Raw genomic sequence first — 111,192 nt, forward strand, 5'->3', positions numbered from 1 at the left:
TCTGCGGCAAGGGTGACGGTGGCGGCCCCCTCTGCCGTCAGGATCGGGCGGGGCACCCGCAGCCCGGTTGCGCGCAGCGCCGTCATCAGATGCAGCTCTGATGCCAGTTCTGCGGCGCTGTGATAGCCGGGGCGATGCAGGCGCAGCGCCGCTGGGCGGCCATCGGCAAGCTGCACCCGGAACACCGCGTTTTCGCGGTATTTCAGCAGGACAGGCGGGGTGCTCAGCCCCCATCGGGCCTGTGCCTGCACCGCGCGGGCTTGAAGCCGCCGCAGTAGAAGATCACCGCCGGTCACAGGGTTGCCAGAGCGTCGTCCAGCACCTCCAGCATCAGATCGGCATTGTCGCGGCTGAACGGCATCGGCGGGCGGATCTTGGTGGTGCATTCGCCCACGCCGATCTTGCCCATCAGGATGCCCCGGTCTTTCATGCCATTGATCAGCCGTGTGGCATGATCCGGGGCCGGTGTTCTGGCGGTGCGGTCCAGCATCAGCTCCGCCCCGAAGAACAGCCCCGTGCCGCGCACCATTCCGATCAGATCGTGACGTGCCGCCAGACGTTCAAGGCCGTGGCGGGCATAGTCCCCCACCGCGCGAGCATTCTCCATCAGGTTTTCGTCGCGCAATACATCCAGCACAACCAGGGCCGCAGCGCAGGACACCGGATTGCCGCCGAAGGTGTTGAAATAGCGAAAGGCCTTGCGGAACGCGTTCAGTGTGTCTGGCGTCGTCACCACTGCCCCCACCGGATGACCATTGGCCATCGGTTTTCCCAGTGTCACGATATCGGGCATGAAGCCCGCGCGTTGATGACCCCAGAAATGGCTGCCGGTGCGGCCAAAGCCGGGCTGCACCTCGTCGGCAATCACCACCCCGCCCGCCTTGCGCACGGCGGCGATTGCGCCGTCCAGAAATCCGGGCGGCAGATCGGGAAAGCCTTCATTGGCGAAATAGGGGCAGAGGATGAAGGCCGAAAACCCGTGCGTCGTCGCCTCCAGATCGGCAATCGCCTGTTCGACCCGCGCGGTGAAGGCAGTCCCCGGCGCGCCGCCCAGAGGCCGCGCGCTGTCCGGGGCGGGCACATGGCGGACATGGCCACCAAAGCCCCCGACCGGCGGCATCCGGGTGGACAGTTGCGACACCGCCGTGGTGTTGCCATGATAGGTGTGATCGGTGGCAATGACCCCGGTCCTGCCGGTGACCGCCTGCGCCATCCGCAGGGCAATGTCATTCGCCTCGGACCCGGTGCAGGTCATGATGGCGGTGGACAAAGACGGATCAAACGTTGCGGTCAGCCGCTCGACATAACCAAGGATCCCCTCGTGCAGATAGCGGGTATGGGTGTTCAACAGGCTTGCCTGCCGGCAGATCGCCTCGACAACTGCCGGATGGCAATGCCCGACATGCGGCACATTGTTGTAGCAATCCAGATACTTGCGCCCGTCCGCATCCCACAGCCACACCCCGCTGCCCCGCACCAGATGCACCGGATCGGTATAGAAGGTGGACATGCCGCGCCCCAGCAGGCGTTCGCGCCGGGCTAGAAGGTCGGTGTTTGCCTGCATCTGTGTCATGCTTTCACCGCCGCCAGCCCGGCATCGAGGGCCGCAAGCATCCGGGCCACATGGTCCGAGGTGATGATCAGCGGCGGGGAAAAGATGATGTTGCTGCCCGATGTGCGCACCATGCAGCCCGCGTCATAGGTCACATCCTGCACGGTCTGCACCTTGTCCTTGCCCAGCCCGGTTCTGGTTTCGGGATCCGACACCAGCTCCAGCGCGCACATCAGCCCAATGCCGCGCACATCGCCGATCACCGCATGGCGCGACTTCAACGCGTGCAGACCCGCCATCAGCTCGGCCCCGCGCGCGGCGGCATTGGCGGCCAGATTCAGACGCTTTGCTTCGGCCAGCGTCGCCAGTGCCGCCGCCGCGCCGACCGGATGCCCGGAATAGGTATAGCCATGGCTGATCAGCCCGCGCGTGTCGCTATTGGCCTCGAAGGCCTGCGCAATCCTGTCACTGATCATCGCCGCCCCAAAGGGGAAGTAGCCATTGGTGATGGCCTTGGCCGTGGCCATCAGATCGGGCTTCACCCCCCACAGGCGGCTGCCTGTCCAGGCGCCGGTGCGGCCGAAGGCGGTGATGACCTCGTCTGCGATCATCAGGATGCCGTGCCGGTCACAGATCGCGCGCAGCAAGGGCAGCAGCGTCGGATGCGGCACGATCACGCCACCGGCCCCCAGAACCGGCTCCACGATCAGGGCGGCGATAGTATCTGCGCCCTGAAAGGCGATGTCATCCTCGAACTGGCGGGCAATGATGCGGGCCATCGCGGCGGGATTTTCGGTGTCCAGCGTGCTGCGATAGGGATAGGGGGCGGGCAGATGGAACACGCCGTCCAGCATCGGTGCATAGTTGCGCCGGAACGCCGGATTGCCATTCACGGAGGCACCGCCGAAATGCGTGCCGTGATAGCCTTTCTTGAGCGCGAAGAATTTCGTGCGCTCGGGCTGGCCATTCACCTTGTGATACTGGCGGGCCAGCCGCAGGCAGGTTTCCACCGAATCCGAGCCGCCCGAGGTAAAGAACGCCCGTGTCAGCCCGTCTTCGCGGAACCATTCGGCCAGTTCGTAGGACAGTTCGATCTGCGGTGCATTCGCCGTGCCGCGAAAGACCGAATAATAGGGCAGGGCCTCCAGCTGATCGGCAATCGCCTGTTTCACCGGCGCGCTGGAATAGCCGAGATTGACGTTCCAAAGCCCGCCCACGCCGTCCAGCGCGGTCTTGCCGTGAATATCGGTGATCTCCACCCCCTGCGCCGCTGCGATGATGCGCGGCGGATGGGCCCGCATTTCCGCAGGATGCGCCATTGGATGCCACATATGGCGGGCGTTGTTCTCGGTCAGGAAATTGGTGTCGCGCATCGGGGATCCATTCTGCTGGCGTCGGCCAAAGGTCTTTGGCCTGACCCTATCGGGCCGCAGGGGCGCGCGTCATTCCTCCTGAAAGGTGACGGTCTTTAGTGGATCAGGGCGCGCGGCGCTGTTCCGGGGCGGCGGCGACGGTGGTTTGCAGCCAGTCCTGAAAGATGCGCAGGGCGGCGCGTTTGGGCAGCGAATTGTTGACGCAGAACCAATAGCCGTGACTGGCCAGAAAGCCGATGCCGCCGGGGTTGACCAGCGCGCCCGACAGCAGCTCTTCCTCGATCAGCTTGCGCGGGATCAGCGCCATGCCCTGCCCGGACAGCGCCGCGCGGATGACCATGGTGTAATAGCCAAAGCGCATCCGGTGGCGCGGCTCCAGCTCCGGAAGGCCATAGGCGGCGGCCAGGGTCGACCAGTGCAGCGGCGTCTGCGGATGTTCCAGCATGGTGCCCTGCGCGAAATCCTCAAGCCGCTCTGGCCCGCCCAGCTTGGCCTCATATCCCGGCGTGCAGGCCAGAATCACATCGCGGCCCAGCAGATAGATCGCATCCTCGCCCGGAAACTGGCCCTGCCCGTAGCGGAACACGCCGTCCGGCGGCTCGAACTGGGTTTCCGACACGAAGGTGGTGAACTGAAGGTCAATGTCGGGATGGCGCTGCGCGAAATCGGCAAAGCGCGGCAACAGCCAGCGGTCCCCGAAAATCGGCAGAACCTGAAGGCGCAGGGTCTTGGGATCAGCCCCAAGTCGCAACGCGCGCAGGGCGGCATCCTCCATCGCCTTCACCGCGATGCGGGCATGTTCGATGTAGATCTGGCCCAGTTCGGTCGGCACCATCCCCGTTGGCAGCCGGGTGAACACCGGGCCGCCCAGCAGGGTTTCCAGCGACAGAAGTTGTTTGCTGACAGCACTTTGCGACAGATTGATGCTCTCGGCGGCAGCGGTGGTCGATCCGCGTTCGGCAATGGCCAGCAACACGCGCAAACCGGTCATGGAAGGCAGGCGGATGGGTTGATAAGCCATGATCCCCCGTCAGGTGCCTAGTCGGTTTCGTCATATGGTTAGCAGATAAACGCGTTTGTGCAAGCGCGGCTGTGGCGCGAAGCTGTGTGTAACAAGACCAAGACGACAGGGAAATCAGATGTCCGAACCAACGAACCTTCTGTGGGGGGCGCGCTTTGCCAGCGGCCCTTCGGTGGAGCTCAGCAATTTGTCACGCGCGCCGTCCTCCTTCTTCCGGCTGTTCCGCGAAGACCTTGCCGGATCACGGGCCCATGCCCGCGAGTTGGAACGCGCCGCGGTTCTGACTGCCGACGAATGTGCCCGGATGCTGGATGCGCTGGACCGGATCGAGGCCGATGTCGCCAGCGGCGATGAACAGCCGCAGCCGGGTGACGAGGATGTGCATACCTTTCACGAACGGCTGCTGGTGCAGACGCTGGGCACCTTGGGGGGCAAGCTGCGGGCCGGGCGGTCGCGCAATGACCAGACGGCGAACAACACCCGGCTGTATCTGCGCAGCACGGCGCGGCGACTCACGCTGGCGGTGCTGACGGTGCAAGAGGCGCTGGCGGCACAGGCCGCGCGCCATGCCGAGACGCTGATGCCCGGCTTTACCCATCTGCAACCGGCGCAGCCGGTGGCGCTGGGGCATCACCTGATGGCCCATGCGCAGGCCATGTCGCGCGATGTGGCGCGGTTCATCGACTGGGACGCGCGCTTTGCGCAATCGCCACTGGGGGCGGCGGCGCTGGCCGGATCGGCCTTTGCCCGCACGCCCGAACTGTCGGCGCAGGACATGGGATATGGCGGCCCCTGCGAAAATTCGATTGATGCCGTGGCCAGCCGCGATGTGGTGGCGGAATTCCTGTTCATCACCGCGATGCTGGGCGTCAACCTGTCGCGCCTGTCGGAAGAGATCTGCATCTGGGCCTCGCGCCAGTTCGGCTGGGTCAAGCTGCACGATTCCTATTCCACCGGATCGTCGATCATGCCGCAGAAGAAGAACCCCGATATCGCCGAACTGACGCGCGGCATGTCAGGCACGATGATCGGCAATCTGACCGGGATTCTGGCGACGCTGAAGGCGATGCCGCTGGCCTATAACCGCGATCTGGCCGAGGACAAGCGGGCGCTGTTCCAGACGGTCGATCTGCTTGATCTGATCCTGCCCGCCTTTGCCGGCGTGGTGCGCACACTGGGCTTTGACACCGACCGGCTGGCCGCCGATGCGCCGCGCGGCTTCACGCTCGCCACCGAAGTGGCCGACTGGCTGGTGCGGCAGGGCATCCCGTTTGCACAGGCGCATGAGGTTTCGGGCGCCAGCGTGCGCTATTGCGAAGAGCGCGGGATGGAGCTTCAGGATCTGACTGCCGCCGATCTGCCGCAGATCGACGCGGCGCTGACCCCGGCGGTGCTGGCGGTGATCAGCCCCGACCGCGCGCTGGCCGAACGCTGGGGCAAGGGCGGCACCGCGCCAGTGCGGGTGCGCGAACAGATCGCGGCCTTTACCGAGACCTGCGCCCGCCAGCGCCGCTGGGCGATGGCAGAGCCGACCGGCGCCGCCCTGCGCCGCAGCCCCAGCCGTGCGGAGGTTCTGGCATGACGACGCAAATGTCTGACGCTTCGGAACAGGCGCGCTATGAAATCGCGCATCTGAAACTGGTGCCGCGCCGCCACGTCGGGCGGCTGATCACGGCGGCGGTGGCGCTGCTGCTGACCGGCCTGCTGGTGCGCGCCTTCATCATCGGCCAGATCGAATGGGATATCGTGGGCCAGTTCCTGTTTGCCCCGGCCATCGTCAAGGGCATCTGGAACACGCTGGCGATGACGGTGATGGCGATGGGCCTTGGCATCGTGCTGGGCGTGGTGATCGCGGTGATGCGCATTTCGGGCAACCCGGTGCTGTCGGTCATCGCCCATGCCTATGTCTGGGTGTTTCGCGGCGCTCCTGCCCTGCTGCAACTGCTGCTGTGGTTCAATCTGGCGCTGATCTTTCCGACCATTGCCTTTCCCGGCCTGTTCGAACTGCGCACCGTCGATGTGATGACGCCCTTTGTGGCCGCGATGCTGGGCCTTGGCATCCAGCAGGGGGCCTATACCTCTGAAGTGGTGCGCTCGGGCCTGTTGTCAGTCGACAGCGGCCAGTATGAGGCGGCGCGCACCATCGGCATGACCCAGATGCAGATGCTGCGCCGGATCGTGCTGCCGCAGGCGATGCGCGTCATGGTGCCGCCGATCGGCAACGAGGTGATCGGCATGGTCAAGCTGACCTCGCTGGCCTCGGTGATCCAGTTTTCGGAAATCCTGCACAATGCGCAGATCATCTACTACGCCAACACCCGCGTGCTGGAACTGCTGCTGGTGGCAAGCTTCTGGTATCTGGTGATCGTCTCTGTGCTGTCGCTGATCCAGAGCCGGATCGAACGCCATTACGGACGCGGCACGCGCTCCGTCCGGGCCACCGTGTAAGGAGCGGCACAGATGACAACGGATATTCTGGTCAAGGCTATCGACGTTACCAAGAACTTCGGCGAATTCCGTGCGCTGGATGCCGTCAGCCTCGAGGTGCGCAAGGGCGAAGTGACCTGCATCATCGGCCCCTCCGGTTCGGGCAAAAGCACCTTTTTGCGCTGCATCAACCTGCTGGAGCGGATCGACGCGGGCGGCATCTGGGTGAATGGCGAGCTGATCGGCTATCGCCGCGACGGCAACCGCCTGCACGAGCTGGCCGATGCGCAGATCGCCCGCCAGCGCCGCGGCATCGGCATGGTGTTCCAGCGCTTCAACCTGTTTCCGCATCAGACCGCGCTGGAAAACATCACCGAAGGCCCGATCCAGGTGCTGAAAGACAATCCCAAGGTGGCGCGCGACCATGCGATGCACCTGCTGGAGCGGGTGGGCCTAGCCGACAAGGCGGGCAACTATCCGGCAGAACTGTCGGGCGGGCAGCAGCAGCGCGTGGCGATTGCCCGCGCGATGGGCATGCGCCCCAATCTGATCCTGTTTGATGAACCCACTTCGGCGCTTGATCCTGAACTGGTCGCCGAAGTGCTGGATGTGATGAACGATCTTGCCACCTCCGGCATGACGATGATCGTTGTCACGCACGAGCTGGGCTTTGCCCGGAATGTCAGCAACAGCGTTGCCTTCATGGACGGGGGCAGGCTGATCGAACATGGCCCCGCAGCCAAGGTGCTGACGCAACCCGACAGTCCCCGGACTGCCGAGTTCATAAAAGCCGTCCACAGATAACAAAACCCAACAGACGAGGATCCTCCCATGACCGCAACCCGTATTCTGGCCACTTCGGTGGGCCTGCTCTGCCTTGCCTGCGCCGTCAGCGCCGAGGGCCTGCCCGAAAAATACAAGACCGCCGGCAAGGTGGTGGTGGCCAATCAGCCGAACTACCCGCCGATGGAATATGTCGATCCTGCGACCAACACGCTGATGGGGGTGGATATCGATCTGGGCCTCGCACTGGCCAAACATCTGGGCGTGACCGTGGAATGGGCCGATATCGGCTTTGAACAGATGGTCTCGTCGCTGGAAACTGGCCGCGTCGATCTGATCCACAGCGGCATGAGCGATCTGCCCAAACGCCGCGAAACCATGGATTTCGTGGATTACATGAAATCGGGCGCGCAGTTCTATACCGTGACGGCGCGGGCGGGCGAATTTGCCAGCATCGCGGATTTCTGCGGCAAGACCGTGGGCATGAGCCGCCGCACCTCCTTTCCCGACGAGGCCAAGAAATGGAGCGATGCAACCTGCGTCGCCAATGGCAAGCCAGAGCTGATCGTGGTCGGCACCGAAGGGTCTGCCGATGCGCGCACGCAGCTGAAACAGGGCCGTCTTGATGGCGCGGTGCAGGGGTCGGAAACGCTTCCCTATCTGCTGACGCTGGAACCCGATACCTATGCCGTGATCGGTGAGCCCTTCACCGCCGTCTATCAGGGCATCGGTTTTGCCAAGGACGCGACCGATCTGCGCGATGCCTATGCCGCCGCGCTGTCGGCGCTGATCGCCTCGGGTGAATACAAGACGATCTTTGAAAAATACGGTCTGGGCGGCACCATGCTCGATGCCGTGCGGATCAATGGCGAACCGCTGAACTGATCCCCCGCTCGCCCGTGGCCGCGTTTGGCCACGGGCCCCGCGCCGGGCATCCCGCCCGGTGCCCCTATTCAAGGACAGGATGGATGACCTCGCATTCCGCTTTGGGCGGACCCTTTCCGGCTGCGCTGCCGCATCTGGAGGCGATGACCCGCTTCACCGCCGCCCTGCGCTTCGAGGATCTGGACCCCGCGCTGATCGCCAAGGCCAAGCTGCATCTTCTGGACACATTGGGGGCGGCGCTGGCGGGCACCCGATCCGCCGAATTCCGTGCCGCCTGCCAGCTTGCGACGGGCGACGGCGCGCGGCTGTTGGGCAGCGCGCTGCATGCCAGCCCGCGCGATGCGGCGCTGATCAATGGCGTGGCGGCGCATGTGTTCGAACTCGACGATTCCGGCGGCTGCGATCATTCCGGCGCGGTGGTGGTGCCCGCGCTGCTGGCGGCAATGGGATCGGGGGCGGGCACCTCGGGGCGCGATCTGATCTGTGCGCTGCTGGCGGGGTATGAGGTGGGGCGGCGGATTCTGGATGCCTCGGGCGGCTATGGCGGCCATAATGGCGCGGGCTGGCATTCCACCGGCACCTGCGGCACGCTGGCCGCCGCTGCCGCCGTCTCGCGCCTGCGCGGCTACGGGCCGCAGACCACCCGCCACGCCGTCACCCTGTCCACCAGCTTTTCCTCGGGGCTCTGGGCCTTCATCCATGATGGCAGTCAGGCCAAGAAGATCCATGCCGGACGCGCCGCCGAGGGCGGGCTGCTGGCGGCGGATCTGGCCGGGGCGGGGCTGACCGGTCCGTCGCAGGTGTTTGAAGAGGTCTGGGGCGGCTTCTTCCGCAGCTTCATCGGACAGCCGGGCCGCGCGCAGGAATTTTCTGACGGGCTGGGGCAGATCTGGAAAATCAACCGCGTGTCGCTGAAACCCTATGCCGCCTGCCGGGGCGCACATTCGGCGGTGGACGCCTTGGGCGACAGTCTGGCGCAGACCGGGCACAGCCCGGAGCAGATCACCCGCATCGACCTGCGGCTGAGCCAGTTCCTGATGGATATGTGCGGCACCGCCCGGCTGGACACGCTGGCGGGCGCGCAGATGAGCCTCGCCTATGTGCTGGCCGCGCGCTGTGTGTTCGGGGCGGCGGGGCTGGCGCAATATGCCGCCCCCGTCCGCCGCGATCCGCGTCTGGCCGCGGTGATGGCCAAGGTGCGGTTTCAGGTTGATCCCGCGCTGGCGCAGATGGACGAGCCGGTGCTGACGCTGACCTTCGCCGATTGCCAGCAGATCACCACCGTGGTGCCGCGCGCTACCGGCGCCCCCGAGCGCCCGATGACCGAGGCGGCGGTGCTGGCCAAATTCACCAGCCTTGCGGGCATGGCCCTGCCAGAGCCGCAGGTGGCAGAATTGCTTGCTTGTGTGAACCGCCTCGAGACGCTTGACAGCTGTGACAGCCTTGTCGCTCTGCTCACCCATGACGGGCCACAGCGCCCGGTATTCGACTGAGCCCCGGAGGGCACCCCCATGACCCATGACCTGACCCCAAGGCCGCTGAACCCCGCCCCGCCCGCGCCCGATTTTGCCTGGCCCGGTGGCAAGAAAAGCGCTGTGTTCATCGGCTTTGACGTGGATGCCGAAACCGCCTGGATCGGCAATACCCCGGCCAATGTGAACCGCATGGTCACAACCTCGCATGGCGGTTACGACGCCCGTGTCGGCATTGCGAAGATCCTTGATCTGATGGCGGATCTGTCGCTGAAGGGCACCTTCTTCATTCCGGGCTGGACCGCCGAGGCGCATCCGGCCGCCTGTGAGGCCATCGTCGCGGCAGGGCACGAGATCGGCCATCACGGCTATCTGCACAAGCTGCCCGACCGCGACCGTCTGGACGAGGCCTATGACGAGATCGACCGCGGGCTGGCGGCGCTGAAGGCGCGGCTGGGCGTGGTGCCGGTGGGCTATCGCGCGCCCTCGGGTGAGAATTTCCCCGAACTGCTGGCGCATCTGACGGCGCGCGGGCTGCGGTATTCCAGCTCGTTCCGCGATGACATCCGGCCCTATCGTCATCTGCTTGCCGATGGCCGCCCCGGCCCGGTGGAAATTCCGGTGAACTATGCCTTTGATGACTGGAACTTCGGTATGACCGCCCGCACCAGCCCGCGCAGCATCTTCGGACGCGACATGATCCTGCCGCTGTGGCGCGATGAGTTTGCGGCAACCCATGACTGGGGCGGCGTCACCACCATGGTGCTGCATCCGCAGGTGTCGGGCCGCCCGATGCGCTGGCATATCCTGCGCGATTTCCTGACCGAAGTCGCCGCGCGCGAGGATGTCTGGATCGCCACCGGGGCCGAGATCACCGCGCATTACGAGGCCTGCGAGGCGGCACGGTAACGGGAGGCGCGCGGGGGCAGCCCCCCGCGCGCCTGTCGTCAGGATTTCAGGGCCGGGCTGAACGCCATCAGGCTGAGGATTTCAAACAGCACCTGTGCGGCGATTTGTGCGGTGTTGGTGGTGCTGTCATATTGCGGCGCCACCTCGACCACATCGCCCCCCACCAGATTGAGGCCCTTGAGGCCCCGGATCAGCTCCAGCACCTCGCGCGGGGTCATGCCGCCCACTTCGGGTGTGCCGGTGCCGGGGGCAAAGCCGGGGTCCAGCGCGTCAATGTCGAACGACAGATAGGTCGGGCCATCGCCCACCACGGCGCGGGCGCGGCGGATGATTTCGGGGATGCCCAGATGCGGCACCTCTTCGCCATGGATCACCGTCATGCCCGAGACGGTCGAGAACTCCCACAGATATTCCGCCGAGCCGCGAATCCCGATCTGGATCGTGCGCTCGGGGTCCAGCACGCCATCCAGCACGGCATTACGCATCGGGCCACCATGATGGAACTTGGTGCCATCGGTCGCGCCGCCGGTGTCGCAATGCGCGTCGATATGGATCAGCCCGACCGGCCGGTCGCGCCCCACTGCGCGCAAGACCGGATGGGTGATCGAATGATCGCCGCCGACCGACAGCGGCACGACCCCCGCCGCCACGATCCGCGCGATATGCGCCTCGATGTCGCGGTGGCTCTGCTCCAGATCATAGCGGCTGGTGAAGGCCACATCGCCGATATCGCCCACCCGCATCTCGTGCAGCGGCAGGCAATCCAGCACGTGATTATAGGGGCCGATCCGCTCCACCCCGCGCATGGCACGCGGCCCGAAGCGCGCGCCGGGGCGGTTGGTGACGCCCAGATCCATCGGCAGCCCGGTCAGCGCCACCTGCAGGTCGGCCAGGGCCTCCGGCTCGGGCCGGTAGGGGGCGCCGACCAGCGTCGGCACACCGGACCACGGCATCACGCGGGTGCCTGCCGGGTTGAACACCCGCGCGGCCACGCGGGCAAAGCGCGGATCGGCGATCCGGGCAGAGTTGTCATCGCTGAACTGGGCGCGCAGGGCGGCAAGGTGAATCTTATCCATCTGAAGGGTCTTTCTGATGTCGGGCGGTTGCGGGCCGAGTATGACAGCACTGGACATGGCAGATCAATTTACAGAATATTGCGATATGATGTCAGGAAAACTCACATAGATGCACGCGCTGCCCCCCCTGACCGCGCTGCGCGCCTTTGAGGCGGTGGTGCGCACCGGCACGCTGTCGGCGGCGGCGCACGATCTGGGCATCACCCATGGCGCGGTCAGCCTGCAAATTCGCGCGCTGGAACAGGCGGTGGGGCAGCCGCTGTTCGCGCGGCCCGGCAAGCGGCTGGTGCTGAACGGCCATGGCGCGCGGCTGTTTCAGGCGGTCAGCACGGCGTTTCAGGGCATGGCCACGGCCACCGCGCAATTGCGCGCCCCGGTGGACAGTGGCCGCTTGCGCATCGCCTGTGTGCCTGCGCTGCTGTCGCATTGGCTGTTGCAGGTCATCGACGATTTCGCCCAGACCCACCCCGAGGTGGAGCTGCATCTGATCCCCGCCAATGACCCGCAGCTGGTGCTGCGCGATGCGGCGGATCTGTGCCTCTGTTATGGCGACCGACCCGACCCGGCGCAGATCCACAGCCAGAGCCTTGCCGCCGTCCGCCTGTTTCCGGTGGCCAGCCCGGCGTTGCTGACGCGGGTGCCGCTGAAATCCTGGCGGGGGTTGCAGCAGCATGTCCTGCTGCATGCCGATGACGGGCAGGAGTGGCGCGAATGGGCCGGGGCCGCGCCATGCCCGCTGCGCCCCACCGCCCATCGGTATCTGAGCGATGCGCGGCTGGTGCTGGAGGCGGCGATCCTTGGCCATGGCATCGCGCTTGGCGATACGATCACCACCGGGCGGGCGCTGGCGCGGGGCGATCTGGTGGTGCCCTTTGCGCAGAGCGTGATGTCGCGCTCGGTGTTTTATCTGGCCTGCCATCCGGGGCGGCGCGATGTGCCGCTGCTGGCCAAGATGTCCGGCTGGCTGGCCGGGGCGATGGAGGCGACGGGTGATCCGCTGCGCCTGCCCGCCGCGCGGGGCGAGTGATCAGGCGCGTGTGTGCAGCGCGCGGACGATGCGCCAGGCCCGCCGCGCCACGGTCAGCGCCGTCCCCAGCACCACCGCCCAAAGCGTCAGCCACAGCACGCCGCCCGCACCCGACCACAGCGGCTCGGCCAGCGCCAGCAGCGCGCCGCCCGTCACCAGCGCCATGCGCTGGGGTTTGGCCATCGGCCCGCAAAAATCCGCAGGCAGGCCGCAGCTGCGGCCCAGCTCGCGGGTATAGGCGGTGAACACCGCCAGCGTGGCAGCGGCCCAGCCCAAGGCGGGAAGGCCAAGGCCCAGCCCCAGCCCGACCAGAATGGCAATATCGGCGATCCGGTCGGGAAATTCGTTCCAGAATGGGCCATCCGGCGCTTGTCGGCCCGCCTCGATGGCGACCAGCCCGTCCATCAGATTGCAGATCAGCCGCACCTGGCAGCCAAGTGCTGCCAGCAGCAGCAACCCCACGCGCCACGCCCCGTCCGCCGTGCCCACCGCCCAGAGCGCCCCACCCGCCAGCGCCGCCGCCGCGATACTGGCCAGCGAGATCTGGTTCGGCGTGATGCTTGTGCCGGCCAGCCAGCGGCTCAGCCCACGGGCCCAGCCGGTGTCGCGGCTGGAAATCGGGCGGCGATCAGGGGCTTGGGTCATGCGGGCTCCGGTTGCGGGGGATCATGTCAGCGACCACCAATAGCGGGTCAGATGGTAAAAGATCGGCGCCGAAAAGATCACCGAATCCAGCCGGTCGATAAAGCCGCCATGCCCGGCTATCAGGTGGCCCCAATCCTTGACGCCACGATCCCGCTTGATGGCCGACATGACAAGCCCGCCGAAGAACCCCATCAGCACGATCACACACGACAGGCCCGCCGCCTGCAATGGGGTGAAGGGCGTCAGCCAGGACAGGCTCGCCCCGATCAGCATGGCCGACAGTGCGCCCCCGGTAAAGCCCTCGACCGTCTTGGAGGGCGACAGGCGCGGCGCAATCTTTGTGCGGCCCAGCAGCTTGCCCCAGACATATTGCATCACGTCGCTGCCCTGCACCACCACCACCAGAAAGGCGATCAGCAGCACATTGCGCCCCTCATATCCCGGGATATGCAGGCTGAGCAGGGCAGGCACATGCGAGATGCAGAACACGCAGATCATCGCGGCCCATTGCACTGCGGCCACCCGCAGCAGAAAGCGTTCGGTATCGCCGAACAGCACCGCAAGGATCGGCAGCAGCAGAAAGGCATAGACCGGGATGAAGATGGACCACAGGCCATACCACTCGATCCAGATCAGGTAATATTGCACCGGCAGCACGCCGAAAAACGTGGCAACCAGCGCCCAGTGATCGCTGCGCCGGGTGTCGACCAGCGTAACGAACTCGCGCAGCGCCGCGAAAGAGCAGAGCGCGAACAGCAGCGTGGTGCCCGAAGATCCCAGCAGCAGCGCCACCGCCATCAGCGCGACCATCACCCACCAGGCCTTGATCCGGTCATTCAGGTTTTCGATGCCCGGATTTTCACCCTGCGGCGACAGGCGTTGCTGCAACACATAGCCCACGCCCGAGGCGGTCAGCAGCACGCCGCCCAGACCCGCCAGCAGCCAGATCAGATCGCTTTGCGCGGGCGTCATTGCGGCGGCCTTTCTGCCTTGGGCGACAGGCCGATCAGGGCTGCGGTGGCGCGGGCCAGAAAGGCGTCTTTCGTCTCGTCACCGCCCACATGCAGCGGCGCGCCGAAGGTCACCGTGCAGATCAGCGGGATCGGCACCAGACCGCCCTTGGGCAGCACCCGGTTCAGATTGTCGATCCAGACCGGCACCAGTTCGGTCGCCGGGCGGGCGCGGGCCAGATGATAAAGCCCGCTGCGAAACGGCAGCAGCGGCGCATCGGTCACATTGCGCGTGCCCTCGGGAAATACGATCAGCGAGGCGCCCCCATCCAGCGCCTGCGCCATCTGCGCCACCGGATCCGCCTGCCGCGTGGCGGGGTCGCGGTCGATCAGCAGGGCGTTGAACACCTTCTGCCCGACAAAGCGGCGCAGCGCCCCCGCCTGCCAATACTCCGCCGCCGCAACAGGCCGCGTCACCCGGCGCAGGCGCGGCGGCAGCACCGTCCAGACCAGCACGAAATCGCCATGGCTGGCATGATTGGCGAAATAGATGCGCTGCGTTGCATCCGGGGTGATGCCGCTGAAAATGCCGCGCACCGCCGTCACGGCCCGCGCAAACAGCACAATCGCCAGCGCGCAGAGCGCGGCCGGCAGGGGCCTGAAAATGCCTGTGATCATATTGCCCGATCCTGCGTCCGGCCTGAGCCCGTCTGATGGCGAGTAGAGCAGAGCCGCCGCCTTATCGCAACAGTGCCGGACCGATCAGCCGCCCCGGGCGGCCTCGATCGCGGCCACGTCGATCTTTGTCATTTCCATCATCGCGGCAAAGGCGCGGCGGGCCTCGTCGCCGCCTGCGGCCATTGCCTCGGTCAGCACGCGCGGCGTGATTTGCCACGAGATGCCCCACCGATCCTTGCACCAGCCACAGGCGCTTTCCTGCCCGCCATTGCCGACGATGGCATTCCAGTAGCGGTCGGTTTCGTCCTGATCCTCGGTGGCGATCTGGAACGAAAAGGCCTCGGTCTGCCGGAAGGCAGGCCCGCCGTTCAGACCCATGCAGGGGATACCCGCCACGATGAAATCGACCGTCAGCACATCCCCCGCCTTGCCCGACGGATAATCGGCGGGGGCCAGATGCACCGCCGTGACCGCGCTGTCCGGGAAGGTCTGGGCATAAAACTGCGCCGCCGCTTCGGCATCCTTGTCATACCAGACGCAGATCCTGTTCTTGGCCATATCCTGTCCTTTCGCTGCTGGGGGGGATCCGGGGAAGGCGCAGACCACCTCTCAGCAAGGCGCAAAAGCCACGTTCGGTCAAGGCGCGCGTGATCCGGTCAGTCTCCGACCCAGCGGACCAGCTGCGCGGTGGACCAGTTGCAGGCCCCGGCCTCGGTCATGCCCGTCACCTGCCAATGCACGCTGAACAGCCGGGGCGTCAGCAGCCGCATCCGCCCGGTCGAGGTCAGTGCGCCGCCTTCGGCCGCGAGTGAGGCGGTGCCGAGGGTTTCCACCGGGGTCACGTTCTGAAACCTGTGGGGCGCATAGTCGGGATCGGGATTGGCGGCCATGAAGGCGGTCTGGATGGTCTCGCCCGAAAAACCGGCGTTCCAGACCAGCCGCGCCGTGACGGTTTTCGGATTGGCCAGAACCTGCCGGAACATCTCGGTTCCCGGCCCGCACTGCACCGCGATATTGAACGGCGTGCCATCGCGCCACAGCCCATCCACCGGCTCCAGCGTGGTTTGCGGGCAGGTGCCCGAACCGCCAAAGCGGGCGTGCAGCGCATCGGTGCCCTCATCGGTCAGGCTGCTGTCGGTGGCCGGGCTGTCCCACACACCCTGCACCTCTGCCGCGACCTCTGGCAGGCCCAGGGCCACCGCCAGATCGGCACGGCTGAGCGGCATGGCGGCACAGGTGCAGCCCGCACCCGCCACACAATGCGCGGAATAAAGCCCCGAGGCATAGGCATCGACAAAGGGCCTGCCTTCATCGCCGGGGGTAAAGACCGGAATGGAGTCGGCCAGAAGCGGGCTGGCAAGGGCAATCAGAACAAGGGCGGCAAGGCGCATGGGGCGGCTCCGGTCGGGACAGGTGCGGCACAGGTTAGGGTGGTTCTGCGCCCCATGCTTGGGGCTGACGGCACCTGGCACGGGGTTGGCGGCACTGGCCGTATGCTGCCCGGCGGAACTTTTCGGGTATCGCACCATACCGGCCACCCGGCTGGCGCGACGCGCGGCGGCGGTGCAGGGTCTGGCAGAGGAAGACAAGGCAGTGGCCGCGGCGCATCCGGCCACCACCGAGGAGGAGGAAAAACATGCGGAATGTCACCATCGACAACGTCACCGACGTTGTGATTTCGTCACTTGGCCAGACGACGCCGATCCCGGCACGGCAGCGGGAAATCATGGAGGCCCTGCTGCGCCACCTGCACGGTTTCTGCAAGGACGTGAACCTGACCCATGCCGAGTTTCTGGCCGCCTGCGATTATCTGGGCCGCGCCGGGGCGATCTGTTCGGACAAGCGGCAGGAATTCATCCTGCTGGGCGACATTCTGGGCGTCGAGGTGCTGGTCGACATGCTGTCGAACCCGATCACCGGCGGCGAGACCATTTCGACCGTGCTGGGGCCGTTCTTCCGCGAAAATGCGCCGGTGATGCCCAAAGGGGCCTCGACCGTGCAAAAGGCGTTCGACACGCAGGAAACCGTGCTGGTCGAGGGCTATATCCGCGACACCGAGGGCAATCCGATTGCGGGCGCGATCATCGACGTGTGGGAAGATGCGCCGAACGGTCTGTATGAAAACCACGACCCCGAGCAGCCGGATTACAACCTGCGTGGCCGCTTTGAAAGCGATGCAGACGGCCACTATGCCTTCCGCGCCATCCGCCCGGTGCCCTATCCGATCCCCGGCGACGAGACGGCGGGCGAGCTGATCCGCTTCATGGGCCATCACTGCATGCGCCCGGGCCATATTCACGTGATGGTGTCGCATGACGGCCACCGCCCGCTGATCTCGCAGATCTACGATGCGGAGAGCGCGCATCTGGACAATGACTCGGTCTTTGCGGTGAAGGCGGATCTGATCGGCGAGTTCAAGAAGGCGCCGGCAGGGGCCGACACCGATCTGACGCTGCGCTTTGATTTCGCACTGCCCCGGGCGGATGCCGCGCGCATGGCAGCCGAGTAAGACAGAAGGGCGCGCCGCAGCCCCATCCGGGGCGTGCGGCGCGCATCGTTGACCGGCGCGCCTGTTGGCCGCCCTTGAAGGACCATGCAGATGAACATGCCGGGCATTGCCGCGCCAAGCCATCCTATTGCCTTGGGCGATCTTGCCCGCGGGCGCGAGATTGTCGCCGTGGAAACCGTCATCGTCGACGTGCCCACCGCGCGGCAGCACCGGCTGTCAAACACCGAGATCACCGTGCAATCCTATGTCATCGTCAAGGTCGCGCTGGCCGATGGCACGCTGGGCTATGGCGAGGCCGCCACGCTGGGCGGGCCGCGTTGGGCCGAAGAAAGCGTCGAGGCGATCAAGGCCAATATCGACAGCTATCTGGCCCCCGCCGTGCTGGGCCGGTCGGCCCTCTCGTTCGAGGCGAACCAGTTGGCGATGCAGATGGCGGCCAGTCGCAACAATGCCGCCCGCGGCGGCGTGGATGCGGCGCTGTTCGATGCGGCGGGCAAATCGCTGGGCCTGCCCACGCATCAGTTGCTGGGTGGCGCGCTGCGCGACCGGATCGAGGTGCTCTGGGCGCTGGCCTCGGGCGATGCCGATCAGGAGATCGAAGAGGCGCGGGCGAAGCTGGCCGCGCGCGAACATCGCCGCTTCAAGATCAAGCTGGGCTTTCACAGCCCCGCCGAGGACATGGCGCGCCTGGCCCGGATCGTGGCGGCCCTGCCGGGCTGCGAGATTGTCTGTGACGTCAATCAGGGTTGGTCAGAGGCGACGGCCATCCGTTATGTGCCGCAGCTGGCCGAGCTGGGGGTGGTGCTGATCGAACAGCCGCTGCGCCCCGGTCTTGCCGCCGCAACCGCCCGGGTGGCCGCGCGCAGCCCCATTCCGATCATGACCGATGAGGCGGCCTTTACCGGCCCCGAAATCGTGGCGCAGGCCATGGCCGGGGCGGGATCGGTCTATTCGCTGAAACTGGTGAAAAGCGGCGGGTTGATGGAGCTGAAGCGCGCCGCCGCCATCGCGCAGGCCTGCGGGATGGAGTTGTATGGCGGCTGTCTTTTGGAAACCGGGCTGGGGGCCGCTGCGCATCTGGCAGTGTTTTCCACCCTGCCGCGTCTGGAATGGGGTTGTGAACATTTCGGGCCGCGCATCGTGAAAACCGATCTGACCAATGGCGAGGTGGTGTTCAGGGATTTCCACATCCATTGCCCGCCGGGCCCCGGCCTTGGCGTGACGATCAACGAGACCGCGCTGCGGGCGCTGACACGGAAGGGATGACGATGCCGCTTTTGCATTGGTCGCCCCGCTCGCCCTATGTGCGCAAGGTGATGGTTGCCCTGCATGAAAAGGGGCTGGCCGGGCAGGTGGAAACCGTGCGCACCCATGCCGACCCGCTGATCCCGCATCCGGGGTTGATGGCGCTGAACCCCTTGTCCAAGATCCCGACGCTGGAGCTGGACGATGGCCGCCTGCTGTTCGACAGCCATGTGATCTGCCGCTGGGCCGACCGCAGCGGCGCTGTCGGGCCCCGCCTCTTCCCCGAGGATCTGCTGGCAGAGCGCGACGAGGCCCTGGGCACCGGCCTGCTGGATGTCGCGTTGCCCTGGCTGGTCGAGGTGCGGTTGCGCCCAGCCGCCCAGCGGTCTGACGACATGATCGCGGTCTATCGCACCAAGATGAACCGCGTGGCCGACTGGCTGGAGGATCATGTGCCCGCGCTGGAGGCCCGCGCCTTCGACATCGGGCATCTGAGCATCGGCGTCGCCCTCTGTTATCTGGATTTCCGCTTTGAGGCCGAGGCTTGGCGCAAGGGCCGCCCGCGTCTGGCGGCATGGCACGCGGCCTTTGCCGCGCGGCCTTCGGTGCAGGCCACGGCCTTCCGCGACGATCCGCGCCCGACCTGACTAACCACCCGACCTGACTAACCAAGCGTCTTGCGGGCGAATTTGCGGGTGATCTCCAGAAAGTTCATCACCTGCGGCGCGCGGTTGTCCAGCCGGGCATGGACGGTCAGCGCGGTGCCGGGATTGTCGCCCAGATAGGGCCGGTAGACCACGCCCGGCCGCTGCGTGCTCGACACCGATTCCGGCACCACCGACAGGCCCACCCCGACCGACACCAGCGAAATCGCGCTTTGAAAATCCTGCGTCAGTTCCAGCTTGGCGGGGGTAAAGCCTTCGCGCGCGCAGATGTTCAGCACCACATCGGCATAACCGGGCCGCGGCCTGCGCGGATAGAGCACAAACACCTGATCTGCCAGATCGGCAAAGCGGATCTCGGGCAGGCTGGCCAGCCGCGAATTGTCGGGCAGGGCGAGGATCAGCTTTTCGCGGCACAGCAGTTCGTGGCGGAATTCGTCGTCATTCAGGGCCGGTCGGGCCACCGCCACGTCAATATCGCGGGCAATCAGCCCATGCGACAGTTCGGCATTGTTCATCGCCGACAGTGCCAGTTCCACATTCGGATAGAACGAGCGGTAGGATTTGATCAGCGTCGGCAGCAACCCGTGCGAGGCCGAGCCGACAAAGGCGATCCGCAATCGCCCGCCGCTGCCGCTGCCCACCAGCCGGGTGTCGCGGTAGGCGGCATCCAGACGCGACAGGATCTGCCGCGCGTGATCCTGCAACACCACGCCGGCCTGCGTCAGCCGTATCTGGCTGCGGCTGCGGTCGAACAATTGCACGTCAAGATCGGTTTCCAGCGCGGCAATCTGCCGGGACAGCGGCGGTTGCGCCATGTCGAGCCGGGTGGCGGCGCGCCCGAAGTGCAATTCCTCGGCGACGGCCAGAAAGTATTTCAGGCGCTTGAACTCCATCCCTTTCCCTCCCCGGAAACCCGTGTTGCGGGTTTGATACCGCAGGCGGCGATACCTTTGAGGTATTGCATCACATGGCTGCGTGCATTGCCAGTGCGGCTGTGGCGCGGTTTGGTCGCGCAGCACGGCAAAAGGGGGGCTGACATGCGCATGATCCGATCCAACGGCATCTGGCTTCATTGCCGCGAGGATGGCCCGGCCACGGCGCCGCCGCTGTTGCTGATCAATTCATTGGGCACCGATCTGCGCATGTGGGATGCGGTGATGCCTGCGCTGTCGCAGGATTTCCGGGTGATCCGCTTTGACAAGCCGGGGCATGGCCTGTCGGAAACCGCGCCGCGCCCCTATCGGATCGACGGCTTGGCCGCTGATGCGCTGGCGGTGCTGGATGCCAGTGACGTGGCGGTGGCCGATGTGCTGGGCCTGTCGATCGGCGGGCAGATTGCGCTGTCCCTGGCGCTGAACCATCCCGAACGGGTGGGGCGGCTGGTGTTGTCGAACACGGCGGCGCGGATCGGCTCGGCGGCGATGTGGCAAGACCGGATCGCGGCGCTGGAACAGCAGGGCATCGCCGCGATGGCGGATGCGGTGCTGGAGCGCTGGTTCTCTGCCGCGTGGCGGGCCGGGAACCCCGGCGCGCTGGCAGGCTGGCGGGCGATGCTGTCGCGCACCGATCTGACCGGCTATCTGGGCTGTTGCGAGGCGCTGTCGGTGGCCGATCTGACCGCAGACTGCACCGCGCTGCGCCTGCCGGTGCATCTGATTGCCGGGGCCGAAGACGGGGCGACGCCACCGGCGCTGGTGCAGGCCACGGCGGATCTGATGCCGCAGGCGGCGCTGACCTGCCTGCCCGGGGTCGGGCATCTGCCCTGCATCGAGGATCCGGCAGGCTTTCTGGCGGTCTTGCGTGGGGCGTTGCCCACCCGCTGATGTCCGCGCGCCCTTCGGTCTGGTACAGCGAGGCAGATGGTTAGCCATCCGGCAAAGTTTTTCTTGCCACAGCGCGCGACTCGCTTATAGTTAGTGATATGGCTAAGCATGACCCAGATCTTTCGCGGCTCTTTCAGGCGCTGGCGGATCCGACCCGCCGGTCGATCCTGTCGCGTCTGGCCGAAGGCCCCGCCCCGGTGACAGAACTGGCCCATCCCACCGGGCTGCGCCTGCCGACGGTGATGCGCCATCTTGGCGTGCTGGAGGAGGCGGGGCTGATCGCCACGGCGAAAGACGGGCGGGTGCGCACCTGCGCCATCGTGCCCGAAGCCCTGGCACCGATGCGGACCTGGCTCGATGAGCAGCGGGCCATATGGGAATCCCGGCTCGACCGGCTGGACGACTATGTAATGACCCTGATGAAGGAGCGTGAGGCATGACACTGGACCTGGATCCAAGCACCGACCTGAGTTTCACCCGCACGCTGGCCGTGCCACGGCAGTTGATCTGGGAATGCTGGACCGAGCCGAAGCATATCCCGCATTTCTTCATCCCCGCGCCGCACAAGGTGACGGCGGTGGATATCGACCTGCGGGTCGGCGGGCGGTTCAACACCACCTTCGATGTGGACGGTCATGTGATGGACAATCACGGCGTCTATCTGGAGGTGGTGCCGGACGAAAAGCTGGTGTTCACCGATACCTATACCGAAGGCTGGAAACCCGCGCCCGAGCCGTTCATGACCGCGATCCTGCTGCTGTCGGATGCGCCGGGCGGCGGCACAACCTATACGGCCATCGCCCGCCACCGCAACGAGGGCAGCCGCAAGTCGCATGAGGACATGGGGTTCTTCGATGGCTGGGGCACGGTGGTCACACAGCTGGAAGCCTATGCCAAGGGCCTGATGCCATGACCGACCGCTTTGCCACCCTGACGTTCACGCGGCAGGTGGCAGCGCCACTCGCCACCCTGTGGCAGGCCTGGACGGCCCCCGCCGCGCGGGCGGTCTGGGCCGCGCCTGCGCCCACGGTCACGGTGGTCTTTCTGGAGGCGGACACGCGGGTGGGCGGGCGCGAAGTCTCGCTCTGCAAGCTTGAGGGCCAGCCCGACATCCGCTGTGACTGTGGCTGGCTGGATCTGGTGCCGCCGCAGCGCTGCGTGAATTACGAGGTGATCTCCTGCGAAGGTGTCACGCAATCCGCCGCCCTTGTGACCGCCGATTTCGTCCCTGCGGGGGAGGGCAGCCAGCTGGTGGTGACGGTGCAGCTTTCGTCGCTGGCGGCGGATATGCAGGCGGGCTACCGGCAGGGTTTTGGCGCCGGGCTCGACACTCTGGCGCAGGTGGCCGACCGCACGATGGTGTTGCAGCGCAGGATCATGGCCCCCCGGCAGGTGGTCTGGGGCGCGTGGATGAACCCCGAAACCCTGCCGCGCTGGTGGGGGCCGGACGGGTTTTCGTGCCGCACAAAGCGCATCGACCTGCGGGCAGGCGGCGAATGGGTGTTTGACATGATCGCCCCCGATGGCACGGTGTTCCCCAACCACCACCGCTATGGCGAGGTGCGGGCCGAAGATCGGATCAGCTATGCGCTGCACTGGGGCGAGAACGGGCCGAAACACGCCGATGCCTGGGCGCTGTTCGAAGAGGCCGACGGGGCCACAACCGTCACGCTGGGCATGATCTTCAGCTCTGCCGCCGAGTTTCAGGAGGCCAAGGGTTTTGGCGCGATCGAGCTGGGGATGCAGACGCTGGGCAAACTCGCGCGCTTCGTTGGGGCCGCGTAGGCCGATCTTCTACGCCCGGCCTGCCGCGCGCAAAAGCCGCCGCGCGCCATCCAGCGCGCGGGCCGCAACGGCACGGCTGCCTTTTTCGGCCTGAAGCGCCGACATGGGCACCTCCAACGCCACCGGCACCTGTGGCGGCAGGCGCGACAGGATGGCCGGCAGGTCGATCTGCCCAGAGCCGGGTGGCAGCCGTTCGGCGCGGCCCGTGTGCAGCAGCTCTTCGGTCGAATAGGGCGGATGGACCGCCGCATCGCAGAGATGCAGGAACGGCAGCCGCGCGGGAGGCAGGCCCTCCAGATCGGCCAGCGCACTGGCAGAGCGATCAAAATGCAGCGTGTCGATCAGGATACCGACATCGGCGATGCCCGTGCGTTCGACCACAGCCCGCGCGGCAGAGAGGCCGGGCACATTGGTCCAGGGAAAGAATTCCAAGGCGCAGGTCAGGCCAAACGGGTGGGCCAGCCTGTGCAGCGCGGCAAGATTGTCGGACAGCCGCGCAAGATCGGGGTCATACGGGGCGCAGATGACATGGCGCGCGCCAAGGGCCGCGCCCGCGTCCAGAAAGGGCAGCAGGGCTTCGGGGCGGAACTCGGGCGTCAACCGCACGAACTCGATGTCATTGACGGTGATGCCGGTCGCGTCCAGCGCCGCGCGGGTGTCGCGCAGCGCCGCCGGATCCGCGTGCAAGGCATAGCCGGGGGTGGTGTCTGTCACCCGGATCAGCCGCAGCCCGACGCGGTCATAGCCCAGCTCTGCCGCGAGCCGGATCATTCGGGGTGGCGGCAGGTCCAGCACTGTCAGGTGGGCAAGCGAGATCGGGGTCATGGGGCGGGATCCAGTTTGCAGGCCGCATGCAGGGCCGCGATATGGCCAAAGGTCAGGGCCGGGCCAAGATTGATGCCGCCTGCCGGGTAAAACCCGCCCATGACCGAAGCCATGTCGCCGCCCGCCGCATAGAGGCCGGGGATCGGCGCGCCCGCGCACAGCACCCGCGCGGCGGCGTCGGTGGCAAGGCCCGCGAAGGTGCCGAAGCTGCCGGGAATGACCCTGACCGCCAGATAGGGCGCGCGGTCGATCGGGGCAACGCAGGGGTTGGGCGTGTGCGCCGCATCGCCTTGCAGCCGCATATAGGCGGTGGTGCCCCGGTGAAATGCCGGGTCGTCCCCGCGGGCGGCGTGCAGGTTCCACTGATCCAGCGTGGCGCGCAGCCCCGCCGGATCAATGCCGCAGGCGGTGGCCAGCGCCTCGGGCGTCCTGGCCGATGTCAGATACCCCCGCCGCAGCCAGGGCCGCAGCGGCACCGGAAAGGGGCGCGAGATGCCCAGCCCATAGCGGCGCTGGAAGGCGCGGGTGGTGATCAGCCAGGCCTCGGGCGGCTGATCCGGCGGGGTGGCGGCCAGCAAGGCCGTGACGAAATCATGGTAGCCCAGCCCTTCATTGCAGAACCGCTGGCCGCTTGGCAGCACGGCGATCAGGCCGGGTTTGCCGCGCTCGATGATATGGGGGAAGGGCGCTTCACGGCCATCGGGCCAGCGCACCACCGACACCGGGCACCATGCGCCGGGGCTGGCCACCGCGCCTTGCCGCGCCCCCACCGCCTCGGCCATGCGCAGCCCGTCGCCGGTGGCGGTGGGCACGGCAAGGCTGCGGTGGGTTGCGTTCTGCGGGAATTGGGCGGCGCGCCGGTAGCTGTCATGCGGAAATCCGCCCGAGGCGAGCACCACGCCGCGCGTGGCCTGGATGGTGACTTCGGCGCCGTTGATGCGCAGCACCGCGCCGGTGATCAGTGCGCCCTGTTGCGTCAGCCGGATGGCGGGGCTGTGGGTGCGCAGCTCCACCCCCAGATCGGCGGCAGAGCGGATCAGCCGGGCCACCAGCGCGCTGCCATTGCGCAGCTGCATCGCCCTTCCATGGCGGGCCAGATCCCACAGGTGACGTGTCATCCGGCGGGCGACATGCAGAAAGGCCCGGGGCTGGCGCGTCATCGACATGAAGGCGCGCAGATCCGCCCCGGCCTGAATGGTCAGACCCCAGAAGCTGGTTTCGCGCAGCGGTTTGCGCAGCAGCGGCAGCAATGGGCCAAGGGCGCGCCCGTCATAGGGGGCTGCGATGACCGACCGTCCCCCCATGCCCGCGCCGGGCAGATGGCCATAGGTATCGGGAATATGGCTGCCGGGTTCAAAGACAAGCGCCGTATGGGTTTCAAGGAAGGCGACCATTCCGGGGGCATGGGTCAGGAAGCCCGCCACGCGCGCGGGGTCAAAGTAGGGGCCGAGCACGGCGCGCAGGTAGGTCTCGCAGGCTGCAACGCTCTCGACGATGCCGCTGCGGGCGCAGACCGGATTGCCCGGTGCCCAGATCCAGCCACCGGACCAGGCCGTCGTGCCACCCAGCACCGCGTCCTTTTCGGCAACGATCACCCGCAGACCGTGATGCGCGGCGGTGACGGCAGCCGACAGACCCGCCGCGCCGGAGCCGATCACCAGCAGATCGCAGCTTTCGGTCATCGCCTCCCCCGGAACAGGCCCGATGCCGGAAGCATGGCGCCAATTTCGGCGGCGGCAGCCTTCAAGGCGGGCAGCAGGGCGGCGCGGCGGGCCGGGGTCAAGCGAACGGCGGGGCCTGCGATGGACAGGCAGCCGGGCGCGGGTCCTTCGGCGGGGATCGCCACGGCAATCGCCGCCATTCCCGCCAGAAAACAATCCACCGCCTCGGCATGGCCCGCCGTGCGGCTGTGGGCCAGTGTTGCGACCACCTGTGCCATGTCCTGCCGCGTGCCGTCGGCAGCCCCGTCCGGCAGGGTCAGACCCTGCGCCGCAATCAGGCGCTGCGCGGTATCGGCGGGCAGGGTCGCCGCCCAGGCCCGCCCGCTGGCGCTATAGGCAAGCGAGGCCGAGGCCCCCTGTTCGCGCGCCGGATCATAGCGCAGCCCTGCGGTAGCACCTTGCGCAAAGGCCACCCAGACCAGCTGATCGCCATCGACCACCGACAGGCGCACCAGTTCTGCCGAGGTTGTGGCCAGCCGGTCCAGCACCGGCTGCGTCACATCCAGAACCCCGGTGCGCCCCAGCCATGAGAGGCCCATCGCCGCAAGGCGGATGGTCAGGGCGTAATCGCTGCTTTGGGGATCCTGCCGGACATAATCGGCGCGCAGAAGATCGTTCAGCAACCGATGCGCCGCCGAGGGCGCTATGCCCATCTGCGCCGCGACGGCCTGCACCGACAGCCCGGCGGGGTGCCGGCACAGCAGGTCCAGAACGGCAAGGGTGCGGTCAATTGCGGCGGTCATCGCGGGATCCGGGTTCAGGTGGGTTGGCCCTGATTATTGGAATGTCATTCCAAAAACAACCCTCTTTTCCTTTGCCCCCGTGCTGCTAGGCTTCGTCCATGAAGGAACTGACGCTCAGACAGATGGAAGTGGTGCGGGCGGTCATGATCGCGGGCAGCATTCAGGGTGCGGCAAATCTTCTGCATGTCTCGGCGCCCGGCATCAGCCGCCTGATCAAACATACCGAGGACGGTCTGGGCTTTCGCCTGTTCGAGCGTCGCGCCGGGGTCTTTGTGCCTGCGCCCGAGGCACATGCGATCTTTGCCATGCTCAACCAGGTTTACCGGCAGGTTGAAAACCTGAATGCGGCGGTCTCGTCGGTGCAAAAGGGGCAGGATTTCGCGCTGTCCTTTGCCTCGGCCCCGTCCATCGCGCAGTTCATTGCGGCGCGGGCGATCCGCACGATCCGGGGGCGGTTTCCCGATCTGATGATCGACCTCGACATTCTGAAGATCGAAGAGACGCTGGATTACCTGCTGCTGGAACGCGGGGAAATCGTGTTCATGTCCTCCTCGGTTGAAAACTCGGCGGTTGAATCGACGCCGCTTGTCACCGGGCGCATCGTTGCGATCCTGCCGGAAGGGCATGAACTGGCGGCGCAGGAGACGGTGTCCGTCCATGATCTGATCCGGTTTCCCTTCGTCGGCGTGGATCCGCGCGATCCCTATGGTGAAATCCTCGCCCGCCCGTTCCGCGATGCGGGGCTGGAGCCGCGCCACACCATGCGCGGGCGATTCGCACAAACGACGGTCAGCCTTGTGCGGCATGGTCTTGGCGTGGCGCTGATCGACGAATTCTCGGTGGCCGAGGTCTATATGCCGGGCCTGATCCGGCGGCCCCTGCGCGAGGATGCCACGATCACCGCCTTTGTCGTGCAGAAGCGCGGCCGCCAACTGTCCAGTTTTGCTGAATTTACCGTCGAACGGTTCCGGCTTGAGCTGACGGAAGCAACCGCGCGCAAGGCCTGGGATCCCGTGCGGCGGGATTAACACCAGGTTACGATAGTAGATATATCGGTATTTGCCGTTAAACCCGATTTGCGCGACAGTGCAAGCATCAGAGCCGGCAGACAGCAAACCGGACTGGGAGAGAGGGAGGGCCATACTGGGAGAGAGGTATGGCCAGAATGTCAGGGAGGACACCGACATGCTGAGGAAAACCGTTTTTGGTGCCGTCATCGCACTGGGCCTGGGCGCGCTGCCCGCATTGGCCGAATACCCCGAGAAAGAAATCCAGGGCATCATCCAATGGGGGGCCGGTGGGTCCACCGATACCGTGGCCCGCGCGATCACGCCCCATGCCGAAGCCAAGCTTGGCGGCACCATCGTGATGCAGAACGTGACCGGCGGTGTCGGCGCGATTGGCCTGAACCAGGTCGCCGATGCCGAGGCCGATGGCTATTCCATCCTGTTCGGCGCGGAAAACCCGCTGCTCTACAAGGTGATGAAGCTGGGCGACAAGGATTATGGCGATTTCGTTCCGGTCAATATCATTGCCCGGGGCGTGCCGGTTCTGGTCGCCAATGTGGATGCGCCCTTCAACACCTTCCCCGAGATGGTGGCCTATATCGGTGCGAATCCGAAGGCGGTGAAGTTCGGCTCCACCGGACCGGGCGGCCTGCCCTCGGTTGTCACCGCGATGATCAACTCCAAAACCCCGCTGGACGTGACCTTTGTGCCCTATGACGGCGACGGCCCGGCGCTGACCGCGTTGCAGGGCGGGGCCATCGATGTGATGCCCGCCGTGCTGGGGGCCGCCATGGAAGGCATCAAGGGCGGCACGATGAAGCCGATTGCCCTGTTCGAGGTCGAGCCCAGCCCGCAACTGCCGGATGTGCCGACCATCGTGTCGACCAACCCGGAATTCGCCGAGCTTCTGCCCTGGGGGCCGTTCTTTGGTGTCTTTGTTAAGAAAGGCACGCCGGATGACGTGGTGGCCAAACTGGTGAATGCCTATGCCGAAGCCGCCAAGCACCCCGACTTCGTATCGCTGATCGACGGTCGTGGCTTCAAGATGCTGTCGCTGTCGGGCGCCGAGGCCGAAGCCTTCCTGACCGCCTGGCAATCCACCACCGCCTGGCTGATCCATGAGGCGGGCCTGACCAAAGCCTCGCCCGAGGATTTTGGCATCGCCAAGCCCTGAGCCGGGTCTGACCGCCCACTGCCCTGAACTGACGCCGCCCCCTTTCCTCGCAACCGGGGCGGCGCGCCTATTCCAGACGACCGGGAGGGAGGAGCCACCCGGGCAAATCATCTGACCCTTGGGAGGGGAAAACAATGCAGACAAAGGAACCAAGACGGCCGGGCGAGTTGGTCTTCAACATCGCCATGGTTCTGGGCAGCCTGATCCTGTTGTGGTCTGCCTATGGCATTTCGGGGTTCGAGGCGATGTCCGCCCCCGGTGCGATCCCGATGGTGACGACCGCGGCAATGGTGATTTGCGGTGGCCTGATCCTGTGGGAGACGCTGAAGAAAAGTTCCGCCACGGACGAAAAGCTGGAACGGGACATCCTGCCGCTGCCGGTGGTGGTGACGATTGCCCTGATCGCGGCCTATTCCCTGTTGCTGAAACCGCTGGGATTCATTCCGACCTCGTTGCTGTTTCTGACGGTGATGATCCGCTATCTGGCCCAAAGCAGCTGGCTGCGCGCGGTTCTGTTGTCGCTGGCAATCGTGGCTGTCATCTACATGATCTTCCGCGTCGTGTTCACCGTGTTGATGCCGCCCGGGATCGTGCCCGAAGCGGAAATCATCGCCTGGGCCAAAGGCCTGTTCGCCGGAAAGGGGAACTGAGATGGACGTGATTCACAGCCTGCTGATCCCCATTCTGGACCTGCAACTGCTGGGGCTGATTGCGCTTGGCACCTTTGCGGGCATCTATGTCGGCGCCATTCCGGGCCTGTCTGTCACGATGGCGGTGTCGATCCTGATTTCCTTCACCTTCTCGTGGGATGTGTATCCGGCGCTGGCGCTGATGATCGGCATCTATATGGGCGGGGTCTATGGCGGGTCGCGCACCGCGATCCTGTTGAACATCCCCGGCGCGCCTGCGGCGATTGCCACCGCGCTGGACGGCTATCCCATGGCGCAAAAAGGTCAGGCGGGCGAGGCCATCGGCATCGTGACCGTGGTGTCCTTCATCGGTGGCTTCATCGGCATTTTCGCGCTTGCGGTCTTTGCCCCGCTGCTGGCCGATTTCGCGATCCGCTTCCAGCCGCGCGACTATTTCCTGCTGGGGGTGCTGGGCATCCTGCTGGTGGGGTCGCTGTCGGGCGAAAGTCTGGTCAAGGGCATCTTTGCGGGCGCGCTCGGCATTGGCCTTGGCGCGGTGGGCATGGACCCGCTGACCTTTACCGAACGCTTCACCTTCGGCACCGATGGCCTGCGCGCCGGTGTGTCCTTCGTCGCGGTGATGATCGGCATGTTCGGCATTTCGGAAGGGCTGATGCAGCTGCATACCGTCAACACGCCGGCGGTGAAGCAGAAGATCGGGCGGATCATTCCGTCCTGGCTGATGGTGCGCAAGCATCTGCCGCTCGGCCTGCAAACCTCGACCATCGGCACGGTGATCGGCGCCTTGCCCGGCACCGGCGGCGATATTGCGGCGCTGATTGCCTATGACCATGCAACGCGGGTCACGAAAAACCCCGAAGTGCCCTTTGGCAAGGGCGCAATCGAAGGGCTGGTCGCCCCGGAAACCGCCAACAACGCCGCCGTGGGCGGGGCCTTCATCCCGATGCTGACACTGGGTATTCCCGGCGATGCGGTGACGGCGATCATGATCGGCGCGCTGTTCATCCATGGTCTGAACCCGGGGCCGATGCTGATGGTGGAACAGCCCGACATGTTCTGGTTCATCGTCAGTGCGCTGGGTCTGGCCAATGTGTTCATGCTGATCTTCGGCCTGACCGGCATCAAGGCCTTCGTCAAGATCGTGGAAATGCCGCGTGCCATCCTGCTGCCGGTGATCCTGCTGTTGTCCATCGTCGGGGCCTATGCGGTGTCGAACAGCCTGAACGATGTCTATTGGATGCTGGGCTTCGGGGTGTTTGGTTACTTCATGAAGCTCTACGGTTATCCTCTGGGTCCGGTGATCCTGGGGGTCATCCTCAGCCGCCTGCTGGACGACAACTGGCGCCGGGCGATCATCTCGGATCAGGAAAGCCTGTGGCTGCTGCTGAAAGGCACGTTGATGAGCCCGCTGTCTCTGGTGCTGTTCGCCTCGGTTGTCCTGATCTTCGTGTCGAAAACGCCGCTTTGGGGCATGATCTTCCGCAAGAGGGCAGCATGACCGAGACCATCCGCCCCACGCCGATACGCCTTGGCCTGATCGGCGACAATATCGCCAAATCGCAGTCGCCCCGGCTGCACCGTCTGGCCGGGGCACAAAACGGGCGGCGCGTCACCTATGACCAACTGGTTCCCGCCGAACTGGGCAAGGATTTCGATGCGCTGTTTGCCGATGTTGCCGCCGCCGACTATCGCGGCGTCAACGTGACCTACCCCTACAAGGAACGTGCGGCGGCAAAGGTCATCGTCGAGGATCCGCTGGTGCGGGCCATCGGCGCGGTGAATACCGTGGTGTTTGACGACGGCGGTCCGCATGGCTTCAACACCGATTATTCGGGGTTCATGGCCGCCTATCGCCGGGTCCGGGGCGACGCCGCCCCCGGCCCGGTGCTGATGATCGGCGCAGGTGGGGTTGGCAGGGCGGTGGCCTTCGGGCTTGTGGCGCTCGGGCTGGAGGATATCCGCATCGTCGACCGTGATCTGCCCAAAGCCAGGGCGCTGGCCGCGGCTTTGGTGGCCGCCCGCCCCGGCCTTGTCGCACGGACCGGCACCGAAGCGGTAACGCTGGCGGCTGGGGCGGCGGGCATCATCAACTGCACCCCTGTCGGCATGGTCGGCTATGACGGCACGCCGCTGGCCCGCACCGCGCTGACCCAGGCCGCATGGGTGTTCGACGCGGTCTATACCCCGGTCGATACGCAATTCCTGCGCGATGCCGCCGCCGAAGGGCTTCAGGTCATTTCCGGCTATGAGCTGTTCTTCGGTCAGGGCGTGGACGCCTGGGCCATCTTCACCAATCTGCCGCTGGACGAAGCGCGGATGCGCCAGGAGCTGGCCGAAGGAAAGGACGTGACATGAAAACCTCGATCGCGACCGTCTCGATTTCCGGCACTTTCGCCGAAAAACTGGCGGCCATCGCCACCGCCGGTTTCGATGGCATCGAAATCTTCGAGCAAGATTTCATCGCGTCGGATTTCACCCCGGCCGAGGTGGGCCGCATGGTGCGCGATCACGGGCTGGAGATCACGCTGTTCCAGCCGTTCCGCGATTTTGAAGGCCTGCCCGAACCGCACCGCAGCCGCGCCTTTGCCCGCGCGGCGCGCAAGTTCGATCTGATGAACCAGCTGGGCACCGATCTGGTGCTGGTCTGCTCCAGCGTCCACCCCGCCGCGATGGGCGGGATTGACCGCATGGCCGCAGATTTTGCCGAACTTGGCGATCTGGCGCAAAGCCATGGCATCCGCGTCGGCTTCGAGGCGCTGGCCTGGGGTCGCCATGTCAACGACCACCGGGACGCCTGGGAGGTGGTGCGCCGCGCCGATCACCAGAATATCGGGCTGATCCTCGACAGTTTTCACACGCTGGGCCGCAAGATCGACCCCGACACCATCCGGCGTATTCCGGGCGACAAGATCTTTTTCGTGCAACTGGCCGACGCCCCGGCCATCGACATGGACCTGCTGTATTGGTCGCGCCACTTCCGCAACATGCCGGGCGAGGGTGATCTGGATGTGACCGGCTTCATGCGGGCGGTGCTCGCCACCGGCTATTCCGGCCCTCTGAGCCTTGAGATTTTCAACGATCAGTTCCGCGCGGGCCTGCCGCGTCTGGTCGCGCAGGATGGCCATCGCAGCCTGATTTCGCTGATGGACCGGGTGCGCCGATCCGAACCCACCGTGCCGGTCGCCTTGCCGGAGTTTCCGGCGGCGGCCCCGGTGGAGCGGGTGGAATTCATCGAATTTGCCACCTCTGCCGAGGATGCGCCGGGGCTGGAAGCGCTGTTGGCGGCAACCGGCTTTGCCCGCGCGGGCAGCCATGTGTCAAAGCCGGTCACGCTGTGGCGGCAAGGCGGCGTCAATGTGCTGGTGAACACCGACAGCACCGGCTTTGCCCATACCTCGTTTGTGGCGCATGGCACCACCGTGTCCGAAGTGGCGTTGATGGTGCCCGATGCACAGGCAACCCATGCGCGGGCGCTGGCCCTGCTGGCGCGGGATCACCGCCAGCCCGGCCAGCCGGACGAGCTGGAGATCCCGGCCATCCGCGGGGTGGGCGGCAGCATTCTGCGGCTGCTGGATTCAGGCTCTGATCTGGCGCGCATCTGGTCGGTGGATTTCCGCAGCGATGCGGCGGCGCTGGAGGGGGCGGGCCTGACCGGCATCGACCATCTGGGTCAGACCATGGCCTATGACGAAATGCTCAGCTGGGCGCTGTTCTACGCCTCGATCTTTGATGCAAAGAAAGCGCCGATGGTGGATGTGGCCGATCCTGACGGATTGGTGCGCAGTCAGGCGGTGCAATCGGGCGGGCTGCGCATCACCCTGAACGGGGCCGAGGCGCGGCGCACCCTTGCCGGCCGCTTTGTCGAGGAGACCTTTGGCGCATCGGTGCAGCACATCGCCTTTGCCACCGTCGACATCTTTGCCACGGCGGCTCGGCTGGCCGAGCGCGACTTTCCGCTGTTGCAGATCGGCGAGAATTATTATGACGATGTCGAGGCCCGCTTTGGCCTTGATCCGGCGCTTGTGGCGCGGATGCGCGCCGCCAAGGTGCTCTATGACGAAGACGCGGGCGGGCAGTTCTTTCAACTCTACTCGGCCCCGCGCCCCGACGGGTTCTTTCTGGAGATCGTGCAGCGGCAGGGCAACTATCTGGGCTATGGCGCGCCCAACGCGCCCTTCCGCATCGCGGCGCAGAAACGCTATGCCCGGCCCGCCGGGATGCCAAGGCTTTAGGGCGGGGTGTTGTCGTGGCACAGGTGGATCAGCTGGTTCAACCCTGGCACCACTGGCCCCGCCTGTCTGCGCGTGATGCCCACCGACCCCGACAGAAAGCGGGCCCCGGTGGGCAGAACCACCATATCGCCCCGGTCCACCTCATCGGCCACCACCCCGCGCGAGATGAACCAGACCGCATCCGACCCGGCCAGAATACCCCGGCCCACCGCAAGGGCGGCTGTCTCGAACGCCGGGCGCAGGGCGGGCAGGCCAAGCGTCGCCAGAAAATCGTTTACCGCGCGGCGGATCAAGGCGCCTTCCGGCGGCAGGATCAGCGGCACCGCCTGCAACAGGCCGGGCAGGGACTGTGCCCGCAGCGGATGCCCGGCGCGGGCGACCAGCACGATTTCCTCTTCATAGAGATGCTCGAACGCCAGTCCGGCCATTTCGCCCGCCACCGGCATCCGCCCGATCATCAGGTCGATCTCATCCTCGCGCAGCAGGCGCAGCAGATAGGAATGTGGCCCCGTCTCGATCTTCAGCAGTGTTTCGGGATGGGCCTCGCGGAAGCGCAGTGCCACGCGTGGGAACAGCCGGGGCGCGGCGGTGGGCAGGATGCCGACGCGGATGCTGTCACCACTGCCGCCCGGACGCAGCGCCGCAACACCATCCTCCAGCGATTGCAGCCCCAGACTCGCGTGGCGGCGAAACAGCGCGCCCGCTTCGGTCAGCACCAGCCGCCGCTTTTCGCGGCGAAACAGCGGGGTGGCCAGCAGATCCTCCATTTCGGCCAGGGTGCGGCTCAGGGCGGGCTGGCTGATGCCATGCCGCCGCGCGACGGAGGACAGGCTGCCGTCGGCGGCGATGTCCAGAAAGGCGCGGATGTGGCGCAGCTTGAGGGCCGGGTGCATAATCATATGGGTATCAACATTGCCGTATTTCGCATTATCGCATCTGGATTGCGCGGTTTATATTATGGATGGGAGTATGAATGATGCAAGCTTTGAAACGTCCGTTCGGCAGTCTTCATGTGCAGGTCGATGGCCCCGAAGCCGCGCCTGCCGTGGTTTTCGCCAATTCGCTGGGCACCGATCTGCGGCTCTGGGACCGGGTACTGCCGGTGCTGCCGCAGGGGTTGCGTTATATCCGTTATGACAAGCGCGGGCATGGCCTGTCCGCGCTGGGGGGCGGCGCAGAGATTGGCGACCATGCAGAGGACGCGATTGCCGTGATCGAAGGCGTTGCGCGTGGCCCGGTGGTTTTTGTCGGTCTGTCGATTGGCGGGTTGATCGGGCAGGTGGTCGCCAGCCGCCGCCCCGATCTGATCCGCGCCATCGTGCTGTCGAATACGGCCGCGAAACTGGGCACGGCCGAAAGCTGGCAGGCGCGGATTCAGGCCGTGCAGGAGGCTGGGCTGGACAGCATTGCCGATGCGGTGATGGAGCGCTGGTTCGCCCCCGCCTTTCGCGCCACGCCCGAGCTGGGCCTTTGGCGTGCCATGCTGGCCCGCACGCCCGCGCAGGGCTATGCCGCCGCCTGCGCGGCACTGGCCGGGGCCGATCAGACCGAGGCGACGCGGGCGCTGCGCCTGCCCGCGCTGGTGATCGCCGGATCGGAGGACGGGGCCAGCCCGAGTGCCACCGTCCAGGCCACCGCCGCGCTGATCGCAGGGGCGGCCTTCCACGAAATCGCCGGGGCGGGGCATCTGCCCTGCGTCGAAACCCCTGCCGCCTGGGCCGCCCTCGCCGCACCCTTCCTGAAAGCACATGCCCATGTCTGAGCTGACCGAAACGGGCATGAAAACCCGTCGCCGCGTGCTGGGGGATGCCCATGTCAACCGCGCCGAAACGGCCAAGACCGGGGCCGATGCCCCGTTTCAGGCGCTGATCACCGATGCGGCCTGGGGCCATGTCTGGAGCCGCGACACCATCACCCTGCGCGAGCGCAGCATGCTGACCATCGCGCTGTTGGCCGGGCTTGGCAATGATCACGAACTGGCCATGCACATCCGCGCCACGGCCAATACCGGGGCCAGTCAGACCGATGTGATGGAGGCGCTGCTGCATGTCGCCATCTATGCCGGTGTGCCGCGCGCCAACCATGCCATCAGGATCGCCAAGGACACATTCGCCACCATGGCCACCACCAGCACCGGGGAGACAGAATGAAACCCGCCGAGTTCTATCAACGCGACCGCCTGTGGCAGCCGCCCGCCCTGACGCCGGACTACAAGACCAGCGTGGCGCGCAGCCCGCGTCTGGCGATGCTGTCGTTGCAAGGATCCCTGTCCGATATCACCGGGCCGACCTTTGGCCACAGCGACATTGATCCGATCGACAATGACCTGATCAAGAACTACGCCAAGACAGGCGACCCGGTGGGGGAACGCATCATCGTCCATGGCCGGGTGCTGGATGAAAACGGGCGCGGCGTGCCGAACACGCTGGTCGAGATCTGGCAGGCCAATGCGGGCGGGCGCTACCGGCACAAGAAGGACAGCTATCTTGCGCCGGTCGATCCGAATTTTGGCGGCTGTGGCCGCACCCTGACCGATGATCAGGGCTATTACTTCTTCCGTACGATCAAGCCGGGTGCCTACCCCTGGCGCAACTGGGTCAACAACTGGCGGCCCGCGCATATCCATGTGTCGGTGTTCGGAACCGCATTTGCGCAGCGGCTGATCACCCAGATGTATTTCGAGGGGGATCCTCTGATCGCCAAATGCCCCATCGTCGCCACCATCCCCGATCCCCGCGCGATTGATCAGCTGATCGCGCCGCTCGACATGAACGCGGCCATCCCGTTGGATTGCCTGGCCTACAAGTTCGACATCGTGTTGCGCGGTCGGCGCTCCACCCTTTTTGAAAACCGGCTGGAGGGGAACTGACATGGCGCAGCCGCTGAATTACCTCAAGGAATCCGCGTCGCAGACGGCGGGGCCCTATGTGCATATCGGCCTCGCGCCCGGGGCTGCGGGGTTTGACATCTACCGGCAGGAACTGGGGCAGGTGATCGCGGGGCCGGAGACGCCCGGCGAACGGATCCGGGTCGAAGGCATGGTGCTGGATGGCACGGGCGCGCCGGTCAAGGATGTCTTGCTGGAAGTCTGGCAGGCAGATGCGGCGGGCATCTATCCCCACTCCGAAGACCCGCGCGCCGCCGAGGTGGCCCCCGGCTTTCGCGGCTGGGGCCGGGTGATCACCGATTTCGACACCGGCCTCTGGGGGTTTGATACCATCAAGCCCGGCGTCGTGATGGGCCGCAACGGGCGGCCCATGGCGCCGCATGTCACGCTCTGGATCGTTGCGCGCGGCATCAACATCGGCCTCAACACCCGGATGTATTTCGAGGACGAGGACAACAGCGCCGATCCGGTGCTCAATCTGGTCGAGCAGGCCCCGCGCCGCGACACCCTTCTGGCGCGCAGGGTCAAGCCCGGCCTCTATCGTTTCGACATCCGTCTGCAAGGCGATGGCGAAACCGTGTTCATGGATATCTGACTCATGGAAAATCCCTGCATCATCTGTGTGGCCATCACGGGCTCCTTGCCGCGCAAGGCCGACAATTCGGCGGTGCCGATCACAATCGCCGAACAGGTCGAATCCACCCATGCTGCGTTCGAGGCCGGGGCGACCATCGCGCATTGCCATGTGCGCAATGAGGACGAGACGCCCTCTTCGGACCCCGAGAAGTTCGCGGCGCTGAAAGAGGGGCTGGAAAAGCACTGCCCCGGCATGATCGTGCAACTGTCCACCGGCGGGCGTTCCGGCGCGGGGCAGACGCGCGGCGGCATGTTGCCGCTGCGGCCCGATATGGCGAGCCTGTCGGTGGGGTCGAACAACTTTCCCACCCGCGTCTACGAGAATCCGCCCGATCTCGTTGATTGGCTGGCCGGCGAGATGCGCAGCCATGGCGTGAAGCCCGAGATCGAGGCGTTCGACCTGTCGCATATCCTGAAAGCCAAGGAGATGTGGGACAAGGGCCAGATCGTTGACCGCCCCTATGTGCAATTCGTGATGGGGGTGAAGAACGCGATGCCCGCCGACCGCGAGGTGTTCAACTATTATATCCAGACCGTGCACCGGCTGTTTGGCGCAGATGCGCCATGGTGTGCGGCGGGGATCGGGCCGAACCAGATCGTGCTGAATGATTGGGCGGTGTCCTCCGGCGGCCATGCCCGGACCGGGCTGGAAGATAACGTGCGTCTGGACAAGACGCGGCTTGCCCCCTCCAATGCGACCCTCGTGCAGCGTGTGGTGGCGCTTTGCGAAAAATACGAGCGCCCCGTTGCCACCTGGCGGCAGGCCCGCGCCATCCTTGGCCTGAAGCCCGTCAGCGCCTAGGATGGCTTACCCCGCCCCGACAGATGCCCGCCTGAACCGATAGGACAGCCATGCCCGCCGCCCCCGCCGATTCCCAGATCTACGGTCACCTGTTTGGTGACGCGGACACCGCCCGCCTGTTCTCGGACAGTGCGGAAATCCGTGCCATGCTGTTGGTGGAAGGGGCGCTGGCGCGGGTGCAGGGGGCGCTTGGCGTGATCCCCGCCGAGGCCGCCGCCTTCATCGACCGCGCCTCGCAAGAGGTGGTGATCGACCCGAGCGCGCTTGCCGCCGAAACCGCGCTGAATGGCGTGCCGGTGCCCGCGCTGCTGGCGGCGTTTCGCAAGGCCGCAGGCGCGCCCGAACCGATGCAATATCTGCATTGGGGCGCCACCAGTCAGGACATCATGGACACCGGGCTTGCCCTGCGGCTGCGCCCGATGCTGGCGCATTGGCAGGGGCGGTTCGACGCGCTGCTGGTGCGGCTGGGCCAACTTGCCGAGGACACGGCGACCCTACCGATGACGGGCCGCACCTATGGTCAGGCGGCGACACCCACCAGTTTCGGTGCGGTCGTTGCGGGCTGGGGCTGGCCGGTGCTGGAGCGGCGGCAGCATTTGGCCGGGCTGTGTGACAGCCTGCTGAAAGTGTCCTTGTCGGGGGCGGCGGGCACGCTGTCGGCGATGGGGCAGGACGGCCCGGCGGTGCGGGCCGCGCTTGCCACCGAACTCGGTCTCGCGGACCCCGGCCACAGCTGGCACAGCGACCGGTCCGGCCTGGGGCAGCTCGCCGCCTTTGCCGCAGGGCTGGCCGGCAGTCTGGGTAAGCTGGGCGAGGATGTCATTCTGCTCTGCCAGTCGGGCATTGCCGAGGTGACGCTGGGCGGGGCCGGCGGCGGATCGTCGACGATGCCGCAGAAGCAGAACCCGGTTGCCCCTTCGGCGCTGGTCGCGTTGGCCCGGCATGTCATCGGGCTTGCGGCACTTGTGCAGGGGGCCGCGCTGCACCGCCAGCAACGCGACGGGGCCGCATGGTTCGGCGAATGGCTGGCGCTGCCGCAACTGTGCATCTGCACCGGGCGGATGCTGACACTGGCGCAGGATCTGATGGCGACCCTGACCCCGGTGAATGCCGCCATGGCGCGTGCCTTGGAGGAAGGCAACGGCCTGATCCATGCCGAGGCGCTGAGCTTTGCTCTGGCCGAACGGATGCCGCGCCCCGACGCGCAGGCATTGGTCAAGCAGATGTGTGCCGAGGCCACGGCCAGCGGCACGCCGCTGCTGACACTCGCCGCGCAGCGCTTTCCGCATCTCGCCGGGCAGCAGGGTCTGGCCGCCAGCGGCCTTGGTCAAGCCCCCGCCGAGGCGCGTGCCTTCGCCGCGCGGGTGCGGGAGGGCTGAGGGTTGCGTCAAAGCGCCTGTCAGGATTGGCGCGGCAATGGGGCACCCCGCTTGGCGCGCAGGCATCAGGTGCAATGAGCCTGACCCCGGCCCTTGCCTCTGGCGCGCCCACGTAGGACTATTTGCCCGCCGCAGCAGAATGTGCTGATGGAAAGGGGAGCAGTTCCATGGTCACTGAGTCACGCGAACATGCCTCCGCCGATTCGGGTGACGCCGAGGCTCCCGGCCCGGCGCTCCATGCGCTGCATTCCGGGGCGGCGCGCTATTTCATCGAGGTGGCGCGCTCTGCCTCGATCCGTCAGGCGGCAGACCGGCTGGGCATCGCGCCCTCGGCCATCAGCCGCCAGATCGCGCGGCTGGAGCGCGAGCTGAAGGCGCAGCTGCTGGAGCGGCGGGCCGACGGGGTGGTGCTGACCGACGCCGGGACCATCCTGTTGCAGCATCTGGAGGCGATTCAGGATCGGCTGGACCGGATCAGCGGCGATATTGCCGATCTGACCGCGCTGCGCCGGGGCACGGTGCAGATCGCCACGGTTGAGGGCATCACCCGGCCCTTCCTGTCCGAACAGATCGCGGAGTTCCGCACTCGCCATCCGGGGGTGCATTTCCACCTGCGGTCTTGCGGGCGGCAAAAGGTGCTGGAGGCGCTGGAGGAGCGGCGCAGCCAGATCGGCTTTCTCTACGATCACTTCTCGCACCCCGCGCTGGTCGAGGCCGGAAGCTGGCGGCAGCCGCTGCTGGTGCTGGCGCGGGCGGGGCATCCGCTGACACAGCGGCGGGGGCTGACGCTGGCCGATCTGGCGCAGGAACCCTGCGGCCTGCCGGATGAAACCTTCGGCATTCACCATCTGGTTCTGCGCGCCTTTGCCCGGGCCGGATTGCAACCGAAGGCCCCGATCCTGAGCGACAGTCTTGGCTTTCTGCGCGACCATGCCATTCGCAGCGGCTGCCTGACCTTCATGCCGTTGCAGGCGGCAATGCCGGAAATCGCTGCGGGTGATCTGGTGCCGCTGGATCTGGACTGTGCCGAGTTCCGGCACCGGCACATCTATGCGGTGGTGCGGCGGGATCAGGTGCTGGCCGCCGCCGCCGCCGCCTTTCTGCAAGAAGTGGTCGCCGCCTTTGCCGACGGCGACCGGCGGGATGCGGCGTTTCTGGCCGCAGCCCGCAGCGATCAGGCGTGAAGTTCCAGCGTCATTTCCGCCTCGACCGGGGCGTTGAAGCCCAGTTCGTGCTGGGTCAGCGCGGCACGGGCATGGCGGCCATGCGCCTCGCCCCAGAGCGCGACAAAAAGGTCTGACGCGCCGTTCAGCACCAGATGCGGTTGAGTGAAATTCGGGCCGCAGGTGATGTAGCCCACCATTTTCACCACGCGTTTCACCCGGTCCAGATCGCCCAGCACTGCCTTCATCAAGGCCAGATGGTTGATCGCCATCAGCCGGGCCGAGGCATATCCCTGTTCGATGCTCAGATCCTGACCCACTTTGCCGACATAGGGCAGCACGTCATTGTCATCTTCGTCGGGCTGGGTGCCCAGCGTGCCCGACAGATAGAGGATGTTCCCCACAACAACGCCGGGCAGGTAATTTCCGACCGCCTTGGGCGGGCGGGGCAGGGTGATTCCCATCGCGTTCAGCCGCTTCTCTGTCTCATGTGCCATCTGTTTTCTCCATTGCATCAGATGACCGGCAAAATAGGCAAATGCGGCCTGAAAGGGAGTACAGCGGCGGCAACAGGGATTTGCCTCAACGGCAACACCCGGATGCGCCAGCCCGTTGCTTCCGCATTTTATCGTTTTTTTGCCAAGACTTACGGATTTTCATTGCTTGTCACCGCCACCCGGATCGGGGCGGTGGCCTGCCCTCAGCGGGCTAGCGTTCTGATGCCAGCCGCGACAGTCTGACCCCAGAACGAGGAGACCGGGATGCCCAGCAACAGAAGTTCCATCGCACAGATTGCGCAACACTTGCGTGACGGCCGACCCGGCGGGGCCGAAGCTTTGATGCAGGCGACGGTGGCGGCGCATCAGGGCGCGGGTGCCGAATTGATGGCCTACAAGACCTGGGATGGGGATCGCGCGCTGGCCCAGGCCCGCGCCGCAGACGGCCTTCTGGCCAGTGGCATCGACCTTGGGCCGCTGATGGGTCTGCCCGTGTCGGTGAAGGATCTGTTCGGCGTGCCGGGGCTGCCGGTGTTTGCAGGCACGGACAGCGCCTTTGACGCCGCATGGTCGGCGGCTGGTCCGCTGGTGTCGCGGCTGCTGGCGCAACTGGGGATCGTGACCGGCAAGACACATACGGTGGAATTCGCCTTTGGCGGGCTGGGGGTGAATGCGCATTGGGGCGCGCCGGTCAATCCGTGGTCCGGGCCAGACGGAGCGCGGGCGCCGGGCGGCTCCAGTTCGGGCGCGGGGGTATCGCTGGCCGAGGGGTCGGCACTGCTGGCGCTTGGCACCGATACGGCCGGATCGGTGCGGGTGCCCGCGTCGTTCTGCGGGCAGGCGGGGTTGAAGACCACGATCGGGCGCTGGTCCACCGAGGGGATCATGCCGCTGTCCCCGTCGCTGGACACGCCGGGGCTGTTGGCGCGGGATGTGGCAGATCTGGCCTATGGCTTTGCGGCGCTGGATCCGCAGGGCGGGGGCGTGCCCCAGCCGCGCGACCTGTCAGGCCTGCGCATCGGTCTGCCGCGCGACTTTTTCAATGACGAGGCGGATGCTGCCATCCTTTCGGTGGTCGCGGACAGTCTGCGCCAGCTGGAGGCGGCAGGGGCGGTGCTGGTCGATGTGGATCTGCCGGGCTGTGCCGCAATGTTCGACATCTTCCGGCAGGGCGGCCTTGCTGCGCCCGAGCTGCGCAGCTTTTTGGACCGGCAGTTCCCCGACCGCATCGCGCGACTGGATCCGGTGGTCCGGCTGCGGGTCGAAGGGGCCGACAAGATCAGCGCCCCGGAATATCTGCGCCGCCGGGCAGAGCTGGCGCTGCATGGCCGGGCGGCCCTTGCGGTGTTTGACCACTGCGACGTGCTGGCAACGCCCACCGTCGCCATCGCGCCGCCGCTTCTGGCCGATCTGGCCGATCCGGCGGCCTATGGTCGCGCCAATATCCTCGCGCTGCGCAACACCGTCATCGCCAATCTTTTCGGCTGGTGCGCGCTGACGTTGCCTGCCGGGCTGGACGGATCGGCGCTGCCGGTGGGCCTGCAACTGATCGCCGGTCCCTTTGCCGAGCCCGCCCTTCTGGCCTGTGGTCAGGCGGTCGAAAACCGGCTGGGCGCGGGGCCGGAACTGCTGGGACGCCCTCGGCGCGTCTCTTGAACACCATCAAAAACAGGGAGTAACAAAATGAAAAACCTCGGCTTCACTCTGGCCACCGTCTTTGCCGTCGGCTTTGGCGGCATGGCGGCGGCACAGGAATTCCGGCTGACCTTTGCCCATGTCCTGACGGAAAGCACGCCGAACGCGCGAGCCGCCGAAACCTTCAAGGCAGAGGTCGAAAAGAACTCTGGCGGGCGCATTGCGATTGATATCCGCCCTGCGGCGATGCTGGGCGGCGATGTGGAGATCATCGAACAGACGCAGATGGGCCTGATCCATATCGCGATCCCGCCGACCGGCAACCTCGCGAATTTCAACGAAAAGATGTATCTGTTCGATCTGCCCTTCCTGATGGCGGACGAGGCGGCGATGATGCGCCTGCTGGATGGCGAGGTGGGTGCAGAGATGCTGGCCACGCTCGAATCCAACAACCTGATGGGTCTGTCGCTTTGGGGGGCTGGCTTCCGTCAGATGACCAACAACATCCGCCCGATCACGGGCCCGGCGGATCTGGCGGGCACGAAGATGCGCACGTTGCAGGCCCCGGCGATCCTTGCCACCTATCGCGCCTTTGGGGCCAACCCGACCGCGATGGCCTATGCCGAAGTCTATAACGGCCTTCAGCAGGGCGTGGTTGAAGGGCAGGAAAACCCCTTCGCGAATATCTATTCGATGAAGTTCTACGAGGTGCAGAAATACCTGACCGTCACCAACCACTCCTACCACACCTATGCGGCGGTGATGCACAAGCCGACCTGGGACAGCCTGCCGGATGACCTGAAAAAAGTGGTGCAGGAGGCGCTGGTTGTCGGGCGCGATGCGGGCCGCACCTATACCGCCGAGGATGAGGCCAAGATCATCGCCGAGATCCAGGACGAGATCGAGATCATCGAACTGTCGCCCGAGGGCCGCGAAGCCTTTATCAAGGCGTCCGAGCCGATCTATGAGGAGTTCCGCTCCAAGATCACACCCGAGCTGATGGACCGGGCGATTGCCGCGGCCAAGGGCTGAGGTCGGCGCAGGGAAGGGGGCCGGGACATGATCGAAGGATTGAACCGCATTGTCGACAAGGTTGAAGGCGGCCTTGTCACACTGCTCATGCTGCTGGCGGCGGTGGTCGCGATTGCCCAGGTGGTCGCGCGCTATGCCTTCAACAGCTCGCTCTACTGGTCAGAAGAGTTTTTGCTCTATGCGCTGATTTCCATGAGCTTTCTGACCATGGGCATGGGGGTGCGCTATGCCGCGCATATCAGCGTGGAGGCCGGGCTGGCCTTTGCCGGCGAACGGCTGGGCCGGGCGTTGAAGATCGGGGCGGCGGTGCTGGGCCTGATCTTTGCCGCCGTGCTGATCGTGCTGGGTTGGCGGCTGTCGGCCAATACGCTGAACATGGGGCAGCTGTCGCCTGCGATGCGGATTCCGGTGGGCTATGTCTATCTGGTGATCCCGGTTTCGGGGGTGTTCATGGTGCTGCGCTATCTTCTGGTGCTGTCCTTCCTGATCACGGGCCGCGACTACACGCCGCCGCAATCCGACATCAAGAACGCCTGAGGGGAACATCATGATTGGCACACTTGTCCCGGTTTTCTTCACCCTGCTGCTGTTCGGCCTGCCGATCTTTGCGGCACTGGCGCTGGCGGTCACCGGCTTTCTGTATTTCCTGACATCCATCGACCCGCTGGTCGTGCCGATGCGGATGTTTTCGGGGATGAACAACTTCTCCTTGATGTCGATCCCGTTCTTCATCCTCGCGGCAGAGCTGATGCGGATCGGCGGGCTGTCGGACCGGCTGATCAATCTGGCGCGGGCGCTGATCGGCTGGCTGCCGGGCGGGCTGGCGGCGGCGACGGTCGTGGCCTGCCTGATGTTCGGCTCGATCTCGGGGTCGAGCCCGGCGACAGTGATCGCCATCGGCACGATCATGTATCCGGCGATGACCAAGGCCGGATATGACCGCTTTTTCGCCATCGGCCTGATCACCACGGCGGGCACGCTTGGCCCGATCGTGCCGCCGTCGATCGCGCTGATCATCTATGGCTCTGTCACCGGCACTTCGGTGGGCAAGCTGTTTGCGGCCGGCCTGATCCCCGCCATTCTGATCGGCGGCATGCTGATCACCTATGCAAGCTGGTATTCGGCCCGCAAAGGCTATCCGCGCGATGCCTTTCCGACGATGGTCAGCATCCTTGCTGCGTTTCGTCAGGCCGCCTGGGGGCTGGGTCTGCCGCTGGTGTTGCTGGGCGGGATCTATACCGGGGTGTTCACGCCGACCGAATCCGCCGCCGCCGCCTGCCTTTACGGCTGGTTCATCGGGGCGGTGGTCTATCGGTCGATCTCGATGCGCGACACGCTGATGATTCTGCGCAACTCCGGGCTGCTGGCCGGACCACTGTTGCTGATCACGGCGGGGGCCTCGGCGTTTTCCTGGTTGCTGGCCAATAATGGCGCGCCGTCCGAGCTGGCCGCGGCGCTGCTGTCGGGCACCGACAATCCCGTGATCATCGTGGCGCTGTTCAACGTGATCCTGCTGGTGGCGGGCTGTTTCCTCGACAGTGCTTCGGCGATCATCATTCTGGCACCGCTGATGCAGCCGATTGCTGAGCAGGTGGGCGTCGATCCGATCCACTTCGGCATCATCATGCTGGTCAACCTGTCGGTGGGCATGCTGACGCCGCCCGTTGGTCTGAACCTGTTCGTGGCGATGGGAATTGCGAAAATGTCGCTGTTTCAGATCTTCCGCGCCGCCTTGCCGACCATCCTGTTGATGGTGATCGCGCTGATCCTGATCTCTTATATCCCGGTGATCAGCACCTTCCTGCCGTCGCGCCTGTTCTGAAAACGCGGGCAAAAGACGGTGCGGCCTCCGGTTTTGCCGGGGGCCGCTGCTGTTTCCGCCGCCCGGTGGGGCATTAGGCCGGGGGGGTGTTCATCGCCTGCGCGACCACCTCCCACGCGGGGTCGTGCATCTGGCTGACGTTGAAGCGCATGAATCCCGCCGCCGTCTGGGCCGGGCTGAAGATGTTGCCCGGCGCCAGAACGACATTCCGGCGCATGGCCGCCCGGGCGATCTCGGAGGCATCTCGCCTCTGCGGCAGCGCGCACCAGAGGTAGAACCCGCCGCGCGGCATCAGCCATGGTGTTATCCCCATGGCCACCAGCCGGGCCGATGTGTCCTTGCGGATGCGGGTCAGACGCCGCCGGATCCCCTCCACATGCTTGCGATAGCTGCCATCGCTCAGCGTCGCATGGACGATCTCGGTGGAAACCGGGCTTGGCCCGCCGAAGTTGGTGGCGACCTGAAGATCGGTCAGGGCCGCAATCAGATCGGGCGGCCCCGCAATATAACCACAGCGGATCGAGGCGGAGAGCGTCTTTGAAAAGCTGCCGATGCGGATCACCCGCTCCAGCCCATCCAGCGTGGCAAGGCGCGGCGACAGATCGGGTTCCAGCGCGGCAAAGGTGTCATCCTCGATGATCGTCAGGCCATGCGCCTCTGCCAGTTTCAGCAGGCGATGCGCGGTCTGCGCCGTCATGGTGCCACCGGTCGGATTGTGCAGCGCCGAATTGGTGATGTAGAGGCGCGGGTGATGTGTGGTCAGCGCCTGCGCGAACTGCGCCAGATCCGGCCCCATCGGCGTGAACGGCACCGAGACGATGCGGGCCTTGTAGACCCGGAGCAGGGCCTGAAAGTTGAAATAGCAGGGATCATCCACCAGCACCGTATCGCCGGGCCGCAGCAAAGAGCGGCAGATCAGGTCAATCGACTGTGACGCCGAGGTGGCCAGCAGGATCGACTCGGGGCTGATCTCCAGCCCTTCTTCGGCGAACTGGCGGGCGAGGATGCGGCGCAGGTTCACCGGGCCAAGGCTGCTGCCATAGTCGGTCAGGATCGCATCCGGCCCGCGGGCCAGCTGCCGCAATGCCCGCCGCATCGCGGCCTGCGGCATCCAGTCCGGCGGCAACCAGCCACAGCCCGGCTTTACAACATCGCGGCCGGTGTCCAGCGACTGGCGCGAGACCCAGAGCGGATCGACATCCCGCTCGCGCTGCGGTTCCGGCAGATGCAGATCCAGCGAGGGCGGAACCCCCGCGACATAGAACCCCGAACCCGGCTGCGAACGGATCACCCCTTCGGCCACCAGCCGGTCATAGGCCTCGACGATGGTCGAGGGCGATACTCCCATGACCGCCGCAAACCGCCGGATCGAGGGCAGGCGTTCACCGGGGGTCAGCGCCCGCGTCGCAAGCTTGCGCCGGATCGCCTCCATCACCTCGGTCGTGCGGCGGGCCTGTGCCATTGCGTCAAGTGTACTTCCGACTGGAGCCATACAGTTTGACGCAATTGTATCGGTCTGTGCCTGTCCGCACCAGTGCCAAGCCAGTATCCCTGACAAAAAAGGGGCGCGGCGGGCGATGAGACAATTTGGCGAAGGCTGGGGCAGCGGGTTGCTCGGGGTCATCATTTTCAGCGGATCGCTTCCGGCGACACGGGTTGCGGTGGGTGGCTTTACGCCGCTGTTCCTGACCTCGGCGCGGGCGGTGATTGCCGCATTGCTTGGCGCGGCGCTGCTGCTGCTGTTGCGGCAGGCAAGACCGGAGCGCCGCGATCTGCTGTCCTTGGGCATCACGTCGGCCGGTGTGGTGATCGGCTTTCCCTTGCTGACCGCGCTGGCGTTGCAGCACATGACCTCGGCCCATTCCATCGTGTTCATCGGCCTGCTGCCGCTGGCGACAGCGATTTTCGCGGTGCTGCGCGGGGGTGAGCGGCCCCGCCCTGCGTTCTGGCTGTTTGCCTGCGCCGGGGGCGTGGCGGTTGCGGGTTTTGCCTGGGCGCAGGGCAGCGGAGGCACGCTTTTCGGGGATCTGCTGATGCTGGCCGCCATCCTGATCTGCGGATTGGGCTATGCCGAAGGGGCGGCGCTGTCGCGGCGGCTGGGGGGCTGGCAGGTGATCTCCTGGGCCTTGGTGCTGGCGCTGCCGATGATGGGGGCGGTGATGCTGGCAAGCTGGCCGTCAGGCTTTGCCGGTATCACCGCGCCGGAATGGCTGAGCCTTGGTTATGTGTCGGTGTTCAGCATGTTGGTCGGGTTCATCTTCTGGTATCGCGGCCTCGCGCTTGGCGGGATTGCGGGCGTTGGCCAGTTGCAGCTGCTGCAACCGTTCTTCGGGCTCGCCCTCGCAGGCCTGCTGCTGGGCGAGCCGGTCGCCTGGACGATGATCGCCGTGACCGCCTTTGTGGTTGTCTGTGTCACAGGGGCCAAGAGGTTCGCATGATGCGAGATCAGTCCATCCTGTCTGGCGGCGCTACAGGCGCAGGCCGCTTGTGCTGTCGAACAGATGCAGGGCATTGGCATCGAACGCGACAGACAGCCTTTGCCCCTCGGCATAGCGCGTGGTCGCGGCAACCGCCGCCATGAAGGTCTGCGTCCCGGTTCTGAGCGATACGAGACGGGTCTCGCCATGGAACTCGTCCCGCTCGACAATCGCGGCAATCGCTCCTGGCGTGCCTTCGGGCACGATCTGAACCGCCCCCGGGCGCACCCCCAGCGTCACCTTGCCGGGTGCGACGGGGAAGGGGGCCGCCAGGTCAATGGTGCCATCCCGCAACCGCCCGTCGCTAGCCTCAAGCGCGAAGAAATTCATGTTGGGCGTGCCGATGAAGCTGGCGGCAAACAGCGTTGCGGGGCGCGAATAGATCTCTTCCGGGGTGCCCATCTGTTCGATCTTGCCCTGATTCATCAGCACGATCCGGTCGGCCAGCGTCATCGCCTCCAGCTGATCATGGGTGACATAGATCGAGGTGGATTTCAGATCCTTGTGAAGCTTCGCGATTTCCACCCGCAGATGGCCGCGCAGCTTGGCATCGAGGTTGGACAGCGGCTCGTCGAACAGAAAGACCTCTGGCGTCTTGATCATCGCGCGGGCAATGGCGACGCGCTGCTGCTGGCCGCCCGACAGTTCGGTCGGCTTGCGGCCAAGGTAGACATCCAGCCCGAGGCTTTCCACCACCGGATCAAGCCTGCGGCGGATCTCGTCCTTGCCGGCCCCGGCGCGCTCCAGTGCAAACGTGATGTTCTCGCGCACGCTCATATGCGGATAAAGCGCATAGTTCTGGAACACCATGGCGATGCCCCGGTCGCCCGGATCGCGGTCATTGACCCGCGCGCCGCCGATCAGCAAATCCCCGCCCGAGATTTCTTCAAGCCCGGCGATCATGCGCAGGATGGTGGATTTTCCGCAGCCCGAAGGCCCTAGGAACACGACGAATTCATGATCCTTGATGGCCAGGTTGAAATCGCCGATCACTTCATGGGCGGCATAGGTTTTGCGCAGATTGCGGCATTCAACGGTCGCCATCACAGGGCCTCGCTTTCCATGTCGATGCGGATCTGGAGCTTTACATCCCCCGGGCGGGCCTCGGCGGCGCGCTCAAAGGCCCGGATCGACTCCGGGAAGGCAAAGGTCTCGGTAATCAGCGGCTTCAGATCCACCTTGCCTGCGGCGATCAGGGCCAATGCGCGGTCATAGACATTGGCATACCGAAACACCGTTTCCATGCGACATTCGCGGGCGGTTGCGCCGGAAATATCAATCGCGACAGGATCGGGCGGCAGGCCGACGAACACCACCGCACCACCGGGGCGCACGATGCGGAACAGATCCCGCATTGCCGCCGCCGCGCCGGAACATTCAAACACCACATCCGCGCCCCAGCCGCCGGTTTCGGCCAGAACCCGGTCCAGCAGCGCGCCCTCGCGGATGTTGATGCCGGTGATGCCGGGAAAGGCGCTGGCAATCGCCAGTTTGGTTTCCGACAGATCGGAAATCAGCACCCGCGCGCAGCCCCCGGCAAGGGCGGCAAGGGCCACCATGATGCCGATGGTGCCTGCCCCGATGACAACCGCCGTATCGCCCGGCTCGATCCGCGCCCGTTTCGCGGCCTGCATGCCGACGGCAAAGGGCTCGACCATGGCGCCTTCGGCAAAGCTGACATTGTCCGGCAGCTTGTAGGTGAACGAGGCCGGATGCACCGTTTCCGGGCACAGAACCCCATGCACCGGCGGCGTTGCCCAGAAGGTCACTGACGGATCCACATTGTAGATGCCCAGCCGGGCGGCGCGCGAGGTCGGATCCGGGATGCCCGGCTCCATGCAGACACGATCGCCGGGCCGCAGATGGGTGACACGCGCGCCGGTTTCGATCACGGTGCCCGATGCCTCATGTCCCAGCACCATCGGCGCGGTGATAATGAAGTCACCGATACGGCCATGGGTGTAATAATGAACGTCGGAGCCGCAGACACCCACCGTATGCAGGCGGATGCGCACGTCATCCGGCCCCATGTCCGAGGGAAGATCAATGTCGCGCAGCGACAGTTCACCGACACGTTCAAGAACAAGAGCTTTCATAAGGATCAGTCCTGAGAGGATTTTCTGGAGAAGGCGGAATTCATGCCGGCACCGATCAGGGCCAGCAGGACAAGCGGCGGCAAGGACAGCAACACCACCGCGGCATTCAGGATGCCCCATGGCACGTTCATGCCAAGTTGCGACATCTCGGAGGCGATGATCGGCAGCGTTCTTGCCTGCGAAGTGGTCAGCATCATCGCCAGCAGGAATTCGTTCCACACAAGGATGAAGGAAAAAGCGATGGCCGAGAGGATCTGAAGCCGGGCGATGGGCAGAGCCACGCGGAAAAACACCGCATAGGGGCCAAGGCGGTCCACCCTTGCGGCCTCTTCCACGGCAATCGGCACGCGTTCAAACGCCGGAACCGACAGCCAGATCGTGATCGAGGCGGTGATCGACAGATAGGTCAGGATCAGCGCAAAGCGGGTGTCGTAAAACCCGAGGCCAAGCCAGATCACCATCATCGGAATGGCCACCGCCACCGGCGGCAAAAAGCGCAGCGACAGGGCGAAGAACTGCGCCTCCCGCGTGGCCTTGTTCTTGACGCGCGCAATCACATAGGCCGCAGGCACGCCGAGCAGCGCACCCAGCCCGACCGCCCAGGAACAGATCACCAGCGAATTGACCAGCGCGCGGGCCACCGAGCGGCGGTTGAGCACATAGTCCATATTGTCCCAGACCGGGGTAAAGATCAGCTTTGGCGTGCTGACCAGCAGGTCCGCATTGGTCTTGAAGGCATTCAGCAGCGTCCACAACAGCGGCAGCACCACGATCAGCCCGGCCAGCACCAGCAGCAGGCGCAGCAGAAGGGTCGAAATTTTCATTGGTTCAGCCTCTTCCAGATCGAGGTAAAGAGGATCACCGTCACAACCATCATGATGACGGCCATGGACGAGGCGTAAGAGATATTGCCCGCCTCGATGAAGCCCTGAGAATAGGCATACATATCAAGCGTTTCCGTCGAGATTCCGGGGCCGCCGCGCGTCATCACATAGACAAGGTCGAACGAGCGCAGCGATTCGATCGCCTTGACCAGCACCAGCGAGATCAGCGGCAGTTTCAGCATCGGCAGGGTGATGAAATAGTGGATTTCCCAGCCCTTCGCCTTGTCGATGCGCGCCGCCTCGATGGGTTGCGGCGGCAGCGCCTCCAGCAGTTTCAGCAGGATCACCGCGAAGAACAGGCCCCATTGCCAGACATCGACAAAGGCCACCGTCAGCAAGGCCCCCCAGGGTGTGGCCAGCAGATCGGGCGTCTGGCCGGTCAGGGCGCGGGCGGGCCAGGTCATCGCACCATAAAGCGGATGGAACGAGAATTTCCACACGAAGGCGGCGCAGACCCGCGGCAACAGGACCGGGATGATGAACAGAATGCACAGGATGGCGCGCCAGCGGGCTGATGCTGCTTCGAACATCGCGATGGCAAGGCCGACGCCGACCAGCATGGTGGCCGAGACCGTCAGCACCTCCCATTTCAGCGAGACCCAGAGCGCATTCAGAAATCGCGCGTCCGAGAACAGCCGCAGATAATTGTCAAACCAGACGTAGCTTGCATCCGGCGCGCTCAGCGTCCGGTTTTGCAGCGAGATATTGACGGCGTAAAGTGTCGGAACCGCCGCAAGAATGACCAGCACCACAAGGGCCGGTCCCAGAAAAACATAGGGAAGTGATCGCCCGGATCGCATTGCGCCCTCGCTCAGCATTGCAGGATCAGAAGACATTGGGGGGCCGCAGCCGCGGCCCCCCGCACACTCGTCACAACAGCACTCGTCACAGCATCAGAGGGTTTTTGCGAAGGCTTCGAGCTCATCCAGCGCGGTCTTCACATCGGTGCGCGAGCCGGTGATCAGCTCTTCCAGCTTGATCCCCCAGGCATTGCCCAACTCCTGCCAGCGCGGATCCTGCCAGAACAGCACTTCGGTCTTGGCGCCCGTTGCCGCCATGGCCGTCGACAGGTTCTCGCCGAAGGTCGCGACGTATTCGGCACTTTCATAAGTGCTTTTGCGGGTCAGCTCGCCCGGCTGGCCTTTGGCAAGACGGCGTGCCTCCTGTTCCTTCGAGGTCGCCCAGGCGACGAAAAGCCCGGCGCAGGCCTTGGCCTCTTCGGTGGCGTTCGCCTTGCTGGCAATCGCAAACCCATGTGCGTAGCCCGAGCCGGGCAGGGGCGTGGGCGGCGGGCTGAAGGCCACCACGTCAACCACCTGGCTTTGCGTGGGATCTTTCGACATCGCGCCAAGCGGTGCGGATTCGATGATCAAGGCCACCTTGCCCGACCGGAACGCCCCGGTCGATTCATCGAAAGAGCCGGTTTGCGTGCCCGGCGCAGAGAATTTGAACAGCGCGAGGTATTCCTCGGTCGCTTTCACCGCCGCATCGGAATTGAACGCAAAGTTGCCGCTCCCATCCACCCATTTGCCGCCATGCGCGGCAAACAGCGGCAGCCAGCGCCAGACATTCGCGCCCGAGCCGCGCTGGCCCCGCAGCGCCACGCCATAGATGCCGTTTGCAGGATCATTCAGCTTTTCGACGGCGGCCTTGTAATCCTCCCAGGTCGTCGGAGGCGCGATCCCTGCCGCGCTCAGCAGGTCGGTGCGATAGACCAGCAGATCGCCGCCGCCCTGGATCGGGGCGAACCATTGCTTGCCCTCGTAACTTGCGACCGTCCGCATCCCGGCATCGAAATCGTCATAGTCGTAGTCGGCGGGGTAATAATCGGCCAGTGGCACGATCCAGTTCGACGAGGCAAACAGCGGCAGGTTCGCTTCATCCACATAATACACATTGTAGCTGCCGACGGTGGAGGCATCGGCCTGTGATTTCGCCCGCCGGTCATTCTCGTTCAGATAGTCGATCTCGAAGCCTGCACCGGCAAGCGCCTCGAATTCATCAACATAGTCCTCCAGCAGGGTCAGCCCGTCACGCGGCTGTGCCAGAACACGCAAGTCATTGGCGCAGATAGATTCTGCATGTGCAGCCGTGCCAAGAAGGGCCGCCAGAATACCGGCGGTCGCGATAGTATGTTTCACAGTGATCTCCTCCCAAGAGCCCGGGGTTTGCCCCCGAATGTGTGCCACAGATTCGCGCAGTTTCGGGTAGATCACTAGTTTCGTGCTTGTGTAAAACTGATACTATTATGACATCGTGGCGGCAAAAACGGGGTGTGCAGATGCAGAAAGAACCAGTGGCCGATTCGTCCTTGCCGACGCCGCTGCGCCCGACCGCAGCCATGCGCGAAAGCATCCGCATACCTGAAGACAGGTCATATCTGATCCGCCGCGACGATTATCCTCACCCGCTCTGCACCTGGAACTATCACCCCGAATGGGAAATCCACTTCGTGCCGCATGCGCGCGGCTTTGCCTATGTCGGCGATTACATCGGCAGCTTCGAGCCGGGGCATATCGCGCTTTGCGGAGGAAACCTGCCGCACAACTGGGTGTCACCCGGCCTGATCGCGCCGGGGCGGGACTATGTGCTGCAGTTCGACGCGGGGCAGCTGTTGTCGAAAATCCCGGTGCTTGCGGAACTGCGCAGCCTGCAAGCGCTGGTGCAGGAGTCGGAACGCGGGATCGAGCTGATGGGGCGCGAGGCCGCCGAGGCGGGTGCCCTGATGATCGAGTTGGAACAGGCCCCGCCCGCCCGCGGCCTTGGCCTGTTTGTCGAAATCCTCAGCCGGTTCGCCACCGCGACAGACTACCGCCTGCTCGCCAGCCCCGGTTTCGCGACGGGATATGCCGCCTTGGCCAGTGGCCGTCATGCAAGGGTCAACAACGCGGTGCAACTGGTGCAATCCAACCCGTCAATCTCGATGAATGAGGCGGCAGATATTGTTGGCGCCGAAGCCTCGACCTTCTCGCGCAGCTTCAAGGCGCTGACCGGCATGACCTTTTCGCATTATCAGCGGGCCATCCGCATTTCGCGCGCGCGCAGCCTTCTGGCCGAAACAGCGCGGCCCATCACCGAGGTTTGCTTTGAGGCCGGGTTTTCCAACCTGTCGAACTTCAACAGGATCTTCCTGAAGGAGGCCGGCATGACACCGCGCGAATATCGCAAGATTGCAAACATCCGCACCATCTCGCGCTTGCGCACTGATGAGGATGGAGACTGATCCGGCCAGCCTGCGAGGGCTCGGTCCTTGAAACCGCGCCTGCGGCCATTGGGCTTTGCCGGGCCTGACCGAGCAGGCCGCAGCCCTTTGCCAAGACGCTTGCGGGCGGGCTGAACCCCGAAGCCGCCACTGCCACCGCGCCAATCCGGGTGATTCGGTGCAGGCGTCGGCTGCTGGCTGCCGGGTGCGCTCCAGTGGCGAAAGGGGGACTGTCTCCGATGGGTTGCAAGTGCCCGATCTGGCCGGATCCGCATCAGAAATCTTCTTCATAACACTGAATCTATTTGACAATTTCCGAAGCGCTGCTGGCGTCGGAAATATTGGACAGGTCATAATTACTATGCGTATAGTTATGACATTAAGAATCAATAAACCGTCCTCAACAGGGAAATCACATGCTGAACCGCCGTTCCTTCCTGTCCAGCACCGCTGGCGCAGGCGCTCTTCTTGCGACCCCCGCCCTGATCCGTGCGGCCTATGCTGCTGATCTTTTGAAGGTGGGCATCCCGGTGCCGATCTCGGGCGCGAATGCCGCCAATGGCAAATATGCTTCGATGGGCGCGCTCCTTGCCGCCGAAGAAGCCGCAGCCAAATATGGCCGGGCGGTGCAGACCTTTGATCTCGATACCGAAGGCAAGCCCGCCACTGCCGTGCGCAAGGTGCAGGACGCGATTGATCGCGACCAGATCAAGCTGTTCGCCGGCGGGATCCTGTCGTCGGAATCTCTTGCCATGGGCAAGGAATGTGAAAAGGGCGGCGCGAATTTCATCACCACCGCCGGCGCGGACGAGATCACCGGCACGGATTGCAACAAGGCTACGTTCCGCTGGTCGGTGCCCACATTCGGCGCGATCAACCAGTCGATCCGCCCGATCATCGACGCACTGCCCAATGCGAAACGCTGGTATACCATCACCCCGCAATATGTGTTCGGCGAGGGGCTGCTGAAGGCCGCGCAGGACGTGCTGACCGAGAAGGGGCTGGATCTGGTCGGCAACAGCTATCACTCGCTGACCGAAAAGGAATTCTCGGGCTATCTGACCAATGCCATGGCCGAGCGCCCCGATGTGCTGCTGATCCTGAACTTCGGTGCGCAATGTGCGGATACGCTGCGTCAGGCGGTGTCCTTCGGGATGAAGGAGCGCATGACCATCGTCGTCGCCTGGGCCTCGGGGCTGGAACAGTTCGAGGCGCTTGGTGCCGATCTTTGCGAGGGCATCTATTTCGGGGCGCAATACTGGCATACCGTCGATGCGGCTCAGAACGCCGAACTGGTCAAGCTGACTCAGGCGAAATACGGCATCACTCCAAACTATTCGCTGGCCGGATCCTATATTTGCACCAAGCTGATGATCGACGCGGCCCAGACAGCGGGATCGGATGATCCGGCGGCAGTGCGCGCGGCGCTGGAGGGGCTGGCCTATCAGGGCCTGACCGGCGACGAGACCATCAGGGCCGCCGACCATCAGGTAATGAAGAACTATTACCTGCTGAAGGCCCGGGCCAAGGCCGACATGGCCGACAAAGATGACTATGCCGAAATCATCTCCTCGGGGCAGAGTTTCCTCAGTGCGGAAGAGGCGGGCTGCAAGCTCGGCTGATCGGGCTGCGGGCGGTGCCTGACGGGCCGCCCGCCATCCTCAAACAACAGGAGATTCTCGGTGACCTATCTGTTCCAGATGCTGAATGGCATCGGGCTTGGCATGCTTTACTTCCTGCTTGCCGTCGGCCTGACAATCATCTTCGGCCTGCTGCAATTCGTGAACTTTGCCCATGGTGCGTTCTATCTGCTGGGCGCCTATCTGACCTATGACTTCGTCGAGCGGGGGATGAATTTCTGGCTGGCGATGGTGCTGGCCGCAGTGATCGTCGCCGTGGTGGCGGGGGTGGTTGAGGCGGTTCTGCTAAGGCGGATCTACAAGCTGCCGCACACCTTTCACATTCTGGTCACCGTCGGGATCGCGCTGTTCATTCAGGAACTGGTGATCATCCTCTGGGGGCCGCTGGGGGGCAGCGTTGCCGCACCATCGGTGCTGAATGGCGTGGTGATGGTGGGGGATTTCATCTATCCGAAATACCGGCTTTTCATGATCGGCTTCACCGCCGTTCTGGCGATCGGGCTGTATTGGGCGCTGGAGCGGACACGGCTGGGCGCCATCGTGCGTGCGGGATCGGAATCGTCGGAAAACATGGCCTTGCTGGGCTATGACACACTGCGCATCAACACGCTGGTCTTTGCCGCAGGGGCCGGGCTTGCGGGCCTTGCGGGGGCGCTTGTGGCCCCGATCCGCGGCGTCGAACCCTTTATGGGGATCGAGGCACTTTCCATCGCCTTCGTCGTCGTGGTGATCGGCGGCATGGGATCCTATGTCGGCGCGCTGGTCGCGGGCATCCTTGTCGGCGTCGTACAATCGCTGATGGCGACGATATGGCCCGAAGGGGCGCGACTGATGATCTATCTGGGCATGGCGGCGGTGATTGTCCTGCTTCCCCGCGGCCTTTACGGGAGGGCATGAGATGCTGGCCATCAACAAGCCTGTCGTGCAGTTCGGCCTGGCGCTGGCCACGGTTCTGGCGCTGCCCCTGTTCCTGGGATCGGGCATCCTCGCCTCCGAGATCCTGATCTACGCGCTGATCGCGGCGGCCTGCAATCTGTTGCTGGGCTATACCGGACTTCTGTCCTTCGGGCAGGGTATTTTCTTCGGCGTCGGCAGCTATGTCGCCGGGATCTTCCTGACCCGCTACGGCGTGCCGGTCTGGGTGGTGCTGATCGTGGCGACGATCCTCGGCGCGATGATTGCCACGCTGGTCGGCTGGCTTTCGATCCGGCGGCAGGGTGTCTATTTCGTGATGCTGACGCTGGCGTTCTCGCAGCTCTTCTTCTTCCTTGCCTATACCTTCTCGGACATCACCGGCGGCGACAACGGGCTGATGGATGTGCCGCGCCCGGTGGTGCTGGGTCAGGCCCTGAACAGTGCATGGAGCTTCTATGTCTTTGTCGCCCTGTCCTTCCTTGGCCTGTTCGCGCTGATGTTGCGCGCCATGCAATCGACCTTCGGCCGCACCCTGATCGCGGTGCGCGACAATGAGGAACGCGCTGCCGCCATCGGCTTTCCGGTCAAGGCCTTCAAGACGGCGGCCTTCGCGATTTCGGGTGCCGTGACCGCCTATGCGGGGGCGCTGAAGGCGATGTTGATCGGCGTGGCGCCGCTGGCAAACATCGAACACCACACCTCGGAAATGATCCTGATCATGACGATCATCGGCGGGTCGACCAGCCTGTTTGCCTCGGTGCTGGGGGCGGCGGCCTATATGCTGCTGGCCGACTGGCTGTCGCAGATCTGGCCGCGCTGGTTACTGCTGCTGGGCCTCGCGCTCGTCGTCGTGGCGCTGTTCCTACAAAAGGGCCTCTGGGGGCTGGTGGAGAAACTCTGGGTCGCCGCCACCGGCGCGAAGAAGGAGGGCTGAGCCATGACCGCATCCGATATCGCCTTGTCGACCCGGGGTCTGGGCGTCACCTATGGCAAGTTTGTCGCTCTGGCCGAGATGGATCTGGATATCCGGCGCAATTCCGTTCACTCGATCATTGGGCCGAACGGCGCGGGCAAGACCACAATGTTCCATGCCCTGACCGGGCGGGTCATGCCCTCGTCCGGCAGCATCACTCTGAACGGCACCGACATTACCCGCACCCGCGATGATGAACGTGTGCGCCATGGCATCGCACGGTCCTTTCAGGTGACCAGCCTTTTCCCCACGCTGGAGGTGGCGGAAAACCTGCGCCTTGCCGCGCAGGGCAAGACCCCGTGGCAGGCCCTTGCCCCCTGGCGCAGTGCCGATGCGAACCGCAGCGCGCTGGCCACGGCGGATCAGGTGATGGAACGTCTTGGCCTGACCCACGTCGCCCGCCGCCCTGCGGGAGAGTTGAGCCACGGCCAGCAGCGCCGACTGGAGGTGGGCATGGCCATGGCCTCGCATCCGTCCGTTATCCTGATGGATGAGCCGACCTCGGGCATGGGCGTCGAGGATATCGAGGAAATGAAGGCGTTGATCCGCGATCTGGGACGCGACCACACAGTGCTGTTCATCGAACATAACATGGGGATCGTGATGAATATCTCGGACACGATCACCGTCATGCGGCTGGGGCGCAAGCTGGTCGAAGGGCCACCCGCCGTCGTGCGTGCCGACCCCGAAGTGCAGCGCGCCTACCTGGGCAACATGATCACCGGAGACATCGCATGACCGCGCTTCTCGAGGTGGAGAACCTCCACAGCTATTACGGCAAGAGCCATATCCTGCAAGGCGTCTCGCTTTCGGTGAAAGAGGGCGAGGTGGTCACGCTGCTGGGCCGCAACGGGGCGGGAAAATCGACCACGCTGAAAAGCATTGCCGGTGCGGTAACGCCTGCGCGGGGACGGGTCAGCCTTGGCGGGATTGATCTGGCGGGCCAGCCTGCCTTCCGCATCGCCAAGGCCGGGGTCTGTCTGGTGCCGGAAAACCGCGGCATCTTTTCCCTGCTGACGGTCGAGGAGAATCTGGCGATTGCCTGCCGCAAGGGCGCGGCCTGGTCGATGCAGGATGTCTATGCGATCTTTCCCCGGCTGGAAGAACGCCGACGCAACGGCGGCGGCCAGCTTTCCGGCGGCGAACAGCAGATGCTGTCCATCGCCCGCGCCTTGCTGACCGGCCCGCGCCTTCTGATGCTGGACGAGCCGGTCGAGGGGCTTGCCCCGGTGATCGTGGACGAGATCGTGGCCCAGATCCGCAAGATCGCAGCGGCGGGCGTGTCGATCCTGCTGGTTGAACAGAACCTTGCCGTCTGCACGGCGCTGGCCAATCGCCACAATATTATCGAACTGGGGCGCATCGCCTATCAGGCAAGCGGCCCGGATTTCATCGCCGACAGTGATGCGCGCGACCAATACCTTGGCGTAAAGGCTTGAATCGACATGTCAAATCTGAAGATCAACCCGGACCGGCTCTGGCAGAGCCTGATGGAGACGGCCCGGATCGGCGGCACGCCGGAGGGTGGCATCGCCCGGCTGACACTGAGCGAAGACGACGCGAAGGTCCGGGCCTGGCTCGCCGCGCAAACCGCCGCCCTTGGCATGACGCTGGTGGTGGATGAGGTCGGCAACATGTTCGCCACCTTGCCGGGTCGCAACCCGAACCTCGCGCCCATCGCCATGGGCAGCCATCTGGACACCCAGCCGACGGGTGGAAAATTTGACGGTGTGCTGGGGGTTCTGGCCGGGCTGGAGGTGCTGCGCAGCCTGAAGGATGCGGGTCTCACCACCGAAGCGCCCCTGATGCTGGTCAACTGGACCAACGAGGAAGGCTCGCGGTTTTCGCCGGCCATGCTGGGGTCCGGGGTCTGGGCCGGGGTATATTCGCGCGCCGAGGCTGATGCCCGGCAGGATGCCGCCGGTGAAAGTTTCGGCGCGGCGCTTGATGCGATCGGCTGGCGCGGCACGGCAAGGGCCGGATCGCAACGCTTTGCCGCGATGTTCGAGCTGCATATCGAACAGGGTCCGGTGCTGGAGGCCGAGGGCAAGGAGATCGGCATCGTGACCGGCGTTCAGGGCCTGCGCTGGTTCGAGGCCCGGCTGACGGGCTGCGCCGCCCATACCGGGTCAACCCCGATGACGATGCGCCGCAATGCGCTGCTGGGGGCCGCGCGGGTGATCGAGGCGGTGGACGCCATCGGGCTGGCCCATGCGCCGCACGCCGTGGCGACCGTCGGCTTTCTTGAGGTCTCGCCGAATTCGAACAATGTCATTCCGGGCCAGGTGGATTTCACCATCGACCTGCGCCACCCCGATGACGCGGTTCTGGCGCAGATGGAAGCCGATCTGCGCGCGGCCTTCGACACCGCTGCCGGAGGCATCGGGCTGGAGGGCGATCTGCGCCGCATCTCGAAGGTCGATGCGGTGCGGTTCGATGCGGACTGCATTGCCTCAGTTCGGGCGGGGGCCGAGCGCGCGGGAGTTTGCGGGCGCGAGATCATCTCGGGTGCGGGGCATGATGCGGTCCATTGTGCCGCCGTCGCGCCAACGGTGATGATCTTCGTGCCATCGGAAGGGGGCCTCAGCCACAATCCGGCAGAAGCCACCAGCGCCGCCGAATGTGCCACCGGCACTCAGGTTCTGCTGGATGCGGTTCTGGCGCATGACCGCCTGCTGGCCGAACGCCACCGCGCCGCCTGATCCTGCCATCTGATCCCCTTTTGCGTGCGGGTGGAACGCTCTGCCCGCATCCCTTCCTGCAAAGATCCTTATTCATGCGCATTGTCATTGCCCGTCAGAACCACGAAACCAACACCTTCTCGCCGGTGCCGACGCCACTTGCCGCCTTCCGCCCGCTTTACGGTGCCGAGGCGCTGGCCGAGGCGCGCGGCATGAAGACCGCGCTTGGTGCCTTCCATGCCTGGGCCGAGGCACAGGGGGCCGAAGTCTCCTGCCCGCTGATCGCCCATGCCTGGCCAAGCGCCCCGGTCGAGGATGACGCGTTCGACCATATGGCAGCGGTGATCCTTGCCGATATCGCCAAGGGCTGCGACATGGTCCTGCTGGACCTGCACGGCGCCATGGTCACGCGCAGCCATGACGATGGCGAGGGTGAACTGCTGGCCCGGATCCGGGCGGCGGCTCCGGGCGTGCCGGTCGGTGTTGCGCTGGATCTGCATGGCAACATCACGCCCCGCATGGTGGAAAACTGCGATGCGATGGCGGGGTTCAAAACCTATCCCCATGTCGACATGTATGAAACCGGCGTGCTGGTCTGCACGATGATGGATCAGATCCGTCAGGGCCTGCGCCCCGTGATGGCGCGGGTGCAACCGCCGCTTTTGGGCCATACGCTGCCGATGAACACCACGGTGCCCGGGGCCATGGCCGATGTGATTGCCGCAGCCCGCGTCGCCGAAACCCGCCCGGGCGTGCTGGCAGTCAGCGTCTTTGGCGGCTTTCCGGCGGCCGATCTCTACGAGGCAGGGGCCAGCGTGGTTGCGGTCACGACCCCGGATCTGGATCCCGAAAGCGTGGCACATGACATTGCCCGCCTGATCTGGGACCGGCGCGCCGAATTTCTCTATGATCAAAAGCCCCTAGGTGTGTCGATCCGCGAGGCAAGCGCGGCAGCGGCGCGCCCCGGCAACGGGCCGGTTCTGATGCTGGATCATGGCGACAACTGCATGTCGGGCGGCACCTGCGAGAACATGGATGTGCTGGAGGCGGCGCTTGCCGCTGGGCTGGCCGGCATCCTGACCGGCCCCGTTGCCGATCCGCAGGCTGTAGAACAGGCCTTTGCGGCAGGCCTTGGGGCCGAGGTGGAGATTGCCGTTGGCAACCGGATTGCCGCCGATGGTTTTGCGCCGCCGCGTCCGTCTCTGATCTTGCGCGGCCGGGTTCTGGCGCTTGCCGACGGGCGTTATACGATCACCGGGCCGATCTATACCGGCATGACCTGCGATATGGGCCGGTCTGTGGTGATTGAGACCGGCGCCGCAAAAGTGCTGATTTCTTCCCAGACGCATGAACCCTGGGATGAAGCCGTGTTCACATCGCTGGGCATCGACCCGCGCGACTGCCAATATCTGTTGCTGAAGTCGCGGATGTATTGCCGGCCGGTCTTTGAACCTCTAGCTAAGGCTGTGGTGGAATGTGCGGGGGGCGGTGTGACCGGCTCGGATTACAGCCTGTTCCCATATCACAAGTTGCGCCGTCCGATCTGTCCGCTGGATCCGGGTGTCGAATGGGAGTAGTTGCCGATGGAAGCTGAAGATGCTCACGGGGCACAGCAGGCCGCAGAACTGCCGCCCGGTCGCCGGATGCGCCGGATCAAGCTGTCCGATCAGGTGGCCGAAGAATTGCGCCGCTGGATCGCACGCGACAATCTGGGCCCCAAGGACCGCCTGCCGCCCGAAAAGGTGCTGATGCAGCATTTCGGCTGCTCCAAGGGCACCATCCGCGAGGCCCTGAAGGCGCTGGAGGTCGAGGGCCTGCTGGTCATGCAGTCCGGCGCGAATGGCGGACCCGAGATTCAGGCCACCACAACCGAGACCGTCATCCAGCAGATGCGGCAGTATTTCCATTTTCAGCAGCTGGATTTCGAAGATGTCTACGAGCTGCGCAAGAAACTGGAAGTCATGTTGGCCGAAAACGTCGTCGGCAAGCTGACCGAGGATCACTTCCGCCGTTTGCAGGCCAATATCGACACCTGCATACAGGCCATGCGGGATGATGACCGCGAAGCCGGTCGTGTGGTCGAGGTGCAGTTCCACGACATCCTGGCCGAGGCTTGCGACAATCCGATCCTGGATCTGATGTGCCGCTTCCTGAATGTGATGGTGCGCGATCTGGTGCTGCGTCGCACCGACAGCCTGCGTGAACATTCCGCCTTCGGCCAGCAGAACATCGACGCCCATATCGAACTGATCGAAGCCCTGCGCCGCGAAGATCGCGATGCGGTCAGCGCCGCGATGGGCCGCCACATGCATTGCGCCGAATGTTCGATGAAGGAACTGGACGCAACCTTCCACCTCGATCTTCTCAGCCGTCAGTGACACGGCCTGACCCCAGCCGTGGCAGGTTTCCCCGTTTTGGCGGGGAGTAGAATCCGCGCTGGCGCAGAAACTTTCAACGCCTTTGCAGGCTGTGGTTTCGGTCTCCTGACTGTGACAGCGGTGGGCGGGCGTGGCGGGGTGCAGGTGCAGTTCCGCTTCGGCGTTCGCCGCTCAGCCGCGCCCGCGATAGGGCGGCACGCCCTGATCCGGGATCCAGACGGAAGACGGCGCTGCGCCCGATTGCCAGAACACATCAATCGGAATCCCGCCGCGTGGATACCAGTATCCGCCGATGCGCAGCCATTGCGGTTCCAGAAACGCCACCAGCCGCCGGGCAATCGACACGGTGCAATCCTCGTGGAAGGCTCCGTGATTGCGGAAGGCTCCAAGGTAAAGCTTCAGCGACTTGCTTTCCACCAGCCACTCGCCCGGCACATAGTCGATCACCAGATGGGCGAAATCGGGCTGGCCGGTCATCGGGCAGAGCGAGGTGAATTCGGGCGCGGTGAAGCGCACGCAATAGGCGGTGTCGGCCTGCGGGTTGCGCACGCGCTCCAGTTCGGCCACCTCGGGGCTGGCGGGCAGCACGGTGGCACCGCCCAATTGCTTGAGATCGCTGTAAATCGTGTCAGTCATCGGGAACTCCTGAAAAGGTCAGACGCCGCGCTGATTGCCCCAGACCCAGACATGCAGCTGCGGCAGCACGCGGGGGGCAAACCAGCCATCGGCGGTTACGGTATCAATCAGTCCGCGCAGGCGCGCGGCGGCGGCTTCCAGATCCACCGGGGCCTCGGGGCCCACCTCGGGGTTGCCGGGTTGCAGATAGAGCGGCAGGCCGGGGTGGCGGGCATGGGCGGCACGGGCAAAGGCGTAATCGGCGGCATCGAAGATCACGAGCTTCATGACCACAGGCGCTGCCCCCGCTGCGGCAAGGCAGGCGTCAAACCGGGCCCAGTCGGTCGCCTCGCCGCTGGAGGGAGGCTTGGGGCTCAGCACCAGCATGTCCAGTGCCGCGAACCAGTCTTGCGCGATGCTGCCCTGCGTCTCGCAGGCAAAGCCATAGCCCTCGGCCCGGCCAAGCGCGATCAGCGGCGCGAAATCCTGTATCGCCGGATTGCCGCCCGAGATCGACACGGTGAGGGGCCGCCCGCCGCTGAGGCTGCGGATGCGCGCCATCACCGCCTCGGGCGTCAGGGCGGCCCAGTCGTGGCGGAACTGGCTGTCCACGGCGTGCAGGCTGTCGCACCATACACAGCGGTAATCGCAGCCGCCCGCGCGCACAAAGACCGTGGGCTGCCCGATCAAGGCGCCTTCGCCCTGCACGGTGGGGCCGAAAATCTCGGCGATGCGCAGGCGGCTCATGGCCGATACTCGGCCCAGGTCTTGGGCGTCTCCGACACCCGCACAGCGGCGGTTTCGGGCCAGCGGGCGGCGCACCAGTCGTAAAAATGCAGCGCCATCGCCTCGGCGGTCGAGGGGCCGGGGAACACATCATTCAGGTGCCGGTGATCAAACTGGCTGTCGATATAGTGTTTCAGCGCCGCAAGCTCGTGATAATCGCGCACGAACCCATCGGCATTCAGCGTCGGTGCGGCCAGTTCGACCATGACGACATAATTATGCCCATGCAGCCGTGCGCATTGATGATCGGCGGGCAGGTGGGTCAGTTGATGTGAGGCGGAGAAGTGGAATTCCTTGCAAATGCGGAACATCACACCCCCGCCCGGTTGGCCACGGCCACACGCCAGAAATCGGGGTCGGCATAGGCGGTCGGGTCGGGCAGGCCCGCCAGATCAAAGGCCTCGCGCCGTTCCACACAGGTGCCGCAACGCCCGCAATGCTGCGCGCCGCCCTTGTAGCAGGACCATGTTTCGGCAAAGGGCGTGCCATTGGCCGCGCCCTCGCGCACGATATCGGCCTTGTTGCGATGCACGAAGGGCGTCCACAACCGCACATCGGCGTAACCATCCAGCGCGGCGCGCTGCATGATGTCAAACGCCTCGGTAAAGGCGGGGCGGCAATCGGGATAGATGAAGTGATCGCCGCCATGCACCGCCGTCGCCACCGCCGCATCGCCATGGGCCGCCGCGATGCCATAGGCCACGGTCAGCATGATGGCGTTGCGGTTCGGGACCACGGTGATGCGCATGGTGTCTTCGGCGTAATGCCCATCCGGCACGTCGATATCATCGGTCAGCGCCGAGCCGGTCAGCGCCGCACCGATGGCGCGCAGGTCGATCAGGTGATGCGGCACGCCCAGCCGTGCGGCGGCGGCGGCGGCAAAATCCAGCTCCTTGCGGTGGCGCTGGCCGTAATCGAAGGAAACAAGCCGGGTCAGATCACGGCTGCGGGCCGTGATATGGGCCAGCGATACGGAATCCAATCCGCCAGAGCAGATGACAAGTGTTTTCATGATCAGTCCTTGTTTTGATAACCGGGTAGGCTGCGACCGGTGCGCGCCGCTTCTAGGGCCTTGAGGGCAGTCCCGCAACCCCGCCAAGGAGTGTTCGCCAGGAAACCGCCGCCGGCATCATTGTGCTGTCAGTGTTGCCAAACCACCGAGCCCCACAATGTTCCCGCGCCGAAGGCCGAAAACAGCATCGGCCCGGGGCGCAGCGGGCCGCGCTGGGCAATGCGGCAGGACAGGGCAAGCGGTATGGTGGCGGCGGATGAGTTGCCATGCCGTGCAAGCGTGCCCAGACATTCTGCATCTTGCAGGTCAAGCCGCTGCCTGACCTTGTCGAGGATACGCTGATTGGCCTGATGCGGAACCCAGGTTGCGATCTCTGGCGCGCCCAGCCCGGCGCCGCTCAGCGCTTCTTGCGCGGAGAGAACCATCCCCTCCACTGCGCGGGCAAAGATGGCACGGCCATCGCGCATCCGCATGGTCAGACCGCCCGCACCGGGGGCAGTGAACGGCAGGCGCGAGCCGCCCCTGTCGATGCGGATCATGTCATAGCCTGCCCCGTCTGACCGCAGCACGACCGCCTTGGGGCCGAGCGACGGATCGGAGGCAGGCCGCAGCAGCACCGCCCCCGCCGCATCGGCAAACAGCACCCGGCTGGCAATTTCGGTCGGCTCGATCCGCCGCGACAGCAGATTGGCCGCCATCACCAGCACCGCACGCCCGGTAATCCGCACATGCCCGGCCCCCAGCACCAGCGCATGCAGAAACCCGGCACAGGCGCCGGCCAGATCCACCGCGCCGCAGTCCAACCCAAGCCGCTGTGCCACCAGCGGCGCCGTGGGTGGCAGCAGGTGATCGGGGGTCGAGGTGGCCAGCAACAGCAGCCCGACCTCGGCAGGTGCCGCGCCCGCCATGCGCAGCGCCATCTCTCCGGCAGGCACCGCCAGATCGCTCAGCGCCTGATCCGGTGCGGCGTAGTGGCGGCTGCGAATGCCGGTGCGCGCCTCGATCCAGCCTGCGGGCAGGGCCAGATCGGCCTCGATCTCGGCATTCATCACCCGGCGCGCGGGCAGATAATGGCCAAAACCTGCCATGGTGACCCCGCGCGCCGCGCCCTCAGCCCAGGTCATCGGCGGCCTCCAGCAGGGCATCGTGGCAGGCGGTCAACTCGGCCCCGGTGCTGCAATAGGGCGGCAGCAGGTAGACCGTATTGCCCAGCGGGCGGATCAGCAGGTTGCGTTCGATGAAAAAGCGCAAGAGCGCCGAGCCAGTCTCGGCCATATAGCTGCCCGGCCCGCCGATCTCGGCGGCCAGAAGCGTGCCAAGCTGGCGCGCGCCACGGATCTTCGGGTGGGCGGCCAGCCGGGCTAGCCCCTTGGCCTGCGCCGCCGACACGGCGTCGATCCGGGCCTGCACCGGCTCGTTCGCCCAGATCTCCAGATTGGCAACCCCGGCGGCGCAGGCAATCGGGTTGGCGGTATAGCTGGAGGAATGGAAGAAGGTCTTGCGCCGGTCCTGCGACCAATGCGCGGCAAAGATCTCCTCGCGGCACAACGTCACCGCCAGCGGCAGATGGCCGCCGGTTATGCCCTTGGACAGGCACAGGATATCCGGCACGACCCCGGCATGGTCACAGGCCAGAAACCGCCCGGTGCGGCCCCAGCCGGTCATCACCTCATCAGCGATCAGCAGCACGCCGTGGCGGGCGCAGATTGCCGCCATCTCGGCCAACAGGGCAGGGGGGTAGAACAGCATCCCCCCCGCGCCAAGGGCCAGCGGCTCCAGCAGCAGGGCCGCCGTTTCGGGGGCACGGGCCAGATGGTCCAGCGCGTCCAGCGTTGCCTGTTCGCGCCCCGGTGCGGGAAAGGGGATACGGTCTACCGCGTACAGCAGCGGGTCATAGGGCTGGGTAAAGACACCCCGTTCGCCCGCCGACATCGTGCCGACGGTATCGCCGTGATAGCCGTTTTCCATCACCACGATGCGGTGCCGCGCCGCGCCCCGGTGGCGGAAATGGCCAAGCGCCATCTTGATCGCCACCTCCACCGCGGTCGAGCCGCTGTCGGAAAAGAACAGCCGGGTCAGGGAGGGCGGCAGATGCGCGAGCAGCAGCGCGGCAAATCGCTCGGCGGGTTCGTGGGTATGGCCCGCAAAGATCACCTGATCCAGCCGCCCGGCCTGATCGCGGATCGCCTGCACGATATGCGGGTGGCAATGGCCATGCGTGACCACCCACCACGACGAGACGGCATCAAACACCCGCGCCCCCGCCGCATCGGTCAGCCAGGCCCCCGAGGCAGAGGTGATCGTGCGCATCTGCGGGAACAGCGCATGCTGGGTGAACGGGTGCCAGATCGGCGAGGCTTTGGGCATCCTCATGCCTGCGCTCCAAGTTCGAAGGCGTCGGTGGCGAAGCCCGCTTCAAAGCCCGCGCGCAGGCTGGCGGGGGTGACGGTGCCCAGCCGGGGCAGGCGGCCCAGATGGCGGGCCCCGCCCATGCGGCAGATGGTGTCCTCGACTTGCGGCTCGGCGCTGCCGATAAAGGCCACACCATGCAGCGGCACGCCAGCCCGGCGCAGGGCTGCAATGGACAGCAGGCTGTGATTGATGGTGCCAAGCGCGGTTCGGGCGCAGAGGATCACCGGCATCTGCCAGCGCGCAAACACATCCAGAAAGGTCGTCCGATCGTTCAGCGGCACCATGAGGCCGCCCGCGCCCTCGATCACCAGGGGCCGCGCGGGCGGTGGGGTGAGGGCGCTGTCGTCGATCTGCACACCCTCGGCGTCGGCCGAGAGATGCGGCGAGGCGGGCAGGCGCAGGCGGTAAGCCTCGGGGGGGCAAAAGGCCCCGGTCAGGCGGGCAACGGTCTGGCTGTCGGTCTCCTCCTCCAGCCCGGATTGCACGGGTTTCCAATAGCTTGCACCCAGACGTGCAACCAGCCCGGCAGAAAACAGCGTCTTGCCGATGCCGGTATCCGTGCCGGTCACGATGAAGGCGGGGGGCACGATGAAGGTGGGGGTCACGCAAGCACCTGTTGCAGCGCGGTAAAGGCAGCGGGCAGCGCCGATGCGGGCGGGTTGAGGGTCAGCGACAGGCGCAGCCGCTCGGCCCCTTTGGGCACGGTCGGCGCGCGGATGGCGCGAATGTCAAAGCCCTGCGCGTGCAGGGCGGCGGCGGCGGCAAGGCAGGCGGCATCGCCGGGCAGGATCACCGGCAGGATCTGGCTGCCCGAGGGCGCGAGGCCAATGCCGCGCGCCAGATCGCCCGCCTGCGCCACCCGCGCCAGCAGGGCAAGGCGGCGGGTCGGATCGGCCTCCAGATGCGCCAGCACACCGCGCAGTACCTCGGCCAGCAGGGGCGAAGGCGCGGTGGCATAGATAAAGCTGCGCGCCCGGTTCACCAGCAGTGCCACCAGCACCGGGTCGGCACAGACCAGCGCGCCCTGCACCCCAAGCGCCTTGCCGCAGGTGTGCAGCGTTACCACTTGTTCCAAGTGGGCAAAGGGCGCGGCAAGGCCCCGGCCTTCCGGCCCCCAGATTCCCGTCGCATGGGCCTCGTCAACGATCAGAAAGGCCTGCTCTTCAGCCGCAAGCGCGGCCAGGTCGGCCAGAGGCGCGAAATCGCCATCCATGGAATACACGCTTTCCACCGCCAGCCAGACCTGGCCTTTGCCGCCCTGCGCCCGCCAGTGCCGCAGCGCCGCGCGCGCGGATTGCGGATCGTTATGGGCAAAGGCGCGGGTTTCGGCGGCGCCAAGGCGCATACCGTCCCGCGCGCTGGCATGGATCAGTGCATCATGCAGCACCAGATCGCGCGCGGCGGGCAGGGCACTGAACAGCGCCAGATTGGCGGTGTAGCCCGCGCCGAAATACAGCGCCGCGCCGCTGCCGAAATGCGCGGCGGCGGCGGTTTCCAGCGCGGTGAACGCGTCGTGATTGCCGCGCAGCAGCCGCGCCGCGCCCGCGCCGGGGGAAAGCCCACGCTCCAGTGCCGCGCGGGTCAGATCGCGCAGCAGGTCAGACCCCGCCAGCCCCAGATAATCGTTCGAGGCGAAATCCACCCCCGCCACAGGCCGCAGCGCACGGCTGCGCCCGCGCTGATCCAGCGCCTGCAACAAGCCGCGCTGTGTGTTCAGCAGGCTCATGCGTCACCGGCAGCGCCGCTACAGCGGGGCGCTTCGGGGCGCAGGCCCAGCTTTTGGAACAGCTGCATATCCCGATCCTCGCCGGGGTTGGCGGCGGTCAGCAGCGTGTCGCCCATGAACAGCGAATTGGCCCCGGCAAAGAAGCACAGCGCCTGCATCTCGTCGCTCATTTCCGTGCGGCCCGCCGACAGGCGCATATGGCTGCGCGGCATCAGGATGCGGCCAAGGGCGATGACGCGCACAAACGCAATCGGGTCCACCGGGGCGGCCTTGGCCAGCGGCGTCTCTGCAATCGGGATCAGCATGTTGATCGGCACGCTTTCGGGATGTTCGGGCAGCGTGGCCAGCGTGAGCAGCATGTCGATCCGGTCGCCCGCCGTCTCGCCCATGCCAAGGATGCCGCCGGAGCAGACCTTGATCCCGGCCTCGCGCACACGAGCGAGGGTGTCGATCCGGTCGGCAAAGCTGCGGGTGGTGATGACCTCGGGGTAGAAGGCTTCCGAGGTGTCGATATTATGGTTGTAGTAATCCAAGCCCGCGCCCTTCAGGCGCAGCACCTGAGTGTCATCCAACATGCCAAGTGTCATGCAGGTTTCCATGCCCAGCTCGCGCACGCCACGCACCATCGCCTCGATGGCGGGCATGTCGCGGTCCTTGGGGCTGCGCCAGGCTGCGCCCATGCAATAGCGCGTGGCGCCCGCCGCCTTGGCCTTGCGCGCCTCGGACAGCACGCGCTCCACCTCCATCAGTTTGGAGGCAGAAAGCTGGGCACCATTGCGCGCTGATTGGCTGCAATAGCTGCAATCCTCGGGGCATCCGCCGGTTTTCACCGACAGAAGGCGGCTCATCTGCACCCGATTGGGGTCGAAATGCGCCCGATGCACGGATTGCGCCCGATACAGTAGATCCACGAAGGGTAAATTATAGATAAATTCTGCCTCTGCGCGCGTCCAGTCGGTTCTGATTTCGTTAATCTGTATATCTTTAGGCATCACATTCCTCCGCGCACACCGAGTCGGTGACGCTGGAATGCCAAAATATATATCTTTCGTCCAGAAAATCCGATGAAGTTATGAATTATCTATAAGCTGCGCGACAGATGGCCCCGGCGGATATGCTGCACCAGCACGGTTGCCGCGCGCTCGGCCTCGCCACTGCGCAGGGCGGCCAGGATGGCCTTGTGTTCCCGGTCGTCGCGGGGCAGGGACAGCCGCTGCCGCCCGCCCAGTTGCACCTCGCCCCGGCGCAGCACGGAATTGAGCCTGCCAATCTCGGCCAGCAGCCCCGGCATCGGGCAGGGCGCGATCAGACAGCTGTGAAAGCTGCGGTTGGCCTCGCCCCAGGCGGCCTCGGTCTGTGCGAGGCTACAGGCCTGATCGGCAGCGACCAGCTTGGCCAGATGGCCGGCCGGGTAATGGGCAAAGGCATGGCGCAGCGCCAGCCCCTCCAGCACGGCGCGCATCTCCAGGGCTTCGAAATGGCTGGCCGCATCTACGCCCGCCACCCGCACGCCCCGGCGCGGCAGAGATATTGCAAGGCCCATGGCCTCCAGCCGCCGAAACGCTTCGCGCACGGGAACGTGGCTGGCGGCAAAGCGCGCAGCGATGTCATTTTGCAGCAGGCGCGCGTTGGGCAGGAGCTGACCGCTCTCGATTTCTGCGGAAAGCGAGGTCACAATGCGATCAACAAGTGTGGGATCGGTGTCTTCAGCCATGACATGGACCTACCTCTCCACCGCGAAAGTTCCAACAGCAATCGTCTGCCCGCAAACCAATCTCCGGCGTGGCCACTTGCTATTGAGGATGCTCGCAGGCCCTTGGCAGATCAATGCCGTCGCCGGATTTATGCCCCCTGCCGACAAGCACAGTCGCCTCACGCATCAGAGAGGTCGTCGTCCGTCGGGGAAAGCTCGCGCAGGAAGGACCGGATCAACCGGCTGTCCTTGCGATCAGCGCGTGTAATCGCGCAGAAACGAATATGGTAGCTGAACACCTTGGGCATCAGTTCCTGCAGTTGACCTTGCTGAACCCAATGCAGGGCAAAGTGATCAGGCAGAAACCCCAGGTAGCTGCCCGTCATGACAAGGATGCCAATACCTTCGATCGAGTTTGTCCGGCTGACGATCCGCAGCCTGTCACCATGAATGCCCAGCCTGTCGCTGAGCAGATAGTCTGGTGATGCAATCTCGGCCGCGTAAATGTCTTCCTTGCTACAGGTTTTCCCGAAGAGCGGATGGCCCTGACTGCAATAAAGCGACATGCGTTCTCTGTGCATGTCCTGATAGTTCAGATCGTCAGCACGGCTATGGGCGGGCAGGAAACCGACATGCGCCCGCCCGTCGCGAATTGCAGCGCGCACGCCCGAGGGCGGCAAGACGATCAACTCGATCCGCACGTCCGGCGCGCGCGATTTGTAGCGCGCGATATGTTCCGAAATCCGGTTCTTGTGATCCGAAAGCGTGCTTTCGGTGATGGCAAGCCGCAGCTCTCCCTTGATGCCTAACCTGTAGCCCTTCAACTGCTCGGACACATCATCCATCGCGCTCATCAGCCGTTGGGCGGCCTGAAGCACGAACTCGCCATCCGGTTCCAGCGTGAAACCGCCGCGACCGCGCGTGCAGAGCCGGAGCCCCGTGCGGGCTTCAAGGTCTGACATCGCCCGGCTGACCGCGGCTTCGCTGAGGCCAAGCTTGACCGCCGCGGGCGAGAAGCCCTTCTCGGCGGCGACACAATGAAAGACCTTCAGAAGGCGGATATCGCTGATGGCCAGGTTGAACATCACTTACCTTTGGCGCAAGTAAATATACATAAACTTGCATTTATTTTGGTTTGCGGCCTCTGACAAGGTTTCTCGCACAGAGCGAGGAAAGCAGATGACCAAATTGAAATCAGAACTCTATCAGCCGCTGTCGTCGGATGTGGTGCCACGCTATGCCGGCATTGCCACCTTCATGCGCCTGCCATACGTCGCATTGGAGCAGGCAACCGATCTGGATATCGGGATCGTTGGGGTTCCGTGGGACGGCGGCACGACCAATCGGGCGGGCGCACGTCACGGCCCGCGCCAGGTGCGCGAGATGTCGGCCTTGATGCGGCGCTATCATCCGGTTCTGGACATCAGCCCCTATGCAATCGCGAATTGCGCCGATCTGGGGGATGCTCCGGTCAATCCGCTGGAGATCCTGGGCACTCTGGACGGTCTGACGGCGCATTATCGGCAGATTGTCGGACGGGGGATCACTCCCTTGTCCGTCGGCGGCGATCACTTGGTGACGCTGCCGATCCTGCGCGCTCTGGCCGAGTGTCATGGTCCGTTGGGCATGATCCAGTTCGATGCCCATTCAGACCTGTGGGATGTTTATTTCGGCGGCAGCGAATACGCGCATGGCACACCCTTCCGGCGCGCGATTGAAGAAGGGATCCTCGATCCGAACCGTCTGGTCCAGATCGGTCTGCGAGGCGGACTTTACAGTGCCGAGGACAATGCCTGGGCGGTCGAGCAGGGCGTGCATCAATTCCCGATCGAGGTTGTGGATGAGCGGGGTTGCGACGCCGTTCTGGCCGATGCGCTCCGGCTGGTCGGAGCAGGGCCGACCTATGTGACATTTGACATCGACTGCCTGGATCCGGCCCATGCGCCGGGCACCGGAACACCCGAGGTCGGCGGCTTCACCACATTGCATGCACAAAGGATGCTGCGCCGCCTGCGCGGCGTGAACCTCGTCGGCGCGGATGTCGTGGAGGTCTCGCCCCCTTTCGATCCCGGCGGAGCAACCGCACTGGCCGGTGCAACGATGTTGTTTGAACTGATCTGCCTTCTGGCAGAGCACCGGGCAGCGACCACCGGCTGACGGTTCCAAGTCTGGTGGGCCACATTCGCGGGGAGGCGGGTGGCCCAGCCAATAATCGCAAAAGCAACGGGTCCATGCAGGCAATCTTTCGGGATCGCCTGAGAGATGGACTTTCATATGGGAGGAGCATGAAATGGTGATCGATGTTGTGATTGTCGTCGCGTATTTCGCGATGATGATCGTGTGTGGAATTGTGGCAATGCGTCGGCTTAAAAGCACGGTGGATTATCTGGTGGCGGATCGCAATCTGCCGTTCTGGGTGTTTTTCCCCTGTCTGTCGGCCGTCATTCTGGGTGGTGGATCGACCTTTGGCTCTGCCTCGCAAAGCTATCAGTTCGGCCTTTCGGGCGCATGGATCACATTCATGTTCGGTCTGGGCGTCGTTTTCATCGGGCTGTTCCTCGCTGGCAGGATCGCCAAACTTGATGTGTTCACGCTGAGCGAGTTGCTTCAACGCCGATATGGCCATGGCAGTGGCTATGTGAGTGCCATCGTTTCCACGATCTATACCGTTCTGATTGCAGTGGTCCAGATCATCGCCTTGGGAACCATTCTGAAAGAATTGCTTGGCTGGAGCCTCAATGCCGGTATTCTTGCCGGCGGTATGGTGACTGTGATCTACACCATGATCGGCGGGATGATCGCCATTACCATCACGGATTTCTTGCAGTTCGTGCTTATGACCATCGGCGTCATCCTGCTGCTGATCTTCGGGATTGACGCGGCAGGCGGGGTTCACGCCGTTACCCAGGCGGTGCCCCCAGAATTTCTGACGCTGACGAATATCAGTGGCCAGCGCCTTCTGGGATTGTTCCTGTCACTGTTCCTCGGGATCATGATTGGGCAGGACATCTGGCAGCGGATTTTGACGGCCCGGAGCCAAAACGTTGCCAAGGCCGGATCAATCTTTGCAGGCCTCTATTCCGTTGGTTGGGGGGCCGCGATGGGCATCTGTGGCATATTGGCGTATATTCTCTTGCCTGACCTTGCATCGCCCCAGTCTGCCTTGCCTGCGCTCGTCATAGAAGTGTTGCCCGCGGGGTTGAGCGGCATCGTCCTTGCCGCCCTGATGTCAGCCCTGATGTCGACTGTCAGCGCCACGGTTCTGGCATCTGCCACGCTGGTGACGAATGACATCCTGAAACCTCTGCTGCACCTGAGCGAAGCGGCCGAGTTCAACATCTCTCGCGCCCTCACGGCGGTGGCGGGTGTTGTGGTCATCCTGCTGTCGATTTACATCGGGGATGTCTTCGTCGCTCTGGATACTGCCTATTCCTATCTCTCGGGCTGTTTGTTCGTGCCGATCATGGCGGCCCTGTTCTGGCCAAGGGCAATTTGGCAGGGCGCAATCGCCTCGATCCTCGTGAGCGCGATCGCCGTGACGGCGAGCCTGGCGATGTATGGCCCGACCAGCGTCGCACCGATCATGCTCGGCATAGGCTCAAGCGCAGTTGTGATGATCCTGGTGAGCTTGCTTCTGGCGCATTCGCCTGCTGCACGGAACTGACTGTAAATCGGGCGGGTTTCACTCTGAGACCCGCCCGCACCGGCACGCGCCGGTTTTGCCGCTTCAGGAAATGGCTGTTCTGGCTGAGCGACCATTGACCAGATACTGGATGTGTGATGGCGTCTCCTCCCACCGTTCTGACGTGCTGTTCCCAATGCAACCCACAAGCTGTAGGCCGCGCCCTGATCGGCCGCTTTTGCGCGCTCGACCCCGGTCGAAGCGCCGGTGTTGGTCAATGACGCCAGTCGTGGTGGGAATGAACGCGCGGCCATACTTGGCGGTGGTTTCAGTGATCGGCGGGCCATGTTTAGGAATTACAGATATATTACATAACTATCATTATCGGATTCATCCTTTCACCCGCGCTGGCTGTGCCGACATGCCGCTCACCAAGACCAACTGCTGGGCGAACGCGGGGCCTGCTGTGACCAGTTCCACCAGGACGGATCGCCGCTCAGGCCAATACAGCTGCCTTCCTCTGGGCTGCGGATGAATCCTCTTCCGTCAAGGCCACGGAAAGCCTCGAGCAGGTCCACGAGCTCGTTCAGGAAATCCCGGACAGGGAAGGGCTGAAAGAGGCCATCGACCTCAACACCCGCAGCATGACAGCGGAACTGCCGATTGCGCTGGCCAATATCTGGAAAATGGAATCCGCCCAGCTGATGGGCATGGGCGAAGCGGGCGTCACTTCAGGCGACGGTGACACTGTGGCCCAACAATTGAGATGGCCTTTCTTTAGGAAGTCTCTAAGCTGCCTTTGCTGCCAGACCAAGGCAGTGAACAAAAAAGGATATGGACAATGGCCAAAGGCATGACCAAACGACGACGTGATGAGAAAAAACCCAAGAAAGAAGTTGTGAAAGTGATCGCGGCTGCGCCCAGTATGAAAAACGCCGTGGCAGTAAATACCCCCAAAACCAAGCCCAGGTAAAACCACAGATCGGCGGCCTCTCCGGGTCGGTCTGATATGGTTCAACGTCGACCGGAGATGCTGCCGATCTATTTCAGCGAGATTTTTTAAAAGGCCAACAGTGCGCAACTTCGACTCCCCAAGTCAAAAATATGCCCTGACGATTTTTCTGAGTATTTGCGGTTCAGAGTTCTGATCTTCGGTGCACGGTGTTTAAAAGACGCACATTCAGGACATCTCACACAGAGGCAGGCACGATTTTCGACACTTCAGGTCGATTCCTTGGTCTGGGCGTCGGCAAAGAAGCCCGGCGTTACGGTTGCTTGATACGCGGAGAATCAACGATTGGCCTGCAAGAATTTCTTGCTGGTCGTTGCCGGACGCGCGTGCTTGCCTCCGATTCGAGTCGAAGGTGCTGAGCGTCAGGATTCGGCCCTCGGCATTCACGGACAGTTGAAGCACACGAATGGCGTATTCGGGGCGGGGGCGGCCATTCACGCCTGCGTCATGGCCGGATCATGGCCTGCGGTTGGGTGCAGTGAGATCAAGGCTGGCAGCCGGTTTTCGGTCAGGGCTTTCGCCCCCCGGGCGTGCGATGGGTGTGTCAGGGGCATTCAGGACACGGGCCGCAGCACCGGAAAGGTCGTCATATTGATCGTGCCGCATGGCCCAGAAGAAAGCGCACAGTCCGGTCAAGCCAAGACCGATCGACACCGGGATGAGGAAGAAATAGTTCATGTGCCGCCCCTATCGGATGGTCGCAAAGCGATCCAGGCGTGCCAGGTGCCGTGACCCAGCAGCGGAAAGATCACGATCAAGCCCAAAAGCCCGGTGGCGGCCGACAGTGCAAAGCCCAGCGTGACGATCAGCCCCCAAGGCAGCACGGCCCGCAGGTTCTGCGCGGTGATGGCGAAGGATGTGCCAAGGGATGTCAGGGCATCCACCCGCCGCTCCAGCAGCATCGGTATGGAAAACAGGCTGATCGCCATGGCAAAAGCCGCGAACAGGCCGCCGACCGCTGATCCGGTCAGGATCAGAGCCCAGCCGCGTGGCGTAGTCAGCAGTTGCGCCAGAATCTGGTCAAAGCCCGGGAACGGCAGCATCCCGAAGAACAGCGCGTAAAGCAGGTCCGCCGCGCGCAGCCACAGCACAACCAGAAGGCACGACAGCAGTCCCGCGAACACCAGTTGCCCGCCCGATGCGGGACGCACCAGCAGCATTTGCGCCAGGGTAGCCGGGGCGTCGCTGTGCCGACGGCGGCTTTTCTCGTAAAGCCCGATTGCCAGCAGCGGGCCTATGACCAGAAACCCCGACAGGGCCGGAAAGATCAGCCAGGGCAGGCCCGCGCGCATCAGACCAAGGATGACACAGGCCGACAGGATGAACACGGCAAGGCCGTAGGTCAAACTTTGCGCCGGGCGGTCGCGCAGATCGGCCCAGCCTGCGGCCAGCCATTGCAGAGCCGCGCCCGCTGGCAGGTGGCGGGCAAAGCGGTCTGGCGCGGCCAGCCGCGGTTCGATGGCGGGAAGTGGTTCAAGCATCGGCGTGGCCTTTCAACATCCCGGTTTCGCGGCGGCCTGGCCCGGTCGTTCGGCGACACAGCCCGGTTGCGACCGGAAGGCCAGATCGACGAGTTGCCAGTTGGCGCCGATCACCAGCGCCAGACCTGCGACAATTGCAACGGCGATCCAGACGCGCGGTGGCACGGTCATGGCGCATCTCCGGCTCCATCAACGGACAAGCCCTCGACATACAGGGCCATCATGCGGATTTCAGCATCGGACAACCGGCCCTGCCAGGCGGGCATGACACCTTGCCGCCCGTTGAGAAGAATCTGCCGGATCGTCGTGGGGGCGCCACCGTAGAGCCAGTCTGCATCGGTCAAGTCGGGTGCGCCGGTGCCTTCAAGGCCACGCGCATCCGCCCCATGACACCCCGCGCAGTTGGTCTGGAACAGCACCGCCCCTTCGGCAGGATCGTCGGGGATCACGCCGTTTGCGAGTGTCAGGACGTAGTCGGTCACCACCGCGATTTCGGCCCGGGTCAGCAGACCATCGCGGCCAAAGGGGGGCATCTGGGCAAAACGGGTGTCCGGGTGCGGACTGTTGATGCCATAACGCAGCGTCGTTTCGATTTCCTCCGCAGTGCCACCCCACAGCCAGATATCATCGGAAAGACGCGGAAAGCCTGGGCCACCTGTGCCGTCGGCACCGTGGCAGACCTGGCAATTCTGGCCGAACAGCGGGGCCGCCGTGGCCTTGGCACGCGCCATCAGATCAGGGTTTTCGCGGATCGTGTCGAAATCCTGCGTGGCAAGCGCCGCCATCCAGCTGGCCCGCGCGGTGGCTGCGGCGGCAAGGTCGGCGGCCACCGCGTCTTGCTGATCGCCGCCCAGCAGACCCTTGGTATAGGTATTTCCCAGTGGCCAGGTCGGAAAAAGCAGCCAGGCGATCACCGCATAGATATGCGTCACCGCCAGAAACCACAGCACGATCCGTGGCACCGGAGAGTTCAATTCCTTGATGCCATTCCAGTCGTGCCCGGTGGTCAGATACCCCGAGATGGGGTCGCGCTCCGTCACGGACATGGCCGATCCTCCGCCGTCAGGATGGATGCCGCGGCACGCTCGGCCGCAGACTTGCGGGACGGTCGGTAGGTGTGGATCACGATCAGGATGAAAAAACCCATCAGGTAGAACAGCCCGAAGGTTTTCGCGAGGAAGAGTGCAAGATCATGGCTCATGGAGCGGCCCCCGACGCATAGGGGGCCTGTGTCAGTTGTCCCAGCACCTGCAGATAGGCCACCAATGCGTCCATCTCGGTCAACCGATCCGCGCCCGAGAATGGCCTGAGGGTCGTCGCCTCGCCATAGCGGGCAATCAACCCCTCGGCCCCGTCACTGTCAGGACGGGTCTGCGCCAGCGCATCGCGGGGTGCGTTGGCGATCATTTCGGCCGTGTAGGGCACACCCAGACGGCTTTGGGCGGCCAGATGCGCCCCAAGGTCGGACACAGGCAGCGGCGCATCGGCCAGCCAGGGATAGGCGGGCATGATCGAGCTCGGCACCACGTCGCGTGGATTGATCAGATGCGCCACATGCCAATCGTCGGAATACTTGCCGCCCAGCCGCGCGATGTCCGGTCCGGTGCGCTTTGACCCCCAAAGCATCGGATGGTCATACTGGCTTTCCGCAGCCAAGGAATAGGGACCATACCGCTCCACCTCGTCGCGCAGGGTGCGGATCATCTGGCTGTGGCAGGCATAGCAGCCTTCGCGGATATAGATATTGCGTCCTGCCAGTTCCAGCGGCGTATAGACGCGCATGTCGGGCACGGTTTCCACCGTCTCGTCGATGGTGAACAGCGGAAGGATTTCCACCACGCCGCCCACGCTGGCCGCAAGGATGATGGCGACCACAAACCCGACCGAGTGCTTTTCAAGGTTGTAATGTGCTTTGAACAGGGACATCCGCCTACTCCGCCGCTTGGGGGGCAAGGGGCAGATCGCTGGCCGATCCGCGTGCGCCGCGCACCGTCAGCCAGATGTTCACCGCCCCCACACAGATGCCCGCCAGAAACAGCGCGCCGCCGATCACCCGGGCGATGTAGAAGGGGCGCATCGCCTCCATGCTGTCGATAAAGGAATAGTTCAGCGTGCCGGCGGCATTGTAGGTGCGCCACATCAGCCCCTGCGTGATGCCCGCGTTCCAAAGCGCGAAGACGTAGGTCAAAAGCCCCGCCAGTGCCAACCAGAAGTGCCACTCCACCAACTTCGGCGAGTGCATCGCCGCGCGACCCCAGATCTGCGGGATGACCGAATAGAACGCGCCGAATGTCACCATCGCCAACCATCCCAGCGCGCCGGAATGGACGTGGCCCACCGTCCAGTCGGTGTAATGCGACAGCGCGTTGACCGGGCGGATCGCCAGGAACGACCCCTCGAATGTGGACAGGCCATAGAACACCGCGGCCACAAACATGAAGCGCAGCGTCGCGTCGTCGCGCACCCGGTGCCAGGCGCCGTTCAACGTGGCCAGCGCATTGCCCGCCGATGCCCAGCTCGGCACCAGCAGCATCACGGAAAACGTCATGCCAAGGTTCTGCACCCAGGTCGGCAGGGCGGTGTAATGCAAGTGGTGAGAACCGACCCACAGGTAGAAGAACGTGATGCCCCAGAAGCTGATGATCGACAGCCGGTAGGAAAAGATCGGCCGCTGCGCCCTGACCGGCAGGTAGTAATACAGCATCCCCAGAAAGCCCGATGTCATGAAGAACGCCACCGCGTTGTGGCCATACCACCATTGCACCATCGCATCCTGCACACCCGAAAAGGCCGAATAGCTTTTCGACCCGGTCCAACTGATCGGCAGGGCGGCGGCATTGACGACATGTAACATCGCCACCACAACGATGAAGGCGAGGTAATACCAGTTGGCGACATAGATATGCGGCTCGGCCCGGCGCTTCAGCGTGCGCAGATACAGGACGAGATAGACCAGCCAGACGATCACCAGCCAGATATCGGCATACCATTCGGGCTCGGCATATTCCTTGGACTGGGTGACGCCGATGAAATAGCCCGACACCGCCCAGACCAGGAACAGGTTGTAGCCGATCAGCACGACCCATGGGCTGAGTTGATCCGCAAGTCGCGCCCGACAGGTGCGCTGCATGACGTGGAAAGACGTGGCGATCAGCGCGTTGCCGCCAAAGGCGAAGATAACACCCGTCGTATGCACGGGGCGCAGACGGCCATAGCTGGACCACGCCTGCGAAAAGGTTGCCTCGGGCCAGACCATCAGGGCCGCCACCCACAGCCCGATGGCCATGGCAAACACCCCCCAGACCATCGCCAGCACGATGCCTGCCTTGATCGGGTCGTCGTAATACCGCTGCAGTCGCGCCGGATCGGGAGAGGGTTCCTCCAGCACACCGCCCACGGCGAAGACGAGGGTGATGCCAAGCGCCAGCGCCATGAAGCCGTGCACGGCAATCGGATCCTGCCTGCCGAGCGCCGCCATGGTCAAGCCCAGAAGAGCCAGACAAATCGCCAGGAACAGGGCGAGATGCCTTTCCGTTCTGGTCAGTCGCGCGATCATGCGCTTACCGCCCTTTCCATCGGTGGCAGGGCTACCTCTGCCAGGGTCGAGCGATCCAGGTCTGCCAGAAACGCTGCCTCGGCCGAGCGCAACCGTGACTTCAGGCGGCAGCAGCCGGTGACGGTGCATGTTCCCCCGGATACCTGAAAACAGTCCACCAGCGGCTGCCCTGCCTCCAGCAAGCGCACGATGTTGCCAAGCCTGATCTCATGGGCAGGCTTCGCAAGGATTGCCCCTCCGCCGCTGCCGCGCCGGGTGGCGACGATGCCTGCCTGCGCCAGCGTGGACATGATCTTGGTCAGGTGATGGCGGGATAAGGCAAACTCATCGGCCAGATCGGCGGTCGAAAACGCGCGGTCAGGTTCAGACGCCATCCGCATCAGCGCGCGCAGTCCGAAATCGGTGAAGGAGGTCAGGCGCATCGAGGCTCCGCTTTAATCGGTATTTACAATGCATATTAACGGGGTTTACGTTTGGCGCAAGCCGTGACTCACGGAACGCCCTACATGACCGCCTCCGATATCCTTCGCAGTGCCCGCCCAGACGTCACCGTCGATCTGATGCGGCGCACGGGGCTGGATGACGCCATGCTTGTCCGGCCAAAGAATGAGGTGCTGTTTTTCGCGGTTCGAGCCTGCAGCCTGATCAACCCTGTCGCCGCCACGCTTTCCAGGGAGTAACGCCGATGATCGCCAACCACCTGCACACCCCTGTCTGCACGCTTCTGGGCTGTGATCTGCCTATCCTGCTCGCTGGCATGGGGGGCGTGGCACGATCAGAACTGGTCGCTGCGGTGGCGCAGGCGGGCGGCTACGGCATCTTGGGGATGGTGCGCGAAACTCCGCAGTTGATCGCGCAGGAAATCGCCGCGGTGCGATCTCGCACCGACCGGCCCTTTGCGGTGAACCTGATCCCGGCGGCCACCGACCCTGCCCTTCTGGATGCCGAACTGGGCATCTGCCTTGATCTTGGGGTGCCTGCGATGTGCTTTTTCTGGGATGTGGTGCCTGCAGCCGTGGCGCGGGCCAAGGCGGGCGGCTGTCTGGTGCTGCATCAGGTCGGCTCGCTGGACGCGGCCCTTGCCGCCGAGGCGGCGGGCGCGGATGTGCTGATCGTGCAGGGGGTCGAAGCGGGCGGCCACGTTCATGGCACGGTCTCGGCGCTTGTGCTGGTGGAACAGGTGGTCCGCGCGGTAAAGCTTCCGGTCATCGCCTCGGGCGGGTTTGCAACCGGGGCAAGCCTGGTCGCCGCGCTGGCACTTGGGGCGCAAGGCATCCATTGCGGCACGGCCTTTCTGGCCACGGTCGAATCCTTTGCCCATGACGACCACAAGGCCCGCGTTCTGGCAGCGTTGGCCGAAGATACCGTGCATACCGATATCTATGCGTTGAACTGGCCGCCCAATACGCCGGTCCGGGTGATCCGCAATTCGGTGATCGAGGGCCTTGGCCCCAATCTTATGGGACAACGGCCTGACCTGTTGCCACGCGAGGTCATCGCCACCGAGGACGGCCGCCCTCTGCTGCGCTACAGCACCGATTCCCCTCTTCGCACCACGACGGGCAACCTTGAAGCGATGGCGATCTACGCCGGGCAAAGCGTCTCTCTGATTGACACGCTGCCGACGGCGGCCGGACGCGTGACGGCGATCATGGAAGAGGCGCACAGGGCCCTCGCCCGTCTGGACACCATGACTAGGGGAGGTGCCGCATGACCGGCGATGACCATAACGCGCGGGGCTATGCCTCTCCCCCTTGCCTTGCACATGAGATCGACCCTGCATATTTCGACCCGCTTGCCACCGACGCGGCTCAGACGCGCGACGTGGTGCGCTGGCGCAAGGCCGAGAGGGTGCGCTTGCTGGCCGAACGCGCCGCCCTGCCGGTTGCAGTCCGACAGGACGCCGCCGCACGGATCATGCCCCATCTGGAAACCGTGATCCGCGCGCGGTTCGGGCGGATCGAGGGTCTGACGATCTCGGCCTGGTGGCCGATCAAGGCCGAACTGAACCTGCGGCATTGGCTGGTCGATCTTGTCGGGCGGGGTGCGACGGTGGCATTGCCGGTTGTTCTGACTGCGGGCACCCCATTGGTGTTCCGGCGCTGGACGCCGGATTGTCCTATCGTGCAGGGCATCTGGAAGATCCCCGTCCCTGCCGAAGGGCCCGAGGTGGTGCCGGACGTGACCCTGGCACCCGTGGTGGGATGGGATACGGCGGGCTTCCGGCTGGGCTATGGCGGCGGCTACTTCGACCGGACGCTGGCCGCGCTGACACCGCGCCCCTTCGCGATCGGTATCGGGTTGCAGGCAGCGCAGGTGCAGACGATCTTTCCCCTGCCCCATGATATTGCGATGGATGTGATCGTGACCGAGGCGGGGCCGCACGCCCCATAAACCCCTGGGCTGCGCGGTCCAAACGCCAGAAGACCATGGCGCTCATTCCGAACCCACTATCGCAATGATTGCGCGGACGACAGGTTTGGAAATGGGGCGAACCATACTGAAATGTCTGGAACGCTCCTGACACGGCTCAATCGGCGCGCCCGTCAAGTCTGAACGCGCGTCGCATGTGTCAGGAAACCTGGCCGCTCGGCGCCTTCGCGCCGACTCCAAAGAGAGACTTGGGCCACCCAGATTGCAATTTGGTGTTTGAAAGGCCATATGAGGGGCATGACGATGTTCAGCTTCCATATGAGGGTCCTGCGGTCGGCAGGAATTCTACTGAACCGCCGGTAGCCCCGGGCGGCCCAAGCCGTTGTGCTTGGCTACGCTTCGGGGATTTTTCCGAACAAGCATCTCTCAAAGGATCGCTGCAAAGGCGGGATATCTGTCGGCTGGCCAATGCGCCTTCGACGTGCCGACATCCAGTGATTTGAGACACCTCGATTCAGTGGTTTCAAAATTGGGGACACAACATGTCTGCTCACATGAAATATCATGCGCCTGATCGCGCAGTCACACGCGCATCCAACTCCCGGTGGACGAACGTCATTCTGCGAGGGTGGCAAAACGCCATCCAGAACTGGCAACGGCGGAAAATGATCGCGGCTCTGGAAGCCTTGGATGACCGGATTCTCTTGGACATCGGCATTGATCGCAGCGAGATCAACCGCGTTGTTGATGGGTTCAGCGACGCAGAACTGCGTATGGCTCCGATTGCGCCTGATCCGAACTCCCATGACGTGTCATACGCCAACCTCAGGCGGGCTGCGTAAAGCGCTCGTTTGAGAACAGCATCGCGCGCCTCCTGATAGGTGCGGCGCGCGCAATGCGGCAAGGCCCGTTCAGCTGATCTTTGGGAGATGACAAATGATGCTTTGCAGAGCCGACTTCGTAGCGATCTCAGACTTCTTCAGCCCAGCTAAGGCCGACCCGGCGCAGTGCGAGGCAGGCGTTGGTCGAAGCCGAGGTGCGCGATCCGCTTGGCAGAAGCCATGCCCGTTACGCCGCAGAGCGGGCAGTCGACCGCGTCACTTTCCGACCGGTCCAATGCAGGTAGAGAAGATATCACAGAACCGCGCGCATCAGCCCAAGCGAGGGCTCCATAGGGTGCATTTCGGTGCACATCGTCAGTCTGTGTGCCATTGACTCCTCGGGCCATGATCTGCAGTTTCAACGAATGATAACCATATCTATCCTGTTTCGGATTTTTCTTCAGAACCGCCCCCTGCCCGGGGCGGTCTGAACAGGCATAGGCTGCGTTACCGCTCCGGGTCCTCCACCTCATCCCAAAACCCTAGTGAAGTGACGGCGGAAGTGCCGTCTGAGGAGGAAGTATGAACATTTCCGGACAGCATGAACCTATCGTCGAGTCTTCCGAAGTCCGAAAGGATGGATATGCAGCTTTGTGCCAACTTGCAGTGAGTTGCACTCTGGCCAAAAGCGACCGCCGTGCCTTGGCGGAACACATTCTACGGGCGGACAAGATTGGTACGGGAGCCTTCGCGATGCTGACGCGATTGCTCAGCCAGAAGCTGCTCTACGCAACCGTTCTTGATGATGACAAGGTCTGCCCCACTATCGCAGTCGGCGGATCAGGCATCACTTATGCGATCGACGAACTCGAGCCCCAGGACGGACAGCTTTTCCACTATGACGAGTACGCACTGGGCCAGAACGGGATTCATGTCGGATCGCTGCTGGGCGCGACACTGATCGGCATGAAGGCGGGTGCCCGTGGCCCCTTTCTTCAAGCGAACGGAACATTCCGGAGCGTGCACTTGCTCAGTGTCAGGCACTGTTTGCCCGTAGCCTGACATCTCGCACAGCAATTCCGGGGTCTGCGTCGCCGAGCCCGGAGACTGCCCGCGAGTACAATTCACAAACGGATACATGCCTCGCTTGCAAGATGCTGTTTTGCAATTTCAGCCACTTTCGCAACAGTTGAAAAGGAAAAGATATGACGACGATTCCCAACAGCCCCTCTGCGCGGCTTCCGAAGATCCATCTGGACAAGTCGCTGGTTGGTCGCTTCGAGGCGCTTGCTTCCGCAATGATGCGGCGCTCTCCGGAAGTCGGCGAGCGCCTGATGGATGAAATCGCGCGCGCGAAACTGGTTGCTCCAGGAAAATTGCGCGACGATATCGTGACGATCGGAAGTGAGGTTACCTACCGTGATCTGGGAACGGGCCGGCTGCAGACCGTCTCTGTGGTCTATCCGGAAGATGCTGACATCGACCAACATCGCATCTCTGTCCTGACGCCGGTCGGTGTTGCCCTGCTTGGTCTAAGCCCAGGCGCTGCAATCTCCTGGATCACGCGAGACGACGAGACACGTCAACTTGAAGTCGTGACGGTCAAGCCTCCGACGACGCAATAGCCTCGAACCGCGTGGTTCCGCCGCACCGCTGTCATGCCGTCGCTGAGTTCCCTCAACGCGTCGCGTGACAAGTGTTGCGGGGACACGATTTATTTCCCGGGCTGAAATTTTATTTCCTTTGCTGAAATTGTCCGCTAAATGAGCAAAAAGCAGGCGTCCAGCAGACAGTTCCAAGAGGTGGCCCGATGAACAGTATCGACGAGAAACTCCAACCCATCCTTGCCGAAGTCGTCCGTCGCAATGCGGGCGAGCCCGAGTTTCATCAGGCCGTTCACGAGGTGCTGGAAAGCCTTGGTCGCGTGGTGGCAAAACATCCGCACTACCTCGACCACGCCCTTATCGAACGCATCTGCGAACCCGAACGCCAGATCATCTTCCGTATCCCATGGGTGGATGACAAGGGCCAGGTTCAGATCAACCGGGGCTTTCGGGTGCAGTTCAACTCGGCCCTTGGCCCCTACAAGGGCGGGATGCGGTTCCACCCGTCGGTAAATGTCGGGATCATCAAGTTCCTCGGCTTCGAGCAGACCTTCAAGAACGCGCTGACCGGCATGCCGATCGGCGGCGGCAAGGGTGGGTCGGATTTCGACCCCAAGGGCCGGTCGGACGCCGAGATCATGCGCTTCTGCCAGTCGCTGATGACAGAGCTGCATCGCCATCTGGGCGAACAAACCGACGTGCCTGCGGGCGATATCGGCGTCGGCGGGCGGGAAATCGGCTATATGTTCGGCCAGTACAAGCGCTTGAACAACCGGTTCGAGGCCGGCGTGTTCACCGGCAAGGCGCTGGCCTACGGCGGGTCACGTGCGCGCACGGAGGCGACGGGCTACGGCAACACCTATTTCGTGCAGGCGATGCTGGAAACCAAAGGCACCTCGTTCGACGGCAAGAAGGTCGTGGTGTCGGGCTCGGGCAACGTGGCCATCTATACCATCGAAAAGGTGCAATCCTATGGCGGCAAGATCATCGCCTGTTCGGACAGCTCAGGCTATGTCGTCGACGAGAACGAGATTGATCTGGACCTGTTGAAAGACATCAAGAATGTGCGGCGCGAACGGATTTCCGAATACGCCCGGCGCAGGGGCCAGGGCGCGCATTTCATCGCCGCTGACAAGGGGTCGATCTGGGATGTGCCTTGCGATGTGGCGATGCCGTCAGCCACCCAGAATGAACTGTCGGGCAAGGATGCCGCCACGCTGATCAGGAATGGTGTCATCGCGGTGGGCGAAGGTGCGAACATGCCCTCGACGCCCGAAGCCATCAAGGCGTTCCAGGATGCAGGCGTGATGTTCGCGCCCGGCAAGGCTGCCAACGCGGGCGGGGTGGCCACATCGGCGCTGGAGATGCAGCAGAACGCCAGCCGCGACAGCTGGACCTTCGATCAGACCGAGGCGCGGCTGGCCACCATCATGCGCGGCATTCACGATAGCTGCTACCAGACAGCCGAGGAATACGGCGCGCCGGGCAACTATGTGCTGGGTGCAAATGTGGCAGGTTTCGTGCGGGTTGCCGAAGCAATGCGCATGCTGGGTGTGATCTGATCCTGCACAGGTCTCCTATCTCGGACCATTCCGATCGGGATAGCTGGTGGTCTTTCGCCTGAACGGCACCATCGAGATCAACCCACCGATCGTGGCAAGGAGCGCGATGCCCGAAGCGGTGGTGCGGATCTGGTTCCAGACCTGCCAGGGCCTTGAATACTCGGCCCAGATGTGGCGTGCCGCCTCGATGTCCTCCGGCACGGTGACACCGGCAAGCACCTCGTTCATCGGCACATTGACGATCATGGTCAGCACCATCCCGCAGCACAGGTAGATGACGCCGCCAAGCGAAAAGCCGAGCGCCCCGCTCCGGAAGCCATCCCGCAGCAAGAGCCCGCTGGTCAGCAGCAGAGCAAAGGGCGTTCCAAAAAAGGCCGGCGCGAATACCACATTGCGCACCGAGGCGTTCATTGCCTGCATCGCTGCGATGGCAACGCGCGGGTCGGCAGCATCCAGCCCCCACATGGTCGAGCAGACCCAAGCGTAAAAGAAGCCGAAGATCGCTCCGCTCAGGAGCATGGATAGAAAGACCATTCCCGTGGTTGTGTTACGCACCTTGCGCCTCCAATCCGTACACATCTATACGCATTGTCAAATCCGTATAGATGTGTACGGATCTTGTAAAGCCTCGACCGATGATGGACGATCTGACGATGGACGACACGACCCGACAAAGGCGCGAAGCCACGATCCATGCCGCCGCCTATGCATTGCTGGCGCAGCACGGCTATGGCGGCACGTCGATGCTGCGCATTGCGCGGGCCGCGCAGGCCTCGAACGAGACGCTCTATCGCTGGTATGGTGACAAGGACGGGCTGTTCACGGCCATGGCACGCGAGAACGCCGCCGATACGCGGCGCCTGCTAGAAAATGCGCTGGAGTGCCATGACGACCCATGGGAAGCGCTTGCCGCCGTGGCGCCGACCTTCTTGCGGATGATCCTTGGTGACCGGGCGATACTGTTGAACCGTGCGGCTGCCGCAGACCCAACTGGTGCCCTCGGGGCGGCGATCTCGGCGGGCGGGCGTGAGGAGATCCGGCCGCTGATCTGCCGCCTGATGGAACGGCTTTGCACAGGATCGCACCACGACCCGAATCAAGTCACTGGCTGGTTCCTCGGAGTGCTTCTGGGCGATTTGCAGGTTCGGCGCATTATTCACGACCAACCCGCCCTGTCCGAGCAGGAAATCGTCCTACGCTGTAACGGCACCTTGGCGACGCTCAGGCGGCTGACGACCGAAGCATGCGCCAGTAGCGGTCCGTGAGCCGGGGATGTCTGCGGTGGCCCTGCTCCGAGACCGGTGCGCCGCGCGCATCACCGGCGAAGAGGTTGCCCACTCACTGGATTGGCACCGGATGCGCAGGACAGCGAAACCCTTCGCGGAGAAGGGCCATCGCAGGTGGTCATCGTTCCCTGCGGCATGTGATGTTCCAAGCGGCCCTAGTCGCGGCACGTCACAACCCGAGCCTGAAATCCTCCGCAGATCTCCTCCGCAAGGCCGAAAAACCGGATAAGGCATCATCACCGCTGACGCGAGAAGGCTGGTCACCATCGCCTACGCCCTGTGCAAGAGCCGTCAGAAATGGACCGCCACGACGTCCTGACAGATACAATTGCTAATGTGACATTCGTATTATCCCGCATAGCTGACTATCATGGCTAAGATTTCGCTGCGCACAGGTCGAACGGCTGCTTCAGTCGAGCCACTACTCAGCATGTGGAGAGTCGACTGCCCGGTATGGGTCGACTTTTCAATGCTTGATCGTCAGCGTATTGGCGCCACACAGAAACTGCGGGTCGAGATTGGGTTGTGCCAGCAGCGGCCATCCGCTTCGATAATCGGATCGTCGATCCTGACTTCGTTCAGGCGCCAGATACCATCCCGGATATAAGTCACGCTGCGGTCGCCATCCGGCCAGACATAGACGTTAAGCGCGATCTGCTCGCGCAGCTTCTGCATCTCTGCCGAGGCCTGATAAAAGATGAGGCCGCGGCAGAGCTTGGTCGAGGTCACTTCACCGCTCGCGGCCCTGACTTGACAGGTGAACTGGTCAGCGGGCAACTCGCCCGTGCTCCACTCCACCAGCAACTGCGCATTGGCCGCACAAGCCTGCGCGATATTGTCCATGCAGCCCATGTCGAAAGCGCGCGAAGCCTCGGCCAGCACCCGCGGGGGCAACGGATATTCACCCTCCTCTTGGTGCGCGAAAGCCAGCGGTTGTGTCGGTATCTCGCCCCGCCGGACAGTATCAATCAGCATTGCGCCATAAATCAGGCAGGCCTCGCCATCGGTGGTGGCAACGCGATGATGGAAGCAGCCGCGCTGATAGGCGGCCAGCGCAAGCGCCGGATCTGCGGGCTGCGCTATCCCGTCGGAAAGCAGATTTCCGGTCAGCTTGCACCCATAGGGTGCCACAGACGCGTCGGCGCCATTGCAGGTGAACTCGGCCCACCGCAGGGCCTCGGGCAGGCGCGCCTGTTGTTCCAGTGCCAGTTTTGCAGCGTCATAACAGGCCCAGGTGTCCTGGTCGTCTCCGCTGGAAATCATCGCCTCACAGGCCATGGCGCGGACCTGCAGCGCGCCTTCCCCATCACCACCTTCCGCCAGAGCATCCGCAAGCAGACTGCAAGTATTGTCCGCCTCCGCCATTTTGCGCTCGTCCCGGCACCCCATGCGCAGGGCTGCAAGATAGGCCTCGGGGTTGTCGCGGGCGGGGATCGTGACACCCTGAGCCTCATACCCGACCTTGCCGTAAATCCGCGCAAGCGGTTCACAGCCCTTGGTATTGGCAAGCGAGCAGGCCTCTTTCAGCATGGCCACTACCGTGTTCAGGCCATCCGGTGCCTCCAGCGCGGCATAGAGATAGAGAGCCTGACTGCATTCCTGCGACGATCCTTCCTCCTGGGACAGGCAGGACTGTGCGAGAGCGTCATATCTTACACGCAAGGCGGGGCGGGCCTCAGGCAGTGTCGCGTCGATGGCCGCGCCAAGGCTTGCGCAGATGCTGTCCTTGCTCTCCTGCGCGTTACAGAGCGCAATCGCGCGTGTGGTGGCGGCCTGACGCTCGGCCGCTGGCCAGAAATCCGGCAGATTTGACGGGGTGGCACAGGCCTCCGGATCGCCCGCGGCGCAGCCGCTGGTCAGGAAGGCGCTGGCCCGGGTCACCCGCGCCAGATCGCGTGCGGCGGGATCGCCATAGGTCAAGAAATCACGGTAGAGATAATAGGCGGATTTACAGCTGCGCTGATTTGGGTCGCGCGGCCCCTGGGTGCAGATCCCCGCCTCGATGCCCGCAAGTGCAAAACGTTCATCCATGGTCGGGCCCGTGCCCCGCGCCGCTGTCACCACGCCGAATCCCTCTTCCAAGGACTCACATATCCAGTCGATCCCTTGCTGGCAGGCGGTCAGATTGGCCGCGAAATTCGACGCAGCCTCGACCAGGGACGGGCTACGATCCGCCGCCGTGTTCCGCGCCAGCAGGATACAGCCGATGCGGTCCTGCGCATCGCAAAGCAGTTTCGCCAGTTCCGTCGTCACGCTGTCGTCTGCCGCCGTCTCACCCGCAAGCGCATGATCCCGCACAAGCTCTGTCGTATTTTCCTGCCGGTTGATTGCCAGTTGGCATCCTTCCAAGTCTTTGGCCATGCAGCCCAACAGAGCATAGCGTGTGACCACAGCCGGCCCACGGTCCGGGCCGTCCGGCGCCTCATAGATCAGGCTGGAAAATGCGGTGCAGGCCGTACCGAGGCCCAGATCGCAGGCCCGTTTCATCCCTGTCGGGTCACCGGCCTGACGGGCCTCGGCCAGCAAGGCGGCAGCCTCCTGAAACCCGTCGCGCCCCGCTTCGACAAATCCGGCGTCTTCGAAGATCAGAGCCTGGCTGAAATCAGCGCCTGAGGCGCAGGAACTGCCTTTGGGCAACTGATCGGAAAGGCGGAGTATCCGCTCGCTGGCCCCGGTGCTGAGAAGGCCCAGCACCAGCGCATAGCCCCCCGAATACAGCCGATACCCCGAAGCCGAGCGGCCAAAGGCAGGCAGGGATACCGCGAGATTGTTCAGCTCCCGAAGCGTATCGGCATGGCCTGCGACAAGGTGGCAGGTGTTCGGTGGGGCAAGATAGATCTGGCCGAAACCATCAGCGGTCATGGCCGTCGACGGCGGACAGAAATGGGTAACGTCGGCAGTCTGCAGATACCCCACCGCCCGCTCCAGATCCTTGCCGGTCGCATAGTCCAAAGCGAACCATGCCGCGCCATCCGGGCCGAAGGTCACGTCGCGCAATGTGACCACTTCCCCCGCCGAAAGGACGCGCGCCTCGGCCCCGTCTGGCGCACTGTAGATGGGTTGGGCCGTGCAGATATGGCGGGTTTCCAGCGGCTGATGCGGCGGAAGCTCCTGCGCCAGAGCGGGAACGCCGAACCCAAACGAGAGCAGGGCAAGGGCAGACAACGTGATCCTGATCATCAAAATTCGCCAATGGTTACGTCTCAGCCCCCCGATCAGAGGCCGCCTGCGGATGTCGGGCAGCATGGACCGGAAGCCGACGGGTTCCAAGCATGGAGGTCTGGCTTCTGGCATGATCCTGCCGAATGGGACGAGGGATACGTCCCACCGGAATCCGGGGGTGACTGTTCCAGCAGGACATCTGTACTACAGGGGGCGACGAAATCCTGAATGGGGGAAAGTCCTATGAAGAAACTTCTTCTCGTTATCATTGGTCTGGCACTGCTGGGCCTTGGCGGCTACCGGCAATTTGCCGGGGTGGGCGTCAGCGCCGCAGACCAAGCGCGTTGCGAACAACAGGTCCGTGCGCAAAGCGGCACCGACGCCGAAGCGCTGGCGCTTTTACTGCCGAAATGCAGCGATGTCGGTATGGTGGCGATGATGGATGCGCAGGCATCGGGCGATGATGCCCAGGCAGCGGCGCGCCGGATCTCGGAGGCCAGTCAGGGCGACCTGACAGCACATCTCTTCGACTGGGCAATGATCGGCGCGGGTCTGGTCGCATTGGCTGCTGCTGCGGTCATGAACCGCCGCCGCGCATGATCGGCTGCCGGGATGAAGGTCTCGCGCCGGATAGGGCTGCTGATCCTGATGGTCGTTATCGGGATAGCGCCACTCGTTTCGGTGGCCCTCGCCGGGCTGATTGCCGAATCGAACGGCTGCGCGTTGCATGAGGGCTTTGCACAGCCTTGCATCGTGTTCGGGGCCGATATCGGTGGAGTGCTTTACACGATGGCCGTCATGGGCTGGCTGATGCTGATTTCACTTTTCTTCCTTGGGGGCGGATTGCTGGGGCTGGCATGGGAAGGCATACTGCTGGTCCTCCGGAGAATGTCGCGGCGCTAGAGAAATCCGGAGCTGCGCCTTCATTGCTGCTGCAGCACTACCCGAACAGCAGCTTTCAAGCTTGCTTGGTTACAGTGTAGCGCGAGGTAGATCGGTGGTTATGGGCTTGAACTGCCTTGGCCGAGCCAGGCTAAGCGACCCATACTTGCCATCCGGGACGCCACTTGCGGCTTCCCCAGACCGGCCACTCATGTTTGCCGTAGCGATCCAGACCGGGCACAATCGCCGATGCGGACGAAGCGGACATTTACCTCTAGTTCCCCGGCCGTAAACACGCATTGGCGACGAGGCGGTCCGACCCGTAACCCTACTGCCGGATACGCCAGCCCGTCCGGAAGATCCACCAGACCGCCGCGAGGCAGGCGGCGGTGAACAGCAGGATCGCCAGCAGGCTGACCATCACCGGCACGTCTGCGGTGTCGAAGAACGACCAGCGGAAGACCGACATCAGGTACACCACCGGGTTGAACAGCGCGAGGCTGCGCCAGATCCCCGGCAGCATATTCACGCTGTAGAAGCTGCCGCCCAAGAAGATCAACGGGGTCAGGACCAGCAGCGGGATCAGTTGCAGCTGTTGGAAATCCTTCGCCCAGATGCCGATGATGAAGCCGAACAGCGAGAAGCTGAAGCTGGTCAGCACCAGCAGCGCGAACATCGCAACCGGATGCGCGATCGGCAGGTCGACGAACAGGAACGCCGTGGCGAGGATCACCAGACCGATCAGGACGGATTTCACCGCCGCCGCGCCAACATAGCCGATGACGATCTCTGCCGTGCCGATGGGCGCGGACAAGAGCTCGTAGATCGTGCCGATGAACTTGGGGAAATGGATCGCGAAGGACGCATTCGCCACTGACTGGGTGATCACCGTCAGCATGATGAGCCCGGGCACGATGAAAGCGCCATAGGTCACGCCATCCACCGTCTCGATCCGGCTGCCGATGGCGGCGCCGAACACCACGAAATACAGCGAGGTCGAGATGACCGGAGAGACCAGCGATTCGATGATGGTGCGGTAGAAGCGCGCCATTTCGCGGTTGAAGATCACCCGGATTGCCTGGACGTTCATGCCTGCCCCCTGACCAAGCCGACGAAGATGTCTTCGAGGCTGCTTTGCCGTGTCGCGAGGTCAGTGATCTGCAGGCCCGCCGCGCGCATCTCGCCCAGCAGGGTGACAATCCCGGTACGCTCGCCCTTTGTGTCGTAGGTGTAGGTCACGCTGCGGCCGCCCGGTCCCAACTCCAGCGCGTATCCGCGCAGCGCTTCGGGCACGACCGTCAGCGGCCCGGCCAGATCGACCTGCAGCTGCTTCTGGCCCATCCGGGTCATCAGCCCGACCTTGTCCTCGACCAGCAGGATCTCGCCCTTGTTGATCACGCCCACCCGGTCTGCGATCGCCTCGGCCTCTTCGATGTAATGGGTGGTCAGGATGATCGTCACGCCCTGCGCCTTCAGGTCGGCAACGACCGACCACATGTCCTTACGCAGTTCGACATCCACGCCGGCAGAGGGTTCATCGAGGAACAGCACCCGGGGCTGGTGCGCCAGCGCCTTGGCGATCAGTACGCGCCGCTTCATGCCGCCCGACAGCGGCTGGATCGGGCTGTCCTTCTTGTCCCATAGCGATAGTTGCCGCAGCACCTTCTCGACCTGCGCCGGGTCCGCCGCCTTGCCGAACAGCCCGCGCGAGAAGGAGACCGCGTTGATTACCTTCTCGAACGGCTCCAGCGTGATCTCCTGCGGGACGAGACCGATCAACTCGCGTGCGGCCCGGAAATCGCGCACGACATCATGCCCGCCGACGGTCACGCTGCCCGAAGTGGGGCGCACGATGCCACAGATGGTCGAGATGAGTGTGGTCTTGCCCGCGCCGTTGGGGCCGAGCAGTGCGATGATCTCGCCCTCCTCGATCTCCAGATTGACCGACTTGAGCGCCGAGAAGCCTGACTTGTAGGTCTTGGTCAGATCCCGGACAGATACGATAGTTGGCATGACTTCCCCTGACCTCCGATGGATTCTTGTATCGCCCCGAAGCGCCTGAGGCCAGCGATCATGGTCCGCATAAGGCTTGCGGTCCATTGCCGTCGGCCACCTGCCTAGGATACTGCATCGCCGCATTCTCCACAGTCGCGCTTTGGCGGGTGCTGCAGCAAACTCGGAGAAATGTCGTAGCAATGCGGGACATTGCGGTCGTTGGCCTGACCGCCCCCTGTATGTCAGACCGGATATAGGGAAGCTTAGCGACTCTCGCAATTTTTTTTGCACAGGCCGGATACAAGCGTGTGTCCCGCCATGAAGTTGGGCCACCAGTCAGGCTGGCGCTCTCACTAGGGCACCTGCAGCACCAGTTCTTCCACTGCATCGGAGAGCTGCTGGTTCGCGGCGCGGTTGCGTATGAGAACAATATCGAGATTTTCCGGGGCCTTTAACCCAATTGCGCCCGACGGAAGAATGAGCTCCGGAGGAGCCGACATCCGGCTTACGGCGGCAATGGCAAGTCCCGCCTCGACGATTGTCAGTAAGCCGGCCAGACTGAAGCTTTCATATGTCGCGCGGAAGGGCAAATTGCTTTGCGCGAGGGCGGCGAGCGTCACGCGGCGCGCTTCGGATCCCGGCTCAAACAGCGCCACCGGGAGTGGCTGTTTCTCAAGCGCGGCCCCATCGCGTGCCGCAATCCATACCATCGGCTCGCGGCGGATCAACCGGCCGCCAACGCCTTTCGAGCGGGTCACAACCGCGAGATCGACCTCACCCGCTGCGACCAGAGGCACGAGCGCAGTAGATTGCGCGCAGAACACCCTGATTTCTGCCTGCGGATAGAGCAACCCGAAGCGCCGAAAAACGGGCGGCAAGAATTGCGAGATGTAGTCATCCGGCGCACCAACGGTAATCGTGCCCCTGACCCCGGGCCTGCCAAAGCTTTCAGCGGCCTCATCATGCAGGCGCAGGATACGGCGAGCATAGGCCTCAAGTCTCTCTCCAGCACGGGTCAGCGCCAGATTGCGCGTATCGCGCAGAAAAAGTGTCGCGCCGACCTCTTGCTCCAGCCGCGCGATATGGGTCGAGACTGTTGCAGGCGAGCGATGCACATGCTGCGCCGCCCGGTTGAAGCTCATGGCATCAACGCAGGCGACGAAGGTGCGAAGCAGGACATGGTCAAGCTGCATCTATTTAAGAATCCCAAACAATACCTTTCGATTATATTGATTTACAATTGTTTCGCCAGCGCTATTCCTGATCTGGAACCTATCGTGAGAGGGCAGGAATGACACCGCAAAACCAGGGGATTGCAGGAGTCATTATGGCTCAGACGGTGCTGGGCACATTGGGGCTTTGCGTGTTGCAGGCAGCCGCGTCCCCCCTCTCGATCGCCTTCTATCGCTGCCTGATCGCGGCGGTTGCGCTGGGGACATATGCGGCTTTGCGCGGCGATCTTGCGGGCCTGTTGCGCCTTCCGAGACGGGTTCTTTTGCTCGCGATTCTCAGCGGGTTTCTGATGGTCGGGAACTGGGTTCTATTCTTCGAGGCGATCCGCCGGTCTGGGATATCGGTTGCAACCATTGTCTTTCATGTGCAGCCCTTTCTGATGGTGCTCGTCAGCGCGCTTTTGTTTCGTGAAAGGCTGCGCTCCATCACATTTCTCTGGTTTGGCCTCGCGCTCATGGGCCTCGCCTTTGCGACGGGGATCTTCGACCTGTCGGGGGTAGCCGACGGAGAATCACGGATTGACTGGATTGGCATAGGTGCCGCGGTCGCAGCGGCGTTGCTTTACGCGCTGGTCACGATCATCGCAAAACGGCTGCCGCGCTCCGGGGGATTGCAGCTGACCTTAATCCAGTGCCTCTGCGGCGCCATGGTGCTGACCCCCTGGCTATCTTTAACCCCGGGAGAGGTGACGGGCGAACAATGGAAATGGTTTGCGATTATTGGTCTCGTCCATACCGGTGGGGTCTATATTCTGCTTTACAACGCTTTGCAGAAGCTGCCGATTGCGGTCGCTGCTGTTCTGCTGTTCCTTTATCCGGTCAGCGCCATCATTGTTGATGCCGCCTGGTTCAGACAACCGATTTCGCTGATGCAGATTGCCGGGTTCCTGTGTGTTCTACTGGCAAGCCTCGGAATTACTCTGAAATGGGGGTTAAGAAAAATCTGCTGAAGCCGCGCGGCCAAATGTGCGCTGTGCGCGGCTCGGCACCCTGGGTTTCCATGAGCGATGATTAAGCGTCCGCTTTGGCCTCCGAGCAACATGTTGCGGATCAGCTACCCTGAGGTTCGACTAGCGCAGTCGAACCGCCGCCCAAGGCAGTCAAGGTCGGCCCTGAGCAGCCGGTCGACCAGTCAGCATGCTGCGTGGCCGCATTCCCGGAAGCTGCCGTTCGGCCGGCACCGCGGCAAAGCCTGTAGCGATACGGCCCATAGCTGATGGAGCATGTGACGGACGAGATCTATCAGGCGCATTAAGTTCGCGGCTGGCCGGATGGCTGAGATCCGGCCAGCACCGCCTGCTACAATGGCGAATTTCGGTCACCATACGTTGTGATTTTGACCTCGCCCGTCAGCGGTGCCGGAGGGCATCCACCACGACACGGAAGGCTGGCAGACTTTGCCTGCGGCTGGGAAAATAGATGTAATATCCCGAAAACGGCTGCGACCAGTCATCCAGCACGACCTGTAGGGTGCCAGCGCGGATCTGGTCGGTGACCATGTCTTCAGGGACATAGGCGATGCCATATCCAAGCAGCGCGGCCTCCACCATTTCGTAGGATCCGTTGAAGGTCAGTTGGCCATCCACGCGCACGCGCAGCTCCTGGCTGTCCTTCTCGAACTCCCAGGCGTAAAGGCCGCCTGCGGCGACCTGTCTGATGTTGATGCAGGTATGGTTGACCAGGTCTTTCGGGTGTTCCGGTATGCCCCGTTTCGCGAGGTAATCCGGTGCGGCCACGGCCACCAGCCGCCAGTCGGGGCCGATCCGGACCGCTACCATGTCCTGCTCGACGCTTTCGCCGAGACGAATGCCGGCATCAAAGCCGCCGTCCACGATGTTGCGGAAGGCACTGTCGACGCTGAACTCGACATGCAGATCCGGATAATCCTGCAGAACCCGGCCGAGTTTTGGCCAAACGAGCGTGCGCAGCGCATGATCCGAGAGTGTGATCCGGATCCTGCCTGCAGGTTTGTCCCGATATTCCATGATGGCGGCCATCTCGGCTTCGATCTCGGCAATACGCGGGCTGAGCGACTGCCGCAGGCGCTCACCTGCCTCCGTTGGCGCAACATTCCGGGTTGTGCGGTTCAGGAGCAGGACACCCATCCGGGTCTCCAGCCGCTTGATCGTATGGCTGAGGGTGGATTGTGAGATCCCGATCCGGGCGGCCGCGCGCGTGAAGCTGCGCTCTTCGGCCACGACGAGGAACCAGAGCAGATCGTTGAACTGTTCGCGGGCTATTGAACGTCTCCTGAGGCGGGCGAAAGGCAGGGTTTCGCGCAAATTTATGGCTCAGGTCGATTAATGCAAGCGGATTTACACGGGTAATCTGCGGGGAGCTGCCCTGCTACATGTCGTCGGCAACAGACAGAGCCAGAGCGGCGAGGCAGATACCAGGTATGACAGTCAGCACTTTCACCCATGAGGACACGGGCCGGGCAACGCGGCTTGCCGTCCTCTCCATGGCGCTTTGCGTGGCGGTGCTGATTGCATCCGAGTTTCTGCCGGTCAGCCTGCTGACCCCGATTGCCGCCGATATGGGGGTGACAGAGGGCCATGCCGGGCAGGCAATTTCGATCTCGGGGCTGTTTGCGGTCATCACCAGCCTGACCATTGCGCGGGCCACCCGCGGCCTGGACCGTCGACGGTTGCAGCTTGGTCTGACGACGCTTCTGGTGGTGTCGGGGGTGATCGTGACCTTCGCGCCGAACTATCCGGTGCTGATGTTCGGTCGGGCTCTGCTTGGTGTTGCGATTGGTGGCTTCTGGTCGATGTCGACCGCCATCGTTATGCGGCTCTTGCCTGCCGGTCAGGTGCCGCAGGGCCTTGCGGCGCTGAATGCGGGCAACGCGATTGCGGCTACCGTGGCGGCACCGATGGGCAGCTGGCTGGGCGATCTGATCGGCTGGCGGGGCGCCTTCTTCCTGATTGTGCCGCTGGCACTTCTGGCTCTGCTTTGCCAATGGCTTGTCATGCCCTCGCTGCCCGCTGAGGAGAACAACCGGACAGGCGGTCCGTTCGGGCTGCTGGCGCGGGCGGAGGTGTCCACCGGCATGGCAGCGATCTTCTTTCTGTTCATGGGGCAGTTCGCGCTGTTCACTTATCTCAGGCCCTTCCTCGAAGGTGTGGCGGGCTTCAGCGTGCCGGAGCTGTCGCTGGTTCTGCTCCTGATCGGTATTGCCGGGGTGGCCGGGACCTGGGCAATCAGCCGGCTCCTGAAGGTCATGCTTTTCCCGCTGCTTATCGGCATTCCGCTGGCCATGGCCGGGATCGCGGCGCTGCTGCTGTTCTTCGCACAAAACCAGATCGTGGTCGCACTCCTGCTGCTGTCGTGGGGGCTGTTCGCGACCGCTGCTCCCGTGGGCTGGGGCACCTGGCTGGCACGCACATTGCACAGGCAGGCTGAACTGGGGGGTGGCCTGCAGGTCGCGGTCATTCAATTGGCCATAATGTCAGGCGCTGCCATCGGTGGGCTGATCTTCGATGCCTTTGGCTGGGCCGCCGATTTCATCCTCGCCGCAGCCCTGCTGCTGGCCGCCTCGGTTGCCGCACTTCTGGCGGCGCGCATCGGACGGAGGACATGATGAACCGACGCCATCTGCTTGCCGGTGCCGCCCTTCTCTGGCCCGCCCTCGTCCATGCCCAAAGGAGCGCCCCGATGCGCCTGCGCTGCCGCTTTGCCGATCAGGATTTCAGCTGTCTGATGGAGGATAACGCCACGAGCCGCGACCTGATCTCGCTTCTGCCGTTGGACCTGGTGATCGAGGATTTCTCGGGCAATGAGAAACTGGCCCACCTGCCGCGCCGCCTTGATGAGACCGGGCGGCAGCCGATCACGGCAGAGGCCCCGGGCGATCTGTGCTATTTCCGGGGCTGGGGCAATCTGGCGTTTTTCCATGCTGACTACACCTATCGCGACGATCTGATCCTGTTGGGCCGGATCGAAGGCGGGGTGGCACCGCTTCTCGTCAGGGGCAAGCATCCGCTGCACCTGAGCCTCGTTTCCTGAAAGGAGACCATCATGGACATCTTTCGCGCAGGCCACATGCCGTCTCGCAAGGGGCCAGCGGACTGGTTCACCGGGCAGGTCCGGATTGATGCCCTGTTCAACCCCGCCGCCCCTGATCGGGTCCAGGGGGCCAGCGTCACCTTTGAACCCGGCGCCCGCACCGCCTGGCACACGCATCCGCTGGGCCAGACGCTGATCGTGACGGCGGGCATCGGTCGGGTGCAGCACGAAGGTGGTGCGATTGACGAGATCCGCCCCGGGGATGTGGTCTGGTTCGCCCCGGGCGAGCGTCACTGGCACGGCGCCGGGCCGGACACTGCCATGACCCATATCGCGATCCAGGAGGTGCTGGACGGCAAGGTGGTCGACTGGCTCGAACATGTGACTGACGCCGAATACGGCGGCTGATCTCCGAGAACCCTGACCTTTCCGACGAATGAGGCCGCCCGAAGTCACGGGCGGTCAACACCCCCGCATTGCCCATAATAACCCCCATAATAGCCCACGGAGATGATGATGACAGAAGACCAGAATATGAATGCAGCCGATCAGTCCGCCGCCGGTATCGACCGCCGCCGCCTGCTGCAACTGGGCGGCATCAGCCTTGCGGCGCTTGGTGCAACCGGGCTTGCCGCCCCTGCGCACGCCGAAGACACGGGTTGGGACAAGACCTTCCCGAAGAGCGATGCGGTTGAACACCGGAAAGTTTCATTCACCAACCGCTATGGCATCGCCCTTTCAGGTGATCTTTACCTTCCGAAAGATGCCGCTGGCCCCCTGCCCGCGCTCGCGGTGGCCGGCCCCTTCGGCGCGGTGAAAGAGCAATCTGCCGGGCTCTATGCCCAGACCATGGCGGAGCGCGGTTATGTGAGCCTCGCCTTCGATCCCTCTTTCGTTGGCGAAAGTGGCGGCCCCGGGTATCCGGTCGCCTCACCCGACATCAACACCGAAGATTTCAGCGCCGCCGTTGATCATCTCGGCCAGCAGACTTTGGTCGACCGCAACCGGATCGGCGTGATCGGTATCTGTGGCTTTGCCGGTATGGCGCTGAATGCTGCCGCTTCGGACACAAGGATCCGGGCGGTGGCGACCACCAGCATGTATGACATGTCGCGCGTCATGGCGCGGGGCTATAATGACAGCACCACCCCGGAGCAGCGCGCAGCGGCTCTGGAACAGATGAGCCAGCAACGCTGGGCGGATGCCGAGAATGGCAACCCGGCGCTCGCCGGTGGCCTGCCTGACACGCTGGACGGCGTCGACAACCCGGTCGTGCAGATGTATTTCGAATATTACAAGACGGATCGCGGCTTCCATCTGCGCTCGGTCAACTCGACGACCGGTTGGACGGTGACCAGCGCCATGTCCTTCATGAATATGCCGCTTCTGACCTATATCGCTGAGATCACGCCGCGTCCGGTATTGCTGATTGCTGGTGAGAACGCCCATTCGCGTTACTTCAGCGAGGATGCTTTCGCCGCCGCTGCTGAACCAAAGGAGCTGATGATCATCGACGGGGCCGATCACGTCGATCTTTATGACCAGACCGACATCATTCCCTTCGACAGGCTGCAAGCCTTCTTCGGGCAGCATCTGGCCTGATCCCGCCCCGCCCCGTCTGGGGTGAAGGCGGAACATCCCGAAATCCGGGCGTCGCGGCAAACAGGGGTCGCAGCGCCGCATTCAATCCTGAAAGGAGACCAGACATGGTCGTGAAAGCCTATGGTGCCGCGGCAGGCGATAAGCCGGTGGCCCCCCTCAACATCACCCGCCGCGCGCACGGCGCGCATGATGTGCAGATCGAGATCCTCTATTGCGGCATCTGCCATTCCGACCTGCATCAGGCGCGGGGCGAATGGGCGGGCACGCTTTACCCCTGCGTTCCCGGTCATGAGATCGTGGGCCGCGTGGCGGCTGTCGGCGGTCATGTCACCAGCCACAAGCCCGGCGATCTGGTCGGTGTCGGCTGCGTCGTCGACAGCTGCCAGCATTGCGCCGAATGCGATGACGGGTTCGAAAATTACTGCAACGGCATGATCGGCACCTATAATGCGCCCACGCCCGACGCGCCCGGCCATACCCTTGGCGGCTATTCGCAAGAGGTGGTGGTGCATGAACGCTATGTGCTGAAGATCACCCACCCCGAGGACCAACTGGCCGCCGTCGCTCCGCTGCTGTGCGCCGGGATCACCACCTACTCGCCGCTGCGCCACTGGAATGTGGGGCCGGGCAAGAAAGTCGGCGTAGTGGGCATCGGTGGCCTCGGCCATATGGGCATCAAGCTGGCTCATGCGATGGGTGCGCATGTGGTGGCCTTCACCACATCGGAAGGCAAGCGCGCGGATGCCAAGGCGCTTGGCGCGGATGAGGTGGTCGTCTCGCGCAATGCGAAAGAGATGGCAGCCCAGGCCGCCAGCCTCGATTTCATCCTGAACACGGTCGCCGCGCCGCATGATCTGGATGCGTTCCTCGCGCTGCTGAAACGCGACGGCACCATGGTGCTGGTCGGCGCGCCGGCAAGCCCGCACCCTTCGCCCAATGTGTTCAACTTCATCATGCGCCGCCGCAGCCTCGCGGGTTCGATGATCGGCGGCATTCCGGAAACCCAGGAGATGCTAGATTTCTGCGCCAAGCATGGGATCACATCGGAGATCGAAATGATCCGTGCCGATGAGATCGAACCAGCCTATGAGCGGATGCTGAAGGGCGACGTGAAATACCGCTTCGTCATGGATATAGCCACGATGTAATCATTTCTTGCCCGGCGTTCTGCTGGGCGAGAAATTATTTGTTGAGGCATGCGATAGGAGCACAAGGTCTCGCGCCCCGGTGTGTTGTTGGGTAATATCCACTTATCAAGAGGTGGGCGGCAGAGTGTGATCGCGACAGCGGCCCATACCGGTCATTCGGCTGAGATTGTTACCGCAGTGTTGCATAAACCAAAGCAGCCGCTCGAAGCATGAAGCAGCATTCAGCGTTCAGGCGCGGACAGGGCCCGCAGTTAGGTGACTTCCCGCCATATCCAAAAAGGATTGGCTCAAGTCACGTGGTCTATCCACTTCGGACATCGCTCAACACGCTGGCCGGCACAACGACATCCGACCCAGTCAAGCGACGCATGTGACATGGCTGATCGTTTGCGGCCAGAAACATTTCTTCGGCGAGATCGGTCCAGTTCAGTGCCATCGGCGTTGCTCTGCTCTCCAACTGTGAACCGCCCGTAGAAGGAGCTTTTGGGGAACCAAAAAATTGACCACCGGGTGCTAGTCGCAGTTAGGTAAAGTTCACTGGCAGATCAGCGCAACCAACTGGAAAGACTGGATCGCGCAGTGCTAACTTTGATCGAGGGGCAGCTCGGTTGTCGCCTTGATCTGGCGCAGGACAAAACTGGTCGATGCCGTCCGAACAATGCCAAGTGACAAGAGGTGCCGCATTAAAAATGTTTCCAACCCCTCGGCGTCTGCGGCGACGACCTTAACCATGTAGTCGAAGCTCCCAGTGACGCGTGCACATTCCATGACTTGGGGATTGCCCTGAACGAAAGCATCAAAGCGGCTCACTGTCGGCTCGGTGTGGTCAGTCAGTGAAACCTGGACGTAGGCCAAGACAGTCAGACCCAGTTTGTGCCGGTCCAGCAGTGCAACATGACTGGCGATGACCCCCAGATCTTCAAGCCGCTTTATCCTGCGCCAGGCGGGTGAGGACGTAAGGCCAGACGTCTCGGCCAGATCTTGCGTCGAGGCACGACCATTGCGCTGTAGGGCACGTAGCAGACGACAGTCAGCGTCTGATAGATCAACTTTGGGCATAAAATTCCAAGAAACTGGGAAAATGTGGAATCTGATTTCCACATGATGCGGGACGATGGTCATTCCGACAAGAATTTTCTGCAAGAACCGGCAATGCTCGTGAATGCAATGGAGGGACAGATGCTCAAGACCTCGACTTACAATGCCATGCCCCCAGATGAGACGGGTCATGTGCCCTATTCGCGTGAAGAGGATGGCGTATGGCGCGATCTGATGGCGCGACAGATGCCTGCTGTTCAGGCACGCATGGCAGCGCCCTACCTTGAAGGGTTAAAGCGGCTCTCCATGCCCGCTGACCGGGTGGCGCAATGCAACGAGATTTCGGCCAGCCTGACAAAGGCCACCGGTTGGAGGGTAGAGCCGGTCCCGGCCCTGATAGGATTCGGCCGCTTCTTCGGGCTGTTGGCCGAAAAGTGCTTTCCGGCTGCTTCCTTCATCCGGCGGCGCGAACATTTCGATTACATAGAAGAGCCTGATATTTTTCACGAGATTTTTGGCCACACGCCGCTGCTGACCGACCCTCGTTTTGCCGCTTTCAGTCAAGCGATCGGCGAGGCGGGGCTGAGGGCAGAGAAGGTAGACTACGCCTGGCTGATACGGCTTTACTGGTTCACCATCGAATTCGGGCTGACCCGCGAAGCGGGCGTCCTGAAGGGGCTCGGGTCTGGTCTTGCTTCGTCCATTGCAGAACTGAATTGGGCAACCAGTGGTCAGCCGGAACTCAGGCCCTTTGACGTGCTGGACATCCTTCGCACACCTTACCGCATAGACATCCTGCAGCCTGTCTATTTCGTCATCGACGATCTGGACTTGCTGTTCACCGCTGCGCGCCGCGATCTGCTGGCCGATGTGGCGCAAGCCCGTAGCCTAGGTCTACATGCCCCGAAATATCCCGCAAAGGTGGCTTGAATGAGTGTCTGCGATCTGACCAACCGCGATTGCGGGCCCTGCAAGGGCGAAGGAACCACGCTTGGCGATCCCGCCGAGCTGATGGTGTCGCTTCATGCCGACTGGCGGCTGGATGGCACTCGGCTTTTGCGTCGCTATGCCTTCAAGGGCTTTGCCAAGGCCGTTCAGATGGCAAATCTTGCCGCTTGGTTGGGTGAGCGCTTGGGGCATCATCCTGATGTCAGCTTTGGTTGGGGCTGGTGCGAAGTGGCCTTCACCAGCCACGAACTCGGCGGCTTGACCGAAAATGATTTCATTGCTGCCGCCAGGTTGGATTCGATCACCGACTGAATACGACATGTTCTGACGCAAATTTACTGGACATGGATGTCCAGTTGGCGCGAAACTGTCTGAAATGAGGCGGAGGATTCCAATGAAAGCGCAGTATCGGGCGGTGGTGATCGGCGGCGGTGTGGTGGGGGCCTCGGTGCTTTATCACCTTGCGAAATTCGGCTGGTCCGATGTGGCGCTGATCGAACGGGCGGAACTGACCGCCGGCTCGACATGGCACGCCGCAGCGGGTTTTCACGCGCTGAATGCCGATCCGAATATCGCGGCACTGCAAGATTACACCATTCGGCTTTACCCCGAGATCGAGGCCGAAAGCGGCCAGTCATGCGGGTTGCATATGACCGGCGGCGTTACCTTTGCCAGTAATCCTGACCGGTGGGAGTGGTTACAGTCGGCTTGGGCGGTGTTTCAGGCCATTGGCATCGAAACCTCGCGCCTTGTGACGCCGGACGAGATTGCGGCGATGAACCCCTTGCTGGACATGACCGGCATCAAGGGCGGCTTGCATGACGTAGCCGAGGGCTATCTTGACCCGAACGGCACGACCCACGCCTATGCCAAGGCGGCGCAGAAACGCGGCGCGGATGTGATTTTGCGCAACCGTGTGCTGGCGATCACCCCGCGCGCCACGGGTGGCTTTGACATCGATACCGAACAAGGCCGCATCTTTGCCGAGCATGTGGTGAACGCAGGCGGGCTGTGGGCGAAACAGGTGGGGCATATGGTCGGTCTTGATCTGCCGGTGACACCGATGGAGCATCACTATCTGGTCACCGAGACCATCCCTGAAGTGGCGGCCCTTTCGCACGAGTTGCCCGTGACGGTTGATCTGGACGGCTTTTCTTACGCGCGGCAAGAGGCCAAGGGCTATCTGCTGGGCGTCTATGAGCAAAACCCGCGCCACTAGCAGATGGACGGCGCGCCGTGGGATTACGGGATGGAGCTGATCCCCGAAGATGTGGACCGTATCGCGCCGGAACTTGAGGTCGCCTTCGCGCGCTACCCGGCGCTGGCCAAGACCGGCATCAAGCGGTGGATCAACGGCGCTTTCACCTTTACCCCCGATGGTAACCCGCTGGTCGGGCCGGTGGGTCCGCGCGGCTATTGGGTGGCTTGTGGCGTGATGGCAGGGTTCAGCCAAGGCGGCGGCGTGGGCAAGGCGTTGGCAGAATGGATGATCCATGGCGCGACCGAGCAGGACGTCTACGGCATGGACGTTGCCCGCTATGGCGCCTTCCATTCCAACCGCGAATATCTGAAGGCGACGACAGGCCAGTTCTATTCCCGCCGCTTTGTGATGACCTTTCCGAATGAACAACTTCCCGCCGCGCGTCCGCTGAAAACCACGCCCGCCCATACCGAGATGACCGATGCAGGTTGTCGGTGGGGCGTGTCCTGGGGTCTGGAGGTGCCGCTTTACTTCGCGCCCTCGAAGGATTTCGCCGAACCCGGCACCCTGAAACGATCCACCGCCTTTCCGGTGATCGCCGCCGAGGCGCTGGCCGTGCGCGATGCCGCCGGTTTGCTCGATATTTCAGGCTTTGCGCGGTATGAGGTATCGGGTCCGCAGGCAGAGGCTTGGCTGGACACGCTTTTGGCCTGCAAACTGCCCGCCGCGGGCCGTGCGCGGATTGCGCCGATGCTGGCCGAGGATGGTCGGTTGAAGGGCGATCTGACCGTGTTCAACTGGGGCGACGGGCGGTATTGGCTGATGGGGTCGTATTACCTTCGCAGCTTCCATCTGCGCTGGTTTGCCGATCATGCCCTGGCGGGGGCTGTGGTGCGCGATCTGTCGGATGACTGGCTGGGTTTCTCGGTTCAAGGCCCTAATGCACGTGCGGTGATCGAAACACTGACCGGCCCACTGTCGCTACCTATGATGGGCTGCGCCGAGGTGGATGTGGGCCTGACCCGCACCCGCATTGCCCGGCTGTCACTGTCGGGCGAGCTGGCCTATGAAATTAACGTCCCCGCCGCCTATCACGCCACCCTGCGCCGTCAGTTGCTGCAGGCAGGCGCCGGGTTTGGCCTGCGCGAGATCGGCTTTGCCGGCATGTTGTCGCTGCGGCTGGAGAAATCCATCGGCATCTGGAACGCCGAATACGGGCAGGGCTACACCCCCGCCATGACCGGCCTTGACCGTTGGGTCGCGGGCAAACCCGCCTTCATCGGGCGCGACGCCTTCATTGCCGCGCCGCCGCCCGCGCGCAAGCTGGTGATGCTTCGGGTCGATGCCGATGGGGCTGATGCTTCGGGGTTTGAACCGGTCTGGCAGAATGGTGTGAAGGTGGGCTTTACCACCTCGGGCGGCTATGGCCACCGGGTTGGGGCGAGCCTTGCCTTGGCGCAGGTGCGCGCCGATCTGGCCGAGGTTGGCACTGCGCTCACCGTCCATGTGGTTGGCCGCGAACGGGGGGCCACGGTGATACCGCTGTCGCCCTATGATTCAACCGGTGAAAGGATGCGCGCATGACCGAGGCGCCTCGCCGCCGCCGTGACCGTAGCCCTGCGCCCAGCCGCGCAGGCTATGGCCATCTGCGCCACCCCTTTGCCCCGCAAGGCGCGTTTTCCGACGACGAAATCGCCAACATGCACGACACCGCCCTGAAGGTGCTGGAAAATCTGGGCATCCGAATCCTGCTGCCCGAAGCCCGCGATATCCTGCGGGCAGGCGGTGCCTTAGTGGATGATGACACCCAAATGGTCCGCATTGGGCGCGACATCGTGACGGCGGCCCTTAACACCGCGCCACGTTCGATCCGCCTGCGCGCCGCCGATCCCGCGCATGAACAGATGTTCGAGCCGGGCGCCGCTCTGTTCATGGCGGGGTCAGGCTGCCCCAATGTGACCGACGCTTTGCGCGGCCGTCGTCCGGGCAGCCGGGAAAGCTTTGTCGAAACCTTGCGCCTGCAGCAAAGTTTTGATGTCATCCATATGCACGGACCATCCGCCGAGCCGCAGGATGTGCCGATCCACCAGCGCCACTATGCGCTGATGCAGGATCAATTGACCAACTGCACCAAACCTCTGTTCGTCTATGCCCGTGGACGCGGGCAGGTTGAACAATCGTTCGAAATGATCCGGCTGGCGCATGGGCTGGATGAGGCAGGCTTTAACGACGGTGTCTGGGCCACGACGGTCATCAATTCCAACTCGCCCCGCCAACTGGATATTCCAATGGCGCGTGGGATCATCGATTTTGCTCGCGCCGGACAAATGACTCTGATTACGCCCTTCTGCCTTGCGGGGGCCATGGCACCGGTGACCGTGGCGGGGGCGCTGGTCCTGCAACATGCCGAGGCGCTGGCGGGCATCACCTTGGCACAATTGGCCCGCCCCGGCGCGCCGGTTGCCTATGGCGGGTTTTCGTCGAACGTCGACATGAAGTCTGGCTCTCCGGCCTTCGGGACACCCGAACATATCCGCGCAAACTTGGGCTCTGGCCAGCTGGCGCGTCACATCGGCCTGCCCTGGCGCTCGGCCACCGGCGCGGCCTCGAACACCGCCGACGCCCAAGGCGCCACCGAAACCGTCAACGCACTGTGGGCGGCGATGCTGGCGCAGGCAACCGTCACCGTCCATGCGGCGGGCTGGCTGGAGGGCGGTCTATCCTTTGGCTATGAGAAATTCATTCTGGACGTCGAAGCGTTGCAGACCCTTGCCGAACTGTGCCGCCCCGCCGCAGCAGACACCGCAGCCTTGGCCTATGACGCAATAGCCGAGGTAGCCCCCGGTGGGCATTTCTTTGCCGCACAACACACGATGGAACGCTATCAGACGGCTTTCTACGCGCCACTTGTTGCAGACCTGACGAACCACGGACTTTGGGTGGAAAACGGCGCATTGCGTGCCGATCAGCGGGCTACAGTCCTGTGGCAGAAGGCGTTGGCTGACTACACGCCCCCCGCCGCCTGCATCGGGATCGCTGACCGCCTTGCCCCTTATGTCGCGCGGGCGATAGAAGCAGGCGGCATGCCACCCGAGGATTGACCGCAATGGCCGAAGCGCCCGTAAGCACCACCCGTGACGACTGGATCAACGCCGCCCTGACGATCCTGATCGAAAAGGGCGCCGGCGAGGTGAAAATCCTGGCGCTGGCCGAGCGACTGGGCTGTTCTCGGTCAAACTTCTACTGGTTCTTCAAGGACCGTGACGCGCTTCTTGCCGAACTTCTGGCGCGTTGGCAGTCCAAGAACACCGCCGCGATCGTCGATCGGGCCACGCGCCCTGCAACAAGGATTTCGCAAGGCGTTCTAAACATCTTCGACTGTTGGGCAGACGCGAAGCTATTCGATGCAAGGCTGGATTTTGCCATGCGTGAATGGGCGCGCCGGTCGGATGCTGTCGCTGAAGAGGTCGCAAATGCCGACACCCTTCGTCTGCAGGCAATCGCCGCACTCTTCGCCCGCTTTGGAGCCAACCCGACGCAAGCCATCGTCCGCGCCCGGACACTCTATTTCATGCAACTCGGTTACTACGCGGTCGAAATCCAGGAAACTGCTCAGGAACGCATGGCCTTGCTGCCGGATTACATCGAGGCCTTTTGTGGCGAGACGCCGGATCCAGAGGATACGCGCAAGTTCAAGCTGCGCATTTTTGGTGATGGCCCACACGTGTAAGTCCGGCTGGTCATTCCCTTGCCCGTTTGGGAATCCGAACCTATCCGGTTCACCCCGCCGGAATGTGCGGTGTTGGACGCAGGTATCGCGATCTTCAATCTGCCGCCCGAACGGGTTGCCGAAGCCTTCGCCATCAAGACGAGCTATCCGAAGCTCTCGGCCAATGACTGTTTCTGCCTCGTCACTACAGGATGTCTTGATCACACAATCTTGGTGACCGGTTACGGACTGCAGCGCAGCGTGGCGGCGGATGACGGCCGCCGTGTGCATGGGCGCTCTGGGTGATCGATAAACTCAAGCGATTGGCGCGATGCGGCGGCGACATCTTGGCGGCGGCGGTAGAATTCTTGTGTGACGATCCGACGGTGCGGCCTCGTTCAGCGCAACTGGCGCGGTGGCTTGCTCGGTTCCGGTGAGATTGGCGCTGCCGCTCTATGCGGGCTGCGCAAATGGCAGCGTCCTTGTTTTTCTGCGATCACCATGCCGCATTGCCGCATGACGGCTTTCCGCCCACCACGTCGATCACCACTCCCAGTCCGTTTTAGCTTGGCGATCAATTCGGTCTGGCAAACTTCGCTCAGCGTGCCGTGCCTCTTTGAGCGTCAGCCCGAACGCCACATGCGACTTTGCCGCCGAGACGACTGCCCGCGCGATCCACTTCCGCTGGTCCGCATCCTCGAAATCACCAGTCAGCGCATCCGTCCGCCCGCTGGCGAGCTCAGCCACAATCCCTTTGCCATACCGCTGCCGCAGCTCATCGGTGAACTGCTCCACATGGGCATCTCCCCGGAACTCGACCTTGCCATCCGCTTGCATGATACGGCCCATCGACCCGAGGGCGCGCAGCAACCGCGCATTGTCCGGCACCACCTCGTGCGCGCGGGCATGCTCAATCAACTTGGCCGCCGCTTGATAGAAGCCTTCGAGATCACCCACGACCGTCCGGCTTTGATCCGGGGTGCGAAGGTCGGCACGCCGCCGCCCGGACAGGGTTGCCAAGTCACTGCGCACCCAGTGGCGTTCTTCCCAGGCATTGGCGGCACCGGTTTCCAGCCGCTCGGCCACCCGGTCACCGCTGAGACCCAAGCCCACCGCTTTGCCGACAATGTCCGATTTCAGCCGATCCGTGGCCCCTGGCTGCAGATCAAAAGCCTCCCTTCCCTGTATCAGCCGGTCACCTTCAAGACCCGTTGCGTAAAGTTTGGTCTGTGGCAGCATCTGCAACAGCTGCGCCCCACGAGCGTCGCCCAACCCCTTGGCGATGTCGATGGCATAGCCATAAAGCTCGTCCCGCATATCCTTGCGCTCAGCGACAGGCATCTTCCGGATCTTGCCCTCGGCATCTGCCATCCAGCCGCTGAAATGCCGGTCCAGATCGGCCCGCTCCGCTGTCGCCACATCACCCGGAAACGGCTGCAACACCCCACCCCGCCGCAGGGCCTCTTCCGCCCTGGCGATCTTCTCGCCAATCTCCGGCAGACCCGTCAGGGCCGCCACATGTTGCAAGCTGCGCATCGCATCCGCCGTGCGCGCCATTGTGACCAAGGCATCCTCCAGAGCCTTGCCCTCGCGCGGCCGTTCCCCGGGCGCTCGGCCTTCAACGCGGGCCCGTTCGATTTCTGCGCGCGACGGCCCATAAGTCAGCAAGCCGCGCTCGGCCCGCGAGGTGGCATCGAGAAACACGCCCTCCTCGGCCGCGATCGCCACCATGCGCGCCTTCATGACCTCCAGGTTGAAGGCATGCTCCTTGGCCATGTAGAACCAGCTGTCCTTCACCGTGCCCCGGTTGTTGACGACCATGTGGACATGCGGATGCGCCTTGTCGCTGTGCAGGGCCGCGACATAGGCCCAGACATCATCCTGATGCGCGCCCGACTGGAACATCTCGAAGGCCCAGGCCTCGGCGATCAGCTTTGCCTTCTCCGGTCGCACATGCGACGGGAAGCTCATCAGCAGATGGGTGGTGTGGCCGTTCTTGGGCGCGCCACGCCAGTCCTCGACCCAGTCCCCCACAATTTCGTTGCGCTCGTCCTTCGTCAGCCCCTTGGCGTCGGCATCCAGCACGACCCCGTTGCCGAAGATCGAGGCCGACTTCGAAAACAGATAGTCCATCTGCGCCGCCAGCTCTTTGGCGTTGGCCGTCCCGCCCTTGCCGATCTTCTTGAGCACCGCCGCGCTTGAGCCCAGCGAGAACCGCCACAGCTGGCTGGCCCGGCTCGAAAAGCTGAACCCGTGTTTGGGCGCGGCGTTGCCCGCCTTCACCCCGCCCCGCTGAGGCCGCAGGACGTTGATCTCGCCGAGAACAGCCTCTGCCAACCCGACGGGACGCGATCCAAGCTTAACCACGGCGCGCGCCCTCCTGAGGTTCCGCAAACTTGCGGAACAGCGCCACAGCTTGCCGACGGCATC

At 64.0% G+C, this 111,192-nt stretch carries 115 protein-coding genes and 1 pseudogene (2 of these 116 only partly in view); 67 read left to right on the forward strand and 49 right to left on the reverse strand.

Annotation, left to right across the window (positions count from 1 at the left end; all coding sequences use genetic code 11):
* The 4 genes from KM031_RS17200 to KM031_RS17215 all read right to left on the reverse strand — a co-directional run.
* Positions 1-296 carry the 5' end (the start) of a phosphotransferase enzyme family protein gene (locus KM031_RS17200; protein ID WP_260692173.1) on the reverse strand. The gene continues 703 nt to the left of window position 1, outside the view, so only the first 296 of its 999 coding nucleotides appear in the window; it begins with the start codon at positions 294-296; its stop codon lies off the left edge, out of view.
* Positions 293-1,564: an aspartate aminotransferase family protein gene (locus KM031_RS17205; protein WP_215505447.1), complete on the reverse strand. Its 1,272-nt coding sequence runs from the start codon at positions 1,562-1,564 to the stop codon at positions 293-295. The genes KM031_RS17200 and KM031_RS17205 overlap by 4 nt, the downstream gene beginning before the upstream one ends.
* 5 nt (positions 1,565-1,569) lie before the next feature.
* Positions 1,570-2,925: an aminotransferase class III-fold pyridoxal phosphate-dependent enzyme gene (locus KM031_RS17210; RefSeq protein ID WP_215505276.1), complete on the reverse strand. Its 1,356-nt coding sequence runs from the start codon at positions 2,923-2,925 to the stop codon at positions 1,570-1,572.
* A 103-nt stretch (positions 2,926-3,028) separates the two neighbouring features.
* A complete protein-coding gene (locus KM031_RS17215) occupies positions 3,029-3,946 on the reverse strand; it encodes a LysR substrate-binding domain-containing protein (protein WP_215505275.1) in 918 nt (305 codons plus the stop codon).
* A gap of 118 nt (positions 3,947-4,064) precedes the next feature.
* On the opposite strand from KM031_RS17215, the gene argH reads away from it, so the two are divergent.
* The 6 genes from argH (at position 4,065) to KM031_RS17245 (ending at position 10,422) form a co-directional block, all read left to right on the forward strand.
* Positions 4,065-5,528 (forward strand): argininosuccinate lyase, encoded by a 1,464-nt coding sequence (gene argH, locus KM031_RS17220; RefSeq protein WP_215505274.1) that lies wholly within the window; start codon positions 4,065-4,067, stop codon positions 5,526-5,528.
* Positions 5,525-6,394 (forward strand): amino acid ABC transporter permease, encoded by an 870-nt coding sequence (locus KM031_RS17225; RefSeq protein WP_215505273.1) that lies wholly within the window; start codon positions 5,525-5,527, stop codon positions 6,392-6,394. Before argH ends, KM031_RS17225 begins: the two co-directional genes overlap by 4 nt.
* A 12-nt stretch (positions 6,395-6,406) precedes the next feature.
* Positions 6,407-7,177, forward strand: a complete 771-nt coding sequence (locus KM031_RS17230) for an amino acid ABC transporter ATP-binding protein (RefSeq protein WP_215505272.1) — start codon at positions 6,407-6,409, stop codon at positions 7,175-7,177.
* Between the two features lie 27 nt (positions 7,178-7,204).
* A complete protein-coding gene (locus KM031_RS17235; protein WP_215505271.1) occupies positions 7,205-8,041 on the forward strand; it encodes an ABC transporter substrate-binding protein in 837 nt (278 codons plus the stop codon).
* Between the two features lie 83 nt (positions 8,042-8,124).
* Entirely contained in the window at positions 8,125-9,534 is a 1,410-nt protein-coding gene (locus tag KM031_RS17240) for an MmgE/PrpD family protein (protein ID WP_215505270.1), read from the forward strand.
* A gap of 18 nt (positions 9,535-9,552) precedes the next feature.
* Positions 9,553-10,422 (forward strand): polysaccharide deacetylase family protein, encoded by an 870-nt coding sequence (locus tag KM031_RS17245; protein ID WP_215505269.1) that lies wholly within the window; start codon positions 9,553-9,555, stop codon positions 10,420-10,422.
* A gap of 38 nt (positions 10,423-10,460) precedes the next feature.
* Here the strand turns inward: KM031_RS17245 and speB (KM031_RS17250) are convergent, their stop codons facing one another.
* Positions 10,461-11,498 carry an agmatinase gene (speB, locus tag KM031_RS17250; protein WP_215505268.1) on the reverse strand — a complete coding sequence of 346 codons (1,038 nt, stop codon included), beginning with the start codon at positions 11,496-11,498 and terminating at the stop codon, positions 10,461-10,463.
* Positions 11,499-11,607: 109 nt separating this feature from the next.
* Here speB (KM031_RS17250) and KM031_RS17255 point away from each other — a divergent pair, with 109 nt between their 5' ends.
* On the forward strand, positions 11,608-12,525 hold the full coding sequence (locus KM031_RS17255; RefSeq protein ID WP_215505267.1) for a LysR substrate-binding domain-containing protein: 918 nt from the start codon (positions 11,608-11,610) through the stop codon (positions 12,523-12,525).
* Here KM031_RS17255 and KM031_RS17260 read toward each other — a convergent pair whose 3' ends face one another.
* From KM031_RS17260 to KM031_RS17280, 5 genes are all read right to left on the reverse strand, one after another.
* Entirely contained in the window at positions 12,526-13,170 is a 645-nt protein-coding gene (locus KM031_RS17260) for a CDP-alcohol phosphatidyltransferase family protein (RefSeq protein WP_215505266.1), read from the reverse strand.
* Between the two features lie 21 nt (positions 13,171-13,191).
* Positions 13,192-14,142, reverse strand: coding sequence for a phosphatidate cytidylyltransferase (locus KM031_RS17265; RefSeq protein ID WP_215505265.1), 951 nt, complete (start codon positions 14,140-14,142; stop codon positions 13,192-13,194).
* On the reverse strand, positions 14,139-14,798 hold the full coding sequence (locus KM031_RS17270) for a lysophospholipid acyltransferase family protein (protein ID WP_215505264.1): 660 nt from the start codon (positions 14,796-14,798) through the stop codon (positions 14,139-14,141). The genes KM031_RS17265 and KM031_RS17270 overlap by 4 nt, the downstream gene beginning before the upstream one ends.
* Before the next feature lie 84 nt (positions 14,799-14,882).
* The gene (locus KM031_RS17275; RefSeq protein ID WP_215505263.1) at positions 14,883-15,356 is read right to left on the reverse strand and encodes a VOC family protein; all 474 of its coding nucleotides are present in this window, start codon (positions 15,354-15,356) and stop codon (positions 14,883-14,885) included.
* A gap of 98 nt (positions 15,357-15,454) precedes the next feature.
* On the reverse strand, positions 15,455-16,189 hold the full coding sequence (locus KM031_RS17280; protein WP_215505262.1) for a hypothetical protein: 735 nt from the start codon (positions 16,187-16,189) through the stop codon (positions 15,455-15,457).
* A 245-nt stretch (positions 16,190-16,434) separates the two neighbouring features.
* On the opposite strand from KM031_RS17280, the gene KM031_RS17285 reads away from it, so the two are divergent.
* The 3 genes from KM031_RS17285 to KM031_RS17295 all read left to right on the forward strand — a co-directional run bounded on the left by KM031_RS17285 (position 16,435) and on the right by KM031_RS17295 (position 19,199).
* Complete coding sequence (locus KM031_RS17285; RefSeq protein WP_215505261.1) at positions 16,435-17,307, forward strand: dioxygenase family protein; 873 nt, start codon at positions 16,435-16,437, stop codon at positions 17,305-17,307.
* Positions 17,308-17,403: 96 nt separating this feature from the next.
* Positions 17,404-18,573 (forward strand): muconate/chloromuconate family cycloisomerase, encoded by a 1,170-nt coding sequence (locus tag KM031_RS17290; protein ID WP_215505446.1) that lies wholly within the window; start codon positions 17,404-17,406, stop codon positions 18,571-18,573.
* A 2-nt stretch (positions 18,574-18,575) separates the two neighbouring features.
* The gene (locus KM031_RS17295) at positions 18,576-19,199 is read left to right on the forward strand and encodes a glutathione S-transferase N-terminal domain-containing protein (RefSeq protein ID WP_215505260.1); all 624 of its coding nucleotides are present in this window, start codon (positions 18,576-18,578) and stop codon (positions 19,197-19,199) included.
* Positions 19,200-19,216: 17 nt separating this feature from the next.
* On the opposite strand, the gene KM031_RS17300 is transcribed toward KM031_RS17295, so the two are convergent.
* Complete coding sequence (locus tag KM031_RS17300) at positions 19,217-20,110, reverse strand: LysR family transcriptional regulator (RefSeq protein ID WP_215505259.1); 894 nt, start codon at positions 20,108-20,110, stop codon at positions 19,217-19,219.
* A gap of 144 nt (positions 20,111-20,254) precedes the next feature.
* Here KM031_RS17300 and pcaD (KM031_RS17305) point away from each other — a divergent pair, with 144 nt between their 5' ends.
* The 4 genes from pcaD (KM031_RS17305) to KM031_RS17320 all read left to right on the forward strand — a co-directional run bounded on the left by pcaD (KM031_RS17305) (position 20,255) and on the right by KM031_RS17320 (position 22,825).
* Complete coding sequence (gene pcaD / locus KM031_RS17305; protein WP_215505258.1) at positions 20,255-21,040, forward strand: 3-oxoadipate enol-lactonase; 786 nt, start codon at positions 20,255-20,257, stop codon at positions 21,038-21,040.
* 98 nt (positions 21,041-21,138) lie between these two features.
* On the forward strand, positions 21,139-21,480 hold the full coding sequence (locus KM031_RS17310) for an ArsR/SmtB family transcription factor (RefSeq protein WP_215505257.1): 342 nt from the start codon (positions 21,139-21,141) through the stop codon (positions 21,478-21,480).
* Positions 21,481-21,482: 2 nt separating this feature from the next.
* Positions 21,483-21,953 carry an SRPBCC family protein gene (locus tag KM031_RS17315; protein ID WP_215505445.1) on the forward strand — a complete coding sequence of 157 codons (471 nt, stop codon included), beginning with the start codon at positions 21,483-21,485 and terminating at the stop codon, positions 21,951-21,953.
* Positions 21,950-22,825, forward strand: a complete 876-nt coding sequence (locus KM031_RS17320) for an SRPBCC domain-containing protein (protein ID WP_215505256.1) — start codon at positions 21,950-21,952, stop codon at positions 22,823-22,825. Before KM031_RS17315 ends, KM031_RS17320 begins: the two co-directional genes overlap by 4 nt.
* Positions 22,826-22,834: 9 nt before the next feature.
* Here the strand turns inward: KM031_RS17320 and KM031_RS17325 are convergent, their stop codons facing one another.
* The 3 genes from KM031_RS17325 to KM031_RS17335 are packed head-to-tail and all read right to left on the reverse strand — an operon-like array spanning position 22,835 to position 26,114.
* A complete protein-coding gene (locus KM031_RS17325; RefSeq protein ID WP_215505255.1) occupies positions 22,835-23,650 on the reverse strand; it encodes a sugar phosphate isomerase/epimerase family protein in 816 nt (271 codons plus the stop codon).
* Positions 23,647-25,332: an FAD-dependent oxidoreductase gene (locus KM031_RS17330; RefSeq protein ID WP_215505254.1), complete on the reverse strand. Its 1,686-nt coding sequence runs from the start codon at positions 25,330-25,332 to the stop codon at positions 23,647-23,649. The genes KM031_RS17325 and KM031_RS17330 overlap by 4 nt, the downstream gene beginning before the upstream one ends.
* A complete protein-coding gene (locus KM031_RS17335) occupies positions 25,329-26,114 on the reverse strand; it encodes an IclR family transcriptional regulator (RefSeq protein WP_215505253.1) in 786 nt (261 codons plus the stop codon). The genes KM031_RS17330 and KM031_RS17335 overlap by 4 nt, the downstream gene beginning before the upstream one ends.
* Positions 26,115-26,212: 98 nt before the next feature.
* Between KM031_RS17335 and KM031_RS17340 the strand changes: the two genes are divergently transcribed.
* From KM031_RS17340 to KM031_RS17365, 6 genes are all read left to right on the forward strand, one after another.
* The gene (locus KM031_RS17340) at positions 26,213-27,142 is read left to right on the forward strand and encodes a LysR family transcriptional regulator (protein ID WP_215505252.1); all 930 of its coding nucleotides are present in this window, start codon (positions 26,213-26,215) and stop codon (positions 27,140-27,142) included.
* Positions 27,143-27,302: 160 nt separating this feature from the next.
* On the forward strand, positions 27,303-28,295 hold the full coding sequence (locus KM031_RS17345; protein WP_260692177.1) for a Bug family tripartite tricarboxylate transporter substrate binding protein: 993 nt from the start codon (positions 27,303-27,305) through the stop codon (positions 28,293-28,295).
* Positions 28,296-28,429: 134 nt separating this feature from the next.
* The gene (locus KM031_RS17350) at positions 28,430-28,945 is read left to right on the forward strand and encodes a tripartite tricarboxylate transporter TctB family protein (protein WP_215505250.1); all 516 of its coding nucleotides are present in this window, start codon (positions 28,430-28,432) and stop codon (positions 28,943-28,945) included.
* Between the two features lies 1 nt (position 28,946).
* Positions 28,947-30,443, forward strand: a complete 1,497-nt coding sequence (locus KM031_RS17355; protein WP_215505249.1) for a tripartite tricarboxylate transporter permease — start codon at positions 28,947-28,949, stop codon at positions 30,441-30,443.
* Positions 30,440-31,300, forward strand: coding sequence for a shikimate dehydrogenase family protein (locus tag KM031_RS17360; RefSeq protein ID WP_215505248.1), 861 nt, complete (start codon positions 30,440-30,442; stop codon positions 31,298-31,300). Before KM031_RS17355 ends, KM031_RS17360 begins: the two co-directional genes overlap by 4 nt.
* A complete protein-coding gene (locus tag KM031_RS17365) occupies positions 31,297-33,177 on the forward strand; it encodes a bifunctional sugar phosphate isomerase/epimerase/4-hydroxyphenylpyruvate dioxygenase family protein (RefSeq protein ID WP_215505247.1) in 1,881 nt (626 codons plus the stop codon). The genes KM031_RS17360 and KM031_RS17365 overlap by 4 nt, the downstream gene beginning before the upstream one ends.
* On the opposite strand, the gene KM031_RS17370 is transcribed toward KM031_RS17365, so the two are convergent.
* The gene (locus KM031_RS17370) at positions 33,174-34,076 is read right to left on the reverse strand and encodes a LysR substrate-binding domain-containing protein (protein WP_215505246.1); all 903 of its coding nucleotides are present in this window, start codon (positions 34,074-34,076) and stop codon (positions 33,174-33,176) included. The genes KM031_RS17365 and KM031_RS17370 overlap by 4 nt on opposite strands.
* A gap of 77 nt (positions 34,077-34,153) precedes the next feature.
* On the opposite strand from KM031_RS17370, the gene pcaD (KM031_RS17375) reads away from it, so the two are divergent.
* The 7 genes from pcaD (KM031_RS17375) to KM031_RS17405 all read left to right on the forward strand — a co-directional run bounded on the left by pcaD (KM031_RS17375) (position 34,154) and on the right by KM031_RS17405 (position 40,065).
* The gene (gene pcaD, locus KM031_RS17375) at positions 34,154-34,939 is read left to right on the forward strand and encodes a 3-oxoadipate enol-lactonase (RefSeq protein ID WP_215505444.1); all 786 of its coding nucleotides are present in this window, start codon (positions 34,154-34,156) and stop codon (positions 34,937-34,939) included.
* Entirely contained in the window at positions 34,932-35,327 is a 396-nt protein-coding gene (gene pcaC, locus KM031_RS17380; RefSeq protein ID WP_215505245.1) for a 4-carboxymuconolactone decarboxylase, read from the forward strand. Before pcaD (KM031_RS17375) ends, pcaC begins: the two co-directional genes overlap by 8 nt.
* Positions 35,324-36,046, forward strand: coding sequence for a protocatechuate 3,4-dioxygenase subunit beta (gene pcaH / locus KM031_RS17385; RefSeq protein WP_215505244.1), 723 nt, complete (start codon positions 35,324-35,326; stop codon positions 36,044-36,046). Before pcaC ends, pcaH begins: the two co-directional genes overlap by 4 nt.
* 1 nt (position 36,047) lies before the next feature.
* Entirely contained in the window at positions 36,048-36,659 is a 612-nt protein-coding gene (pcaG, locus tag KM031_RS17390) for a protocatechuate 3,4-dioxygenase subunit alpha (protein WP_215505243.1), read from the forward strand.
* Positions 36,660-36,662: 3 nt separating this feature from the next.
* Positions 36,663-37,502, forward strand: a complete 840-nt coding sequence (locus KM031_RS17395; RefSeq protein ID WP_215505242.1) for a 3-oxoadipate:acetyl-CoA acetyltransferase — start codon at positions 36,663-36,665, stop codon at positions 37,500-37,502.
* A 50-nt stretch (positions 37,503-37,552) separates the two neighbouring features.
* Positions 37,553-38,881, forward strand: a complete 1,329-nt coding sequence (locus KM031_RS17400) for a lyase family protein (protein ID WP_215505241.1) — start codon at positions 37,553-37,555, stop codon at positions 38,879-38,881.
* Between the two features lie 167 nt (positions 38,882-39,048).
* Positions 39,049-40,065, forward strand: a complete 1,017-nt coding sequence (locus tag KM031_RS17405) for a LysR family transcriptional regulator (RefSeq protein WP_215505240.1) — start codon at positions 39,049-39,051, stop codon at positions 40,063-40,065.
* On the opposite strand, the gene KM031_RS17410 is transcribed toward KM031_RS17405, so the two are convergent.
* Positions 40,056-40,541, reverse strand: a complete 486-nt coding sequence (locus KM031_RS17410) for a RidA family protein (RefSeq protein ID WP_215505239.1) — start codon at positions 40,539-40,541, stop codon at positions 40,056-40,058. The two genes, KM031_RS17405 and KM031_RS17410, sit on opposite strands and share 10 nt — an antisense overlap.
* Before the next feature lie 264 nt (positions 40,542-40,805).
* Here KM031_RS17410 and KM031_RS17415 point away from each other — a divergent pair, with 264 nt between their 5' ends.
* The 4 genes from KM031_RS17415 to KM031_RS17430 are packed head-to-tail and all read left to right on the forward strand — an operon-like array spanning position 40,806 to position 45,030.
* Complete coding sequence (locus KM031_RS17415; RefSeq protein WP_215505238.1) at positions 40,806-42,197, forward strand: amidase; 1,392 nt, start codon at positions 40,806-40,808, stop codon at positions 42,195-42,197.
* Positions 42,198-42,224: 27 nt separating this feature from the next.
* Positions 42,225-43,208 (forward strand): TRAP transporter substrate-binding protein, encoded by a 984-nt coding sequence (locus KM031_RS17420; RefSeq protein ID WP_215505237.1) that lies wholly within the window; start codon positions 42,225-42,227, stop codon positions 43,206-43,208.
* A 27-nt stretch (positions 43,209-43,235) separates the two neighbouring features.
* Positions 43,236-43,745 carry a TRAP transporter small permease gene (locus tag KM031_RS17425; protein WP_215505236.1) on the forward strand — a complete coding sequence of 170 codons (510 nt, stop codon included), beginning with the start codon at positions 43,236-43,238 and terminating at the stop codon, positions 43,743-43,745.
* A 10-nt stretch (positions 43,746-43,755) separates the two neighbouring features.
* The gene (locus KM031_RS17430; protein WP_215505235.1) at positions 43,756-45,030 is read left to right on the forward strand and encodes a TRAP transporter large permease; all 1,275 of its coding nucleotides are present in this window, start codon (positions 43,756-43,758) and stop codon (positions 45,028-45,030) included.
* Positions 45,031-45,103: 73 nt separating this feature from the next.
* Here KM031_RS17430 and KM031_RS17435 read toward each other — a convergent pair whose 3' ends face one another.
* Entirely contained in the window at positions 45,104-46,492 is a 1,389-nt protein-coding gene (locus KM031_RS17435; protein ID WP_246567070.1) for an aminotransferase-like domain-containing protein, read from the reverse strand.
* A 115-nt stretch (positions 46,493-46,607) separates the two neighbouring features.
* On the opposite strand from KM031_RS17435, the gene KM031_RS17440 reads away from it, so the two are divergent.
* Entirely contained in the window at positions 46,608-47,468 is an 861-nt protein-coding gene (locus KM031_RS17440; RefSeq protein WP_215505234.1) for a DMT family transporter, read from the forward strand.
* 30 nt (positions 47,469-47,498) lie between these two features.
* Here the strand turns inward: KM031_RS17440 and KM031_RS17445 are convergent, their stop codons facing one another.
* The 5 genes from KM031_RS17445 to KM031_RS17465 all read right to left on the reverse strand — a co-directional run bounded on the left by KM031_RS17445 (position 47,499) and on the right by KM031_RS17465 (position 52,601).
* Complete coding sequence (locus KM031_RS17445) at positions 47,499-48,551, reverse strand: ABC transporter ATP-binding protein (protein ID WP_215505233.1); 1,053 nt, start codon at positions 48,549-48,551, stop codon at positions 47,499-47,501.
* On the reverse strand, positions 48,551-49,603 hold the full coding sequence (locus KM031_RS17450) for an NAD(P)-dependent alcohol dehydrogenase (RefSeq protein ID WP_215505232.1): 1,053 nt from the start codon (positions 49,601-49,603) through the stop codon (positions 48,551-48,553). Before KM031_RS17450 ends, KM031_RS17445 begins: the two co-directional genes overlap by 1 nt.
* A 5-nt stretch (positions 49,604-49,608) precedes the next feature.
* On the reverse strand, positions 49,609-50,427 hold the full coding sequence (locus KM031_RS17455; protein WP_215505231.1) for a carbohydrate ABC transporter permease: 819 nt from the start codon (positions 50,425-50,427) through the stop codon (positions 49,609-49,611).
* Positions 50,424-51,287, reverse strand: a complete 864-nt coding sequence (locus tag KM031_RS17460) for a carbohydrate ABC transporter permease (protein WP_215505230.1) — start codon at positions 51,285-51,287, stop codon at positions 50,424-50,426. Before KM031_RS17460 ends, KM031_RS17455 begins: the two co-directional genes overlap by 4 nt.
* Before the next feature lie 93 nt (positions 51,288-51,380).
* Positions 51,381-52,601, reverse strand: coding sequence for an extracellular solute-binding protein (locus KM031_RS17465; RefSeq protein ID WP_260692178.1), 1,221 nt, complete (start codon positions 52,599-52,601; stop codon positions 51,381-51,383).
* A 167-nt stretch (positions 52,602-52,768) separates the two neighbouring features.
* Here KM031_RS17465 and KM031_RS17470 point away from each other — a divergent pair, with 167 nt between their 5' ends.
* The 9 genes from KM031_RS17470 (at position 52,769) to KM031_RS17510 (ending at position 62,276) form a co-directional block, all read left to right on the forward strand.
* Positions 52,769-53,710: an AraC family transcriptional regulator gene (locus KM031_RS17470; RefSeq protein ID WP_246567069.1), complete on the forward strand. Its 942-nt coding sequence runs from the start codon at positions 52,769-52,771 to the stop codon at positions 53,708-53,710.
* Positions 53,711-54,108: 398 nt separating this feature from the next.
* Positions 54,109-55,311 (forward strand): ABC transporter substrate-binding protein, encoded by a 1,203-nt coding sequence (locus tag KM031_RS17475; RefSeq protein WP_371879023.1) that lies wholly within the window; start codon positions 54,109-54,111, stop codon positions 55,309-55,311.
* Positions 55,312-55,389: 78 nt separating this feature from the next.
* Complete coding sequence (locus tag KM031_RS17480; RefSeq protein WP_246567085.1) at positions 55,390-56,226, forward strand: branched-chain amino acid ABC transporter permease; 837 nt, start codon at positions 55,390-55,392, stop codon at positions 56,224-56,226.
* Between the two features lies 1 nt (position 56,227).
* On the forward strand, positions 56,228-57,178 hold the full coding sequence (locus KM031_RS17485; RefSeq protein ID WP_215505225.1) for a branched-chain amino acid ABC transporter permease: 951 nt from the start codon (positions 56,228-56,230) through the stop codon (positions 57,176-57,178).
* A 3-nt stretch (positions 57,179-57,181) separates the two neighbouring features.
* Complete coding sequence (locus KM031_RS17490) at positions 57,182-57,955, forward strand: ABC transporter ATP-binding protein (RefSeq protein WP_215505224.1); 774 nt, start codon at positions 57,182-57,184, stop codon at positions 57,953-57,955.
* Positions 57,952-58,656, forward strand: coding sequence for an ABC transporter ATP-binding protein (locus tag KM031_RS17495; RefSeq protein WP_215505223.1), 705 nt, complete (start codon positions 57,952-57,954; stop codon positions 58,654-58,656). The genes KM031_RS17490 and KM031_RS17495 overlap by 4 nt, the downstream gene beginning before the upstream one ends.
* Before the next feature lie 6 nt (positions 58,657-58,662).
* Positions 58,663-59,919 carry a Zn-dependent hydrolase gene (locus tag KM031_RS17500; protein ID WP_215505222.1) on the forward strand — a complete coding sequence of 419 codons (1,257 nt, stop codon included), beginning with the start codon at positions 58,663-58,665 and terminating at the stop codon, positions 59,917-59,919.
* A gap of 74 nt (positions 59,920-59,993) precedes the next feature.
* Positions 59,994-61,475 (forward strand): M81 family metallopeptidase, encoded by a 1,482-nt coding sequence (locus KM031_RS17505; protein WP_215505221.1) that lies wholly within the window; start codon positions 59,994-59,996, stop codon positions 61,473-61,475.
* Between the two features lie 6 nt (positions 61,476-61,481).
* Positions 61,482-62,276: a FadR/GntR family transcriptional regulator gene (locus tag KM031_RS17510; RefSeq protein WP_215505220.1), complete on the forward strand. Its 795-nt coding sequence runs from the start codon at positions 61,482-61,484 to the stop codon at positions 62,274-62,276.
* 171 nt (positions 62,277-62,447) lie between these two features.
* Here KM031_RS17510 and queF read toward each other — a convergent pair whose 3' ends face one another.
* The 11 genes from queF to KM031_RS17565 all read right to left on the reverse strand — a co-directional run bounded on the left by queF (position 62,448) and on the right by KM031_RS17565 (position 71,605).
* A complete protein-coding gene (gene queF / locus KM031_RS17515; protein WP_215505219.1) occupies positions 62,448-62,912 on the reverse strand; it encodes a preQ(1) synthase in 465 nt (154 codons plus the stop codon).
* Positions 62,913-62,930: 18 nt separating this feature from the next.
* Complete coding sequence (gene queE, locus KM031_RS17520) at positions 62,931-63,638, reverse strand: 7-carboxy-7-deazaguanine synthase QueE (RefSeq protein ID WP_215505218.1); 708 nt, start codon at positions 63,636-63,638, stop codon at positions 62,931-62,933.
* Complete coding sequence (locus KM031_RS17525; protein WP_215505217.1) at positions 63,635-63,988, reverse strand: 6-pyruvoyl trahydropterin synthase family protein; 354 nt, start codon at positions 63,986-63,988, stop codon at positions 63,635-63,637. The genes queE and KM031_RS17525 overlap by 4 nt, the downstream gene beginning before the upstream one ends.
* Entirely contained in the window at positions 63,988-64,689 is a 702-nt protein-coding gene (gene queC, locus KM031_RS17530; RefSeq protein WP_215505216.1) for a 7-cyano-7-deazaguanine synthase QueC, read from the reverse strand. Before queC ends, KM031_RS17525 begins: the two co-directional genes overlap by 1 nt.
* 128 nt (positions 64,690-64,817) lie before the next feature.
* Positions 64,818-65,813 (reverse strand): beta-ketoacyl-ACP synthase 3, encoded by a 996-nt coding sequence (locus KM031_RS17535; RefSeq protein WP_246567068.1) that lies wholly within the window; start codon positions 65,811-65,813, stop codon positions 64,818-64,820.
* Complete coding sequence (locus KM031_RS17540) at positions 65,800-67,056, reverse strand: adenosylmethionine--8-amino-7-oxononanoate transaminase (protein ID WP_215505441.1); 1,257 nt, start codon at positions 67,054-67,056, stop codon at positions 65,800-65,802. The genes KM031_RS17535 and KM031_RS17540 overlap by 14 nt, the downstream gene beginning before the upstream one ends.
* Before the next feature lie 2 nt (positions 67,057-67,058).
* A complete protein-coding gene (gene bioD, locus KM031_RS17545) occupies positions 67,059-67,706 on the reverse strand; it encodes a dethiobiotin synthase (RefSeq protein WP_260692152.1) in 648 nt (215 codons plus the stop codon).
* Positions 67,703-68,827 (reverse strand): aminotransferase class I/II-fold pyridoxal phosphate-dependent enzyme, encoded by a 1,125-nt coding sequence (locus KM031_RS17550; protein ID WP_215505215.1) that lies wholly within the window; start codon positions 68,825-68,827, stop codon positions 67,703-67,705. Before KM031_RS17550 ends, bioD begins: the two co-directional genes overlap by 4 nt.
* Positions 68,824-69,819, reverse strand: a complete 996-nt coding sequence (bioB, locus tag KM031_RS17555) for a biotin synthase BioB (protein ID WP_215505214.1) — start codon at positions 69,817-69,819, stop codon at positions 68,824-68,826. Before bioB ends, KM031_RS17550 begins: the two co-directional genes overlap by 4 nt.
* 89 nt (positions 69,820-69,908) lie before the next feature.
* Positions 69,909-70,541, reverse strand: coding sequence for a GntR family transcriptional regulator (locus KM031_RS17560; RefSeq protein WP_215505213.1), 633 nt, complete (start codon positions 70,539-70,541; stop codon positions 69,909-69,911).
* 158 nt (positions 70,542-70,699) lie between these two features.
* The gene (locus tag KM031_RS17565) at positions 70,700-71,605 is read right to left on the reverse strand and encodes a LysR family transcriptional regulator (protein ID WP_215505212.1); all 906 of its coding nucleotides are present in this window, start codon (positions 71,603-71,605) and stop codon (positions 70,700-70,702) included.
* Between the two features lie 103 nt (positions 71,606-71,708).
* Here KM031_RS17565 and speB (KM031_RS17570) point away from each other — a divergent pair, with 103 nt between their 5' ends.
* The 4 genes from speB (KM031_RS17570) to KM031_RS17585 all read left to right on the forward strand — a co-directional run bounded on the left by speB (KM031_RS17570) (position 71,709) and on the right by KM031_RS17585 (position 75,115).
* On the forward strand, positions 71,709-72,677 hold the full coding sequence (speB, locus tag KM031_RS17570; protein WP_371879024.1) for an agmatinase: 969 nt from the start codon (positions 71,709-71,711) through the stop codon (positions 72,675-72,677).
* Between the two features lie 133 nt (positions 72,678-72,810).
* Complete coding sequence (locus KM031_RS17575; RefSeq protein ID WP_215505210.1) at positions 72,811-74,184, forward strand: sodium:solute symporter family transporter; 1,374 nt, start codon at positions 72,811-72,813, stop codon at positions 74,182-74,184.
* Between the two features lie 602 nt (positions 74,185-74,786).
* Positions 74,787-74,999, forward strand: a complete 213-nt coding sequence (locus KM031_RS17580) for a hypothetical protein (protein WP_215505209.1) — start codon at positions 74,787-74,789, stop codon at positions 74,997-74,999.
* Positions 74,984-75,115: a hypothetical protein gene (locus KM031_RS17585; protein WP_260692153.1), complete on the forward strand. Its 132-nt coding sequence runs from the start codon at positions 74,984-74,986 to the stop codon at positions 75,113-75,115. The genes KM031_RS17580 and KM031_RS17585 overlap by 16 nt, the downstream gene beginning before the upstream one ends.
* 495 nt (positions 75,116-75,610) lie before the next feature.
* Here the strand turns inward: KM031_RS17585 and ccoS are convergent, their stop codons facing one another.
* From ccoS to KM031_RS17625, 8 genes are read right to left on the reverse strand one after another with little or no spacing between them, the layout of a single operon-like run.
* The gene (gene ccoS / locus KM031_RS17590) at positions 75,611-75,832 is read right to left on the reverse strand and encodes a cbb3-type cytochrome oxidase assembly protein CcoS (protein WP_215505208.1); all 222 of its coding nucleotides are present in this window, start codon (positions 75,830-75,832) and stop codon (positions 75,611-75,613) included.
* Entirely contained in the window at positions 75,829-76,635 is an 807-nt protein-coding gene (locus KM031_RS17595) for a DUF2189 domain-containing protein (protein WP_215505207.1), read from the reverse strand. The genes ccoS and KM031_RS17595 overlap by 4 nt, the downstream gene beginning before the upstream one ends.
* Before the next feature lie 12 nt (positions 76,636-76,647).
* Positions 76,648-76,806: a hypothetical protein gene (locus KM031_RS17600; protein ID WP_215505206.1), complete on the reverse strand. Its 159-nt coding sequence runs from the start codon at positions 76,804-76,806 to the stop codon at positions 76,648-76,650.
* On the reverse strand, positions 76,803-77,681 hold the full coding sequence (gene ccoP, locus KM031_RS17605) for a cytochrome-c oxidase, cbb3-type subunit III (protein WP_215505205.1): 879 nt from the start codon (positions 77,679-77,681) through the stop codon (positions 76,803-76,805). Before ccoP ends, KM031_RS17600 begins: the two co-directional genes overlap by 4 nt.
* Positions 77,672-77,836: a cbb3-type cytochrome oxidase subunit 3 gene (locus KM031_RS17610; RefSeq protein WP_215505204.1), complete on the reverse strand. Its 165-nt coding sequence runs from the start codon at positions 77,834-77,836 to the stop codon at positions 77,672-77,674. The genes ccoP and KM031_RS17610 overlap by 10 nt, the downstream gene beginning before the upstream one ends.
* A complete protein-coding gene (ccoO, locus tag KM031_RS17615; RefSeq protein ID WP_215505203.1) occupies positions 77,833-78,561 on the reverse strand; it encodes a cytochrome-c oxidase, cbb3-type subunit II in 729 nt (242 codons plus the stop codon). Before ccoO ends, KM031_RS17610 begins: the two co-directional genes overlap by 4 nt.
* Before the next feature lie 4 nt (positions 78,562-78,565).
* Positions 78,566-80,191, reverse strand: coding sequence for a cytochrome-c oxidase, cbb3-type subunit I (ccoN, locus tag KM031_RS17620; protein ID WP_215505202.1), 1,626 nt, complete (start codon positions 80,189-80,191; stop codon positions 78,566-78,568).
* Positions 80,188-80,613 (reverse strand): Rrf2 family transcriptional regulator, encoded by a 426-nt coding sequence (locus KM031_RS17625; RefSeq protein WP_215505201.1) that lies wholly within the window; start codon positions 80,611-80,613, stop codon positions 80,188-80,190. The genes ccoN and KM031_RS17625 overlap by 4 nt, the downstream gene beginning before the upstream one ends.
* An 84-nt stretch (positions 80,614-80,697) precedes the next feature.
* Here KM031_RS17625 and KM031_RS17630 point away from each other — a divergent pair, with 84 nt between their 5' ends.
* The 7 genes from KM031_RS17630 to gdhA all read left to right on the forward strand — a co-directional run bounded on the left by KM031_RS17630 (position 80,698) and on the right by gdhA (position 86,551).
* A complete protein-coding gene (locus KM031_RS17630) occupies positions 80,698-80,871 on the forward strand; it encodes a hypothetical protein (RefSeq protein ID WP_215505200.1) in 174 nt (57 codons plus the stop codon).
* Between the two features lie 5 nt (positions 80,872-80,876).
* On the forward strand, positions 80,877-81,905 hold the full coding sequence (locus KM031_RS17635; RefSeq protein ID WP_215505199.1) for an NAD(P)H-dependent flavin oxidoreductase: 1,029 nt from the start codon (positions 80,877-80,879) through the stop codon (positions 81,903-81,905).
* Positions 81,902-82,585 carry a 5-formyltetrahydrofolate cyclo-ligase gene (locus tag KM031_RS17640; protein ID WP_215505198.1) on the forward strand — a complete coding sequence of 228 codons (684 nt, stop codon included), beginning with the start codon at positions 81,902-81,904 and terminating at the stop codon, positions 82,583-82,585. Before KM031_RS17635 ends, KM031_RS17640 begins: the two co-directional genes overlap by 4 nt.
* Before the next feature lie 521 nt (positions 82,586-83,106).
* Positions 83,107-83,406 (forward strand): YjiS-like domain-containing protein, encoded by a 300-nt coding sequence (locus tag KM031_RS17645; RefSeq protein ID WP_215505197.1) that lies wholly within the window; start codon positions 83,107-83,109, stop codon positions 83,404-83,406.
* A gap of 561 nt (positions 83,407-83,967) precedes the next feature.
* Positions 83,968-84,447, forward strand: coding sequence for a hypothetical protein (locus KM031_RS17650; RefSeq protein ID WP_215505196.1), 480 nt, complete (start codon positions 83,968-83,970; stop codon positions 84,445-84,447).
* Positions 84,448-84,590: 143 nt separating this feature from the next.
* A complete protein-coding gene (gene rnk / locus KM031_RS17655) occupies positions 84,591-85,010 on the forward strand; it encodes a nucleoside diphosphate kinase regulator (RefSeq protein WP_215505195.1) in 420 nt (139 codons plus the stop codon).
* A gap of 185 nt (positions 85,011-85,195) precedes the next feature.
* Positions 85,196-86,551, forward strand: a complete 1,356-nt coding sequence (gene gdhA / locus KM031_RS17660) for an NADP-specific glutamate dehydrogenase (RefSeq protein WP_215505194.1) — start codon at positions 85,196-85,198, stop codon at positions 86,549-86,551.
* A gap of 15 nt (positions 86,552-86,566) precedes the next feature.
* Here the strand turns inward: gdhA and KM031_RS17665 are convergent, their stop codons facing one another.
* On the reverse strand, positions 86,567-87,106 hold the full coding sequence (locus KM031_RS17665; protein ID WP_369694657.1) for an anthrone oxygenase family protein: 540 nt from the start codon (positions 87,104-87,106) through the stop codon (positions 86,567-86,569).
* A gap of 80 nt (positions 87,107-87,186) precedes the next feature.
* On the opposite strand from KM031_RS17665, the gene KM031_RS17670 reads away from it, so the two are divergent.
* The gene (locus KM031_RS17670) at positions 87,187-87,816 is read left to right on the forward strand and encodes a TetR/AcrR family transcriptional regulator (protein ID WP_246567066.1); all 630 of its coding nucleotides are present in this window, start codon (positions 87,187-87,189) and stop codon (positions 87,814-87,816) included.
* Positions 87,817-88,317: 501 nt separating this feature from the next.
* On the opposite strand, the gene KM031_RS17675 is transcribed toward KM031_RS17670, so the two are convergent.
* Complete coding sequence (locus KM031_RS17675; protein ID WP_215505192.1) at positions 88,318-91,017, reverse strand: hypothetical protein; 2,700 nt, start codon at positions 91,015-91,017, stop codon at positions 88,318-88,320.
* A 225-nt stretch (positions 91,018-91,242) separates the two neighbouring features.
* Between KM031_RS17675 and KM031_RS17680 the strand changes: the two genes are divergently transcribed.
* Together KM031_RS17680 and KM031_RS17685 are read left to right on the forward strand one after the other, a co-directional pair.
* Positions 91,243-91,599 (forward strand): hypothetical protein, encoded by a 357-nt coding sequence (locus tag KM031_RS17680; protein ID WP_215505191.1) that lies wholly within the window; start codon positions 91,243-91,245, stop codon positions 91,597-91,599.
* 12 nt (positions 91,600-91,611) lie between these two features.
* On the forward strand, positions 91,612-91,902 hold the full coding sequence (locus tag KM031_RS17685; RefSeq protein WP_215505190.1) for a hypothetical protein: 291 nt from the start codon (positions 91,612-91,614) through the stop codon (positions 91,900-91,902).
* 307 nt (positions 91,903-92,209) lie between these two features.
* On the opposite strand, the gene KM031_RS17690 is transcribed toward KM031_RS17685, so the two are convergent.
* The 3 genes from KM031_RS17690 to KM031_RS17700 all read right to left on the reverse strand — a co-directional run bounded on the left by KM031_RS17690 (position 92,210) and on the right by KM031_RS17700 (position 95,069).
* Positions 92,210-92,971 carry an ABC transporter permease gene (locus KM031_RS17690; RefSeq protein WP_215505189.1) on the reverse strand — a complete coding sequence of 254 codons (762 nt, stop codon included), beginning with the start codon at positions 92,969-92,971 and terminating at the stop codon, positions 92,210-92,212.
* Complete coding sequence (locus KM031_RS17695; protein WP_215505188.1) at positions 92,968-93,894, reverse strand: ABC transporter ATP-binding protein; 927 nt, start codon at positions 93,892-93,894, stop codon at positions 92,968-92,970. Before KM031_RS17695 ends, KM031_RS17690 begins: the two co-directional genes overlap by 4 nt.
* Positions 93,895-94,229: 335 nt before the next feature.
* Entirely contained in the window at positions 94,230-95,069 is an 840-nt protein-coding gene (locus tag KM031_RS17700) for a LysR substrate-binding domain-containing protein (protein ID WP_215505187.1), read from the reverse strand.
* Positions 95,070-95,167: 98 nt separating this feature from the next.
* On the opposite strand from KM031_RS17700, the gene KM031_RS17705 reads away from it, so the two are divergent.
* Positions 95,168-96,058 (forward strand): DMT family transporter, encoded by an 891-nt coding sequence (locus KM031_RS17705; RefSeq protein ID WP_215505186.1) that lies wholly within the window; start codon positions 95,168-95,170, stop codon positions 96,056-96,058.
* A 399-nt stretch (positions 96,059-96,457) separates the two neighbouring features.
* Here the strand turns inward: KM031_RS17705 and KM031_RS17710 are convergent, their stop codons facing one another.
* The gene (locus KM031_RS17710; RefSeq protein ID WP_215505437.1) at positions 96,458-97,348 is read right to left on the reverse strand and encodes a LysR family transcriptional regulator; all 891 of its coding nucleotides are present in this window, start codon (positions 97,346-97,348) and stop codon (positions 96,458-96,460) included.
* A gap of 158 nt (positions 97,349-97,506) precedes the next feature.
* On the opposite strand from KM031_RS17710, the gene KM031_RS17715 reads away from it, so the two are divergent.
* The 5 genes from KM031_RS17715 (at position 97,507) to KM031_RS17735 (ending at position 101,866) form a co-directional block, all read left to right on the forward strand.
* The gene (locus tag KM031_RS17715; protein WP_215505185.1) at positions 97,507-98,691 is read left to right on the forward strand and encodes an MFS transporter; all 1,185 of its coding nucleotides are present in this window, start codon (positions 97,507-97,509) and stop codon (positions 98,689-98,691) included.
* Positions 98,688-99,116, forward strand: a complete 429-nt coding sequence (locus KM031_RS17720) for a cyclophilin-like fold protein (RefSeq protein ID WP_246567065.1) — start codon at positions 98,688-98,690, stop codon at positions 99,114-99,116. The genes KM031_RS17715 and KM031_RS17720 overlap by 4 nt, the downstream gene beginning before the upstream one ends.
* Before the next feature lie 12 nt (positions 99,117-99,128).
* On the forward strand, positions 99,129-99,524 hold the full coding sequence (locus KM031_RS17725; protein WP_215505184.1) for a (R)-mandelonitrile lyase: 396 nt from the start codon (positions 99,129-99,131) through the stop codon (positions 99,522-99,524).
* Positions 99,525-99,629: 105 nt separating this feature from the next.
* Positions 99,630-100,718, forward strand: coding sequence for an alpha/beta hydrolase (locus KM031_RS17730; protein WP_260692179.1), 1,089 nt, complete (start codon positions 99,630-99,632; stop codon positions 100,716-100,718).
* Between the two features lie 104 nt (positions 100,719-100,822).
* Positions 100,823-101,866: an NAD(P)-dependent alcohol dehydrogenase gene (locus KM031_RS17735; RefSeq protein WP_215505183.1), complete on the forward strand. Its 1,044-nt coding sequence runs from the start codon at positions 100,823-100,825 to the stop codon at positions 101,864-101,866.
* Between the two features lie 582 nt (positions 101,867-102,448).
* On the opposite strand, the gene KM031_RS17740 is transcribed toward KM031_RS17735, so the two are convergent.
* Entirely contained in the window at positions 102,449-102,988 is a 540-nt protein-coding gene (locus KM031_RS17740) for an Lrp/AsnC family transcriptional regulator (protein WP_246567063.1), read from the reverse strand.
* 45 nt (positions 102,989-103,033) lie between these two features.
* Between KM031_RS17740 and phhA the strand changes: the two genes are divergently transcribed.
* The 6 genes and pseudogenes from phhA (at position 103,034) to KM031_RS17770 (ending at position 109,068) form a co-directional block, all read left to right on the forward strand.
* Positions 103,034-103,834, forward strand: coding sequence for a phenylalanine 4-monooxygenase (gene phhA, locus KM031_RS17745; RefSeq protein WP_260692180.1), 801 nt, complete (start codon positions 103,034-103,036; stop codon positions 103,832-103,834).
* Positions 103,835-104,164: a 4a-hydroxytetrahydrobiopterin dehydratase gene (locus tag KM031_RS17750; protein WP_215505181.1), complete on the forward strand. Its 330-nt coding sequence runs from the start codon at positions 103,835-103,837 to the stop codon at positions 104,162-104,164.
* Positions 104,165-104,246: 82 nt separating this feature from the next.
* Positions 104,247-106,637 (forward strand): annotated as a pseudogene (locus tag KM031_RS17755) (GcvT family protein).
* Positions 106,634-108,154 carry a trimethylamine methyltransferase family protein gene (locus tag KM031_RS17760; RefSeq protein ID WP_215505180.1) on the forward strand — a complete coding sequence of 507 codons (1,521 nt, stop codon included), beginning with the start codon at positions 106,634-106,636 and terminating at the stop codon, positions 108,152-108,154. Before KM031_RS17755 ends, KM031_RS17760 begins: the two are co-directional and overlap by 4 nt.
* A gap of 5 nt (positions 108,155-108,159) precedes the next feature.
* Positions 108,160-108,783 carry a TetR/AcrR family transcriptional regulator gene (locus tag KM031_RS17765; protein ID WP_215505179.1) on the forward strand — a complete coding sequence of 208 codons (624 nt, stop codon included), beginning with the start codon at positions 108,160-108,162 and terminating at the stop codon, positions 108,781-108,783.
* A gap of 72 nt (positions 108,784-108,855) precedes the next feature.
* Complete coding sequence (locus KM031_RS17770; protein ID WP_215505178.1) at positions 108,856-109,068, forward strand: PIN domain-containing protein; 213 nt, start codon at positions 108,856-108,858, stop codon at positions 109,066-109,068.
* A gap of 237 nt (positions 109,069-109,305) precedes the next feature.
* Here the strand turns inward: KM031_RS17770 and KM031_RS17775 are convergent, their stop codons facing one another.
* On the reverse strand, positions 109,306-111,192 hold the 3' portion of the coding sequence (locus KM031_RS17775; RefSeq protein ID WP_215505177.1) for a relaxase/mobilization nuclease domain-containing protein. It continues 36 nt past the right edge of the window; the window shows 1,887 of its 1,923 coding nt (coding positions 37-1,923); its start codon lies beyond the right edge, outside the window; its stop codon occupies positions 109,306-109,308.

The sequence above is a fragment of the Gemmobacter fulvus genome (assembly GCF_018798885.1).
Classification (GTDB): domain Bacteria; phylum Pseudomonadota; class Alphaproteobacteria; order Rhodobacterales; family Rhodobacteraceae; genus Gemmobacter; species Gemmobacter fulvus.

Coding starts and splice junctions, on each gene's coding strand:
- KM031_RS17205 (WP_215505447.1), bottom strand. CDS start 1,564: ATGCAGGCAAACACCGACCTTCTAGCCCGGCGCGAACGCCTGCTGGGG.
- KM031_RS17210 (WP_215505276.1), bottom strand. CDS start 2,925: ATGCGCGACACCAATTTCCTGACCGAGAACAACGCCCGCCATATGTGG.
- KM031_RS17215 (WP_215505275.1), bottom strand. CDS start 3,946: ATGGCTTATCAACCCATCCGCCTGCCTTCCATGACCGGTTTGCGCGTG.
- argH (WP_215505274.1), top strand. CDS start 4,065: ATGTCCGAACCAACGAACCTTCTGTGGGGGGCGCGCTTTGCCAGCGGC.
- KM031_RS17225 (WP_215505273.1), top strand. CDS start 5,525: ATGACGACGCAAATGTCTGACGCTTCGGAACAGGCGCGCTATGAAATC.
- KM031_RS17230 (WP_215505272.1), top strand. CDS start 6,407: ATGACAACGGATATTCTGGTCAAGGCTATCGACGTTACCAAGAACTTC.
- KM031_RS17235 (WP_215505271.1), top strand. CDS start 7,205: ATGACCGCAACCCGTATTCTGGCCACTTCGGTGGGCCTGCTCTGCCTT.
- KM031_RS17240 (WP_215505270.1), top strand. CDS start 8,125: ATGACCTCGCATTCCGCTTTGGGCGGACCCTTTCCGGCTGCGCTGCCG.
- KM031_RS17245 (WP_215505269.1), top strand. CDS start 9,553: ATGACCCATGACCTGACCCCAAGGCCGCTGAACCCCGCCCCGCCCGCG.
- speB (WP_215505268.1), bottom strand. CDS start 11,498: ATGGATAAGATTCACCTTGCCGCCCTGCGCGCCCAGTTCAGCGATGAC.
- KM031_RS17255 (WP_215505267.1), top strand. CDS start 11,608: ATGCACGCGCTGCCCCCCCTGACCGCGCTGCGCGCCTTTGAGGCGGTG.
- KM031_RS17260 (WP_215505266.1), bottom strand. CDS start 13,170: ATGACCCAAGCCCCTGATCGCCGCCCGATTTCCAGCCGCGACACCGGC.
- KM031_RS17265 (WP_215505265.1), bottom strand. CDS start 14,142: ATGACGCCCGCGCAAAGCGATCTGATCTGGCTGCTGGCGGGTCTGGGC.
- KM031_RS17270 (WP_215505264.1), bottom strand. CDS start 14,798: ATGATCACAGGCATTTTCAGGCCCCTGCCGGCCGCGCTCTGCGCGCTG.
- KM031_RS17275 (WP_215505263.1), bottom strand. CDS start 15,356: ATGGCCAAGAACAGGATCTGCGTCTGGTATGACAAGGATGCCGAAGCG.
- KM031_RS17280 (WP_215505262.1), bottom strand. CDS start 16,189: ATGCGCCTTGCCGCCCTTGTTCTGATTGCCCTTGCCAGCCCGCTTCTG.
- KM031_RS17285 (WP_215505261.1), top strand. CDS start 16,435: ATGCGGAATGTCACCATCGACAACGTCACCGACGTTGTGATTTCGTCA.
- KM031_RS17290 (WP_215505446.1), top strand. CDS start 17,404: ATGCCGGGCATTGCCGCGCCAAGCCATCCTATTGCCTTGGGCGATCTT.
- KM031_RS17295 (WP_215505260.1), top strand. CDS start 18,576: ATGCCGCTTTTGCATTGGTCGCCCCGCTCGCCCTATGTGCGCAAGGTG.
- KM031_RS17300 (WP_215505259.1), bottom strand. CDS start 20,110: ATGGAGTTCAAGCGCCTGAAATACTTTCTGGCCGTCGCCGAGGAATTG.
- pcaD (WP_215505258.1), top strand. CDS start 20,255: ATGCGCATGATCCGATCCAACGGCATCTGGCTTCATTGCCGCGAGGAT.
- KM031_RS17310 (WP_215505257.1), top strand. CDS start 21,139: ATGGCTAAGCATGACCCAGATCTTTCGCGGCTCTTTCAGGCGCTGGCG.
- KM031_RS17320 (WP_215505256.1), top strand. CDS start 21,950: ATGACCGACCGCTTTGCCACCCTGACGTTCACGCGGCAGGTGGCAGCG.
- KM031_RS17325 (WP_215505255.1), bottom strand. CDS start 23,650: ATGACCCCGATCTCGCTTGCCCACCTGACAGTGCTGGACCTGCCGCCA.
- KM031_RS17330 (WP_215505254.1), bottom strand. CDS start 25,332: ATGACCGAAAGCTGCGATCTGCTGGTGATCGGCTCCGGCGCGGCGGGT.
- KM031_RS17335 (WP_215505253.1), bottom strand. CDS start 26,114: ATGACCGCCGCAATTGACCGCACCCTTGCCGTTCTGGACCTGCTGTGC.
- KM031_RS17340 (WP_215505252.1), top strand. CDS start 26,213: ATGAAGGAACTGACGCTCAGACAGATGGAAGTGGTGCGGGCGGTCATG.
- KM031_RS17350 (WP_215505250.1), top strand. CDS start 28,430: ATGCAGACAAAGGAACCAAGACGGCCGGGCGAGTTGGTCTTCAACATC.
- KM031_RS17355 (WP_215505249.1), top strand. CDS start 28,947: ATGGACGTGATTCACAGCCTGCTGATCCCCATTCTGGACCTGCAACTG.
- KM031_RS17360 (WP_215505248.1), top strand. CDS start 30,440: ATGACCGAGACCATCCGCCCCACGCCGATACGCCTTGGCCTGATCGGC.
- KM031_RS17365 (WP_215505247.1), top strand. CDS start 31,297: ATGAAAACCTCGATCGCGACCGTCTCGATTTCCGGCACTTTCGCCGAA.
- KM031_RS17370 (WP_215505246.1), bottom strand. CDS start 34,076: ATGATTATGCACCCGGCCCTCAAGCTGCGCCACATCCGCGCCTTTCTG.
- pcaD (WP_215505444.1), top strand. CDS start 34,154: ATGCAAGCTTTGAAACGTCCGTTCGGCAGTCTTCATGTGCAGGTCGAT.
- pcaC (WP_215505245.1), top strand. CDS start 34,932: ATGTCTGAGCTGACCGAAACGGGCATGAAAACCCGTCGCCGCGTGCTG.
- pcaH (WP_215505244.1), top strand. CDS start 35,324: ATGAAACCCGCCGAGTTCTATCAACGCGACCGCCTGTGGCAGCCGCCC.
- pcaG (WP_215505243.1), top strand. CDS start 36,048: ATGGCGCAGCCGCTGAATTACCTCAAGGAATCCGCGTCGCAGACGGCG.
- KM031_RS17395 (WP_215505242.1), top strand. CDS start 36,663: ATGGAAAATCCCTGCATCATCTGTGTGGCCATCACGGGCTCCTTGCCG.
- KM031_RS17400 (WP_215505241.1), top strand. CDS start 37,553: ATGCCCGCCGCCCCCGCCGATTCCCAGATCTACGGTCACCTGTTTGGT.
- KM031_RS17405 (WP_215505240.1), top strand. CDS start 39,049: ATGGTCACTGAGTCACGCGAACATGCCTCCGCCGATTCGGGTGACGCC.
- KM031_RS17410 (WP_215505239.1), bottom strand. CDS start 40,541: ATGGCACATGAGACAGAGAAGCGGCTGAACGCGATGGGAATCACCCTG.
- KM031_RS17415 (WP_215505238.1), top strand. CDS start 40,806: ATGCCCAGCAACAGAAGTTCCATCGCACAGATTGCGCAACACTTGCGT.
- KM031_RS17420 (WP_215505237.1), top strand. CDS start 42,225: ATGAAAAACCTCGGCTTCACTCTGGCCACCGTCTTTGCCGTCGGCTTT.
- KM031_RS17425 (WP_215505236.1), top strand. CDS start 43,236: ATGATCGAAGGATTGAACCGCATTGTCGACAAGGTTGAAGGCGGCCTT.
- KM031_RS17430 (WP_215505235.1), top strand. CDS start 43,756: ATGATTGGCACACTTGTCCCGGTTTTCTTCACCCTGCTGCTGTTCGGC.
- KM031_RS17435 (WP_246567070.1), bottom strand. CDS start 46,492: ATGGCACAGGCCCGCCGCACGACCGAGGTGATGGAGGCGATCCGGCGC.
- KM031_RS17440 (WP_215505234.1), top strand. CDS start 46,608: ATGAGACAATTTGGCGAAGGCTGGGGCAGCGGGTTGCTCGGGGTCATC.
- KM031_RS17445 (WP_215505233.1), bottom strand. CDS start 48,551: ATGGCGACCGTTGAATGCCGCAATCTGCGCAAAACCTATGCCGCCCAT.
- KM031_RS17450 (WP_215505232.1), bottom strand. CDS start 49,603: ATGAAAGCTCTTGTTCTTGAACGTGTCGGTGAACTGTCGCTGCGCGAC.
- KM031_RS17455 (WP_215505231.1), bottom strand. CDS start 50,427: ATGAAAATTTCGACCCTTCTGCTGCGCCTGCTGCTGGTGCTGGCCGGG.
- KM031_RS17460 (WP_215505230.1), bottom strand. CDS start 51,287: ATGCGATCCGGGCGATCACTTCCCTATGTTTTTCTGGGACCGGCCCTT.
- KM031_RS17470 (WP_246567069.1), top strand. CDS start 52,769: ATGCAGAAAGAACCAGTGGCCGATTCGTCCTTGCCGACGCCGCTGCGC.
- KM031_RS17480 (WP_246567085.1), top strand. CDS start 55,390: ATGCTGAATGGCATCGGGCTTGGCATGCTTTACTTCCTGCTTGCCGTC.
- KM031_RS17485 (WP_215505225.1), top strand. CDS start 56,228: ATGCTGGCCATCAACAAGCCTGTCGTGCAGTTCGGCCTGGCGCTGGCC.
- KM031_RS17490 (WP_215505224.1), top strand. CDS start 57,182: ATGACCGCATCCGATATCGCCTTGTCGACCCGGGGTCTGGGCGTCACC.
- KM031_RS17495 (WP_215505223.1), top strand. CDS start 57,952: ATGACCGCGCTTCTCGAGGTGGAGAACCTCCACAGCTATTACGGCAAG.
- KM031_RS17500 (WP_215505222.1), top strand. CDS start 58,663: ATGTCAAATCTGAAGATCAACCCGGACCGGCTCTGGCAGAGCCTGATG.
- KM031_RS17505 (WP_215505221.1), top strand. CDS start 59,994: ATGCGCATTGTCATTGCCCGTCAGAACCACGAAACCAACACCTTCTCG.
- KM031_RS17510 (WP_215505220.1), top strand. CDS start 61,482: ATGGAAGCTGAAGATGCTCACGGGGCACAGCAGGCCGCAGAACTGCCG.
- queF (WP_215505219.1), bottom strand. CDS start 62,912: ATGACTGACACGATTTACAGCGATCTCAAGCAATTGGGCGGTGCCACC.
- queE (WP_215505218.1), bottom strand. CDS start 63,638: ATGAGCCGCCTGCGCATCGCCGAGATTTTCGGCCCCACCGTGCAGGGC.
- KM031_RS17525 (WP_215505217.1), bottom strand. CDS start 63,988: ATGTTCCGCATTTGCAAGGAATTCCACTTCTCCGCCTCACATCAACTG.
- queC (WP_215505216.1), bottom strand. CDS start 64,689: ATGAAAACACTTGTCATCTGCTCTGGCGGATTGGATTCCGTATCGCTG.
- KM031_RS17535 (WP_246567068.1), bottom strand. CDS start 65,813: ATGACCTGGGCTGAGGGCGCGGCGCGCGGGGTCACCATGGCAGGTTTT.
- KM031_RS17540 (WP_215505441.1), bottom strand. CDS start 67,056: ATGCCCAAAGCCTCGCCGATCTGGCACCCGTTCACCCAGCATGCGCTG.
- KM031_RS17550 (WP_215505215.1), bottom strand. CDS start 68,827: ATGAGCCTGCTGAACACACAGCGCGGCTTGTTGCAGGCGCTGGATCAG.
- bioB (WP_215505214.1), bottom strand. CDS start 69,819: ATGCCTAAAGATATACAGATTAACGAAATCAGAACCGACTGGACGCGC.
- KM031_RS17560 (WP_215505213.1), bottom strand. CDS start 70,541: ATGGCTGAAGACACCGATCCCACACTTGTTGATCGCATTGTGACCTCG.
- KM031_RS17565 (WP_215505212.1), bottom strand. CDS start 71,605: ATGTTCAACCTGGCCATCAGCGATATCCGCCTTCTGAAGGTCTTTCAT.
- KM031_RS17575 (WP_215505210.1), top strand. CDS start 72,811: ATGGTGATCGATGTTGTGATTGTCGTCGCGTATTTCGCGATGATGATC.
- KM031_RS17580 (WP_215505209.1), top strand. CDS start 74,787: ATGACAGCGGAACTGCCGATTGCGCTGGCCAATATCTGGAAAATGGAA.
- KM031_RS17585 (WP_260692153.1), top strand. CDS start 74,984: ATGGCCAAAGGCATGACCAAACGACGACGTGATGAGAAAAAACCCAAG.
- ccoS (WP_215505208.1), bottom strand. CDS start 75,832: ATGAACTATTTCTTCCTCATCCCGGTGTCGATCGGTCTTGGCTTGACC.
- KM031_RS17595 (WP_215505207.1), bottom strand. CDS start 76,635: ATGCTTGAACCACTTCCCGCCATCGAACCGCGGCTGGCCGCGCCAGAC.
- KM031_RS17600 (WP_215505206.1), bottom strand. CDS start 76,806: ATGACCGTGCCACCGCGCGTCTGGATCGCCGTTGCAATTGTCGCAGGT.
- ccoP (WP_215505205.1), bottom strand. CDS start 77,681: ATGTCCGTGACGGAGCGCGACCCCATCTCGGGGTATCTGACCACCGGG.
- KM031_RS17610 (WP_215505204.1), bottom strand. CDS start 77,836: ATGAGCCATGATCTTGCACTCTTCCTCGCGAAAACCTTCGGGCTGTTC.
- ccoO (WP_215505203.1), bottom strand. CDS start 78,561: ATGTCCCTGTTCAAAGCACATTACAACCTTGAAAAGCACTCGGTCGGG.
- ccoN (WP_215505202.1), bottom strand. CDS start 80,191: ATGATCGCGCGACTGACCAGAACGGAAAGGCATCTCGCCCTGTTCCTG.
- KM031_RS17625 (WP_215505201.1), bottom strand. CDS start 80,613: ATGCGCCTGACCTCCTTCACCGATTTCGGACTGCGCGCGCTGATGCGG.
- KM031_RS17630 (WP_215505200.1), top strand. CDS start 80,698: ATGACCGCCTCCGATATCCTTCGCAGTGCCCGCCCAGACGTCACCGTC.
- KM031_RS17635 (WP_215505199.1), top strand. CDS start 80,877: ATGATCGCCAACCACCTGCACACCCCTGTCTGCACGCTTCTGGGCTGT.
- KM031_RS17640 (WP_215505198.1), top strand. CDS start 81,902: ATGACCGGCGATGACCATAACGCGCGGGGCTATGCCTCTCCCCCTTGC.
- KM031_RS17645 (WP_215505197.1), top strand. CDS start 83,107: ATGTCTGCTCACATGAAATATCATGCGCCTGATCGCGCAGTCACACGC.
- KM031_RS17650 (WP_215505196.1), top strand. CDS start 83,968: ATGAACATTTCCGGACAGCATGAACCTATCGTCGAGTCTTCCGAAGTC.
- rnk (WP_215505195.1), top strand. CDS start 84,591: ATGACGACGATTCCCAACAGCCCCTCTGCGCGGCTTCCGAAGATCCAT.
- gdhA (WP_215505194.1), top strand. CDS start 85,196: ATGAACAGTATCGACGAGAAACTCCAACCCATCCTTGCCGAAGTCGTC.
- KM031_RS17670 (WP_246567066.1), top strand. CDS start 87,187: ATGATGGACGATCTGACGATGGACGACACGACCCGACAAAGGCGCGAA.
- KM031_RS17675 (WP_215505192.1), bottom strand. CDS start 91,017: ATGATCAGGATCACGTTGTCTGCCCTTGCCCTGCTCTCGTTTGGGTTC.
- KM031_RS17680 (WP_215505191.1), top strand. CDS start 91,243: ATGAAGAAACTTCTTCTCGTTATCATTGGTCTGGCACTGCTGGGCCTT.
- KM031_RS17685 (WP_215505190.1), top strand. CDS start 91,612: ATGAAGGTCTCGCGCCGGATAGGGCTGCTGATCCTGATGGTCGTTATC.
- KM031_RS17690 (WP_215505189.1), bottom strand. CDS start 92,971: ATGAACGTCCAGGCAATCCGGGTGATCTTCAACCGCGAAATGGCGCGC.
- KM031_RS17695 (WP_215505188.1), bottom strand. CDS start 93,894: ATGCCAACTATCGTATCTGTCCGGGATCTGACCAAGACCTACAAGTCA.
- KM031_RS17700 (WP_215505187.1), bottom strand. CDS start 95,069: ATGCAGCTTGACCATGTCCTGCTTCGCACCTTCGTCGCCTGCGTTGAT.
- KM031_RS17705 (WP_215505186.1), top strand. CDS start 95,168: ATGACACCGCAAAACCAGGGGATTGCAGGAGTCATTATGGCTCAGACG.
- KM031_RS17715 (WP_215505185.1), top strand. CDS start 97,507: ATGACAGTCAGCACTTTCACCCATGAGGACACGGGCCGGGCAACGCGG.
- KM031_RS17720 (WP_246567065.1), top strand. CDS start 98,688: ATGATGAACCGACGCCATCTGCTTGCCGGTGCCGCCCTTCTCTGGCCC.
- KM031_RS17725 (WP_215505184.1), top strand. CDS start 99,129: ATGGACATCTTTCGCGCAGGCCACATGCCGTCTCGCAAGGGGCCAGCG.
- KM031_RS17730 (WP_260692179.1), top strand. CDS start 99,630: ATGATGACAGAAGACCAGAATATGAATGCAGCCGATCAGTCCGCCGCC.
- KM031_RS17735 (WP_215505183.1), top strand. CDS start 100,823: ATGGTCGTGAAAGCCTATGGTGCCGCGGCAGGCGATAAGCCGGTGGCC.
- KM031_RS17740 (WP_246567063.1), bottom strand. CDS start 102,988: ATGACCATCGTCCCGCATCATGTGGAAATCAGATTCCACATTTTCCCA.
- phhA (WP_260692180.1), top strand. CDS start 103,034: ATGGAGGGACAGATGCTCAAGACCTCGACTTACAATGCCATGCCCCCA.
- KM031_RS17750 (WP_215505181.1), top strand. CDS start 103,835: ATGAGTGTCTGCGATCTGACCAACCGCGATTGCGGGCCCTGCAAGGGC.
- KM031_RS17760 (WP_215505180.1), top strand. CDS start 106,634: ATGACCGAGGCGCCTCGCCGCCGCCGTGACCGTAGCCCTGCGCCCAGC.
- KM031_RS17765 (WP_215505179.1), top strand. CDS start 108,160: ATGGCCGAAGCGCCCGTAAGCACCACCCGTGACGACTGGATCAACGCC.